This is a genomic window from Nonomuraea terrae (genome assembly GCF_044465245.1).
In the GTDB taxonomy this organism is placed as follows: Bacteria; Actinomycetota; Actinomycetes; order Streptosporangiales; family Streptosporangiaceae; genus Nonomuraea; species Nonomuraea terrae.
Genome location: NZ_JBITLL010000007.1, coordinates 170,893 through 280,692, shown reverse-complemented (window position 1 = coordinate 280,692; position 109,800 = coordinate 170,893). Strand labels below are relative to the sequence as shown.

The 109,800-nt window shown below is 72.1% G+C and carries 95 protein-coding genes and 1 other RNA gene (1 of these 96 only partly in view); 34 read left to right on the top strand and 62 right to left on the bottom strand.

Translation table 11 applies throughout. The features are described 5' to 3' along the window. Window positions 1-159 precede the first annotated feature (159 nt). Window positions 160-777 carry an RNA polymerase sigma factor gene (locus ACIBP6_RS35340; protein WP_397058156.1) on the top strand — a complete coding sequence of 206 codons (618 nt, stop codon included), beginning with the start codon at window positions 160-162 and terminating at the stop codon, window positions 775-777. Further along, window positions 774-1,820 (top strand): CU044_5270 family protein, encoded by a 1,047-nt coding sequence (locus ACIBP6_RS35335; RefSeq protein WP_397058155.1) that lies wholly within the window; start codon window positions 774-776, stop codon window positions 1,818-1,820. Before ACIBP6_RS35340 ends, ACIBP6_RS35335 begins: the two co-directional genes overlap by 4 nt. Window positions 1,821-1,925: 105 nt before the next feature. On the opposite strand, the gene ACIBP6_RS35330 is transcribed toward ACIBP6_RS35335, so the two are convergent. Further along, window positions 1,926-2,195, bottom strand: a complete 270-nt coding sequence (locus tag ACIBP6_RS35330; protein WP_397058154.1) for a hypothetical protein — start codon at window positions 2,193-2,195, stop codon at window positions 1,926-1,928. A gap of 99 nt (window positions 2,196-2,294) precedes the next feature. On the opposite strand from ACIBP6_RS35330, the gene ACIBP6_RS35325 reads away from it, so the two are divergent. Next, a complete protein-coding gene (locus tag ACIBP6_RS35325) occupies window positions 2,295-2,942 on the top strand; it encodes an alpha/beta fold hydrolase (RefSeq protein ID WP_397058153.1) in 648 nt (215 codons plus the stop codon). On the opposite strand, the gene ACIBP6_RS35320 is transcribed toward ACIBP6_RS35325, so the two are convergent. After that, complete coding sequence (locus ACIBP6_RS35320) at window positions 2,921-3,445, bottom strand: cysteine dioxygenase (RefSeq protein WP_397058152.1); 525 nt, start codon at window positions 3,443-3,445, stop codon at window positions 2,921-2,923. The genes ACIBP6_RS35325 and ACIBP6_RS35320 overlap by 22 nt on opposite strands. A gap of 104 nt (window positions 3,446-3,549) precedes the next feature. On the opposite strand from ACIBP6_RS35320, the gene ACIBP6_RS35315 reads away from it, so the two are divergent. The 3 genes from ACIBP6_RS35315 to ACIBP6_RS35305 all read left to right on the top strand — a co-directional run bounded on the left by ACIBP6_RS35315 (window position 3,550) and on the right by ACIBP6_RS35305 (window position 11,462). Further along, the gene (locus ACIBP6_RS35315) at window positions 3,550-4,488 is read left to right on the top strand and encodes a LysR family transcriptional regulator (protein WP_397058151.1); all 939 of its coding nucleotides are present in this window, start codon (window positions 3,550-3,552) and stop codon (window positions 4,486-4,488) included. Window positions 4,489-4,509: 21 nt separating this feature from the next. Then, entirely contained in the window at window positions 4,510-5,136 is a 627-nt protein-coding gene (locus tag ACIBP6_RS35310) for a LysE family translocator (RefSeq protein WP_397058150.1), read from the top strand. 98 nt (window positions 5,137-5,234) lie between these two features. Then, window positions 5,235-11,462 carry a hypothetical protein gene (locus ACIBP6_RS35305; protein WP_397058149.1) on the top strand — a complete coding sequence of 2,076 codons (6,228 nt, stop codon included), beginning with the start codon at window positions 5,235-5,237 and terminating at the stop codon, window positions 11,460-11,462. A 7-nt stretch (window positions 11,463-11,469) separates the two neighbouring features. Here ACIBP6_RS35305 and ACIBP6_RS35300 read toward each other — a convergent pair whose 3' ends face one another. From ACIBP6_RS35300 to ACIBP6_RS35275, 6 genes are all read right to left on the bottom strand, one after another. Then, a complete protein-coding gene (locus ACIBP6_RS35300; RefSeq protein WP_397058148.1) occupies window positions 11,470-12,051 on the bottom strand; it encodes a dihydrofolate reductase family protein in 582 nt (193 codons plus the stop codon). Window positions 12,052-12,098: 47 nt separating this feature from the next. Next, on the bottom strand, window positions 12,099-13,697 hold the full coding sequence (locus ACIBP6_RS35295) for an acyl-CoA synthetase (protein ID WP_397058147.1): 1,599 nt from the start codon (window positions 13,695-13,697) through the stop codon (window positions 12,099-12,101). Next, the gene (locus ACIBP6_RS35290) at window positions 13,697-14,842 is read right to left on the bottom strand and encodes a thiolase domain-containing protein (RefSeq protein ID WP_397058146.1); all 1,146 of its coding nucleotides are present in this window, start codon (window positions 14,840-14,842) and stop codon (window positions 13,697-13,699) included. The genes ACIBP6_RS35295 and ACIBP6_RS35290 overlap by 1 nt, the downstream gene beginning before the upstream one ends. Window positions 14,843-14,929: 87 nt before the next feature. Then, the gene (locus ACIBP6_RS35285; protein ID WP_397058145.1) at window positions 14,930-15,955 is read right to left on the bottom strand and encodes a thiolase domain-containing protein; all 1,026 of its coding nucleotides are present in this window, start codon (window positions 15,953-15,955) and stop codon (window positions 14,930-14,932) included. Further along, the gene (locus ACIBP6_RS35280; RefSeq protein ID WP_397058144.1) at window positions 15,952-16,836 is read right to left on the bottom strand and encodes a Zn-ribbon domain-containing OB-fold protein; all 885 of its coding nucleotides are present in this window, start codon (window positions 16,834-16,836) and stop codon (window positions 15,952-15,954) included. The genes ACIBP6_RS35285 and ACIBP6_RS35280 overlap by 4 nt, the downstream gene beginning before the upstream one ends. Next, window positions 16,826-18,376, bottom strand: a complete 1,551-nt coding sequence (locus ACIBP6_RS35275) for an acyl-CoA synthetase (RefSeq protein ID WP_397058143.1) — start codon at window positions 18,374-18,376, stop codon at window positions 16,826-16,828. The genes ACIBP6_RS35280 and ACIBP6_RS35275 overlap by 11 nt, the downstream gene beginning before the upstream one ends. 116 nt (window positions 18,377-18,492) lie before the next feature. Here ACIBP6_RS35275 and ACIBP6_RS35270 point away from each other — a divergent pair, with 116 nt between their 5' ends. Continuing rightward, window positions 18,493-19,302: a crotonase/enoyl-CoA hydratase family protein gene (locus ACIBP6_RS35270; protein WP_397058142.1), complete on the top strand. Its 810-nt coding sequence runs from the start codon at window positions 18,493-18,495 to the stop codon at window positions 19,300-19,302. A 2-nt stretch (window positions 19,303-19,304) separates the two neighbouring features. On the opposite strand, the gene ACIBP6_RS35265 is transcribed toward ACIBP6_RS35270, so the two are convergent. Beyond that, window positions 19,305-20,411, bottom strand: coding sequence for an NAD(P)H-dependent flavin oxidoreductase (locus ACIBP6_RS35265; protein ID WP_397058141.1), 1,107 nt, complete (start codon window positions 20,409-20,411; stop codon window positions 19,305-19,307). A gap of 128 nt (window positions 20,412-20,539) precedes the next feature. Continuing rightward, complete coding sequence (locus ACIBP6_RS35260) at window positions 20,540-21,451, bottom strand: DUF3068 domain-containing protein (protein ID WP_397058140.1); 912 nt, start codon at window positions 21,449-21,451, stop codon at window positions 20,540-20,542. A 161-nt stretch (window positions 21,452-21,612) separates the two neighbouring features. Here ACIBP6_RS35260 and ACIBP6_RS35255 point away from each other — a divergent pair, with 161 nt between their 5' ends. Then, entirely contained in the window at window positions 21,613-22,758 is a 1,146-nt protein-coding gene (locus tag ACIBP6_RS35255; protein ID WP_397058139.1) for an acyltransferase family protein, read from the top strand. Here the strand turns inward: ACIBP6_RS35255 and ACIBP6_RS35250 are convergent. The 5 genes from ACIBP6_RS35250 to ACIBP6_RS35230 all read right to left on the bottom strand — a co-directional run bounded on the left by ACIBP6_RS35250 (window position 22,685) and on the right by ACIBP6_RS35230 (window position 30,633). Then, a complete protein-coding gene (locus ACIBP6_RS35250; protein WP_397058138.1) occupies window positions 22,685-26,797 on the bottom strand; it encodes an alpha-(1->3)-arabinofuranosyltransferase domain-containing protein in 4,113 nt (1,370 codons plus the stop codon). The genes ACIBP6_RS35255 and ACIBP6_RS35250 overlap by 74 nt on opposite strands. Further along, on the bottom strand, window positions 26,794-27,888 hold the full coding sequence (locus tag ACIBP6_RS35245) for a glycosyltransferase family 4 protein (protein ID WP_397058137.1): 1,095 nt from the start codon (window positions 27,886-27,888) through the stop codon (window positions 26,794-26,796). The genes ACIBP6_RS35250 and ACIBP6_RS35245 overlap by 4 nt, the downstream gene beginning before the upstream one ends. Continuing rightward, complete coding sequence (locus ACIBP6_RS35240; protein ID WP_397058136.1) at window positions 27,885-28,688, bottom strand: glycosyltransferase; 804 nt, start codon at window positions 28,686-28,688, stop codon at window positions 27,885-27,887. The genes ACIBP6_RS35245 and ACIBP6_RS35240 overlap by 4 nt, the downstream gene beginning before the upstream one ends. Window positions 28,689-28,700: 12 nt before the next feature. Continuing rightward, entirely contained in the window at window positions 28,701-28,835 is a 135-nt protein-coding gene (locus ACIBP6_RS35235; protein WP_268958758.1) for a hypothetical protein, read from the bottom strand. A 112-nt stretch (window positions 28,836-28,947) separates the two neighbouring features. Further along, window positions 28,948-30,633 (bottom strand): hypothetical protein, encoded by a 1,686-nt coding sequence (locus ACIBP6_RS35230; RefSeq protein ID WP_397058135.1) that lies wholly within the window; start codon window positions 30,631-30,633, stop codon window positions 28,948-28,950. Window positions 30,634-30,718: 85 nt separating this feature from the next. Here ACIBP6_RS35230 and ACIBP6_RS35225 point away from each other — a divergent pair, with 85 nt between their 5' ends. Both ACIBP6_RS35225 and ACIBP6_RS35220 read left to right on the top strand, forming a co-directional pair. Next, window positions 30,719-32,566 (top strand): hypothetical protein, encoded by a 1,848-nt coding sequence (locus ACIBP6_RS35225; RefSeq protein ID WP_397058134.1) that lies wholly within the window; start codon window positions 30,719-30,721, stop codon window positions 32,564-32,566. 233 nt (window positions 32,567-32,799) lie between these two features. Then, entirely contained in the window at window positions 32,800-34,842 is a 2,043-nt protein-coding gene (locus tag ACIBP6_RS35220) for a SpoIIE family protein phosphatase (protein ID WP_397058133.1), read from the top strand. A 52-nt stretch (window positions 34,843-34,894) separates the two neighbouring features. Here ACIBP6_RS35220 and ACIBP6_RS35215 read toward each other — a convergent pair whose 3' ends face one another. Both ACIBP6_RS35215 and ACIBP6_RS35210 read right to left on the bottom strand, forming a co-directional pair. Continuing rightward, window positions 34,895-37,141 (bottom strand): acyl-CoA dehydrogenase, encoded by a 2,247-nt coding sequence (locus ACIBP6_RS35215; RefSeq protein ID WP_397058132.1) that lies wholly within the window; start codon window positions 37,139-37,141, stop codon window positions 34,895-34,897. Between the two features lie 73 nt (window positions 37,142-37,214). Then, entirely contained in the window at window positions 37,215-37,994 is a 780-nt protein-coding gene (locus ACIBP6_RS35210; protein WP_397058131.1) for a hypothetical protein, read from the bottom strand. Window positions 37,995-39,457: 1,463 nt separating this feature from the next. Here ACIBP6_RS35210 and ACIBP6_RS35205 point away from each other — a divergent pair. Together ACIBP6_RS35205 and ACIBP6_RS35200 are read left to right on the top strand one after the other, a co-directional pair. Then, the gene (locus ACIBP6_RS35205; RefSeq protein WP_397058130.1) at window positions 39,458-40,243 is read left to right on the top strand and encodes an AMP-binding protein; all 786 of its coding nucleotides are present in this window, start codon (window positions 39,458-39,460) and stop codon (window positions 40,241-40,243) included. Beyond that, the gene (locus ACIBP6_RS35200) at window positions 40,153-40,887 is read left to right on the top strand and encodes an AMP-binding enzyme (protein ID WP_397058129.1); all 735 of its coding nucleotides are present in this window, start codon (window positions 40,153-40,155) and stop codon (window positions 40,885-40,887) included. Before ACIBP6_RS35205 ends, ACIBP6_RS35200 begins: the two co-directional genes overlap by 91 nt. Window positions 40,888-40,896: 9 nt before the next feature. Here the strand turns inward: ACIBP6_RS35200 and ACIBP6_RS35195 are convergent, their stop codons facing one another. Next, window positions 40,897-41,637, bottom strand: coding sequence for a 3-oxoacyl-ACP reductase family protein (locus ACIBP6_RS35195; protein ID WP_397058128.1), 741 nt, complete (start codon window positions 41,635-41,637; stop codon window positions 40,897-40,899). A gap of 100 nt (window positions 41,638-41,737) precedes the next feature. Between ACIBP6_RS35195 and ACIBP6_RS35190 the strand changes: the two genes are divergently transcribed. Together ACIBP6_RS35190 and ACIBP6_RS35185 are read left to right on the top strand one after the other, a co-directional pair. Beyond that, entirely contained in the window at window positions 41,738-42,340 is a 603-nt protein-coding gene (locus ACIBP6_RS35190; protein WP_397058127.1) for a TetR/AcrR family transcriptional regulator, read from the top strand. Between the two features lie 101 nt (window positions 42,341-42,441). Next, entirely contained in the window at window positions 42,442-43,533 is a 1,092-nt protein-coding gene (locus ACIBP6_RS35185) for a S1C family serine protease (protein ID WP_397058126.1), read from the top strand. Window positions 43,534-43,565: 32 nt separating this feature from the next. On the opposite strand, the gene ACIBP6_RS35180 is transcribed toward ACIBP6_RS35185, so the two are convergent. From ACIBP6_RS35180 to ACIBP6_RS35165, 4 genes are all read right to left on the bottom strand, one after another. Continuing rightward, window positions 43,566-44,111, bottom strand: a complete 546-nt coding sequence (locus tag ACIBP6_RS35180; protein WP_397058125.1) for an OmpA family protein — start codon at window positions 44,109-44,111, stop codon at window positions 43,566-43,568. Further along, on the bottom strand, window positions 44,095-44,703 hold the full coding sequence (locus ACIBP6_RS35175) for a hypothetical protein (RefSeq protein WP_397058124.1): 609 nt from the start codon (window positions 44,701-44,703) through the stop codon (window positions 44,095-44,097). Before ACIBP6_RS35175 ends, ACIBP6_RS35180 begins: the two co-directional genes overlap by 17 nt. Before the next feature lie 73 nt (window positions 44,704-44,776). Next, complete coding sequence (locus ACIBP6_RS35170) at window positions 44,777-47,824, bottom strand: AfsR/SARP family transcriptional regulator (protein WP_397058123.1); 3,048 nt, start codon at window positions 47,822-47,824, stop codon at window positions 44,777-44,779. A gap of 11 nt (window positions 47,825-47,835) precedes the next feature. Further along, window positions 47,836-48,222, bottom strand: a complete 387-nt coding sequence (locus ACIBP6_RS35165) for a hypothetical protein (RefSeq protein WP_397058122.1) — start codon at window positions 48,220-48,222, stop codon at window positions 47,836-47,838. A gap of 144 nt (window positions 48,223-48,366) precedes the next feature. Between ACIBP6_RS35165 and ACIBP6_RS35160 the strand changes: the two genes are divergently transcribed. Then, window positions 48,367-48,771: a hypothetical protein gene (locus ACIBP6_RS35160; RefSeq protein ID WP_397058121.1), complete on the top strand. Its 405-nt coding sequence runs from the start codon at window positions 48,367-48,369 to the stop codon at window positions 48,769-48,771. Here ACIBP6_RS35160 and ACIBP6_RS35155 read toward each other — a convergent pair. From ACIBP6_RS35155 to ftsE, 10 genes are all read right to left on the bottom strand, one after another. Further along, window positions 48,716-49,879 carry an ARPP-2 domain-containing protein gene (locus ACIBP6_RS35155; protein WP_397058120.1) on the bottom strand — a complete coding sequence of 388 codons (1,164 nt, stop codon included), beginning with the start codon at window positions 49,877-49,879 and terminating at the stop codon, window positions 48,716-48,718. The two genes, ACIBP6_RS35160 and ACIBP6_RS35155, sit on opposite strands and share 56 nt — an antisense overlap. Continuing rightward, window positions 49,876-51,360, bottom strand: a complete 1,485-nt coding sequence (locus tag ACIBP6_RS35150; protein WP_397058119.1) for a hypothetical protein — start codon at window positions 51,358-51,360, stop codon at window positions 49,876-49,878. Before ACIBP6_RS35150 ends, ACIBP6_RS35155 begins: the two co-directional genes overlap by 4 nt. A 107-nt stretch (window positions 51,361-51,467) precedes the next feature. Beyond that, window positions 51,468-52,316: a phosphatidylinositol-specific phospholipase C/glycerophosphodiester phosphodiesterase family protein gene (locus tag ACIBP6_RS35145; protein WP_397058118.1), complete on the bottom strand. Its 849-nt coding sequence runs from the start codon at window positions 52,314-52,316 to the stop codon at window positions 51,468-51,470. 75 nt (window positions 52,317-52,391) lie between these two features. Beyond that, entirely contained in the window at window positions 52,392-53,021 is a 630-nt protein-coding gene (locus ACIBP6_RS35140) for a hypothetical protein (RefSeq protein WP_397058117.1), read from the bottom strand. Continuing rightward, window positions 53,018-53,833: a hypothetical protein gene (locus tag ACIBP6_RS35135; RefSeq protein WP_397058116.1), complete on the bottom strand. Its 816-nt coding sequence runs from the start codon at window positions 53,831-53,833 to the stop codon at window positions 53,018-53,020. Before ACIBP6_RS35135 ends, ACIBP6_RS35140 begins: the two co-directional genes overlap by 4 nt. A 638-nt stretch (window positions 53,834-54,471) precedes the next feature. After that, window positions 54,472-54,855, bottom strand: a transfer-messenger RNA (tmRNA) gene (gene ssrA / locus ACIBP6_RS35130). A 293-nt stretch (window positions 54,856-55,148) separates the two neighbouring features. Next, window positions 55,149-57,008 (bottom strand): penicillin-binding transpeptidase domain-containing protein, encoded by a 1,860-nt coding sequence (locus ACIBP6_RS35125; protein ID WP_397058115.1) that lies wholly within the window; start codon window positions 57,006-57,008, stop codon window positions 55,149-55,151. Window positions 57,009-57,028: 20 nt separating this feature from the next. Next, a complete protein-coding gene (smpB, locus tag ACIBP6_RS35120) occupies window positions 57,029-57,496 on the bottom strand; it encodes an SsrA-binding protein SmpB (RefSeq protein ID WP_397058114.1) in 468 nt (155 codons plus the stop codon). Between the two features lie 47 nt (window positions 57,497-57,543). Further along, window positions 57,544-58,452 (bottom strand): permease-like cell division protein FtsX, encoded by a 909-nt coding sequence (ftsX, locus tag ACIBP6_RS35115; RefSeq protein WP_132615653.1) that lies wholly within the window; start codon window positions 58,450-58,452, stop codon window positions 57,544-57,546. Between the two features lie 20 nt (window positions 58,453-58,472). Next, window positions 58,473-59,162 carry a cell division ATP-binding protein FtsE gene (gene ftsE / locus ACIBP6_RS35110; protein WP_103956370.1) on the bottom strand — a complete coding sequence of 230 codons (690 nt, stop codon included), beginning with the start codon at window positions 59,160-59,162 and terminating at the stop codon, window positions 58,473-58,475. 203 nt (window positions 59,163-59,365) lie between these two features. On the opposite strand from ftsE, the gene ACIBP6_RS35105 reads away from it, so the two are divergent. Further along, entirely contained in the window at window positions 59,366-59,557 is a 192-nt protein-coding gene (locus ACIBP6_RS35105) for a hypothetical protein (RefSeq protein ID WP_111178237.1), read from the top strand. Here ACIBP6_RS35105 and prfB read toward each other — a convergent pair. Then, the gene (gene prfB / locus ACIBP6_RS35100; RefSeq protein ID WP_397058113.1) at window positions 59,543-60,658 is read right to left on the bottom strand and encodes a peptide chain release factor 2; all 1,116 of its coding nucleotides are present in this window, start codon (window positions 60,656-60,658) and stop codon (window positions 59,543-59,545) included. The two genes, ACIBP6_RS35105 and prfB, sit on opposite strands and share 15 nt — an antisense overlap. 47 nt (window positions 60,659-60,705) lie before the next feature. Here prfB and ACIBP6_RS35095 point away from each other — a divergent pair, with 47 nt between their 5' ends. Continuing rightward, the gene (locus tag ACIBP6_RS35095; RefSeq protein ID WP_397058112.1) at window positions 60,706-61,722 is read left to right on the top strand and encodes a hypothetical protein; all 1,017 of its coding nucleotides are present in this window, start codon (window positions 60,706-60,708) and stop codon (window positions 61,720-61,722) included. Between the two features lie 7 nt (window positions 61,723-61,729). Here ACIBP6_RS35095 and ACIBP6_RS35090 read toward each other — a convergent pair whose 3' ends face one another. Continuing rightward, window positions 61,730-62,689, bottom strand: a complete 960-nt coding sequence (locus ACIBP6_RS35090; RefSeq protein ID WP_397058111.1) for a serine/threonine-protein kinase — start codon at window positions 62,687-62,689, stop codon at window positions 61,730-61,732. A gap of 84 nt (window positions 62,690-62,773) precedes the next feature. Here ACIBP6_RS35090 and ACIBP6_RS35085 point away from each other — a divergent pair, with 84 nt between their 5' ends. The 4 genes from ACIBP6_RS35085 to ACIBP6_RS35070 are packed head-to-tail and all read left to right on the top strand — an operon-like array spanning window position 62,774 to window position 65,173. Next, a complete protein-coding gene (locus ACIBP6_RS35085) occupies window positions 62,774-63,001 on the top strand; it encodes a hypothetical protein (protein ID WP_132615657.1) in 228 nt (75 codons plus the stop codon). After that, entirely contained in the window at window positions 62,998-63,480 is a 483-nt protein-coding gene (locus ACIBP6_RS35080; protein ID WP_397058110.1) for a Clp protease N-terminal domain-containing protein, read from the top strand. The genes ACIBP6_RS35085 and ACIBP6_RS35080 overlap by 4 nt, the downstream gene beginning before the upstream one ends. A 5-nt stretch (window positions 63,481-63,485) precedes the next feature. Next, window positions 63,486-64,355, top strand: a complete 870-nt coding sequence (locus ACIBP6_RS35075) for an ABC transporter ATP-binding protein (protein ID WP_397058109.1) — start codon at window positions 63,486-63,488, stop codon at window positions 64,353-64,355. Beyond that, window positions 64,352-65,173, top strand: coding sequence for an ABC transporter permease (locus tag ACIBP6_RS35070; protein WP_397058108.1), 822 nt, complete (start codon window positions 64,352-64,354; stop codon window positions 65,171-65,173). The genes ACIBP6_RS35075 and ACIBP6_RS35070 overlap by 4 nt, the downstream gene beginning before the upstream one ends. Before the next feature lie 43 nt (window positions 65,174-65,216). Here the strand turns inward: ACIBP6_RS35070 and ACIBP6_RS35065 are convergent, their stop codons facing one another. From ACIBP6_RS35065 to ACIBP6_RS35050, 4 genes are all read right to left on the bottom strand, one after another. Continuing rightward, entirely contained in the window at window positions 65,217-70,091 is a 4,875-nt protein-coding gene (locus ACIBP6_RS35065) for an NAD-glutamate dehydrogenase (RefSeq protein WP_397058107.1), read from the bottom strand. Window positions 70,092-70,129: 38 nt separating this feature from the next. After that, the gene (locus ACIBP6_RS35060) at window positions 70,130-70,930 is read right to left on the bottom strand and encodes a tryptophan 2,3-dioxygenase (protein WP_397058106.1); all 801 of its coding nucleotides are present in this window, start codon (window positions 70,928-70,930) and stop codon (window positions 70,130-70,132) included. An 85-nt stretch (window positions 70,931-71,015) separates the two neighbouring features. Beyond that, on the bottom strand, window positions 71,016-71,213 hold the full coding sequence (locus tag ACIBP6_RS35055) for a zf-HC2 domain-containing protein (protein ID WP_132615662.1): 198 nt from the start codon (window positions 71,211-71,213) through the stop codon (window positions 71,016-71,018). Continuing rightward, entirely contained in the window at window positions 71,213-71,767 is a 555-nt protein-coding gene (locus tag ACIBP6_RS35050; RefSeq protein ID WP_397058105.1) for a sigma-70 family RNA polymerase sigma factor, read from the bottom strand. Before ACIBP6_RS35050 ends, ACIBP6_RS35055 begins: the two co-directional genes overlap by 1 nt. A 108-nt stretch (window positions 71,768-71,875) precedes the next feature. On the opposite strand from ACIBP6_RS35050, the gene ACIBP6_RS35045 reads away from it, so the two are divergent. The 4 genes from ACIBP6_RS35045 to ACIBP6_RS35030 are packed head-to-tail and all read left to right on the top strand — an operon-like array spanning window position 71,876 to window position 76,620. Beyond that, window positions 71,876-72,520 carry a DUF4142 domain-containing protein gene (locus ACIBP6_RS35045; RefSeq protein WP_132615664.1) on the top strand — a complete coding sequence of 215 codons (645 nt, stop codon included), beginning with the start codon at window positions 71,876-71,878 and terminating at the stop codon, window positions 72,518-72,520. Beyond that, window positions 72,517-74,085 (top strand): DUF1996 domain-containing protein, encoded by a 1,569-nt coding sequence (locus ACIBP6_RS35040; RefSeq protein ID WP_397058104.1) that lies wholly within the window; start codon window positions 72,517-72,519, stop codon window positions 74,083-74,085. The genes ACIBP6_RS35045 and ACIBP6_RS35040 overlap by 4 nt, the downstream gene beginning before the upstream one ends. Before the next feature lie 59 nt (window positions 74,086-74,144). Beyond that, window positions 74,145-74,960 (top strand): ferric reductase-like transmembrane domain-containing protein, encoded by an 816-nt coding sequence (locus ACIBP6_RS35035; protein ID WP_397058103.1) that lies wholly within the window; start codon window positions 74,145-74,147, stop codon window positions 74,958-74,960. Between the two features lie 55 nt (window positions 74,961-75,015). Next, window positions 75,016-76,620, top strand: coding sequence for an NADH-ubiquinone oxidoreductase-F iron-sulfur binding region domain-containing protein (locus tag ACIBP6_RS35030; protein WP_397058102.1), 1,605 nt, complete (start codon window positions 75,016-75,018; stop codon window positions 76,618-76,620). A gap of 32 nt (window positions 76,621-76,652) precedes the next feature. On the opposite strand, the gene ACIBP6_RS35025 is transcribed toward ACIBP6_RS35030, so the two are convergent. Next, on the bottom strand, window positions 76,653-77,630 hold the full coding sequence (locus tag ACIBP6_RS35025) for a L,D-transpeptidase family protein (protein ID WP_397058101.1): 978 nt from the start codon (window positions 77,628-77,630) through the stop codon (window positions 76,653-76,655). Between the two features lie 303 nt (window positions 77,631-77,933). On the opposite strand from ACIBP6_RS35025, the gene ACIBP6_RS35020 reads away from it, so the two are divergent. Next, window positions 77,934-78,587 (top strand): GNAT family N-acetyltransferase, encoded by a 654-nt coding sequence (locus ACIBP6_RS35020; RefSeq protein WP_397058100.1) that lies wholly within the window; start codon window positions 77,934-77,936, stop codon window positions 78,585-78,587. On the opposite strand, the gene ACIBP6_RS35015 is transcribed toward ACIBP6_RS35020, so the two are convergent. The 3 genes from ACIBP6_RS35015 to ACIBP6_RS35005 are packed head-to-tail and all read right to left on the bottom strand — an operon-like array spanning window position 78,567 to window position 81,756. Continuing rightward, a complete protein-coding gene (locus ACIBP6_RS35015) occupies window positions 78,567-79,343 on the bottom strand; it encodes an ABC transporter permease (RefSeq protein WP_397058099.1) in 777 nt (258 codons plus the stop codon). The two genes, ACIBP6_RS35020 and ACIBP6_RS35015, sit on opposite strands and share 21 nt — an antisense overlap. Then, window positions 79,340-80,851, bottom strand: a complete 1,512-nt coding sequence (locus ACIBP6_RS35010) for an ABC transporter permease subunit (RefSeq protein WP_397058098.1) — start codon at window positions 80,849-80,851, stop codon at window positions 79,340-79,342. The genes ACIBP6_RS35015 and ACIBP6_RS35010 overlap by 4 nt, the downstream gene beginning before the upstream one ends. After that, on the bottom strand, window positions 80,848-81,756 hold the full coding sequence (locus tag ACIBP6_RS35005) for an ABC transporter ATP-binding protein (RefSeq protein ID WP_397058097.1): 909 nt from the start codon (window positions 81,754-81,756) through the stop codon (window positions 80,848-80,850). The genes ACIBP6_RS35010 and ACIBP6_RS35005 overlap by 4 nt, the downstream gene beginning before the upstream one ends. Before the next feature lie 121 nt (window positions 81,757-81,877). On the opposite strand from ACIBP6_RS35005, the gene ACIBP6_RS35000 reads away from it, so the two are divergent. Both ACIBP6_RS35000 and ACIBP6_RS34995 read left to right on the top strand, forming a co-directional pair. Beyond that, window positions 81,878-83,353, top strand: coding sequence for a sensor histidine kinase (locus tag ACIBP6_RS35000; RefSeq protein ID WP_397058096.1), 1,476 nt, complete (start codon window positions 81,878-81,880; stop codon window positions 83,351-83,353). Further along, window positions 83,350-84,012 carry a response regulator gene (locus ACIBP6_RS34995; protein ID WP_397058095.1) on the top strand — a complete coding sequence of 221 codons (663 nt, stop codon included), beginning with the start codon at window positions 83,350-83,352 and terminating at the stop codon, window positions 84,010-84,012. Before ACIBP6_RS35000 ends, ACIBP6_RS34995 begins: the two co-directional genes overlap by 4 nt. Before the next feature lie 162 nt (window positions 84,013-84,174). Here ACIBP6_RS34995 and rhaS read toward each other — a convergent pair whose 3' ends face one another. The 5 genes from rhaS to ACIBP6_RS34970 all read right to left on the bottom strand — a co-directional run bounded on the left by rhaS (window position 84,175) and on the right by ACIBP6_RS34970 (window position 89,779). Then, the gene (gene rhaS / locus ACIBP6_RS34990; RefSeq protein WP_132615672.1) at window positions 84,175-85,257 is read right to left on the bottom strand and encodes a rhamnose ABC transporter substrate-binding protein; all 1,083 of its coding nucleotides are present in this window, start codon (window positions 85,255-85,257) and stop codon (window positions 84,175-84,177) included. After that, complete coding sequence (locus ACIBP6_RS34985) at window positions 85,254-86,228, bottom strand: ABC transporter permease (RefSeq protein ID WP_397058094.1); 975 nt, start codon at window positions 86,226-86,228, stop codon at window positions 85,254-85,256. Before ACIBP6_RS34985 ends, rhaS begins: the two co-directional genes overlap by 4 nt. 54 nt (window positions 86,229-86,282) lie before the next feature. Continuing rightward, window positions 86,283-87,398, bottom strand: a complete 1,116-nt coding sequence (locus tag ACIBP6_RS34980; protein ID WP_397058093.1) for an ABC transporter permease — start codon at window positions 87,396-87,398, stop codon at window positions 86,283-86,285. Next, window positions 87,395-88,891: a sugar ABC transporter ATP-binding protein gene (locus tag ACIBP6_RS34975; protein WP_397058092.1), complete on the bottom strand. Its 1,497-nt coding sequence runs from the start codon at window positions 88,889-88,891 to the stop codon at window positions 87,395-87,397. Before ACIBP6_RS34975 ends, ACIBP6_RS34980 begins: the two co-directional genes overlap by 4 nt. Window positions 88,892-89,020: 129 nt before the next feature. Continuing rightward, complete coding sequence (locus ACIBP6_RS34970) at window positions 89,021-89,779, bottom strand: AraC family transcriptional regulator (protein WP_397058091.1); 759 nt, start codon at window positions 89,777-89,779, stop codon at window positions 89,021-89,023. Here ACIBP6_RS34970 and ACIBP6_RS34965 point away from each other — a divergent pair. Then, on the top strand, window positions 89,739-89,978 hold the full coding sequence (locus ACIBP6_RS34965; protein WP_397058090.1) for a zinc-binding dehydrogenase: 240 nt from the start codon (window positions 89,739-89,741) through the stop codon (window positions 89,976-89,978). The two genes, ACIBP6_RS34970 and ACIBP6_RS34965, sit on opposite strands and share 41 nt — an antisense overlap. Here ACIBP6_RS34965 and ACIBP6_RS34960 read toward each other — a convergent pair. From ACIBP6_RS34960 to ACIBP6_RS34950, 3 genes are read right to left on the bottom strand one after another with little or no spacing between them, the layout of a single operon-like run. Next, window positions 89,968-91,926, bottom strand: a complete 1,959-nt coding sequence (locus ACIBP6_RS34960; protein ID WP_397058089.1) for an acetoacetate--CoA ligase — start codon at window positions 91,924-91,926, stop codon at window positions 89,968-89,970. The genes ACIBP6_RS34965 and ACIBP6_RS34960 overlap by 11 nt on opposite strands. A 58-nt stretch (window positions 91,927-91,984) precedes the next feature. Then, window positions 91,985-92,842 (bottom strand): serine hydrolase, encoded by an 858-nt coding sequence (locus ACIBP6_RS34955; protein ID WP_397058088.1) that lies wholly within the window; start codon window positions 92,840-92,842, stop codon window positions 91,985-91,987. Further along, window positions 92,839-93,771 (bottom strand): LysR family transcriptional regulator, encoded by a 933-nt coding sequence (locus ACIBP6_RS34950; RefSeq protein ID WP_397058087.1) that lies wholly within the window; start codon window positions 93,769-93,771, stop codon window positions 92,839-92,841. The genes ACIBP6_RS34955 and ACIBP6_RS34950 overlap by 4 nt, the downstream gene beginning before the upstream one ends. A 108-nt stretch (window positions 93,772-93,879) precedes the next feature. Between ACIBP6_RS34950 and ACIBP6_RS34945 the strand changes: the two genes are divergently transcribed. After that, window positions 93,880-95,475, top strand: a complete 1,596-nt coding sequence (locus ACIBP6_RS34945; RefSeq protein ID WP_397058086.1) for a penicillin-binding transpeptidase domain-containing protein — start codon at window positions 93,880-93,882, stop codon at window positions 95,473-95,475. Between the two features lie 3 nt (window positions 95,476-95,478). Here the strand turns inward: ACIBP6_RS34945 and ACIBP6_RS34940 are convergent, their stop codons facing one another. The 10 genes from ACIBP6_RS34940 to ACIBP6_RS34895 all read right to left on the bottom strand — a co-directional run bounded on the left by ACIBP6_RS34940 (window position 95,479) and on the right by ACIBP6_RS34895 (window position 103,469). After that, a complete protein-coding gene (locus ACIBP6_RS34940) occupies window positions 95,479-96,186 on the bottom strand; it encodes an HAD family hydrolase (RefSeq protein WP_397058085.1) in 708 nt (235 codons plus the stop codon). A gap of 91 nt (window positions 96,187-96,277) precedes the next feature. Continuing rightward, window positions 96,278-96,904, bottom strand: coding sequence for an HAD family hydrolase (locus tag ACIBP6_RS34935; protein ID WP_397058084.1), 627 nt, complete (start codon window positions 96,902-96,904; stop codon window positions 96,278-96,280). 32 nt (window positions 96,905-96,936) lie between these two features. Beyond that, window positions 96,937-97,446 carry a DUF6912 family protein gene (locus ACIBP6_RS34930; protein WP_397058083.1) on the bottom strand — a complete coding sequence of 170 codons (510 nt, stop codon included), beginning with the start codon at window positions 97,444-97,446 and terminating at the stop codon, window positions 96,937-96,939. Between the two features lie 100 nt (window positions 97,447-97,546). Then, window positions 97,547-98,194: an HAD family hydrolase gene (locus ACIBP6_RS34925; RefSeq protein WP_397058082.1), complete on the bottom strand. Its 648-nt coding sequence runs from the start codon at window positions 98,192-98,194 to the stop codon at window positions 97,547-97,549. 86 nt (window positions 98,195-98,280) lie between these two features. Continuing rightward, window positions 98,281-99,570 carry a beta-N-acetylhexosaminidase gene (gene nagZ / locus ACIBP6_RS34920; protein ID WP_397058081.1) on the bottom strand — a complete coding sequence of 430 codons (1,290 nt, stop codon included), beginning with the start codon at window positions 99,568-99,570 and terminating at the stop codon, window positions 98,281-98,283. A 46-nt stretch (window positions 99,571-99,616) separates the two neighbouring features. Continuing rightward, a complete protein-coding gene (ptsP, locus tag ACIBP6_RS34915; RefSeq protein WP_397058080.1) occupies window positions 99,617-101,284 on the bottom strand; it encodes a phosphoenolpyruvate--protein phosphotransferase in 1,668 nt (555 codons plus the stop codon). Beyond that, a complete protein-coding gene (locus ACIBP6_RS34910; RefSeq protein WP_397058079.1) occupies window positions 101,281-101,541 on the bottom strand; it encodes an HPr family phosphocarrier protein in 261 nt (86 codons plus the stop codon). The genes ptsP and ACIBP6_RS34910 overlap by 4 nt, the downstream gene beginning before the upstream one ends. Window positions 101,542-101,692: 151 nt before the next feature. Then, on the bottom strand, window positions 101,693-102,139 hold the full coding sequence (locus ACIBP6_RS34905; RefSeq protein ID WP_397058078.1) for a PTS glucose transporter subunit IIA: 447 nt from the start codon (window positions 102,137-102,139) through the stop codon (window positions 101,693-101,695). 11 nt (window positions 102,140-102,150) lie between these two features. Next, the gene (locus ACIBP6_RS34900; protein WP_132620240.1) at window positions 102,151-102,387 is read right to left on the bottom strand and encodes a glucose PTS transporter subunit EIIB; all 237 of its coding nucleotides are present in this window, start codon (window positions 102,385-102,387) and stop codon (window positions 102,151-102,153) included. 38 nt (window positions 102,388-102,425) lie between these two features. Then, window positions 102,426-103,469, bottom strand: a complete 1,044-nt coding sequence (locus ACIBP6_RS34895) for an SIS domain-containing protein (RefSeq protein ID WP_397058077.1) — start codon at window positions 103,467-103,469, stop codon at window positions 102,426-102,428. Between the two features lie 116 nt (window positions 103,470-103,585). Between ACIBP6_RS34895 and ACIBP6_RS34890 the strand changes: the two genes are divergently transcribed. The 4 genes from ACIBP6_RS34890 to ACIBP6_RS34875 all read left to right on the top strand — a co-directional run bounded on the left by ACIBP6_RS34890 (window position 103,586) and on the right by ACIBP6_RS34875 (window position 107,784). Then, window positions 103,586-104,326, top strand: a complete 741-nt coding sequence (locus ACIBP6_RS34890) for a GntR family transcriptional regulator (RefSeq protein WP_132620236.1) — start codon at window positions 103,586-103,588, stop codon at window positions 104,324-104,326. A gap of 46 nt (window positions 104,327-104,372) precedes the next feature. After that, entirely contained in the window at window positions 104,373-105,755 is a 1,383-nt protein-coding gene (locus ACIBP6_RS34885; RefSeq protein WP_397058076.1) for a PTS transporter subunit EIIC, read from the top strand. A 108-nt stretch (window positions 105,756-105,863) separates the two neighbouring features. Beyond that, window positions 105,864-107,147: a PTS transporter subunit EIIC gene (locus tag ACIBP6_RS34880; protein ID WP_397058075.1), complete on the top strand. Its 1,284-nt coding sequence runs from the start codon at window positions 105,864-105,866 to the stop codon at window positions 107,145-107,147. A gap of 208 nt (window positions 107,148-107,355) precedes the next feature. Then, the gene (locus ACIBP6_RS34875; RefSeq protein WP_397058074.1) at window positions 107,356-107,784 is read left to right on the top strand and encodes an Rv3235 family protein; all 429 of its coding nucleotides are present in this window, start codon (window positions 107,356-107,358) and stop codon (window positions 107,782-107,784) included. 87 nt (window positions 107,785-107,871) lie between these two features. Here the strand turns inward: ACIBP6_RS34875 and ACIBP6_RS34870 are convergent, their stop codons facing one another. Further along, on the bottom strand, window positions 107,872-108,564 hold the full coding sequence (locus tag ACIBP6_RS34870; RefSeq protein WP_397058073.1) for a hypothetical protein: 693 nt from the start codon (window positions 108,562-108,564) through the stop codon (window positions 107,872-107,874). 308 nt (window positions 108,565-108,872) lie between these two features. Beyond that, window positions 108,873-109,800 carry the final stretch of a preprotein translocase subunit SecA gene (secA, locus tag ACIBP6_RS34865; protein WP_397058072.1) on the bottom strand. The gene runs 1,862 nt beyond the window's last position, so only the last 928 of its 2,790 coding nucleotides appear in the window; the start codon falls outside the window, past its right edge; the stop codon is at window positions 108,873-108,875.

Genomic DNA, 109,800 nt, shown 5'->3' with positions numbered 1-109,800 from the left:
GGAAGTTCCCCGGGCCAAAGCGTCCGGGCGGAAGTCTCTGGGCGGAAGTCTGTGGGCGGAAGTCTGTGGGCGGAAGTCTCTGGGCGAAAAAGATGGAACCGTCGTCCTGGCTCTCGGCAATTACTCGTGTCATGACCGGAGACCCCCGAGAGGCACCACATGCGATACGAGAGCCGGGCGGACCTCTCGCCCTGGCCCGACCCCGCGGCGACCGGCGACGGCCCCGCGCGGGACGGCGCGGCGGAGGGCGTGCCACCCGAACGGCTCGCCGCCCTGTTCGTCCGGTACGCCCCTGAGCTGAAGCGCTACGTCGTCCGGCGGCTCGGGCTGGAACCGGCCGACGACATCGTCGCCGAGACGTTCGCCATCGCGCTGCAGCGCCTGGAGACGTACGACGCGAGGCTCGGCGACGAGCGGGCCTGGTTGTACGGCATCGCCACCAACCTCGTCGGCCGGCACCGTCGCCGCGAGATCGGCCTGTACAAGGCGCTGAGCCGCACCGGGATCGACCCGGTGACCGAGCCGTTCACCGACGAGGTCGAGCGGCGGGTGGCCGCCGGCGGGGCGCGCGAGCGGCTGGCGAAGGCGCTGGCCGGGCTGTCGCGCAAGCACCGGGACACGTTGCTGCTGGTGACCTGGACGGATCTCACGTACGAGGAGGTCGCGGCGGCGCTCGGCGTCCCCGTGGGAACCGTGCGGTCGCGGGTCAACCGGGCGCGCGAGAAGGTGCGGCGGGTGTTCGCCGGCGTCGATCCGACCAGCGGGAACGAGGGATGAGGATGACGGACAAGATGGAACGGCTCCGGAATTTCCGCGACGAGGTACCCGAACGGCTGGACGTGTCCGGCGCGGGCCGCAAACTGGCCGAACTCACAGCCGCGACTTCCGGGCGGCGAAAGGCCGGCGCCTCGGGGCGGCGAAGGCGCTGGACGCCCGCAGGAGCTTTCGGGCGGCGACGGAACCGGACGTTCGCAGGAGCCGCCGCCCCGGCCGGGAGGGCGGCGCCACGTCGGGGGCGGCCCGCGTACCGGCTGGGGTTGGCGCTGGCGGGGGCTGGCGTGGTGGCCGTCGCGGCCGTGGCCGTGCTGCGGCCGCAGGGCGTGGTGATGCCGGACGGGCCGGCGGGGCCGCCGCCTGCGGCGGCGAGCCCGGCGGTCGCCACGGTGGTGCTGGAGCGGGCCGCGCTGGTGGCCGCCCGGAGCCCGGCCACCGAGATCCGGCCGGACCAGTGGTTCTACCTGAAGGAATCCCAGCACATGGGCGCCGACCTGCCGGCGTTCGAGACGTGGGACCGGATGGACGGCTCCAGGACGGCCATCCGGTCGGAGGGCGGCAGGCTGCGCGTGCGCGCCGCCGAGAAGGGGCCGACGCACAGCGGGCGGACGCAGCGGGAGGTGGCGGCGCTGCCCTCCGATCCCGACGCGCTGCTGCGGCACTTCCGCGGTCTCCGGCAGGAGCGGTATCCCCTGTCGATCTGCCAGCCCCGCTGCGCCCCGGAGATCGCGGACGACGTCAAGATGTTCGGCGCGATCGGCTGGTACATGAAGTACACGCCCCTGATGCCGCCGGAGACGGCCGCGGGGATGTACCGGGCCCTGGCCAGGATCCCGAACGTCTCCATCGAGGAGAACGCCACGGACGCGGACGGCCGCAGGGGCATCGGCGTGCGGTTCGACGCGGGCGAGGGCGTGCACGCCTCCTACATCCTCGACCCGGTCGACTACGGCTACATGGGCGTGAAGGTGGTGAGCGACGGCGAGACGATGGGGCTTTCCGTGCTCGGCTCCGGCATCGTCGACAAGCCGGGCGACCTCCCCTGACCGGCGGCGGCCCGTGCCGGGCGGTCGCCGTCGGCAGCCGACGGCTCGCCGCTGGACGAGCTCTCGCGGCTCTCGGTGTCGCCGGCCCTCCTGGCGCTTCCCACCTCAGAAGCGCCGGCGGGTCTGGCTGTGGTGGCCCTTGCGGAACCCGAGCACCTTCGACGGCCGTACCGCGTAGACCGGGGCCGTGCCGCCCGCGACGTTGACGAACGCGCCGTCGCGGACCTCGAAGTGCCACGTGGGGCCGTACTTCTCCGCCCAGGCCGCGGCCGGCTCCTTGCGCGCGGCGGGGTCGGTGACCCGTTCGGCCACACCCTCCACCACCAGGTCCAGCCCCTCGTGCAGGGTGCCGGAGCCGGTCACCGTCGGTTCCATGGTCGATCCTCTCGGTTTCCCCAGGGAAAGACCGATGCGGCGCCGCGAACTCATCGCCCGCAGGGCAGGATGGCGGGAAACCGAGCGGGAGGTACGGAGATGGCGACGTTCGCGCTGATCCACGGCGGCGGGGGCTCCGCGTGGGACTGGCACCTGCTGGAACCCGAGCTACGCGGGCGCGGGCACGACGTCGTGGCGGTGGACCTGCCGCTCGGCGACGAGGACGCCGGCCTGCTCGACTACGCCGACACCGTGGTCGAGGCCCTCGGCGACCGGCGTGACGTGGTGGTGGTGGCGCATTCGTGGGGCGGCTTCGTCGGGCCGCTGGTCTGCGCGCGCACGAGGACCGAGCTGCTGGTGCTGGTGACGGCGATGATCCCGGCGCCGGGTGAGCCGCCGTCCGCGTGGTGGGGCAACACCGGGTTCGAGCAGGCCGAGCTCGACACGGTCGAGTTGTTCCTGCACGACGTGCCCGCCGAACTGGCCGCGGAGTCGATCGTGCGGTCGCGCGAGCACGCCGACAAGGCCATGGTGGAGCCGTGGCCGCTGGAGGCGTGGCCCGCCGTGCCGACGAGGTTCCTGCTCTGCCGGGACGACCGGTTCTTCACGCCGGAGTTCATGCGCCGGGTCGTACGCGACCGGCTCGGCATCACGCCCGACGAGATCGACGGGAGCCACGCCCCCATGCTGGCGCGGCCCAAGGAGCTGGCCGACCGGCTGGAGGACTACCTGACCGGCAGGTCGTAGAGTCGGCGGACGCTGCTGCCGAGGCGGGCCACGTCGGCGCCGTAGATGTGCAGGGAGATGCCCGTCTCCGCGCTGGTGTTGCGGACCTTGTGGATGTCGCCGGGCGGCGCGAAGCCGCTGACCTCGCCCGGGCGGTTGTCGGCCCGGCCGATCTCGACGAGGTGGTCGCCCATGTCGCGGTAGAGGGTCTCGTGCTCGATCCCGCTGATGATGCCGAACGTGCACCACGACACGTGGTCGTGGATCGGGGTGCCCTGGCCGGGGCGCCACACGACGGCGACGATGGAGAAGTCGTCCTCGGCGTGCAGGATGTGGGTGACGTACCCGTCGGGTGAGCCCTCGCGCTCGGCCGGAGTGAGAATGTCGGGCCCGGGGAGGTGGCCGCCCAGCAGATCGGCGACGGCGAACGCGGTCTCGTGCGCCCCCAGCCCCCGGGCGACGATTCCGGACACACCCGACACGAGGACATCGAGGCCGGGCCTGGTGACGGTGGTGAGGTTCATGGTGCTTCCCTACGTCCGGAATATCCCTTCCTCTCTACGGTCCCGCATCTGCATTGATAGGTCCAACAGAAGTCTTCTGGTCGATCAATAGATACGATTGATGAATGCTGGACGTCACCCGCCTGCGCGTGCTCCTCACCGTGGCCCAGAAGGGGTCGCTGACCGAGGCGGCCAAGGTGCTGCACTACTCGCAGCCGTCGATCAGCCACCACCTGGCCCGGCTGGAGGCCGAGACCGGCGCCAAGCTCATCCAGCGCGCCGGACGCGGCATCAGGCTCACCGAGGCGGGCCGGCTGCTGGCCGAGCGGGCCGCCGACATCATCGGCCGCCTCGACGCCGCCTCCGAGGAACTGGCCGCCCACGTGGGGCTGCGCTCGGGCCGCGTACGGCTGACCGCGTTCCCCTCGGCGCTGGGGACGTTCATCCCGGGGGCGGCCAGGCTGCTGGCCGCCGAGCACCCCGGGCTGCGCCTGGAGCTCACGGAGACGGAGCCGCCCGAGGCGCTGCGCCTGTTGCGGGCCGGCCGCGCCGACGTGGCGGTGATCTTCCGGTACGACGACACAGCGCCCGAGGACGGCGGCATCCACATGGTCCACCTCCTCGACGACCCCAGTTACCTGGTGTCCCCTGCGCCGGCCGGCGAGCTGGCCGACAACGCCGACGCGTCGTGGATCGCCGGGTGCGACCGGTGCCGCAGCCATCTGCTCGACATGTGCGAGAAGGCCGGGTTCGCGCCGCGGATCACGTTCACAAGTGACGACATCGTGGCGGTGCAGGCGCTGGTGGCGGGCGGGCTCGGCCTGACCCTGCTGCCGGGGCTCGCCCTCAGCGCCCACCGGCACCCGGAGGTCGAGGTCACGGAGGTGCCCGGGTCGGTGCGGCATGTGTACGCGGCCGTCTACGGCGAACCGCCGCACCCGCCCGCCACGGAGGCGCTGCTGGCGGCCCTGCTGGCGGCGCTGGACGAAAGCCTGCGCACCGCGCCGCCGACGGGGTCCGTCCCGGCCGCCGAGGATGCGGTGGGGGTCGGGAAAAGTCGTTGACGGCGTACCTAGCATGGCCTTATGCCGGATATTTCAACGCTCGTGGTGTTCTGTGCGGCCACTCTCGCGCTGCTCGTCGTCCCCGGACCGGCGGTCCTCTACATCGTCACCAGGAGCGTCTCCCAGGGCTCTTCCGCGGGGCTGATCTCGGTGCTCGGCGTCCACGTGGGGTCGGTCGTGCACGTCGCCGCGGCGGCGCTGGGCATCAGCGCGCTGCTCGCTGCCTCGGCCACGGCGTTCACCATCGTCAAGTACGTCGGCGTGGCCTACCTGCTCTGGCTCGGCGTCCGCAAGCTGATGCGGCGGAGTGAGGACGAGCAGACGGTCGAGCTGCGGGTGCACTCGAAGCGACGGCTGTTCTGGGAAGGGGTTCTGGTCAACGTCCTCAACCCCAAGACGGCGGTGTTCTTCGTGGCGTTCCTGCCGCAGTTCGCCGACCCCGGCGCGGGGCCGATCGGCCCGCAGATCCTCGTGCTCGGGCTGCTGTGGATCGCGCTCGGGATGCTCTCCGACGGCACGTACGCGATGCTCGCCTCGGCCCTCGCGGGGCGGGTGCGCGGGTCGGCCCGCGCCCGGCGGCGGCTGGACGTCGGGAGCGGGGTCGTGTACCTGGGTCTGGCGGCCTGGCTCACAACCGAGAAGGCATGACAAGCCGCGAATTTTCCCGGCCATAGTGCGATAGTGGGAGCACTTCAGTCGCTCGTCAGGGGGACGGCACGCCGGAACGCAGGCAATAGGCGGCACCTTTGGACACGCCACCACACCACCTCGGGCTCGAACGGGTCGTCGAGGTCTATTCCGGTCACGACACCGTCGTAGGCGTGACCGGGTCCGGTTATGCGATCGGCGCGGATCTCGTGCTGACCTCCGGCCACGTGATGGATCCCGCCGCACCCTGCCAGGTACGCGCGTCCGGATCGGCGCGGTGGGTGGCGGCCGAGGAGGTGTGGCGGGGGCGCGGCGGCAGCGCGGGAGCGGTGCTGCTGCGGGCGGGCGAACCGCTGGGCGCCCGGTTCGCCCGACTCTCCTGGGCCGAACTGACGCCTCCTCCTGGGGCGCGAACGTCCGGCGTTCCCGAGGGCGAACGGCCCTCGGGTGCTTGCGGTGTTCGGCGCTCCGGTTCTCTGCGGTGTGTGGCCAGAGGCTTTCCGCAGGCGTGGCAGCGGGACGGCGTCCGGGACGCGGAGTCGGTGTCCGGGCTGGTGGATGCGCCCATGAGCGTGGTGTCGAAGGCGCTGGCGTTCCACGTGCTGGATCCGGTGCCCGAGTCGATGCCCGTCTCGCTCTGGCACGGCATGGCGGGCGCCGCCCTCCTCGCCGGACACACCGGCCACCTCATCGGCCTGATCACCACCGACCACACCGACCACCGCACCGCCCCGAGCCCAGCCGACCGTGCCGGCCGCCTCCCCACCCTGACGCACCTGCCGGGCCCGATCGCCACCGACCCCACCGCGCCGGGCGCAGCCGGTTTCCGTGAGCTGGCGGGCTTCGGGCGTGCCGGCGGGGTGGGTGGCCGTGGAGCCGAGGGCGGGCGGCGACAGTCCGACGCTCCCGGTGGGGGCCGGTCGCTTCTCCGCGAAGACCGCTCGTTGTCCAGCGGTCGGTCGGGTGGGTGGGCTTTCGGGGACGCCGGGCATCGGCTGGACGTCATTCCTGTGACCGCGTTGCTGGGCGACGAGCGGTTCCGGGAGCTGACAGGGGTGGGTCCCGACGCGCTGGAGAGCGTGGCGGAGGGCGATCGCGCGGTGTTCCTGCCGGAGCTGTTGACGCCCGCGCACGAGCGTCCGCCGGAGGGCTGCCCCGACGGGATGCTGCTGACGGCCCGCCATGCCGTGGTGCCGTTCCTGGGCAGGGACGAGGAGCTGGACGAGCTCCGCTCGTGGGCCGCCGAACCGGACCCGCTGTCGATCGCCGTCATCACCGGACGCAGCGGCACGGGGAAGACGCGGCTGGCGGTCCAGCTGTGCGCGGAGCTCGCGGAGGCCGGGTGGGACACGGGTTTCCTGCCGCTGGACGCGGTCCACGACCTCCTGTCCGGCCCGGCCGGGCCCGAGGTGGTGGAGCTGGACGCGCTGCGGGAGACGTTGGTGGTCGTGGATCGGCCGGAGCCGTCGTACCCGACGGTGGGTGAGCTGATCCGGCGGCTGGCCAAGCATGGGCGCAACCCGCGCGTACGGCTGCTGTTCCTGGTCAGGGAGCCGGGTGAGGCGGAAGGGTGGCGGCGGCTGGACACGGCGTCGGGCGGCTGGTTGCGGCGGCTCACCACGACCACCGTCCAGCTCAACATCCGCCCTCTCACGCTCCCCGAGCGGACGGAGCACGTGCTCGCGGCCATGCGGGCGTTCGCTCCTGACCGCGCCGACCTCCCGGATCCGCCGCGACTCGACGATCCCGTGTACGGGCTGCCGTTCCATGTCCACCTGGCCGCCCTGCTGCGGGTGCGCGTCGGCGATCCGGCCGAAGGTGCGGGCGGCGGGCTGCTCGGACGGTTCGTCGCCCGCGAACTGGACCGGTGGATCCGCGCGGAACGCGACGACCCCGCCCAGGAGGACACCCGCGACGGGTCCCCTGATGAGGAGATCCTGCGGGAGGACGCGCCACGAGAGCCCGTACGGCGGGCGGCGGCGGCGCTCGCGCTGACGGCGCCGGCCTCCGCCGAGCTCGCGGGCCTGCCGGCCGTCGTGCCCGGCGTTCCCCATGAGGGCGGCCGGCTGGGGGCGTTCGGGCCTGAGCTCGTGGTCGGGGAGTTGCTCGCCGGGACGGACGGCCTGGAGCGGCTCGTGCTCGCGCTGCACGACCGCGAGGGCCGTACGGTCGAGCAGCTCATCCGCATGATCGACGTACTGCTCCTGACGTCCGGCAGGGAGCCGGTGGGGGCGGCGCTGCGGGCGCTGGTCACCGGCCGGATCGCCGAGCTGGTCGGGGAGGCCGCGGCGCACCCCGGCACCCGGCTGGGCGACGTGCTGGACGCCGCGCTCGCCCTGGTCGCCGCCGATCCGGGGCCGGCCGCGATCGTGTCCGCCGGGGTGCCGATGCCGCGGCGCGGCGTCGGGCCGGGGTTACGGGCGCTGAACGTGACGCTCGCCGACCTGGCCGTCCGGCACCGGCGCGCGCACGGGGACCGCATCGCCCTGGCCGGAGCGCTGACGTGGTCGTCGAGCGCGCTGGCGAGTGTGGGACGGCTCGGCGAGGCGGTCGCCGCGGCGACGGAGGCCGTCGAGATCTACGCCGGCGCTCCCCCGTACGAGGCGGCTGCCGGGCGGGCGGATGCCCTGTTCGGGCTGGGGGCGTGCCTGCTGCTCGCCGGTGCGGGCGCGGACGCGCTGAAGCCCGCGCAGGAGGCGGCGGCCAGGTTCCGCATCCTGGCCGAGGAGGGTCCGCGGTATTCGGGCGAGGCCGCGCGGGCGCACCACAACCTCGCGTGCGCGCTGCTGGAGGCCGGCCGGGTGGGCGACGCCGTGGCGGCGTTCGAAGCGGCGGGAGGCGACCCGGACTTCGCGGCCCACGTGGCCACTGTGCTGTCCGTCGTGGACGCGGACGTCCCTCCTGGGGCAACGGCGTTCACTGCCTTCGAACCGTCCCGAGCGGCAGGGCGTGGGCCGTCGGCGTTCTCCGGCATCGAGGCGTCGCGAGCGGCCGGGCCGAGCACGGCGGAGGTCTGGCGGGTGCCGGGGCCGGTGACGGCGTTCGAGGAGGTCAAGGCCGTCGAGGTGCTGCCCGAGGTGGCGGGGTGTCTCGGCGTCGCGGCGACCGAGGCCGTCAGGGCGGCGGCTTCGACCAGCAGCGACGTGGCCCATCGGCTCCACCTGATCGCCACCCGGCTGGACGCGTACGGCAGGCCGCGCGACGCCGTGGTCCCGGCGGCCGAGGCGGTGGCGCGCCTGCGGGGCCTCGCGGACGCGGAGCCCGGGCTGCGGGCCATGCTGGCCTCGGCCGCCTCCTCCCTGGCCGGCGTCCAAGCCCGCCTCGACGACCTGGACGCCGCCGCCAGGTCCGCCGCCGAGTGCGTGCGGAACCTGCGGGCCCTCGTCACGCTGGAGCCCGCCGAGCACCGCCCCGCGCTCGCCGCCGGGCTCCTCGACCTCGGCGAGCTGCTGCTGGCCGACGACCGTCCCGAGGAGGCGCTGGCCCCGCTGCAGGAGGCCATGACGGTGGCCGCCGACGGCGGCGCGGCGCGCGCGAGGCGTCTGCTCGGGCTGTGCCTGGACGAGCTGGGCCGTACCGCGGACGCCCGCGCCCAGCTGGAGATCGCCGCCGAGCTGTACGACGTGCCGGGCGCGGGCCATCTCGTACGCGGGCAGGACGGATCGGCCGAGGTGCGGGCCAGGCTGAGCCGCATGGAGCCGGCCGAGCCGGAGACCGGCGAACCGTGGCTGCCCGGCCTGACCGTCACCCCGCCCCAGGAGGCGGTGGCCAGGGCGGAGGAGCGGCTGGCGGAGTGCAGGAGGGCCGTCGAGGACGCCGGCCCGCCGGGGCCCGAGCTGGTCGACGCCTACCTGTCGGCGCAGGCCATGCTCGCCACCGCCTGGGCCGACGCGGGACGGGCCGGTGACGGGCTCGCGCTGGCCACGCAGGCGGCCGAGCTGCTCCAGCGGCACGCCGCGCCGGGCCCGCCGCACGCGATCGCCGTGGGCATGGTCGCCGCCGCGCTGGGCCGGGCGCTCGTCGGGCTGGGACGCCACAAGGAGGCCGTCCCGCACCTGCTCACCGCCATCGAGTCGTACGAGCCGCAGGCGGAGCTGAGCGTCGCCTTCCGTACGGAGCTGGCCCATCTGCTGACGCTGGAGACCGTGGCGTTGTCGCGCGCCGCCTGCCCGGCCGACGCGGAGGCCGCCGCGGACCGGCTGGTCGAGCTGTACGCGGGGCTGGTGGGCGAAGGAGCGGAACCGCCGCCGGCGCTGGCCGGCGCGCTGCGGCTGCAGGCCGGGATCCGCTTCGCCCGGCAGGACGCCGAGGGCGCGCTCCGGTCGGTCACCCGCGCGCTCGACGCCGTCCCGTCACCTCCAGGGGACGACGACGCGCGGCTGCTCACCGCCGCCTGCCTGGAGCTGGGCGGCCTGTGCCTGGCGGAGCTGGGCGACGCGGAGGCGGCCGGGGACCGGCTGGCCAGGGGGACCGCGCTCATGGCGCGGGTCGGCACCGTGCCCGGCGATCTCGTCGGCGTGCACCTGCTGGCGCTGGTGCGGCTGGCCAGGCTGCGCGCCCGGGAGGAGGGACCGGCCGCCGGGGCCGCCCTGTACGCGCGGATCCTGGACATGCGTCCCCTGCCCGGAGCCGATGTGCTGGGGACGCTCGTCGACGAGCTGTCCGGCCTCGTCGCCGAGATGACGGGGACCGCGGGGCTGGCGGGCCCGCTGGCCGCGTTCGCCGAGGCGCTGGAGCGGGAGGTGCCGCTGGGCGGCGCGCCGGAGCTGCACGCCCGGTACGCCCGCTGCCTGGCCGCGTTCGGCGCGGCGGCGGCGCGGGACGGGGACGACGAGGGCGCCGTCCTGGGGGCGGAGCTGGCCGTGCGCGTCTACCGGGGGCTGGCCGTGGTCTCCGGCGCGTACCGGGAGCCGCTCGGGGTGGCGCTGGCGGAGCTGGCGGCGGTGTACGCGCTGTCGGGGCGGGTCGAGCTCCCCGTCCTGGAGCAGGCCGTCGGCCTGCTCGGGGGCCGGCCGGACCGCACGTTCGCCGAAACCCTGCTCGGGTACGCCGCCGAGCTGCTCGAACGCGGCCGGGCGGTCGAGGCGCTGGCGCACTGCGAGCGGGCCGCCGACCTGTGCGACGAACTGGACGACCCGTCGGTCGCCGCCGCCGTGTACGCCCAGCTGGGCGCCACTCTGGCGGCCCTGGACCGGCCGCAGGCGGCTCTGGAGGCGATCACCTGGTCCCTGGCCGAACTGGACCGCGCCGACCAGAACCGGCCGGAGCGGGACCGGCGGGAGCAGGGCCGGCCGGAGCGGGGCCGGATGGAGCCGGCGCGAGTGCGGGCACGGGCGATTCAGGTGCGCGGGACGGTGTTGCGGGCGTCCGGGCGGGAGCAGGTGGCGATGGCGCACCTGGTGGAGGCGCTGCGGCTGTTCACCGCGCTGCCCGATCCGCAGGCCGCCGCGGAGACCGCCGCGATGATCGCCGACGACCTCCTGACCGCCGGCCGCCCACGGGAGGCCGCCGAGTACGCCGGAATCGCCGCGACCGGCCACCGCCCCGGCACCGTCAAGCACGCCCTGGCCACCCAGCGGCTGGTGCGCTGCCACATGATGCTGGGCGCGCTCATCGAGGCGAACGCGCTGGTGGAGAACCTGATCCGGACAGCCAGGCGGGACCCGGACGACCTGACGTACCGGGCGGTGCTGGCCGATTCGCTGGCGCAGAGCTCGGAGCTGCTCCCGCTGCTGCGGCTGGACGGCGCGGTGGAGGCCGAGGCCAGGGCGCGCGAGGCCATCGCGATCTACGACGAGCTGATCGCCACGGGCACGGACCCGCAGGCCCTGCACACCGGCCGGGCGGGCGCGTGCCTCACGCTGGCCTCGGCGCTCAGGATGCGCGACCTCGCGGCGGAGGCGATCAGCCCGCTGCGGGAGGCGGTGGCGGAGCTGGAACGGTTCTCCCCCGGCAACCCGATGCAGGGCGGCCTGCTGTCGCGGGCGATGCTCATGCTGGGCGACGCGCTCATGGAGGCCGACCGGCCGCTGGAGGCCGGGCTCGTCTTCCACCGGGCCACGCAGCTCACGCGGGACGCGCCGGCCAGGGCCGTCGCCCACGCCCGGCTCGGCTTCTGCCAGCTCGACCTGGGCCGGGACGACGCCGCCGACGCCGCCCTGCGCGTCTCCGCCGACCTGCTGCGCGCCCTGCCCGCGGCCCGTCAGGACGGCGACCTGCTGCGCGACGTCCTGCGCGGCCGGTTCAGGCTGCTGGAGAAGGCCGGCCGCGACCAGGAGGCCCGCGCCGTCGAGGCCGAACTCCTCCGCCTCGGCGCCACCCCCTGACCGCGCGTCAGTCCCGCGGCCGGTACAGGGCGATGATCACGCCGGTGGGAGTCGTCGTCGCGTCGGTCAGCCGGACCGACGACGGGCCCGGACCGGCGAACAGGCGGCGTCCGGAGCCCAGCACCAGCGGGTGGATCATGAGAACCATCTCGTCCACGAGGCCCGCCGCCAGCAGTGAGCGGACGAGCACGCCGCTGCCGAACACCACCAGGTTCTCGGAGACCTCCGCCTTCACCTTGCCGACGGCCTCGACCGCGTCCCCGTGCAGCAACACGGAGTTCCGCCACGGCAGCGGCCCGCTCAGCGTCGTCGACGCCACGTACTTGGTGACCCGGTCGAGCGCCTCGGTGAACGGGTTCGGGGCCTGGCGCGGCCAATAGGCCGCGAACCGTTCGTACGTCGTGCGCCCGGCGAGCAGCGACCAGGCGCTCGACATGCTCGCCCCCATCACCTCCTGCATCAAGGGGTCCTGGGCCGCCGACGCCCAGCCGCCGTGCCGGAAGCCGTCCCGCGGGTCCTCCTCAGGATGCCCGGGGGCCTGCATGACGCCGTCCAGCGTGAGGTGTTCGATGACCACGATCCTGCCCATGTCCCTCTCCTTCGTGTGGGGTCACCACCTACACGAAGGGCGGCCGGTCAGATCGACACACCTCCGGAAGAGGATTCGACGGTTTCGCGGGCCCAGCGGTAGTCGGCCTTGCCGGCCGGTGAACGCACCATCTCGGCGACGAACGCGTACGTACGGGGCACCTTGTAGCCGGACAGCCGCGTCCGGCAGTGCGCGTCCAGCTCGGCGGCGGTCACCTCGGCTCCGGGGCGCGGCTCCACCACGGCGGCCACCCTGCTGCCCCACCGCTCGTCCGGCACCCCGGTCACCACCGCGTCGAACACCGCCGGATGCCCCTTGAGCACCGCCTCCACCTCCTCGGGGAAGACCTTCTCCCCACCGGTGTTGATGCACTGCGAGCCCCGGCCGAAGATGCTCACGGTGCCGTCGGGCTCGACGGTGGCCAGGTCGCCGGTGAGCAGCCAGCGGGTGCCCTGCTCGTCGGTGACGAACGTGCGGGCCGTCTTCTCCGGGTCGTTGTAGTAGCCGAACGCCACCCGTCCCGACCTGGCCAGCGTGCCGATCTGCCCGGAGCCGGGCTCGACCGGCCGCAGCCGCTCGTCCAGCACGGCCAGCTTGACCACGGAGTTCGGCTGGTAGCGCAGGCCCTTCTCCGGCGACGACCCGGCCACGCCCGAGGCGGTGTAACCGGACTCGGTGGAGCCGAAGTTGTCGAGGATCATGACGTTCGGCAGCAGTTCCTGGAGGCGGTCGCGTACGGCGCCGGACAGGATCGCCCCGGTCGAGCCGATCGCGTACAGCGACGAGACGTCGTACGAGCCGCGCGCCAGCTCCTCGGCCAGCGGCCTGGCCATGGCGTCGCCGGTGATGTTCAGGGTGGCGACGCGCTCACGCCCGACGGCCCGCCACACCTCGGCGGCGTCGAACTTGCGCACGTACACCATGGTCGAGCCCATCCACCAGGCGAGGAACGTGGCCATCTGCGCGGCCCCGTGCATGAGCGGCGGGGCGGCCATCATCACCATGGGGGTGGCCTTGACCGCCTCGTCGATCACCTCCTGCGGGGTGGCGCGCGGCAGGCCGTACGGGTTGCCGCCGCCGAAGCCCATGAACAGGTCCTCGACGTGCCACATCGCGCCCTTCGGCAGGCCGGTGGTGCCGCCGGTGTAGATGATGTACACGTCCTCGCCGGACCGCGGCGGGAAGCCGCGCTCGGGCTTGCCACGTTCCAGGGCGGTCGCGTACGGCACCGCGGAGCCGATCGACGGCGGCCCGCCCACCGCGATCAGGTGGCCGAGCAGCGGCGCCCGGTCCGCGACGGCGGCCACCCTGGGCTCGAACTCCACGTCGTAGACCAGCGCCCGGATGTCGGAGTCGCGGTAGAGGTAGGCCAGCTCGGCCTCGACGTAGCGGTAGTTGACGTTGATCGGCACGGCCCGGATCTTGAGGGTGGCGAGCAGGCCGGCGATGTACTCGACGCCGTTGTAGAGGTGCAGGCCGACGTGCTGGCCCGGCTCGACGCCGAGGTCCTGGAGGTGGTGCGCGAGCCGGTTGGCCTCGGCGTCCAGTTCGGCGAACGTGCGGCGTTCCCCGCCGCAGACGACCGCCGTGCGCTCCCCGATCGTGTCAGCGAGCCCTTCGAACAGGTCAGCGTGGTTGAACTCCATCAGGGCCTCTCCCGTCCGACGATCCACATCGCGAAGAACTGGGCTCCCCCGCCGTAGGCGTGGCCGAGCGCCGTACGGGCGCCGTCCACCTGGTGGTCGCCGGCCATGCCGCGCACCTGCAGCGCGGCCTCGGCGAACCTGATGAGCCCCGAGGCGCCGATCGGGTTGCTGGACAGCACGCCGCCCGAGGCGTTCCACGGGATGTCGCCGTCGAGCGCCGTGGCGCCCGACTCGGTGAGCTTCCAGCCCTCCCCTTCCGCTGCGAACCCCAGGTTCTCCAGCCACATCGGCTCGTACCAGGAGAACGGGACGTAGACCTCGGCGACGTCGATCTGCCGGCGCGGGTCGGTGATGCCGGCCTGGCGGTAGACGTCGGCCGCGCAGTCCTTGCCCGCCTGGGGGCTGACGGTGTCGCGGCCGGCGCGGAAGATCGGCTCGGAGCGCATGGCGGTGCCGTGCACCCAGGCGGGGGTGCCGGTGACGGCCGACTCGGCGGCGAGGACCACCGCGCAGGCGCCGTCGCTGCTCGGGCAGGTCTCCAGGTAGCGGATGGGCTCCCAGAGCATGGGCGTCGACTCGACCGTCTTCTGGTCGATACCGGGGATCCTCAGGTGCGCGTACGGGTTCTTCAGCGCGTTCAGCCGGTCCTTGACGGCGACCAGCGTGCCGATGTGGCCGGGAGCGCCGGACCTTCGCATGTACTCGCGGATGTGCGGGGCGAAGTAGCCGCCCGCGCCCACCACGAGCGACGCGCTGAACGGCAGATGGGTGGACAGCGCCCAGGTGGCGTTCGACTCCGACTGCTTCTCGTACGCCACCACCAGCACCCGCTCGTGCACGCCCGCCTGGATGAGCGAGGCGCCGACCAGCGCCGTGGTGCCGCCGACGCTGCCCGCCGTGTGCACCCGCATCATCGGCTTGCCCGCCGCGCCGAGCGCGTCCGCGAGGTACGCCTCCGGCATCATCACGCCCTCGAACAGGTCCGGCGCCTTGCCGATGACCACGGCGTCGATGTCCTTGAACGTCAGCCCGGCGTCCTCCAGCGCCCGCAGCGCCGCCTCGCGCACCAGCCCCGCCATGGAGACGTCGCGCCGTTTGGTGGTGTAGTGCGTCTGCCCGACGCCAATGACCGCGCACCTGTTCATGGGTCGCTCACCACTCCTCGTTCGCTCCGCGACCGGCCTCGTCCCTCAACCGTCCACTCCGCTCACCGCGTCGGGCTCGCTCCCGGTTCATGGGGCCTCCAGGACGGTGACGAGGTTCTGCTGCAGGCAGGGGCCGCCGGTGGCGTGCGCGACGGCGCGGCGGGCGGAGCCGTCCAGGACGCGCCGGGCGGCCTCGCCGATGCGGATGAGGCCGGTGGCCATGACGGGGTTGGCGGCCGGCGGCCCGCCGGAGGGGTTGATCGTGGTCTCCTCGCCGAGGCCGAGGGCGCGGCGCAGGATGATCTCCTCGTGCGGGAACTGGGCGTGCAGCTCGGCGACCTCGACAGGGCCCTTGCCGACCCCGGCGGCTCGTGCGGCATCGGCCGCGGAGGCCGACAAGGCGAGATTTCGCATACCCAGGTAGTGAGGTTCCATGCGATGTGCGATGCCGGTGATGTACGCGGGGTTCGTGGTGAGGCGTCGCGCCAGGTCGCCGGCGGCGAGCACGATCGCGGCGGCGCCGTCCGTGATGGGCGGGACGTCCGTCTTCTTCAGTGGCCGTACGGCGTAGTCCTCAGCGCCGTCGGGGTCGGGCAGGTCCAGCGCGTACGGGTTGCCGCGGCCGTCCGCGCGGCTGCGGCGGACGATCTCGTCGAGTTCCTTGCGTTCCGCGCCCACCGCGGCGGCCTGGAGCGCGGCGTAGGAGAGCTGGTCGAGGCCGAGCGGCGCCAGGTAGTACGGGTCGAGCTGGAGCGTCATGATCGTGCGCAGGCCACCGAGCGACGACTTGCCGAAGCCGTACACCAGGGCGGAGTCGATGTCGCCGTGCTGGAGGCGCACCCACGCCTCGTACAGGGCCCAGGCGGCGTCCATCTCGACGTGGCTCTCGGAGATCGGCGGCCAGGCGCCCAGCGCGTCGAGCGCCGAGACGAACGAGAACGGCGCCCCGGCCAGGTAGTCGCAGCTGCCGGAGCAGGTGAAGCCGAAGCGCCGCAGGCCCGTGCGCTCCTTGACCTCGTCGATGACCGGCCGGATGAGCTCGGGCTCGGTCAGGCCGGTGTCGTGGGACGTGTGCCGGGTCTGCGCGAACGCGACGATCGCGACGTCTCTCATGACGGCTCCATGGGTGCGAACCAGCGGACGCTCGCCATGGACGCCGTCCGTTCCTCCGGTGGGACCCAGACGGCCCTGACGCGCATGCCCTGGCGCACCTCGTGCGCGGGCACGCCGCCGACCAGGGCGATCATCGGGATGTCGGCGCCGTCGAGCAGGATGTACGCCGACACGAACGGCACCTGCGGGGCCCGGGGGTCGGGCAGGTTGTTGATGGCGTAGGTGGTGATCGTGCCGGTGTCGGGCAGCTCGACCGGCTCGCCGATGACCTCGCCGCACTCGGGGCAGGACATCCGGTACGGCACGTACACCTGGTCGCAGGAAGGGCAGCGTCCGCCGAGGAAGACGCCGCGCGCGACGCCTTCCAGGAAGACGCGGAGCGCGCCGCCGGCCTGGAGCCGGTATTCGGTGCGCACGGGCGCGACGATCTTCGTCACCTCAGGCGCGAAATGGGAAATATCGGTGATGTGCCCGGTGGGGCGGTCTTTCCAGACCGGCCACACCCGCGTGCCCGCGGCGACCGCCTTGGGGTTGTCGGCGTCCACGGCGTGCAGCAGCGCCGTGTCGGCGCCGTCCAGCTCGATGAGTGCCCAGGCGAAGGGCCGGTCGAGGGGGTGGGCGTCGAGCGGCTCGTCCACCCAGGCACACGTGGTGACCGTGCCGGCCGGGCCGACCTCGACGTACTCGCCGGTGACCGCCTCGCCGGTCGCGGGGTCGTACTCCAGGGGCGGCACCAGCACGCGGCCCTCGGCCGTACGGACCCCGACGATGCGGCGGGCGCGCAACTCGCTGAGGAACCGCCCGATCACCGGCCCGGTCGTACGGGTGTAGCCGCCGGGGAACTCCAGGACGTGCCGGGCGACCAGCGGATCAGATGGCACGGTCGTGTCCCTCCCAGTACGGGTCGCGGAGCTTGCGTTTGAGCAGCTTGCCGTTGGGCTCGCGGGGCATCTCGGCGATGAAGTCGATGCTCTTCGGCCACTTCATCCTCGACAGCCGGCCCTCCAGGGAGGCCAGCAGCTCGGCGGCCAGCTCGGGGCCGGGCTCGGCACCGGGCGCGGGCTCGACGACGGCCTTGATCTGCTCGCCCCACTCCTCGTCCGGGATGCCGAACACGGCCACGTCGGCCACCTTGGGATGGACCGTGAGCTCGTTCTCGATCTCGGCCGGGTAGATGTTCGCGCCGCCCGAGATGATCATGTCGGCCTTGCGGTCGCACAGGTGGAGGAAGCCGTCCCCGTCGAGGTAGCCGATGTCGCCGACGGTGAAGAAATCCTTGAGGCGGTTGGCGGCGGTCTTGCCGGGGTCGCCCTTGTACTCGAACGTGGCGCCCGTCATCTTCATGTAGATCGTGCCGGGGGTGCCGGTCGGGACGGGCTCGCCCGAGTCGTCCACGACGAGCAGCTCGCTGATGGGCCACGCCTTGCCGACCGTGCCCGGGTGCGCCTTCCAGTCCTCGGGGGTGGCGATGGTGCCGCCGCCCTCGGTGGCCGCGTAGTACTCGTACACGCAGTCGCCCCACCAGTCGAGCATCGCCCGCTTGACGGGGACGGGGCAGGGCGCGGCGGCGTGGATCATCCAGCGCAGCGACGACAGGTCGTACGCCGCGCGCGTCCGCTCCGGCAGGGCGAGCAGCCGCTTGAAGTGGGTCGGGACCATGTGGGAGTTGGTGATCCGGTGGCGTTCGCAGAGCCGGAGCATCTCCTCGGCGTCCCACCGGTCCATGTAGACGAGGGTGTGGCCCATGTGCAGGGCCGTGCCGCCGAACTGGGTGACCGCCGTGTGATAGCTGGGCGACGTGACCAGGTGGGCGTTGGGACGGCCCGGCGTGATGCCGAACATCTGCAGCAGGAACGTCATGAGCTCGGCGTTGTCGTCCGGGTCCAGCCCGTTGAGCGCTCTTCTGACGCCTTTGGGCCTGCCGGTGGTGCCGGAGGTGTAGTGCATGGTGGCGCCGGCCGTACGGCCGTCAGGGGTGGTGTCCGGCTGCCCGTCGGTCAGCTCGTCCGCCATCCGGAAGCCGTCCCGCTTGTCGTCCCCGAGAAGGAAGCGGCGGTGCGGCTCGACGGCCTCCGCGCCCCGCGCGCCCTCCCGATGGAACCGCGGGTGGACGAAGAACGCCTTGGCCTCGCTGTCGGCGACGATGTAGGCGATCTCGGGGCCGGTCAGGTGCCAGTTGACGGGCGTGTAGTACCAGCCGGCCTGCAACGCCGCCAGGTAGAGAACGAGGCCGTCGGCACCGTTCGGGACCAGGCCGCAGATGCCGTCGCCTGGCTCCAGCCCGAGTGCCCGCAGACCGTGCACGAGCCGGTTCGACCTGGCCAGGAGCTCCCCCGCCCGATGCTCCGTACCGTCCGGATCCACAGCCGCGACCCATTCGGGGTCCGCTTCCGCCAACCTCCAGAAACCCAGCGTGCCCATCTGCTCTCCTAAGCTCAGAGCGGGCAAAACAGGAACCTGTTCTTATTTGCTGGTCGGAGCGTATCCTTGGGCCAAGTCTGTAGCAAGCGCTTGATTTTCCCCGTTCGGAGGCGTCCGTGGAGCTTCTTCCGATCAGCACCCCCCACTGCCGGGTCGAACGCGACGGACACGTTCTCGTCGTCACCATGAACCGGCCGGAGGCCCGCAACGCGCTGTCGGCGGACATGCTGGTCGGCATGGCCTCGGCGTGGGCGTACGCGTCGGCGGAGCCCGGCGTCCGGGTCGCGATCCTGACCGGGGCGGAGGGCACGTTCTGCTCGGGCGCCGACCTCAAGGCCATGGGGCAGCCGTCGTCCGACCCCGAGGTGCGGGCACGGGCCGCCCAGATCGTCGACTACCACTGGAAGGGGCTGCTGCGCGAGGACCTGCCGACCAAGCCGGTCATCTGCGCGGTCGAGGGGTACGCGGTCGCCGGCGGCACCGAGCTGCTCGTGGGCACGGACCTGCGGATCGTGGCGGAGTCGGCCACGCTGGGGCTGTTCGAGGCCAGGCGGGCGCTGTTCCCCATGGGCGGCAGCGCCGTACGGCTGCCGCGCCAGATCCCGTACTGCCACGCCATGGACCTGCTCCTCACCGGGCGGGCGGTCTCCGCGGCCGAGGCACTGTCGATGGGCCTGGTCAACCGGGTGGTCCCGGACGGCCAGGCGCTGGCCGCGGCCCGCGAGCTGGCCGCGGACGTCGCCGCGGCCGGCCCGCTCGCCGTCCAGGCGATCCTGCGCACGTACCGGGACACGCAGGGCATGCCGGAGCCGGAGGCGCTGAAGGTCTCCGACGAGCTCGGCTGGCCCGTGATCGGCTCAGAAGACGCCAAGGAAGGCACCCTCGCCTTCCGCGAGAAGCGCCCCGCCGTCTACCGGGGACACTGAAATCAGTCGGAGGTGAGGCGTCCGAGCCGTTCGAGGGCCTCGCCGTACTCCTCGACGAGGCCGAACATCACGTCCTTGGTGGAGCGGACCTGGTTCGTGATGCCGATGATCTGGCCGGCGGGGAAGGTGGCCAGTTCGGCGGCGTCGGAGCGGCCGATGCGCCGCAGCGCGTCCGAGACGAGCATGAACTGCAGGGGCATCGGCAGCGTGCCCGGCGACTCCTCCGACTCCCACGCCTCGGTCCACTCGTTCTTGAGCAGCCGCGCCGGCTTGCCGGTCCAGCTGCGCGAGCGCACGGTGTCGCGCGAGGTGGCCTCCAGGATGCGGCGCTTGGCCATCTCCGGGGTGTCCGCCTCCTCGACGGTGAGCCACAGCGAGCCGGTCCACACCCCCTCGGCGCCGAGTGCCATGCCGGCAACCATCTGACGGCCGTTGCCGATGCCGCCGGCGGCCAGCACCGGCACGTCCACGGCGTCCACGACCTGCGGGATGAGCACCATCGTGGAGATCTCGCCGGTGTGGCCGCCGGCCTCGGTGCCCTGGGCGACGACGACGTCCACGCCGACCTCGACCTGCTTGAGCGCGTGGCGCGGGGTCGAGGCGAGGGCGGCGACCTTGACGCCGTGGTCGTGGGCGAGCTTCACGATGTCGGCGGGCGGCGGGCCGAGCGCGTTGGCGAGCAGCGCGATGGGGTGGCGCAGCGCGACCTCCACCTGGGGGCGGGCGGTGGCGTCGGTCCAGCCGAGCAGCACCCGGCCGGGGTCGGCGTCCGCCGACAGCGCGGGCACGCCGTGCCTGGCCAGGAGTTTCTCGACGAACGCCCGGTGGCCGTCGGGGATCATCCCCTGGAGGCGGCCGACCAGCTCGTCGGCGGCGAAGTCGGCGCCCTCGTACGACGCCGGCATGACCACGTCGACGCCGTACGGCTTGCCGTCGACGTGGTCGTCGATCCATGCGAGCTCGGTCTCGAGCTCCTCAGGAGTGAAGTAGAGCGCCCCGAGCACCCCCATGCCGCCCGCCTTGCTGACGGCGGCGACCACGTCCCTGCAATGGCTGAACGCGAAGATCGGGAGCTCGATGCCGAACATGTCCGTGACGCGTGTCCGCATGGCCCGACGATACGTCCGGCGGGCGACCAACTGCAACGCGTTCTACACGGGAATCTCTGGCCGGTGTCGGACGGTTGGCCCGGACGATAACCCGTTCCATCGACGGTGGGTGACGGTACGGCTCGGGGTCAGCGGGATGGGCGGCGGGACAGGACGGCGCCGGTGGCCAGGAGGACGACGCCGATGATCAGCAGGACCAGCGGAATGACGGTGCGCAGCAGGTCGATCTGAGTCTTGGCGTTCTCGGCGTTCTGGACGAGCTTCGCCACGGTGTCCTCGGTCATCTTCGCGTCCGCGACGAAGGCCGGCGAGCGCTCGACGCCGTCCTCGGTCTTCATCACCTCGTGGCGCCGCACCTCCTGCCGGACCGGCGAGCCCGTGACCGGCTCCACCCAGAACGTGGTCGTGCCGTCGTACCAGTGCTCGACCCGCACGTCGCCCTTGCCGTCCATGCCGATCGCGCTCTTCGGCGGCGTGCTCGTCCTGGTCCTGGTCGGCGGGACGGTCTGCTCGAAGACGTAGACGGGCAGGCCGTCGACGGTGTCCTCGCGCACGAACCGCGCGTCGTACGCCTTCCGCGCCACCGGGTTGAACACCTTGTACGTCGTCTTCCGCACGTCGAAGGGGAACTTGTAGATCTGCCCCTCCATCTCCACCGGCTCGTTCTCCACGCTGTTGCCGCAGCAGTCGACGGCCAGGCCGGTGTAGCGGTCGAACGCGCTGCGCCGCTCGGTGAAGTCGACCTGCGACCGCTCGTTGGTGACGTCGTTGACCACCATGGCCTCGTCCCAGACGACCCGGTCGCCGTCGGCCTCCTTCACGTCGCCGCGCGTGGTCACGACGATGTCGAGGTCGGCGGTGAGCACCTTCAGGTCCTGCACCGAGAAGTAGCGAGCGTCCTCGGCCTCCAGCCGCGAGATGAGAAAGTGGTTGGCCGGAGCGTAGGTGAGCTGGTCCGCGGCCCAGAACTTCAGCAGCGGCGCCAGCGTGACGAAGAAAGCCCCGAACCCGATGAGGACGAGCGTGGAGATGCGACCCATCGAGGCCTCCGGATTCATCATCGTCTAGGGGTGATCAACGGCAACAAAGTATGACAGAGAGTGACACGGTCATCTGCGGGCGAAGCACCCCGGCACAACCGATAGAAACAAGTTCTATCGTGGTTGACCGAGCTCAGGAAATCGGGAGGGCAGGAGCTTCGATGAAGGGCAGGGACGCCGCACTCGACGGCCTGCGCGCGGTCGCCGCGCTCGGCGTCTGGCTGCTGCACGTCGGCAGCAACACCGGCGTGATGTACCGCGACGGCATGCTCGCCTGGATGATGAGCCGCCTGGGCATCGCCGTACCCATCTTCTTCCTCCTGTCGGGCCTGCTGCTCTACCGCCCCTGGGCGCGCGCGGTGATCGAGGATACGACACGGCCGAGACCGCTGCGTTACCTGTGGCGGCGGGTGCTGCGGGTGATGCCGGTCTACTGGCTGGTGACCGGGCTGGTGCTGTGGGCGTGGAGCTCCTTCGACTGGACGGGCTGGCTCAAGTGGATGCTGCTCGTCCAGAACTACTTCCCGGCCGACCCGACCCCCGACGGCCTCTACCAGATGTGGACGCTGCCCATCGAGATGGCCTTCTACGTGCTGCTGCCGCCGCTGGCCTGGGTCCTGCACCGGTGGGCGCGCGGCGGCAACCGGCCGGTCCGGCTGCTCGCGGGCATCGCGGTGCTGCCGGTGGTCTCGGTGGCCACCGTCGTCGTGGCGCGCGTTCACGACCTGCCGCAGCTCGGGCTGATGCTGCCGTACCACCTGGTGTTCTTCGGCTGCGGCATGGCGCTGGCGGTGCTGTCGGTGTGGATCGGGCACAGCCGGGTGGTCGACTCGCTGGCGCCGCAGCTGCTGGTGCTGGCCGCCCTGCTGTACGCGCTGCTGAGCACCGGGCTGGCCGGGCCGCGGACGCTGGACCTGCCCTCGCTGACGGAGTCGCTGTGGCGGCTCAGTCTGGAGGCGGCCGTGGCGGTGCTGCTCGTGGCGCCGTTCGCGCTGGCTCCCCGGGCCGACGCGCTGCGCTCCCGCGCGCTCGGAAACCCGGTGACGGCCTACTTCGGGCGCATCTCCTACGGCTTCTTCCTGTGGCACGCGCCGGTGATCGCATTGCAGCTCAAGCTCACCGGCGCGCAGCCGTTCGGCGGCGACTTCGCCAGTGTCGCGGTGGTGTCCTTCGTCGTCACGACGCTGCTGAGCGTCGCCAGTCACCACCTGCTCGAGGCCCCGGCGCAGCGGCTCAGCCGGCACGGGTCAGCACCCGTTCGGCCTCGGAAGGCTCCGGATCCGGTGCCGGCCGCTCCCGTTCGGTGACGAGCTGGCCGATCAGCACGCCCACGGCGGCGACCGCGGCGAGCTGCGGCCCCTGGTCCATGAGCGGCCCGACGTCGATCCCGTGCTCGCGCAGCACCAGGCCCACCGCCGACGCCAGCGTGGCGAGGCAGAAGAAGCCGGCCGCCGCCCGGTGCGCGGGCAGTCCCCGGGCGCGCTGCAGCAGCGTCACGACGACGGCGGCGAGCATCGCGGCCATGCCCGGCCAGCTCGCCACCCACCAGCCGAACGCCAGCGCCGGCACCACGGCGTACGGCGCCCGCAGGCGCGACAGCCGCGCCGCCCTGGCCGCGGCGGTCTCCCGCACGTGCTCGGGACGCGGCCCGCGCAGCACGAGCGCGATGAACGCGAGCAGCACGATCCCGGCCAGTCCCAGCGTGATCGCGAGCCCGTAGACGCGGTCGGGCAGGTACTCCAGCCGGACGGTCCCCGAGGTGCCGGCGGGCAGCTCCCAGCCCTGCTTCCAGCCGTCGATCCGCACGCGGTCGAGAGTCCGGCCGTCGATCCGGGCCTGCCAGCCGTCGTTGTCGTTCTCGTTGACGACGAGGAAGGCGTCCTGCGGCGCGTCGACCCGCACCTCGCGTACGGACGGCGTCCAGGCGCCCGGCGCCGCCGACCCTTGCTCGCCGCCCGCCCGCGTGGGCAGCGCCCCGACGACGAGCGCGTCGATCGTGTACGCGTCCCAGCCCGCCAGCCGCACCCGGTTGTCGCCCGCCGCGAGCTTCGCCTCGGCGCAGCCGGTGATCTGGACCGGCCGCTGCTCCAGCAGGTCGGCGTGGGTGCCGGTGACCCTGGTGGGGATCGTGCGGCCGTTCACCTCGAGGTTGGGGCCGAACCCGCAGCGCAGCCGGAGCGGGACGCCCGAGGGCCGGCCCACCGGCTGCACGCCGGGCACCACCAGCTCGCTCACCTGCAGCCGCTTGGAGAACGGCATGAAGCGCAGCGTGAGCCGGGTGGTCGTGAGGGGCTCGAACGTCAGGTAGCCGCGCGCGTCCACCCGTCCGGCCCGCACCTCACGGCCGTCGCCGGTCACGATCACGTCGAGCGGCCCCTGGTCGGCGGCCGGTCGCTGGATCTGGACGCGGGAGACCGTCCGCTTGGCCTTCCAGGCGACGGTGAGCGTGGGCTCGGCGTCTTTGCCGTCGGGGACCCAGGTGGTGCTGCCGTCCGCGTCGAACGCCGACCGGGGCGAGATCACCGCGTCGTCGGTGAGCTGTGACGAGCCGGTCACCACGGTCAGGTCAGCACGCAGGCGGGTGAACCGGTCGATCAACTCCGGATCACGCAGCACGGCCGTTCCCCGCACGTTCACGCTCGCGGCGGACTCCGCGCGGAAGGTCCGGTCGAACCCGGTCTCCTCTCCCTTTCCGGCCAGCCGCGCCTCGTTGCACACCCACCGGGCCGGGGTGCGCATGCAGGCGGGCTTGTCGTCGGCACCGCTGTCCATGACGTACACGTCGCCGCCCTGGCCGGGCAGCCGGATCGTGCGCTCGGGCACGACGCCGGGGATCGACAGCTCGACCACGCCGACCCGCTGCCCGTAGCTCCACTGCGGCGACGCCGTCCCGGCGACCTTGATCCGCAGCCACGCCGTGGGCCCGTCCGGCACGCGCAGCCGCTGCGTGCCGGTGGTGCTCGCGACGTCCTGGACCAGGCTCCCCGCCTCGGTCTCCACGGCCACCCGGCCGGTGGACTGGCCGAGCCGCAGGCTGGAGGCGAACATGACGTTCACGTACGGGATCCGGGTGGGCTTCGGCAGGTCCACGCGCAGCCACTCGCCGTCGGGGGGCTGGGAGCCGTCGCTCTCCCAGGCGGTGGCGGTGTTGCCGTCCAGCGCCGCCCAGGGGCCGCCGCCGACGCTGCTGACGCCGGACATCGCGTACGGGTCCGCGACCGACGACGACGCGCTGACGCCGGCGATGCCGTGGTACTCGGCGACCGCGGTCTGGTCGAGCCAGCCGTCCTCCAGCAGGTCCAGCTCCCGGACGCCGGCGAAGTCGGCCTTCTTGTCGGCCGTGAGGGTGGGCGACCGGTTCGACCGCAATTCGCCGAACGAGCGTTCGCGCAGCCGCAGCGCGTCGCTGACCACGGTGCGGGCGTCGCGCGTGCCCGCGTCGCCGTTCACCAGGACGGGGCCGTCGTCCAGCAGGCCGAGGTCGCCCATCGCGAGCAGCGAGTCGGGCCCGCCGCGCACGGCGAGTGCGTCGGAGGCGGACTCCACGGAGACCACGTCGGAGGCGCCCTCCACCTCGTAGAGGTCGAGCGCGGGAAAGGCCGGGTCCAGCGTGTTCACGGCGTCGTCGCTCTGCCGGTCACCCACCGGCTCGCCGAACGAGCGCAGCTTCGCGATGCCGGGCGACTCGCGCAGCGCCTCGTAGATCCGCGACGGCCAGGCGCCCTGGAGGTTCTGCCGGATGAGGTCGTTCCTGACGAGCAGATAGCGCACGCCCATCCGGCGTAGCACGGCGGTGACGCCCGGGGAGCCGTGGCCGGAGGTGAGCCGCTCGTCGATGGCGTCCAGCAGCCGGGACAGGCCGACCGAGCCCGGTGGCGTGATCTGCCTGGTGGTCCAGCGGGCGGTGGTGAGGGCCTGCAGGGGCTCGTCCAGGGGCCGGCCCCATACGTACTCGCCGAACTTGGCGCCGGGCACCACCAGCACGCCCGCGTCGCCGGCGTGCTCGTCCAGCCAGGCCGCCGCCTGCCGCCAGTGGGACGGCACCTCGCGGAAGTCGCCGGGCGGGGCCAGGCCCTGGTTGACGACCGGCACGAGCAGCGCGGCGAAGGCGGCGACGGCGACCGTACGGACCGGGATGCGCGCTTTGACGAGCAGGTGGGCCAGGCCGAAGGCGAGCGCGAGCCGGACGAGCGGGTCGAACTTGCGCAGGTTGCGCAGCGGCGCGAGCGGGCCGTCCAGCAGCCAGCGCACCGGCTCGGCCACGACCGGCTCCAGGGCGCTGATGTGCCCGGCGGCCATCGCGGCCACGCCCACCAGGAAGAGCGCCATCACGAAACCCTTGGCGGGCAGGTCGCGGCGGGCCAGCCCGGCCAGGCCCAGCGCGGCGATGACGCCGGTGACCACGACCATCGTGGCGGAGGTGGCGATGGCGAACCCGGGCGGCTGCTCCAGGACGCCGTCGAGCGGCAGGAAACGCACCCAGTCCGAGGCGCCGCGCAGCACGTTCGTGAGCGAGGTGACGGCCGTGGTGGTCCCGGCGGTCTCGGTGTACGGCAGGAACGAGAACGCGTAGCGGCCGACCAGCAGCAGCGGCAACGACCAGAACAGGGTGGCCACCGCGACGGCGGCCGACCACCAGCCGAGCATCCGCCAGCGCGGCACCGGCCGCGGCCGGGTCAGGATGTACAGGACGGGCGCGACCAGCACGGCCAGCACCGCCACCGCGTTGACGCCGCCGCACAGCGCCACCGCCAGCGCCGACCTGACGGCCCCGCGCGCCCGCTGCCCCGTCTCCGAGGCGGTCAGCAGCGGGATGAGGATCCACGGCAACATCGCGGCGGGCAGCCACTCGATCGAGATCTCGCCGAGGATCGACAACGTCCGCGGGGCCAGCGCGTACGCCAGCGCGGCCACGACCCTGGTGCCGGGCGTGCCGACGCCGAGCTGCCGGGCCAGCCGTTCCACGCCGAGGAATCCGACGCACATGAGCAGCGTCAGCCAGAGCCGCTGCGTCACCCACGGCGCGACGCCCGCCAGGTCGCCCAGCGCGAAGAACGGGCCCATCGGGAAGAGGTAGCCGGCGACCTGGTTCTGCAGCTGGCCGAAGTGCTGCAGGTCCCACAGGTGGGTGGCGCGCTCCAGCCAGCCGACCGGGTTGAGCGCCAGGTCCATCTTGGTGTCGGCGATGAGCTGACCCGGCTTGGTGGTGAACGCGAGCAGCCCGAAGCCGAAGCAGCACAGCAGCAGCCAGAGCCGCCGCCTGGCCTTCTCCCCCACGGGCCGGCCCGCGCCGGTGCGGCGACCGGCCACCAGCTTGTCGGTGGGCAGCAGGGACGGGACGGTCACGGTTCCTCCCAGCCCGGACCGGGGTCCTGACCGCGCATGAGCGCGAGGAGGCGTTCGGCGCTGTGGTCCCAGGAGAACCGGCCCGCCCACTCCCGACATTTCACGCTATAAGTGTGGTCCAGTTCGCCGAGTGCCCCGGCGATGCCCTTGGCCAGGTCCGTACCCTCGGCCAGCAGCCAGCCGGTCTCCCCATGGCGTACGGCGTCGCGCAGCCCGTCCACGTCGTACGCCACCGTGGGGACGCCCAGGGCGGCGGCCTCCAGCACGCTCAGCCCCCAGCCCTCTCCCTGCGAGGTGCTCACGTGCAGCCACGCCCGCCCGACGACCGTGGCCTTGTCCTCCTCCGGCAGGTAGCCGTGCAGCACCACCCCCTTGGGGAGCCCCGCCCGCAGCGACGCCTCCTCAGGGCCCCGGCCGACGATGTCCACGACCAGGCCGGGGAAGCGTTCGCGCAGCTCCGGCACCGCGTCGAGCAGCAGGTGGACACGCTTGTGCGCGACCAGCCGCCCGAGGCAGACGATCCGCGGCCCTGGGCTCCTCGCGGGCTCGGCGGGCGTGGCGACGCTCACGCCGTTCGGGACGACGTGGATCGGCCCCCGCCAGCCGAGCCGCTCGCGCATGGCCCGCACCGTGGACGGCGACACCGCCACGCTCGGGCGCCGCCGGTAGCTCCACCGCGACACCGGCCCCTCCAGGAACCGCCCGAACGCCGCCAGCCACCCCGGCATGTGCAGCCCGAACTGCCGGTCGTGCACGTGGTGCACCACGCAGATCACCCGGGCACGCCGCGGCAGCACCCACGGGGTGAAGAACGGGATGCCGTTCTGGCAGTCGAGCACCGCGTCGAACCGCCTCCGGCGAGCCAGCAGCCAGCCCAGCACGCGCGGGTAGACGGTGAACACGCCCCCCATCCGCGCGAAGCGCACGCCCGCCACGACCTCGCGCCGCCGCTGGCCCGGCGCCCGCGCGGTGACGTAGCAGACCTCGTGGCCGGCTCGCGCGAAGCGGCGGGCCAGCTGCCAGGCGAACGTCTCCGCGCCCCCGGCCTGCGGGTGCCACGGGTCACGCCAGTTGACGACCGCGATCCTCATGGGTATCCGACGGGGTCGAGCGGCGGCTCCCAGGCCGGATGCCCGGCGGGCCGCGGCCGGGCGCGCAGCCGCAGCCAGATCCGGCCCAGCTCCAGCATGATGCCGAGCGTGTGCCGGGCCGGCGAGAAACGCGAGCCCGGCATGTCGCGCCAGCGCACCGGGATCTCCCGCACCTCCACACCCCGCGCCCGGCAGCGCGCGAGCAGCTCGACGTCGAAGGCGAAGCCGGGCGTGCGCAGCAGCGCCGCGACCTCGCGGACCAGGGCGCCGTCGAAGAACTTGAAGCCGCACTGGGTGTCGCTCACCCCGGGCACGAGCGCTCCGGCCAGCGCGCGGAAGCCGTACGCGCCGAGCTCGCGGATCCGGCTGTGCCGGTTCTCCACGTGGGAGCGCCGGTGCGCCCGGGAGCCGATCACCACCCGCTCGCCGGACCGCAGCAGCCCGAGCGCCAGGTCGATGCCTTCCAGGTCGGTGGCCATGTCGGCGTCGCAGAAACCGACGAAGGGCGCGCTCGTGGCGAGCAGCCCGGCGCGCACGGCCGCGCCCTTGCCCCGGGTCGCGCAGCGCACCAGGCGCACCGGCACGCTGCCGCGCGGCCAGGTCGTGACGACCTCGGCCGTGTGATCGGTGCTGTTGTTGTCGACGACGATGACGGCGGTGGGGAACGGCATGCGGGCGAGCTTCGCGCACAGCTGCAGGAGCCCCCCGGGAAGCCGGCGTTCCTCGTTGTGGGCGGGAACGACGATCTCAAGCAGTGGTGGCCGGCTCGCCCTCTCGTCCCCTGACGGAGAGGGTGGCATGGCGGCGTTCGGTTACCGGTCGCCGTAGTTGTAGAGCGGCTGGTTGACCGGGGTCGCGGTGGCGCCGCTGAGGGAGACGGTGGTGACCGTCACCACGAGTGCCGCCACGGCTGCGCCGGCGATCGCTGCTAAGAGGATCTTGACCAAGGGGGTTTCCTCCTGGAGCGGGCTCTGGTCCGAGGCGTTCCTAACCTAGAACCAATTCGTGCTACTCGAAAGTAACTGCACGGAATCCTAATAAGTCCGCTGATCAGCGTACCTATTGGGGTGGAATGGAACGGACGGGGCCGTCGAATCGGTAGAGGCGCAGGTCACGCGCGTCGACCACGAGCGTCGCGGTGCGTAGCCATCCGGCGAACCGTTGCCGCTCCGCCGGCGTTCCCGCGTTGACGATCACGAAGCGGAACCCGGCGCCGGGGAGGTCGGGTGACGGGCTTCGAAGGACGTGGTCCACCGCTTGGGCGCGGGGGTCCTCGCTTCTGACGAGCAGTTCGCCGACGCGTACGGCGTCGTTGGTGACCACCCGGCGGCCGGAGGCGGCGAAGAAGCGCTGCGCGGGGTCGAGCACCGCCCGCCCGCCGTTCCACGGAAACCGCCGGTACGACTCGAACGGCAGCACCAGCACGTCCCCGGGCGCCGGATCCCGGCCGATCACCTCCCGCGCGTCCGTCCACCCCTCGGGGTAGGCGATCGCTCCTAGCCGCCCCAACGCCCCCCACGCCATCGTCGGCAACACCGCGAGAGGCACCAGGACCAACACCACAACCCACCCTCTACCGCGGCTCACGGGCCGAGATCCTCTGGAGGGAGAACCGCGACCGCCGTCCGAGGACGAAAGCTCCGAGCTGCCCGTGACGCGGGTGGCCAGCAGGCCCAGCCCTACGGCGGACGCCAGGGCCAGGGGGGCCACGAATTGCTGGGCGTCGCGGAACACCGCGAAACCGGGCCACAGCTCCACGGCCCAGCGGAACGCCGCTCGTCCTGGCTCGCTCACCCCGACGCACGCCACGCCCAGCCCGACGGCGGCCGCCGCGGCCAGCCCCTTCCTGTACGGCACCGCGCCGCGCAGGAAGAACGCCAGCCCGGTCAGCGTGATCAGCAGCCGCGCCACCGCGCCGGGCACGGTCTCGTAGCCGGGCGGGACCGCGTACATGTTCCAGATGCCGCCCAGCGACAGCAGACTGCCCACCGCGCCGAACGGCGTGTCGGCCCGGGCCGCGAACGCCTCCACCCCGACAGGATCGCCCCGCAACCCCTCCGGCCGCAGCGCCGTCGGCACCAGCCACGGCAGGCTGAACACGGCCAGCACCACCACCACCCGCGCCGGCCCTGCCCAGCGCGCCCCGTTCCCTGACCCGTTCCCTGACCCGTTCCCTGACCCGTTCCCTGACCCGTTCCCGGACGTCCAGCGAGCCACGGCGAGCGGGAGCGCGGTGAGGGCGGTCACCGTCATCGCGGCGAATCCGCCCACCGCCGCGGGAAGGACGGCGAGCGCCGTCCGCCGGCCCGACCAGACGGCACGCACCACCCACGGCAGCCCCGCGTACCCGAGCAACAGCGCCCACTGACCGATCAGCAGCCGCTCGGCGACGTACGGGTTCCACACGTAGAACACGCCGGCCACCAGCCGCGGCCCCACCGATGAGGACGGGACCAGCAGCGCCGCCCCCGAACACCCCAGCACGAAGATCGCCAGCAGGATCAGCTTCTGCACCAGCTCGGCGGGCAGCAGCTGCGCCAGCGCGGTCACCACGGCGTCGCTGGGCACGACCCGCGCCGCTCCGCCCGCCAGCCCGAACGTGAAGCGCGAGAAGGCGGGGTCGGGCACGAACACCATGTCCTGGATGAGCGTGAACCCCCACCCCAGCGCGGGCCCCAGCGCCAGGCAGCCGAGCACCAGCCCCAGGAGGGCGGCGGAGAGCCCGGCGCGGGCCGTGTGGGACATCCCGATATGACATCACAACCGGAGAACGCCCATTCCGCCCGTCACGTCCGGGTCGTTACTCTTCGCCGGGAGGCGAGGCGAGGCGATGGCGGCGGCGGTGGGGGTGGCGGAGCGGGTCCGCCGGCATCCAGGCTCCGGCGACACCGTGCTGGCCGTGGCCCTGGTGATGGTCGCGGCCCAGCTCGTGTGGAAGTTCGAGCTGGTCAGGCGGACGTACTTCCGCCAGGACGACTTCATGTTCATCGCCAGGGGCCTGGAGAACGGGCTCACCTGGGACTACCTCATGCGGATCGACTTCGGCCACCTGATGCCGGGGGCGTTCGCGATCCACTGGGCGATGGGCCGGCTCGGCGTGCACAACGACCTGCTCGCGCACGCGCTCACGATGGGCCTGCAGGCGGCGGCCGGGCTGGCGCTGCTGCGGCTGCTGTGGGTGCTGTTCGGACCGCGCCCGGCGATCCTCGTGCCCCTCGGGTTCGCGCTGGTCACACCGATGACGATCCCGGGGTTGTCGTGGTGGGCGGTGGTGGCGGAGACGCTGCCGTTCCAGATCGCGCTGCCGATGGCGCTCGCCTCTCACGTGCTGCACGCGCGCACCGGGCGCCTGCGGCACGCGCTGGCCACGGCCGGCTGGGCGGCGTTCGGGATGGTGTTCTTCGTCAAGGCGCCGTTCATCCTCGTGCTGGCGTTCGTGCTGACGGCCGGCTGGCTCGGCGGGGTGGCGCGGCTGCGCCGGGCATGGCTGCTCCACCTGGGCGTGCTGGTCCCGTACGCGATCGTCTTCTTCCACCGGCTGTTCACGTCGGTGCAGCTGACGAACGAGACGTTCGAGCCGCGGCTGCCCAGCCCCGAGGTGGCCGCGAAATCCGTGTGGACGCTGCTGTCCGGCTCGCTGGTGCCCACGGCGCTGGGCGGGCCCTGGCGGTGGCAGCCGATCGGCGACGACTACGCGCTGGCCGCCACCCCCGCCCCGCTGATGTGGGCGGCCCTCGCGGTCGCGGCGGTCGCGGTGACGGTGTCGGTGCTCTGGCGGCGGCGGGCCTGGCTGGCGTGGGCGACGCTGCTGGGCTACTTCCTGCTGGCGGACGTGGTCCCGATCATGCTGGGGCGGGTCGAGCTGCTCGGTCCCGATCTGAGCGGGTTCGAGCTGCGGTACATCTCGTCCACCGCCGTCGTGATGGCGCTCGTCATCGGGCTGGCGTTCATCCCGGTGCGGGGCGAGGAGCGGCCGTGGCGGCGTCCTGCGCCGCGGTGGCGCTGGGCCTGGGTGCCGCTGGCGGCCGCGGTCACGGCGGGCTCGCTCTGGTCGGTCGCCGCGTACGCCGACCGGCCGCTCGGCAGGAACGTCAAGCGTTACGTGCAGACCGCCGAGCAGGCACTCGCCCAGGTGCCCGCGGGCTCCACGGTGCTGGACACGTACGTGCCGGACAAGGTGGTGTTCCCGCCGTTCTTCTACGACTACGCCCTGCACTCCAGGGTCGTCGGCCCGGCCGCGCCGCACCGGGTCGTGTGGACCAGGCGGCTGGCGGGGCCGGTGGCTGACCCGCTGGTGTTCGACGCGAGCGGCCGGCTGCGTCCGGTGCGGATCGACGGCGTCATGATCCCCGCCCCCGCCGGCGGCGGCTGCACGCCCGTCGGGCCGGACGCGGTGCGCTTCCGCCTGCCCGCCCCGGTCCGTGACGCCGAGCACACCGTACAGATCTCCTATCTGAACGGCGCCCCCACCACCCTGTCGGTCCGGCTCGGCACGGCGGGGGCGGAAGCGCGGGCCGGCCGGAACCTGGGTGTGACCTTCACCACGGTCACCGGCGGCGGCGACGAGCTCGTCCTCCGCACGCTCGACGGCACGACCTGCGTGGGCGAGATCAGGCTCGGCGTCCCGGTCGCCGACGACGAGAAACCGGCCGTCCCCCCGCGCCCCGTAGGGGGATAGCGGCCGGGCAGGGCGGCCGCCCGGAGCGCCGGCGCGAGGCGGCCGACCGGGACGCCACCACCTTGGCCGTCGCCCGCGGCGCGGATCCCCGGGCCGACAGCCCCGGGTTAACCCTCGACCTTGCCCCGAATATTTCGCTTTTTGGGCGAAACCCGACATATCCTCAGACCACTTATGGTCCTGCCACCGCGGGACGGCCCAAGCACCGGCGGGGTGGCCGGGGGAAGGCACGAATGAAGGACGCGGAACCGAGAACGGCCGGCGATCTGCCGCTGGACGTCTTCGATCCCGCTCCGGTGGGCGTGGCTGTGTTCAGCGGCCCCGATCACCGGCTCATCTACATGAACTACGCCTACCAGGAGATCGTCGGCGAACGCCGGCTCGGAGCACCGGCCCGCGAGATCTTCGGCGACATCAGCCAGGAGGGCTACTTCTCGCTCCTCGAACAGGTGCGTGAGACCGGCAAGGCGATCAGTCTGCAGGAGCTGCCGTTCGAGTACGGCGATCACCCTTCGGCCGGACGGGAACGCTACGCCTCCGCCAGCCTGTCGAAGATCACGCTCGAGGACGGCGAGGACGGCGTGCTCCTCATGGCCGTGGAGGTCACCTCCGAGGTCGAAGCCGCCCAGGTGATCGGCTCCGTCGCCGACGAACGCCGCAGGTTCCTGCAGCGCTACCAGAGCCTGCTCCAGATCGTGACGCAGGCGACCTGGGTGACCGGCCCCAACGGCCAGGTGAACGAGCCGAGCGTCGGCTGGCAGCGCTACACCGGGCAGTCGTGGGAGGAGTACCGCGGCCACGGCTGGCTGAACGCCGTGCACCCGGACGACCGCCAGCCCACCATCGACAGGTGGCTCGACACCGTGCGCCGGCTGGCCCGCTGGGCGCACGTCCTCCGGCTCAGGACCCCCTGCGGCGCCTACCGGCACGTCCGCGCCCGGGCCGTGCCCATCGTCGAGAACGGCGAGCTGGTCGAGTGGGTAGGCGCCATCACCGACATCGAGCAGGAGTGGGCGGAGGCACGCCACAGAGAGTTGCTCGACCAGGCAGCGGCGGCCACCGCGGACCTCGCCGACCTCAACGACGTGCTGACCGCGCTCTCCCAGGTGATCGTGCCTGCCGTGTCCGACGGGTGCGGCATCTACCTCCTGCCCGAGATGGAGGACGAGTCGATCCCCTCGCCCTTCTTCGCCGAGCGGGTCGCGAACACGGTGCGGGACGGGCTGCTGACGCGCCCGCCGCTGCGCACAGAACGGTTCGAGCCCGACAGCGACTTCGCCAAGGTGATCAGGACCCGGCAGCCGATCCGCACCACGTTCCCCCCGGGAACGCCGCCACCCGGCGCCCCGCCGACGGGCACGGAGGAGTGGTTCGCCGCCGTCGAGGCCAACAGCACGGCGTTGGTGCCGGTCGTCGTGGACGGCGCGGTGGCGGCGGTGGTGGTGGCCACGATCTGCGGCGACCGCGAGCCGCTCAGCGCCGCCGACGTCGACCTGCTGGGCCACATGCTGGACCACGCGCACGCCCACCTCAGCAACGCCATGCGGTTCCAGCGCACCCAGCGCGTCGCGCTCGCGTTGCAGAACTACCTGCTCCCCGATCCCCCGCAGGTGCCGGGCCTGGAGATCGCCGCCCGCTACCGGGCGAGCGCCACCGCGGCGGAGATCGGCGGCGACTGGTACGACTCGTTCGTGTCGCCGGACGGCTCGACGATCCTGACCATCGGCGACGTGGCCGGGCACGACCTGGGCGCCGCCGTCACCATGAGCCAGCTGCGCAACATGCTCAGGGGCCTGGCGATGGACCGCCGCGAACCTCCTGGCGACATCCTGCGCCGCCTGAACATCGCCACCGAGCTGCTCGACGACGAGGACACCGCGACCTGCGTCCTGGCCCGCGTGGAAGGCCAGGACGAGGGCGCGCGATGGGTGCGCTACTCGGTGGCCGGCCACCCGCCGCCCCTGCTGGTCACGTGCAGAGGCGAGGCGCGCTACCTCGAAGGCGCCGTCAACCCCATGCTGGGCGTGGCCTACGACATGCCGCGCACCACCGCCGTCGCGTCGCTGCCGCCGGGCAGCACGCTGCTGCTCTACACCGACGGCCTGGTGGAGCTGCCCGGCGAACACCTCGACGCGGGCCTGGAACGCCTTCGCCTGGCCGCCGCCTCGATGGCCTGCGAGCCCCTCGACGCCTTCTGCGACCTGCTGCTCACCCGGCTGCCCATGGCGCGCAAGGACGACATCGCCATGATCGCCGTACGGCTGCCCGGAGCCTGAACGAGGAACCGGCCATCCCCCCGCAACCCCTGAGGGGGATGGCCGGAAGCCGTCACTTGCCCGGCTCGGGGTCCCTCGGCAGGCCGAGCATGCGCTCGCCGATGATGTTGAGCTGGACCTCGGTCGTGCCGCCGTAGATGGTCATGGCCCGGGTGGCGAGGACCGATCGGTTCCAGAAGCCGGCGTCGCCGAGCTTCATGTCCGCGGCGACGACGGCCTGGGCGCCGAGCAGCTCCACCGCGGTCTCCGCCACGTGCTGGGCGTGCGAGGTGGACAACAGCTTCCGCACGGAGGCGTCCGCCCCCGGCTCCGCGCCGGCCAGTTGCTTGAGCGTGACCCGCAGCCCCAGCGCGGCGATCGAGTGGCTCTCACAGACCACCTCGGCCACCTTCTGCGCCTCGACCGGCGACAGCTCCCGGCCGAGCCGCCCGACCAGGCCGAGCACGTCGGACACGCCGGCGGCCCCGGCGGACCCGGAGCCCATCGAGACGCGCTCGTTGGACAGCGTGTTGCGGGCGACCTTCCAGCCCTCGCCGACCTCGCCCACGACCAGGTCGTCCGGGACGAAGACGTCGTCGAGGAAGACCTCGTTGAAGAGGTTCTCGCCGGTCATCTCGGTCAGCGGCCGGACCGTGACGCCCGGGTCCTTCATGTTGACCAGGAAATACGTGATGCCCTGGTGCTTGGTGCCCTCGTTGGAGGTGCGGGCGATGCAGATGCCCCACTCGGCGAAGTGCGCGACCGACGTCCAGATCTTCTGGCCGTTGAGCCGCCAGCCGCCCTCGACCTTCTCCGCCTTCATCTGCAGCGAGGCCAGGTCGGAGCCGGCGCCGGGCTCGGAGAACAGCTGGCACCACATCATCTCGCCGCTGAGCGTCTTCGGCAGGAAGCGCTGCTGCTGGTCCTCGGTGCCGTACACGGCGATGGACGGCACCACCCACGCGCCGATGATCAGGGCGGGCAGCTTGACCTTGGCGGCCTTGAGCTCCTGCGCGATCAGCACCTGCTCCAGCGGCTTGGCGCCGCGGCCCCACGGCTTGGGCAGGTGCGGCATGACGAACCCGCGCTCGGCCAGGGCGCGCTTCTGCTCCTTGCCCTCCGACCGGGCGATCTCCGCGATCTCGGAGCGGATCGACTCGCGCAGCTCCTCGGCGTCCTCCGGCAGCTCGATCTGCATGTCGCGGGAGACGCCCTGGAGCGAGAGGGAGGTCACCGTGGCCGCCCACTCGGCCGAGGAGCCGAGCAGGGCACGCAGGGTGAGCGCGCGGCGGTAGTACAGGTGGACGTCGTGCTCGAAGGTGTAGCCGATGCCGCCGAACGTCTGGATGGCGTCCTTGGCACACAGCACGGCCGCGTCGGGGGCCATCACTCCGGCGACGGCGGCGGCGAACTCCAGCTCCTTGGCCGCGCTGACGGTCGCGCTCCCACGGGCCTCCGTCGGCTCCTCCGTCGCTCTCTCCGGCCCGGCTCCCCGCTCCGCGGCGCGGGTGGCGTCCCACACGGTGGCGCGGGCCTGCTCCAGCGCGACCAGCATGCGCGACAACTTGTGCTTGATGCCCTGGAACTGGCCGATCGGCCGGCCGAACTGGACGCGCACCTTCGCGTACTCGGCGGAGGACGTGACGCACCACGACGCCAGGCCGGCGGCCTCGGCGCCGAGGATGATCGCGGCCAGGTTCAGCACGTCGGGGCCCTCGACGCCGTCGAGCACCCGCTCGGCGGGCACGGTCACGTCCGACAGCTCCACCTTCGCGACCGGCCTGGTCAGGTCGAGCGACTTGATCGGCGTGACGGTCGCCACGGAGGCGTCGAGCGCGATCCACTCCTCGCCCTCCGAGGTCGAGACCGGCAGCACCAGCACGTCGGCCAGCGAGCCGCCGAGCACGGGCTCGACGGTGCCCGACACGACCAGGGAGCCGTCGTCGGCACGCGTGCCGGTGAGCGCGCCGGTCAGCGCCACGGCGCCGGTCAGCGTGCCGTCGGCCAGCGGCTCCAGCAGCTCGTGACGCTTCGACGCGTGGATGACCGCGCTCGCCAGCACCGTCGGCACGTAGGGGCCGGGCGCCATCCGCTCGGCCAGCGCCTCGACGGCCACGGCGGTCTCCAGCAGCCCGTAGCCGGATCCGCCGGCCTCCTCGGGCAGGTGCAGGCCGAGCAGTCCCTGCTCGGCGAGGCCCGACCAGAACGGCGGACGCCCGTCCGATCCGGCGCGCAGCAGCTCCGAGGGGATGTTGCGCTCGGCCCAGCCGCTCACCGACTCGCGGAGCGCCTCGTGCTCCTCGCTCAACCCGATAGCCATTCCTCATCCTCCAGCCAGGTCCGGATGCATGCCCAGAACCATATTCTAGAGGATGCTTCTGGCCTAGAGGTTTCTAGAGGGGGCGTACGCGCTCCACGAGGGTGTTCAGGTCGCGCCAGCGGGCCTTGTTCGTCTCGGGGATCGACGCCATGAGCATGGCCGGCTTCGTCTTGCCCACCTCGAGGACCGTCACCATCGCCTGGGCGTCCTGCTCCTTGCCGTCGTGGGTGTAGGTGACCTTGTAGCCGAGCGTCCACCCCTTGCCGACCGGGATCTTCTGCGACGCCGTCCAGGAGAGCGTGGCGCCCTTCGGGTACTGCGTGCGCATCGTCCAGCGGACGGCCTGGGTGGCGATCTCACGGTAGTCGGCGTCCGAGGAGGGCTTCTCCTCGGGCGACTCGCCGGGGAGCATCGCGGAGGCGACCACCGTGTGCGGGACGGCCACCTCGCCGATCCGCTGCGCGACCGAGAACGGCGAGAACGACTTGGCCTGCCACGGCTTGGCCAGCCTCGGGTACGTGATGCCGGTGTTCTTGTCGGTGATGGTGTTGACGACGGCGGACGCCTTGCCGGGGAAGGTGGCGAACTTCTTGCTCTCCGGCACCGGCGGCAGCACGATCGGGCTCTCCGTCGGCGTCGGACTGGCCGACGGGGTCGGAGTCGCCGTGACGGAGGGCACCGGCGCCACCCGGACGACCTGCTCGGCATCCTGGTTCGGCACGTCACCGGAGAACACGTAGAACACCAGCACCACGGCGAGCACCGTCGCCACAATGGCGCCGGCCAGGTAGACCACCTTGATCGGGATGTCCCCGACCCCCCGCCGGGGCGGCCTCACCGGTACCGGCGCCAACGGCTCCACCTGGAACCCCGGCGTCCCCGCCAGCCCCCCGGAACCTCCCTGCGCGCCTGCAGGCGAGTTCCCCTGAGGGCCCGGGACGTGCTGCCCCTGCGGCCCCGAAGCAGCGCCTGGCCCATACGCTCCCGAACCCGGCTGTCCGTACGGCCCCGAAGCCGACGGCCCGAACTGCCCTGATGGCACCTGCCCGTGCGGTCCTGAGGGAGGTTGCCGGTACGGCCCTGCAGGAAATTGCCCGTGCGGCCCTGCGGCCGGTCGCCCATCAGGCCCCGAAGGCGGCTGCCCCTGCGGATGCCGCACCTGGGGCCACACCTGCCTCCCCGGCGGCTGCGTCTGCGCCTCGGACTCCACCTGGGGATGCGTCGCGGCCCCGGCCTGGGGAGCCGCCGGCCCGGCCTGAGGAGTCGCCGGCCCGGCCTGGGGATGCCCCGCCGGCCCGGCCTGGGGATGCGCCACCGGCCCCGGTTGGGGGCCCGGCCGCGACTCCGCCCGCGCTCCCGGAGGCGCCTGCTGCGAAGACCCCGCCTGCGCCTGCGGACCCGCCTGCCCTTGCCCCTGAGCACCCGCCTGCGACCCCGACGACGGCGGGGCCTGCACCTTCTGCGGACCGGACTGCGGCTGAGCCCGCACCGCCTGCGGACCCGACGGCGGCTGCACCTGCGGACCGGACGCCGGCTGCGGACGCACCCCGGCCTGCCCACCCGCCCGAGACTGACCCTGCACCGCCTGCGGACCCGACGGCGGCTGCCGGCGTGGGCCTGTCTGCGGGCCTGGCTGCGGGGCTGTCTGCGGGGCGCTGGGTGGCTGGTTGCGCTGTGGGGTGGCTTGTTGTTGTGGCGGGGCGGGGCGGCCCGGGGCCTGTCGGGGAGCGCCCTTCGCGCCCTTGCCTTGCCCTTGTCCCTTGCCTTTACCCTTGGCCGGGCTCTTACCTTGGCCTTGACCCTGGCCTTGGTCCTGGCCTTGGCCTTGGCTCTGGCCTTGGTCCTGGTTCGTCTGTGTGGGGTGGGACGGTGGCTGGGCCGACGGGCGGCCGGTGGTGGGGCGGGTCGCCGGACGGGACGAAGGCTGGCTCGATGGAGAGGCGCCCTTCGCCGGAGACTTGCCGGCGCCCTTGGCCGACGCCTGCGCCGCCTGGCCCGGCTTCTCGCCGGATGGCCGGTCGGCCGCTCCGCCCTGGGACGGGGCCGACGGCGGAACCGGGGGCGCACTGTCGCCGCCCCCCTGACCGGAGCCCGGGCCGGGCGTCTTCACCGGGCCGGACGTCTCCGCAGCCGACGGCTGAGAGATCTTGACCGTCTCCTCCGCAGGCAGGACGATCTTGCGAAACGGAGTGGTGGGGGGATCATATCCAGAGCTCTGGTCGCCGACGTCCGCCATGACCTTGAGATTACGTCACGATGGAGCAGGATAATTCCGCTATTCCCTGTGCAGAATGTAATTCTGTAAGGTCTGCGAACATGAGGGGTTTCTACGAGATCGCGGCCCACGACCCTGAACGCCCCGCCCTCCTCGGCGAGGAAGGCACGACCTACGGAGCGCTGCTCTCCCGCGTCAACCAGGCGTCCAACGGCCTGACCTCGCGCGGAGCAGGCCAGGGTGACTGCGTCGTGACCGTGCTGAAGAACGGTCTCGACTTCCTCACGATGATGCTGGCGACGTACCAGATCGGGGCCTATCTCGTCCCGGTCAACTGGCACTACACCACCGAGGAGATCGACTACATCATCTCCGACTGCGGGGCCAAGGTGGTGATCTCGCCGGACACCCTCACGGTCGGCGAGCTCGTCGCCGGACAACCGTCCACCCCGCCCGCCCACCGCCGTGCCGGATCGATGATGCTCTACACCTCGGGCACCACCGGCCGCCCCAAGGGCGTGCGCCGACGGCTGCTCGATCTGACGCCGGAGGAGCTCTACCCGATCCTCATGCGCAAGAGCTGGCGGCACTTCGGCCTGCCGGCGGGCGGCGTCCACCTGGTGTGCTCGCAGCTCTACCACTCGGCGCCGTACGGACAGGCGATGATGGCGCTGCAGTTCGGGCACGCGATCGTGGCGCCGGAGCGGTTCGAGGCGAGAGAGGCGCTGGAGCTGATCCAGCGGCATCGGGTGACGAACGCGTTCATGGTGCCGACGATGTTCCACCGCTGCTGGCGGTGCCCGACCGGGAGTCGTACGACCTGTCGTCCCTCACTCATCTCTACCACGGGGCCGCGCCGTGCCCGCCGGCCACCAAGAAGGCCATGATCGACTGGCTGGGGCCGGTGCTGTGGGAGTACTACGGCTCCACCGAGGCCGCCGTGGCCACCATGGTGTCCTCGCAGGAGTGGCTGGCCAAGCCGGGCACAGTCGGCAGGGCGCTGGACGGCATGACGTTCACGATCGTGGACGAGGACGGCCGCGAGGTCGGCCCCGGCGCCCCCGGCCTGGTCTACATCGGCGGCATCAACCGCTTCGAGTACCACGGCGACCCGGACAAGACGGCCGCGTCCATGCGCGATCGCGCATACACGCCCGGCGACATCGGCTACCTCGACGAGGACGGCTACCTGTTCCTGCTCGACCGGCGCACCGACCTGATCATCTCGGGCGGGGTGAACATCTACCCGGCCGAGATCGAGGCGGTGCTGCTGGAGCATCCCGCCGTGACCGACGTGGCGGTGATCGGCGTCCCCGACCCCGAGTGGGGACAGAAGGTCGTCGCCCTCGTCCAGCTCGCCCCCGGCTTCACCGGCGGGGACGAGCTCACCGCCGAGCTGCTGAGCCACTGCGCGCCTCGACTGGCCCGGCTCAAGCATCCGCGGGTGATCGAGTACCGGGAGTCGCTGCCGCGTACGCCGACGGGCAAGCTGAGCAGGCGGGACGTCCGGGAGGCGTATCTGACGACCTGAGCCGCCGGGTCAGGCGGCGAAACCGCCGTCCACCGCGATCGAGCCGCCGCTGACATGGCGACCGCCGGGGCCGGCCAGGTAGGCCACCATGCCGGCGATGTCCCGCGCGTGTCCGTAATGACCGACGGCGATGAACTGGCGGAGAAAGTCGGCCGCGGCGCCGTCGGCCGGGTTCATGTCGGTGTCCGTGGGGCCGGGGTCCACCACGACCGCGGTGATGCCGCGCGGGCCCAGGTCCCTGGCCAGCCCCTTGGTGAGGCCCTTCAGCGCCGACTTGCTCATCGCGTACAGCGTCATGCCCGGCCCGGGCAGCCGTTCGGCCAGGCAGCTGCCGATGTTGATGATCCGGCCGTAGTCGGTCATGTGGCGCGCCGCGGTCTGCGCGGCGACGAAGGCGCCCCGGACGTGGATCCCCAGCGTGCGGTCGACGTCCTCCAGCGTCACCTCGTCCAGGGGCCCGGACGGGAACACCCCCGCGTTGTTGACCAGGATGTCGAACCGGCCGAACCTGGCGACGGTCGTCTCGATCGCCGCCCGCACGGCCTCGGGGTCGGCGCTGTCCGCCCGGATCCCGAGCGCGTGTCCGCCGGGCGCCCGGATCTCCTCCTCAAGGCCATGCGCCTGGTCCGCCGCGCTGTGATAGGTGAAGCCGACGGCCGCCCCGTTCCTGGCCAGCGTACGGGCGATCTCCGCCCCGATCCCCCGGCTGCCACCCATGACCAGCGCCACCCTGCCCGACAGCTCACTCATGCCGTCCTCATTTCTGTGTCGATCGATACAGAAATCTAGCATCGCATTACAGCAGGTCAACCCATTTATGTTAAAGTCAGCACAGAAATGAGGGAGTTCCATGGGGCAACGAGGCAGACCGCGCGGCTTCGACCGAGACGCCGCGCTGCGCAAGGCGATGGAGGTCTTCTGGAAGTACGGCTTCGACGGCGCCTCGATGACTCGCCTCACCACCGAGATGGGCATCGCCTCCCCCAGCCTCTACGCCTGTTTCGGCAGCAAGGAGGGCCTGTTCCGGGAAGCCGTCGAGCTGTACGGGTCGACGGTCGGCGCCCCGGCGCAACAGGCACTCGAAGAGGCGCCGACGGCCTACGAGGGCATCCGCGCGATGTTGCGGGCCAACATCGTCACGTTCACCGACCCGGAGCGGCCGCCCGGATGCATGGTCGTCCTCGCGGCGGCGGCCGGCAGCGCGCGCAACGAAGAGGTCAGCGCTTTCGTGACCGAGCGCCGGCAGGCCGTGCGCGAGCTGTTCAGGAAACGGCTCAGCAGGGGCGTGGCGGCGGGCGACGTCCCGGCCACCGCCGACCTCGACGCCCTCGCGGCCCTGTTCACCACGGTGCTCCACGGCCTGGCCGTTCAGGCCCGCGACGGCGCCGGCCGCGAGGAACTGCACACGATCATCGAGTCGGCGATGCTCAGCGCCCCGAGGACCGACCGGTAGACCTCCTGGCGCCTTCGCGCCGTGGGCCCCGCACGGCGGGCTGACCAGGCGGAATGTCCGAAAAGAGTATCTTTCGTCCCGTTATGGGCAGAAATCTGCCCATGAGGGAGCTCGTCGCGGGACTGGCCGCCGCCGCCGTACTGCTGACCGGCTGCGGGCCTCCCCCCACCGGCACGCCCACCGCGCCCACCTCGCCCACCTCACCGGCCGGGACGGCCACCCCGGCTTCTCCCGGAACGCCGTCACCCGCCACGACGGCTCCGGTGCAGTCGCTGGAGACCGCCTACGAAAGGGTCATCTCCCAGGTCCTGCCGTCCATCGTGCAGATCACCACGAGCGTCGGGCTCGGGTCGGGAGTCGTGTTCGACACCAACGGCCACATCGTCACGAACGCCCACGTGATCGGCGAGGCCAAGGAGATGACCGTCACCATCGCCACCGGCGGATCGCCGCGCAAGGCCAGGCTGGTCAGGTCGTTCCCCGCCGGCGACCTGGCCGTGATCAAGGTGGACCGGCCGGACGGGCTGCGCCCCGCCACGTTCGGGGACTCCGGCAAGCTGCGGGTCGGGCAGATCGTGCTCGCCATGGGCAACCCGCTGGGGTTCTCCGGCAGCGTGACGGACGGCATCGTCTCGGCCCTCGGCCGTACGGTCTCGGAACCGCAGGACCCCGGGTCGCCGGGCGCCACCATCGCGGGAGCGATCCAGACCTCGGCCTCGATCAACCCCGGCAACAGCGGGGGCGCCCTCGTGGACCTGTCGGGCCACGTGATCGGGATTCCGACGCTGGCCGCCACGGACCCGACGTTCGGCGGGGGCGCGGCGCCGGGCATCGGGTTCGCGATCCCCAGCAACACCGCCACGGACATCGCCCGGCAGATCGTCACCCACGGACGGGTCACCAACAGCCACCGAGCCGCGCTCGGCATCCGCGGCAGCACGGTCATCGGCGCGGACGGCCGGCCCAGCGGGGTCGGCGTGGCCACCGTCGAACCGAACGGAGCCGCCGCCCGGGCCGGCATCCGCTCCGGGGACGTGATCGTCTCGATCAACGGCAAGGACACCCCGACCATAGCCGTCCTCACCGAGACCATCACGACCTTCAAACCGGGCGACCGCATCCGCGTGGGAGTGCGCACCAACGGCGACACGGAAACCGTCACCGTCACCCTCGGCGAGCTCCAGGCCAACTGACCCGCGATCTGCCCCAGGCGGTCCGGTGCGGATCAGGACTTCGCGGTGAAGGTGATCTCGACGCGGCGGTTCTCGGCGCGGTTCTCCGCCACCGGCTTGCCCTCGACCATGTTCGGCAGCTTCGGCCGGCTCTCGCCGTAGCCGCGCGCCCGCAGGGTGACGCCCGCGTCCGCGAGCAGCCCGTGCATGGCCGTAAGCACGGCCTGCGCCCGCCGCTGCGACAGCGTGACGTTGTACGCGTCCGCCCCTTGGTCGTCCGTGTGCCCCTCGATCCTGACCACCCCGCCCGCGCCCTCGGCGGACACCTTCTCGGCCACCTTCGCCAGCCGCTGCCGGGCGGAGGCGGTGAGCCGCCACTTGTCCACGGCGAACAGCACGTCGCTGGTCAGCGCCACCGTCACCTCCTGCCCCCGGGTCGTCTCGCTCTCGGTGCCGTCCATCGACTCGACCTCGCCCACGATGTCCTCCACGGGCAGCACGAGGTCCTCGACGACCCCTGTGGCCCCGGCGGGCGGGACCTCGGGCGCGGGCGTCGGCGACAGGGCCAGGACGAGCGCGGCGCTAAGAGATCGGAACATCGCTGATCACGCCGATCATGGGCAGCTCGACGTTGACCTTGGTCACGTCCGGCGGCGGGGCCGCGAACACCGCGTACAGCGAGGACGTCTCGCCCTGCTCCAGGAACTGCCCCTGCGTGTGGGAGCAGACGCACTTGGCGTCCTGGCCGGCGCCGTTGCGGGCCACCCGGTAGCGCTTGGCGTTGACCGGGTCGATCAGCGCGACCGCCGAGACCGTGAAGTCGAGCGTGTACGAGCCCATGCCGTTGTGCACGTTGACCTTGCCGTCAAGGGCGGTGACCGTCCAGCTGAGGGTGGCCGTGCGGCCCTGGCGCTTGAGCCCGGTGATCTCGGCCCGCGCCGTGCCGTGGTTGGCGCCCGACGCGACCTTGGTCTCACGGCTGGCGATCACCTGGTCCTGCTGCGGCGGCGCGCTCTCGGCAGGGGTCTGCGCAAGGGTCTCCGCAGGGGTCTCCGCGGCCGTCTCCTCCACCTGCTCCAGGGTGGTGGCGGCCGTCTGCCGCTCCTCTCCGCCGAGGCCCTGCTGGCCGGGGAGCATGCCGCAGCCGGTCAGCGCGACGGCCGCCGCGACGAGCGCGAACGTCTTTCGCATATGAGATCACCTTCGTCTTCGGGGGATGACGGCCTCACTCTAGGAAGGCGACCTTCAGGATCCGTATAGTCCGCTATATCCGCTGACCACGCCGCCTGCGGGCCTCCCCCGCGAGCCGTTCCGCCTCGGCCCTTCCCTGAAGGTCACCGAGGCTGTCGTACTCTCCCACAGCGCGCATCAGGTGCCCAATCGCCTGTCCGGCGTCATCCTTGTCCGAAGCGGCCCTGGCGAGCGCCAGCAGGGCCCGGGCCACGCCTCTGCGGTCGCCGTACGCGGTGAAGGTCTCCAGCGCCTGCCGCGCCGAGTCCGCGGCGGCGTCCGGAGCGCCCTCCGCCGCGGCGATCTCGGCCCGTACGAGCAGCGCCGCCGCCTCCGGCAGCCGGTCGCCGAGGCGGCGGTTGAGCCGCAGCCGGCGTTCCACACAGTCGCGGGCCGGCGCGTACCGGCAGGCGGCCAGATGCAGCCTGGCCAGGTCGAGCAGCGCCTCCGCCTCGCCGCGCGGATCGCCCAGCTCGCGATGGACGGCCAGGCTCTCGTGGAGCGCCCGCTCGTCCCCCCGCAGGGCGCCCAGCGCGCGCAGCGCGTCCGCCCGGCCGCGCCGGTCGCCGCCCTCCTCGAACGCCCGCAACGCCCGCAGGAACGCGTGCTCCGCCTGCGCCGGCCGGGACCCGGCGGTCGCGACCTGGACGTGGCCGAGCCGGAGCGTGATCCGGGCCAGCTCCAGCCCCTCCACCAGCGGTTGTGCCGCCCGCAGCGCCGCTGCCGCCGCGTCCATGCGGCCCTCCGCGCGGTGCAGGTCGGCCAGGCCGCGCAGCAGCAGCGCCTCGCCGTTCCGGTGGCCGGCCGCCCTGGCCGCGTCGAGCCCGACGGCCGTGGTCGCGTGCCAGTCGTCGTGGTGCGCGCCCAGCTCGAACAGCGGCACCAGATAGAACGCCAGCCGCCACGCGGCCTCGTACAGACCGGCGCCGAAGAAGTCGCCGACGCAGGCGACGAGGAAGCGGCGCTCGGCGCTCAGCCACCGGGCCTCCTGCCGCAGCCATCCCGTCCGGAGCGCGGCGCCGTGGTCGGTCAGGCTGATTTCGGTACGGCCGGTGCCCGGCTCCGCGGGCAGCAGCGACGCCCTGGCCCGCCGGGTGCGCTCCAAGATCGCGCCCGCCGTCGCCGCCAGCACGCGGGCGGGACCGCCGTCCTCCTCGGCCAGGCGTTCGGCGGCGTAGAGCCGGGTCAGGTCGTGCCGGCCGTAGCGTTCCTGGCCCGCCTCGTCCAGGCCGCGCGACTGCAGCAGCCCGGCCTCCGCGAGCGGTTCCAGGTCGGCGTCGAACACCCAGGACGCGAAGTCGGGCGCCGACAGCGCGCCGAGCCCGCGCAGCAGCCGCCGCTGCGGGTCGGGCAGGCCGCGGTAGCCGAGCGCGAGGCTGCTCCGTACGGCCAGGTCGCCCGCGCTGAGCTCGTCGAGCCGGCGTCGCTCGTCCCCCAGGCGGTCTGCCAGGTACGCGAGCGTCCAGCCGGGTTTCCTGGCCAGGCGGGACCCGGCGATGCGCAGTGCGAGGGGCAGCTGCCCGCAGAGCCGGACGATCCGCAGGGCGGCCTCCGGCTCCGCCCGCACCCGCTCGTGCCCGGTGACGCCACCGAGCATCGCGAGTGCCTCGTCGTCGTCCAGCACCCCCAGCTCGTACGCCCGCGCCGCCTCCAGCCCGGCCAGCGGCGACCGGCTCGTCACCAGGGTCAGGCTGCCCGGTCCGGTGGGGAGCAGGGGGCGTACCTGGGCCTCGTCGGCGGCGTCGTCCAGCACGACGAGCAGCCGCCTGCGGGCGGTCATGGTGCGGTAGAGCCGCACCCGCTCGTCCGTCGCCGGCGGTACCGCCCCGTCGGGGCAGCCGAGCGACCGCAGCAGATCCTCCAGCACCGCTCCGGGCGGCCTGGCGCCGAGCGACGCGTACAGACGACCGTCAGGCCGTTCGATCCCGGTGGCGGCATGCACCGCAACAGCCGACTTGCCGCAGCCCGGAGGCCCGTGCAGCACCACCTGCACGGGCGCGGCGGCGTCCTCCCCGGCCAGCCGGGCAATCCACTCAAGCACCTCCCGCCGCCCAGCGAAATCCGAGATGTCCGGCGGCAACTCATCCGCCACCCCACCCCGCCGGAAAGTCCCCTCTCCGGGGTACGGAGAAAAAGCGCTCTCGCCCAGGGCCCCCGGCGCACCCCCAGCCCCCGCCACGGCGTCCACCGACGGGTACCCGCCGGCCGCCCCAGCCTGTGCCGTCGGGTATCCGGCCATTCCTCCAGCCACCTGGAGCCCCGCCGCACCCCCGGACCCGAGGAACCGGACCGCGTCCCCGGCCTCCGGGGGCGCCGCGACGGCCACGCCCTCCGGAGAGACCCGGTCGGCTGCGGTGCCCTGGTCGTTCAGGACTCGTCGGTGGGCGGCGGTCAGGACGGCTCCGGGTTCCAGGCCGAGCTCGTCCACGAGCGTGCGCCGCGCGTCCTGGAAGGCGCCGAGCGCCTCCGACCTGCGGCCGGCCTGGTGCAACGCCTCGATGAGGAGCGCCCAGGCCCCTTCCCGCAGCGGATGCGCCCCGGCCAGCGCCCGCAGCTCGCCGACCACCTCGGCGCCCCTGCCCAGGCGCAGGTCCAGCCGTACGCGCTCCTCCAGGGCGGTCAGTCGCGCCTCCTCCAGCGGTACGCCGTACTCCCTGCGCAGGATCGACGACTCGACATCGGCCAGCGCCTGCCCCCGCCACAGCGCCAGCGCGGCCCGGAACCCCTCGGCCGCCGCCGCGACGCTGCCCGCCTCCCGTGCCCGCCGCGCCTCCGCGACCAGCCGTTCGAACCGGTGGCAGTCCACCGCGTCCCTGTCGACGTCGAACAGGTAGCCGCCGGGCACCGTACGGATGCCGTCCACGAGCTTGCGCAGCGCGCTGACGTACACCCTGAGCACCGACTCCGCCGAGGCGGGCGGCCGGTCGTCCCAGACCACGGACAGGAGCCGCTCGACCGGCACGGGGTGGCGGGCCGACAGCAGGAGGGCGGCCAGCACGGTGCGGTGCTTGGCGGGGCCGGGCGTCCGGCCGCCGTCGATCCGCAGCTGCCCGAGCACGCCGAACCGCGGCTCCTGGCTCATGTGCCGTCCACCTACGGCCGCCTCTCCCCCACCGGCCCAGGCACGCTGACGGCGGCGGCCACGCCGAGCACGACCGCGACACCCCCGGCCGAAGGCCCCTGCTCGCGTACGGCCTGCGCCAGGTCGGGCCCTTTGACGTACTCGGTGACGAGAGAGGCGACGTCCCCGTCGATCCCGGCGTCGATGACGGGCACGGTGCGGAACCGGGCGACCCGCCGCGCCGCCACCTCCCGCTCGAAGCGCCGCCGGAACGCCGGATCCCGGGCCAGTGCCGAATCAATGATCTTGCTGGCGGCCAGGCCCCCGGTGGGCGTGGCCGCGGGGCGCATCTCGCCCATGCCGCCCCGGACGAGCAGGCGCCGCAGCACGTACCCGCCTATGACGCGATCGCCGTTCATCGCGAGACACCTTAGCCACATTCGCCCCCTTTCGACCGGTCGGCGGGTCGGCGACCATGGACAGACGGACGAAGTACCCACGTTTCCGGACCTCCCGCCCGCTGTCCCTGGCCGGGGCGGCCGTCTCCGGCCACAGTCGTGGGCATGACGACGACCACGAGATCAGGCCGCCGCTGGGGCAGATTCGCCCTCCACTACGTCGAGATGATCATCGCGATGTTCGCCGGGATGTTCGGCCTCGGCATGCTGCAGTCCGCCGTCGGGCTCGGCGTCCCGCACGCGGAGCAGCCCGAGCTCTGGTATCTGGTCATGGCCTTCAACATGTCCGTCGGCATGGCCGCGTGGATGCGGTTCCGCGGGCACGGCTGGGCGCCGACGCTGGAGATGTGCGCGGTGATGTTCGCCCCCGTCGTGCCGCTCTTCCCCCTGCTGTGGTTCGGCGTCATCGACGCCGACGGGCTGATGCTGGTCTCGCACGTGGCGATGTTCCCGCTCATGCTGGCGGCGATGTTCCGCCGCCTCGACGAGTACGCCGCCCACCACCACTGACGGCCTTGCGGTAACCGTCGAGGACGTCCTGCCGCAGCAGGTGTCCGAACCCGGCCCGCTCCAGGCGCATCCCGAGCGCCGCCACGTCGATCCCGAGCGCGGCGGCCGCCTCGGGAAGGCTCCACCCGTGCGCGGCCAGCACGCTCAGCAGGTGGCCGCGCCGGCTCTGCGCCTCCGACAGCCGGAACGTCTTCAGGTACGCCAGCCGCCCCTCCTCGTCGGTGATCGTCTCCCCGATGTGGTTGTCGCCCTTCCGCTCGAACGACGGCAGGAACCGGCTCAGCGTGAACCGGCCCATCCGGTAGATCTCCTCCACCCGTTCGGGGGCGCGGAGGAGCCCGGCGGCCATCACGGAATCGTGGAAGCCGGCCCACTCCCGCTCGTGCCGATCCGCCTCGGCCCGCAGGTCGGCGAGCGAGGAGACCGCGGCGTCGTCGATGACGGCGGGGAAGTCCCTGGCGGGGTGGAGCATGGCGTACTCGTGGACCAGCTCGCCGTACAGGTCGCGGACGAGCGTGGGATGCAGCGCCCGGTAGTCCTCCGGGTGCGGCACCACGAACGCGCCGGCCGGCGCGTCGGCGGCGTACAGCAGCAGCCCGCACTGCCCGGGATGGATCTCGAAGACCTTGAGCGCGTCGTCCAGCCCGCGCACCTGCGCCCCCGTGAACGCGTCCTCGGCCCGGGGGGACAGCCCGTGGGCGACCGCCCGGCGCGACCACTCCTCCCACACGATCTCCGGCCCGCCGAAGTGCAGCGCGAGGAACCCCTCGACGGCCAGGTGCAGCGGCAGGAACCTGAGCCGGTTCCGATCCGCCCGCCGGGCCATCCTGCGCCGCAGCCGGACGGGCACGCGTCGCAGCGGCTGCCCGAGCTGCGTCCCGTACGCCGCCGCCGGGCCGCCGTCGCCGGTCCAGGACGCGACGAAGGCGTGCGGCACGTACGCGGTGTAGACCGTACGGTCCGGCAGGAACACCACGGAGGGCTCGTCGCCGTACACCTTGGCGTGCAGGCGCAGGTCGACGATGGGCTCGCGGCGGACGAGCGGCACCAGCCGCAGCGCCCCCCAGGTCTGCGCGGGCCGCGTCTCCAGCCCGTCGAGATCGATCACGAAACCCCCCGCTCATCCAGCGTCCGGCGCCGCCCGGTCATCCAGGCCCCCCGATCTCTCACGGCCGCCCGGTCCTCCAGGTACGCCCGCAGCTCCGCGACCCCCGTCCGCCCCTCCGCGAACCTGGCCAGTTCCACCAGCGCCGGCAGGTCCTCCGCGTCGCGGATCCCGGCCGTCGGCACCATCGGCGACAGCCGCCGCACGTCGAACTGCTCGGTGTCGTACACCGGGTTGAGATGCACGACGCCGACCTCCCCGCCCGGGTCGAGCCGGCGCCGCCAGACCCGCAACGCCTCGGCGGCCAGCCCCGGCGGCGCGTTGTCCCACCCGTCGGAGACGATGACGACCAGGCCGGGCCGCGTCTCCAGCGCGTCGACGATCCGCCGCCCGAGCGGCGTGGGCCCGGACGGCCGCGCCATGAGCGGGTCGGTCCCGCCCGACACCCACAGCCCCCGGTACGTCCCGGCCAGCGCCTCCAGCAGGTGATGGCAGGCCAGCGCGACCGCGAGCGGCCGGCGGCGCTTCACCGGCGAGCCGTAGGAGGAGAAACTGTCGTCCAGCACCGCCGTCACGGTCCCCCACGTGCCGGCCCGCGCCCCGGCCGCCCGCGCCGCCGAGGCCCGCAACGCGCCCACCAGCTCGGCACGCCGCTCCGCCCGCGTCCGGTGATCGAGCGACAGCACGTACGAGGCCACCCTGACCAGCGGCAACGCGGCAAGGTCGGCGTCGGTGCGCACGCCGTCACGCTCCGCCGCTCCCGCGAGGCGGAGCCGTTCCAGCCGGGTGAGGCGGGGCGCGATGCGTTCGAGGAAGACCGCCCGGCTGATGCCGTGCCGGGCCGCGAACCCCTCGGCCACCGTGTACGGCAGGTCGTACAGAGCCGAGGTGTCATAGTGAGCCCGCCGCCACGCCTCCAGAACGGGCGTCTCGTAGCGGGCCCGGCCGAACGGCGCGAACAGGAAGTCTCCCAGCTCACCGGCCGGCCGCAGGTGCGCGTGCCGCACCGCCGACTTCACCGCCGCACGGTACTTCACCGCGTCGAAGGCCAGGTCGGGACGGCCGGCGAGCCAGTCGCGGACGATCGCCCTGGTGCGCCGGTTGTTGACGCCCTCGCGGCGCAGCCGCCCGAAGAGCCGGTAGACCCGGGGCGGGCTCATCCGGCTCAGCCGCCACGCGATCAGCCGCGCGTCACCGGCCCCGCCCTTCTGCCGCAGCAGGTTGGCGATGATCAGCGCGGCGTTGTGCTCGTTGACGTCGAGCGCCAGGGTCAGGGCGTACAGGTCGGGATAGTTGCCCCGGATGTAGTCGTGCAGGAAGCCGAGAGAGAGCCGCTGCTCGCCGGCCTGGCTGTGGAACTCACGCTGGCCGGTCGAGGTGATCGCCGCGTTCGCGAAGAGCAGCAGGTCCTCGCACTCGATCAGGTCGGCGTACGTCTCCATCGGCTCCCCCCGGGTCGTGGACTGGCCGGGGAATGGGGGCACGAGCTGCGAAGCATCGCTTCAAAGGCGGGTTCCGGAAGTCGTACCGAAGTCCCGCGGCCAGTCCAGATCCGGACGTTACCGACGAAGATGAGCGGAAGCGAGGTGTTTTACGCCACCGCCTGCCCGGCGTCGACCGCCCGCAGGAACTGCTCCAGCCCCGCGAGGTCGTCGGTGTTGATGTGGTCGACGTCGGCCGCCACGAGCTCCCGCCAGAGCGCGTCCCTGGCCGGGCCGGGCGCGTCGGGGGTGGCCCAGAAGCGTACGCGCTGGCCGTCGCGGTGCGCGGTGGCCACGATCTGCCGCAGCTTCTCGCGCTCGGCGGCCGGCATCTCGCCCTCGCCGGTCCAGGTGAAGTGGTTCGTCCAGTTGTCGCTGATCAACAAGACCAGCCCGGGGTCGCCCTGGCCCAGGTCCGACAGGCGGCCGTCGTAGAAGGCGTACCGGCGTTCCTGCGCGGCCATGAGGTCGCGCGGCCGGTCGCCGCTGACGACCACGGTCACCGCGCCGGGCTTCACCTTGCCCTTGTGGAACGTCGTGAGCATCGTGCGGTGGCCGCGCAGCACCTCGTCCAGCGCCGTGTAGGTGGCGGCGCCGTTGTTCTTGATGTCCACCAGCAGCTGGAGCGGCTGCCGGGTGCCCGGGTAGACGCTGCCGGCCCGTACGCGCTCGGCCAGCGGGTCGAGGTAGAGCGCCTGGAGCGTGCGGCCCGGGCGCAGGTCCTCGGGGTCGTGGCCGACCAGCAGCTCGCCGTCCACCAGGTAGACGTCGGCCTCGACGCTGGTGAAGCCGTGGTCGAGGGCGTCAAGGAGCGGGCGTTCGTGCTCGTAGTCGTTGTGCGCGTGGGCGCGGGCGAGCGGCTCCACGCCGGCGGCGGCCGACGCGGGCAGGGCTGTCAGCGGGGCCGCCAGCAGCATGGCGCCGGCGGCGACCAGCACGCCGAGTGCTCGACGTAACATCGCATCTCCTTCGTGGTGAGGGGATGCACGCCACGTTAACCGGCAAAAGTGTGACATAAGTGACTGTTGAGGAAACTAAGGGAGATCGCGCACAGCCCGTGCCCGGATCTGCCCGAGCGTCTCGTGGCTCGCCTTGATCACCGACACCAGCACGTACGCGACCAGCAGCAGCCCCAGGCAGAGCGCGTCGGCCGCCCACCACGGGATCGCGGCGAGCAGCAGCTGCCCGTCGCCGCCGGTCAGCGACCTGATCCCAGCCGTGACCAGCACCACCACCAGACCGACCAGCACCCAGCTCCGGGCGCGTGGCAGTCCGCCCTTGGTCCACAACCGGATCCGCCATCCCATGAACACGGCCAGCACGCCCAGCAGCGCACAGAACCCGATCAGCCACCACGGCAGCGTGAAGGCCGGCTGCTGCGGAGGCGGCGCGGCGGCGGGCGGCGCGGCGATCTGCGCCCGCGCCGTACGCAGCTCCGCCTCCGCCCGGTCCTTGGCCCGCACCGCCGCGTCCAGCTGCTTGCGCAGCTGGGACACGCTCTTCTCCTGCCGCGTCGGCGGCGGCGCGGCCTCGGTCGGCAACATCCGCGCCACCACGGTCAGCATGATCGCGATGAACGCCAGCGCCAGCACGATCGTCATGAACAGGTCGATGAAACGCAGGTCGAGCGGCGGCGCGAACGACCGCGCCGGACGACGCCTCACGGCTCCCTCACCAGGGTGTACTTCTGCGGCCGGCCCTCGAGGGCGTTCAGCCGCTCGACCGCGGTGCGCAGCGCGTCCAGCCCCTTGACCAGCTCCTCGGTCCTGCTGCGCGACTCGGCGAGCTCCTGGGTGAGCCCGTGCAGGGCGGGCGCCGCCTGCTTGGCCGGCAGCCGCGCGATGTGCACGAGGAACACCTCGTCGGCCGCGGTCACCCCGGCCCGCTCGGCCCGCTCGACCAGCGCCATCGCTCCGAACGCGACCACGCTCAGGAACAACGCGATCAGCGTCACCCCGAACGCCGAGGCCAGCTCGGGCAGCACGTGCTGCTTGAGCGCCGTGATCAGCGCACCGGGGTCGCCCTGGCTGTCGAGCGCCCCGGAGAACGAGGTCACCATCGCGGCCATCGTCAGCGCCGTGCCGATGAAGCCGAAGACCGGCAGCGCCCAGATGAGCGCGTGGTCGAGGTGGTGCCGGTTGACCATCTCGTTCTCGTCCAGCGCGGAACGGGCGCTCAGCACGGACTCGCAGTCGTTCCCGGCCTCGGCCGCCTCCCTGAACAACTTCAGCCGCCGCGCCACCAGCGTGGCCTCGCCCGGACGCACCGAGGTCACGTTCGCCACCGCGCGCGCCGTCGCCGCGTTCTCACGCCGGATGTCCGGCACCGCCCGGGCGATCCTCAGCACGGCGGTCAGGAACACCGCGAAGATCAACGTGACCACGAGCTCGGCGGCGGGCGGCGCGGTCGTCGCCCCCACCGCCCCCAGCAACCCCTCCACCACTCCGACCGCGTACAGCGCAAACGAAGCCAGCACGCCCACCAGGGGCGCGAACACAGAATGCCGCCAGACGTCCCTTGACACCCTTCACCCTCACTCCGGCCCAAGAATTGTCAAAGAACACCTAACCACACGTAAAGCACTCATTGCAGGCAGTCAGCACCACACGTCCCCGAAGACGCCGTCCGGAGAGGGGCGCACCCCAGGACAAAGACCGTCCGACCGCCCCTCCGGCCGCTCTGACGATCACGACGAGAACGCATCCCGACCCGGGTGAGCGCTCCGGCTGAAGGATCATCCGCCAGGCTGTGCTCGAAGCCCCGCACGGGCGAGACGAGGGCCGAACAGACCGGTCCCCACCGAGACAGGGGCCAGGCTCAGGGTCACGCCGCCGGCCGAGACGGCCCGCACGCGCGTCAACCCGGTCACGCCCCCGGTTGAGATCGCCCGCACACGCGTCAGCCCGGTCACGCCGCCGATTGAGACGGCCCGCACGCGCGTCAGCCCGGTCACCGGGACGGAAGTGAGCCGCCGCTCGTTGGCCCCGCCACCGAGCCGGCTCCCGTTGTCGGAGTGCCATGCGAAAGCCGGCAACGCCCCCGCCACAGTCGCCGGAAAACACGAAACCGCCCCTTACCTGTGCGATTCACGCAGGTAAGAGGCGGTCTCGATGTCGGTGGAGGTGGCGGGAATCGAACCCGCGTCCTTCAACCCCAAGTCAGGGCTTCTCCGGGCGCAGCCTGCTGTGCTTTTCTCGGCCCCGGCGATCACGCAGGCGAGTCGCCGACGGGCCCAGCCACTGTTTGATTTCCCGATCTCCCCCGTGGCCGGGTTGATCGGTTGAGCCTTCTAGCGATGCCAGACACCGGGCCGAAGGCACTCCCGGGCTGACAGTGGTTTCGCTGCTTAGGCAGCGAGGGCCAGGGAGTCCCTGGCCGCCACAGTGCTCTTGGAATTGGCACTTGTTGTTTGCGGTCACAGGATTAACGAGGTTATGTCCGCAGTCCTCGGCCCGCTTCACCTGGCTTGCAAAGTCGAAGTCGAAGCCAGTCACCCCCTGTGGAATTGTCAACACGCTCCCCGCGAGGAGCGAGCAACAAGAATGTACATGGGATAACACCCCGAACGCCAACTTGATTCCCGCACGGCGAAACCCCCGGGAGCACGGCGCATCGCGCACACGCTCCCGGGGGCCGACCGGCAGGGTCGAGCCGGTCCGGACGGCAGGGCTTCCCCCGAGATGAAGCCCTGATCTCATCACGGCGACTGGGACCGCAACCCCCCGAGCGGGCCCAGTCACTCAGTAAGACGCAGCCGGATGCCCGGATGGTTGCTCCCCGTCACGACATTTTCACGGCGTGCTGCCGAGGCCCGCGAAGAAGCTCCCGGCCACGGCCGCCGCGTTGTAGTTCTTCGCCAGCACCGCGACGGCCACATCGCCCTGCCAGCCGACGAACCAGCTCTGCTGACCGCCCGCCGCCGCCGTGACGCCGTAGACCTTGCCCTTGCCCGCCTGGGCGGGGGTGCCGGCCGCGCCGGCCCGCATCATGGCGGTCAGCGCCGTACGGACCTTGGGGTCGACGGGCACGGAGGACGGCTGGGTGACCGGCACCGGCTCACCGGCCGGGTCGGGCACCTTGGGCTCGGTCACCAGCACCGGTGGCCGCCAGGTGCCGGAGGCGACCGCCGCGGCGACCAGCGCCATGCCGAGCGGGCTCACCTCGACGTTCTGGCCCGCGATGGCCTTGGCCTTGTCGGCGTCGCCGGCCAGCGACGGCAGCGTGCCGCTGAACGATCTCAGCGGCAGCCGCCACGGCTGCTCCACGCCGTACGCCCGGGCGCTGGTCGCCAGGTCTTCGGCCGTGACGCGGCGGGCCAGCGAGGCCAGCGCGGTCACGCAGCCCTTGGCGAAGTGTTGCTGGAACGTGGCCGACGTCGAGGTGCCGGTGGCCTGACCGACCTGGACGAACTTGGCCCCGCCGACCGTGCGCTCCTGCGGGCAGGCCAGCCGCTGCTTGGGGCTCACCCCGCGCCGCAGCAGCGCGTCGGCCGCCACGATGGAGAACGCCGTGCCCGCCGGGAACCTGCCGGCCAGCGCGTCGCGCTCCTGGTGCAGGCCCTTGGCGCCGACGGCGAGGATCTGACCGGTGTCGGCCTGCACGGCCACCAGCGCGCTCGTCTCGGTGTCGGCCACGGCCTCCTCGGCCGACGTCTGGGCGGCCCGGTCGATGGTGGTCTTCACCGAGACGTTCTGGCGGCCCGGCTGCCACTCCTCCAGCAGGGCGACCTGCCTGCCGGTCTTGAGGTCGAGCGTGATCACCTTGGTCTGCGTGGAGCCCGTCAGATAGTCCTGGTACGCCTGCTGCAGGCCGTTGCGGCCCACCGAGTCGCCGGCCCGCTGCGGGCCGCCGAGCTTCTGCTCGGTCTCGGGCGTGAGCGCGCTGACGCTGCCCACGATCTGCCGGGGAGCGTCGGGGTTGACGGGCTGCTCCTGCGGCTCGACCTCGATGCCGTCGATGGCCTCGAGCTTCGGCCTCATCGACAGATAACGCGTGCGCCCGAACGTCACCAGCTGCACGAACTTGTCGGGCGGCGAGGAGCGGACACGGCTCAGCAGCCGGTCTTGGGCGTACCCGGTGATCTCGGACAACTGCGCGACCACCTCCTCCGCCCGGTCGCCCAGCGCGGCCGGGTGGACGCCGGCGACGTAGAGGACGGTGTCGCTCTGCAGTGGGTCGCCGGCCCTGTCGAGCACCGGCTGACGCGGCACGGGCTCGGTGTCGACCGCGAACCGCTGCCCCTCCTTGAGCTGCGGATGCAGCACCGACGGTGACCAGCGCACCTTCCACGTGCCGTCCACGAGGTGCAGCGGGAGCGCCCCTTCGTACTGCCACAGAGGGTTGTTCTCGCCCAGGTCGACCTCGGCGTGGAAGTCGGCCTTGGACTCCTCGCCCTCGACGCTGATGCCGGTGATCCGGAAGCGGAACGAGGCCGCGTCAAGCTCCTGCTTGGCGTCGGCCAGCTCCTTGCGGACCTCGGCCGCGTTGCCGTCGGTGCGGCCGGCGGCCAGGTCGTAGTCCTCGGACTGCCAGCCGACGAGGAAGTCGCGCACCGCCTCGTGCGGCGAGGACTCCTCCAAGCAGGCGGTCAGGGTCGTGGCCGCGACCGCCAGGGTGACGGTCGCGGCGAGGGTGCGGCGGGCACGTGTCATCGGTCGCGGTGCCGCCGCTCTCATCGGTTGTGGTGCCGCAGGGCCCGGGCCATCTCCCGCTTGGCCTGCTGCTCGGCCAGGGACTGCCGCTTGTCCCAGTCCTTCTTGCCGCGCGCCACGGCGATCTCGATCTTCGCGCGGCCGTCCTTGAAGTAGAGCGCCAGCGGCACGATCGTGAGCCCGCCCTCCTTGGTCTTGGCGGCGAGCTTCTCGATCTCCTTGCGATGCAGCAGCAGCTTGCGCTTGCGCCGGGCCGCGTGGTTGGTCCACGTGCCCTGCGCGTATTCGGGGATGTGGACGTTGTGCAGCCACGCTTCGTTGCCGTCGATCATGGCGTAGCCGTCGACGAGCGAGGCGCGGCCCTCGCGGAGCGACTTCACCTCGGTGCCCTGCAGCACGAGACCCGCCTCGATGGTGTCTTCGAGGTGGTAGTCGTGCCGAGCACGTTTGTTCTGGGCGACGATCTTCCGCCCGGTCTCACGTGGCATGCTTCGACTTTACCGGCGGCGGACCCCGAAGCGGTTCATGAGCACGGTTACACCCGGAGGTAGCGGCGGAGCGTCACGAACGAGGCCAGCACACAGATGAGTACACCGATGATCATCGTGACGGTGATGGCCTGGGCGACGTCGTTCCAGGTCAGCTGGGCGGTGACGTCTCCGAAGTAGCCGGCGATCTCCTCGAACAGGAAGACCTTGGTCACGATGAGGATGACCGCCGCGAAGACACCGCCGATCAGGCCCGCGATCGTGCCCTCCATGACGAACGGCAGCTGGATGTAGAGGTTGGAGGCGCCGACCAGCCGCATGATGCCGGTCTCGCGGCGTCTGTTGAACGCCGACAGCCGTACCGTGTTGCCGATCAGCAGGGCCGCCGCGAGCACCAGGATGATGGCGACCGCCAGGGCGTAGAACGAGAGCTTGTCGAGCAGGTCGAAGAACTTGCCGATGAGCTGTTTCTGGTCCATCACCTGCGACACGCCGGGCTGGCCCTCGATCGCCTGGATGATGGGCTGGTAGTTGTCCGGGTCGACGAGCTTGACCCGGAACGACTGCGGCATGTCCTCGACCTTGGTGGCCTCGACGAGGGCCTTGTTGGCCGCGTACGACTCCTGGAAGTTCTTGTACGCGCTGGCCTGGTCCTCGTAGAAGACCTCCTTGACGCCCTGGATGCCCTTGATGTGGCCCTCGAGCGTCTTGATCTGCGCGGTCGTGACGGCCTTGCCGTTGCACGCCGGCATGGCCGATCCCTTGTTGCAGAGGAATACCGAGATCTCGACCTTGTCGTCCCAGTACCCCTTCATCGCACCGACCTGGGCTTTGATCATCAAGCCGACGCCCAGCATCGCCATGCCGACAGCCACGGTGATGATCACCGCGATGGTCATGGTCAGGTTGCGGCGGAGGCCGATCCAGACCTCGGAGAAGATGAAATTCGCCCGCATGTTGTGTCTGCAGCTCCCTGTCAGTACGCCTGGCCGTAGACGCCACGCGACTGGTCACGGACGATCTTGCCGTCCTCCAGCTCCACGACGCGCTTGCGCATGGAGTCGACGATGGCCGCGTCATGCGTGGCCATGACGACCGTGGTGCCAGTCCTGTTGATGCGGTCGAGCACCTTCATGATGCCGATGCTCGTCGCGGGGTCGATGTTGCCCGTCGGCTCGTCGGCCAGCAGGATCATCGGCCGGTTGACGAACGCGCGAGCCATGGCGACGCGCTGCTGCTCGCCGCCGGACAGCTCGTCGGGCATGCGGTGGGCCTTGCCCTCCAGGCCGACCAGCTCGATGACCTCGGGCACCACCTTGCGGATGAACCGCCGCGGCTTGCCGATGACCTCCAGCGCGAACGCCACGTTCTCGTAGACGTTCTTGTTCGGCAGCAGCCGGAAGTCCTGGAACACGCAGCCGATGCGGCGGCGCAGGTGGGGCACCTTGAAGTTGGAGAGGCGGGCCAGGTCCTTGCCGGCGACGTGGATCGCGCCGGAGTTGGGCCGCTCCTCTTTGAGGATCAGACGCAGGAACGTCGACTTGCCTGATCCCGAGGGACCGACGAGGAACACGAATTCGCCCTTGTCGACGTCGACGGAGACGTGGTCGAGGGCGGGCCGGTTCTGGTTCGTGTAGACCTTGGTGACATTATCGAAATGGATCACGAGAGCATCACGGCATGCCAGTCTAGGGGTCAGGACGGAAGCGAGGGTGGCACATGCCCACTTCCCGCCGCCGACCAAACGGGTTACGTCTTCTTTACTGATGATCGACGTTCCGATTGGCCAGACGACAGTCTAGGGGGAAGACTGGCATGGAACGTCCATAACGGAAACAAAACGATTGTGCGGCTAGACTTGGGGCTGTCATGAGCTGTGAACACCTCGTATGCGCCCAGTGCGCCCACCCCGTGATCGAAGGCCGCTGCCCCATGTGCCGCGCCAGCAGGGAGCGGATGCATCAGCACGGCTTCGCCGGGCTGTCACCCGCCCTCATCGCCCTTCTCCTGATCGCGCTCTTCCTGCTGACTCTCGCGATCAACCACCTAAGCGGTCTCTGACTCCTGCCGCCGCATCCAGCGGATCTCCGACTCGATGAACTCGTCGAGGTCGCCGTCGAGCACCGCTGACGGGTTACCCGCCTCGGTGGCCGTGCGCAGGTCCTTCACGATCTGGTACGGGTGCAGCACGTAGTTGCGGATCTGCGTGCCCCACGACGTGGTGGTGGCGCCGCGCAGCTCCGACATCTTCTCCGCCTCCTCCTGCCGCTTGCGCTCCAGCAGCTTGGCCTGCAGGACGTTCATCGCGGTGGCGCGGTTCTGCAGCTGCGAGCGTTCGTTCTGGCAGGAGACGACGATGCCGGTCGGCATGTGGGTGATGCGCACCGCCGAGTCGGTGGTGTTGACGCCCTGGCCGCCGGGGCCGCTGGAGCGGTAGACGTCGACGCGGATCTCGTCTTCGTTGATGTCGATGTGGTCGGTCTGCTCGACCACCGGCACGACGTCGACGCCGGCGAACGACGTCTGCCGCCGCCCCTGGTTGTCGAACGGGCTGATGCGGACCAGCCGGTGGGTGCCGTGCTCGCCCCTGAGCGTGCCGTACGCGTAGGGGGCCTTGATGGTGAACGTGGCCGACTTGATGCCGGCCTCCTCCGCGTAGGAGGTGTCGTAGACCTCGGTCGGGTAGCCCTTGCGCTCGGCCCACCGCAGGTACATCCGCAGCAGCATCTCGGCCCAGTCGGCCGCGTCGACGCCGCCGGCCTGGGAGTTGATGGTGATGAGCGCCTCGCGGGCGTCGTACTCGCCCGACAGGAGGGTGCGGACCTCCAAGGCGCCGATGTCGGACTTGAGCGTCTCGAGCTCCCTGTCGGCCTCGACGCGCGTGTCGTCGTCGCCCTCCTCGGCCGCGAGCTCGTAGAGCACCCTCAGGTCGTCGAGGCGGCGTGCGACGCCCTCGACGCGGTTGAGCTCGCCCTGGAGATGGGAGAGTTTGCTCGTCACCTTCTGGGCCTGGTCGGGGTCGTCCCAGAGGTCCGGCGCGGCAACCTGCTGCTCCAGCTCCGCGATCTGCTTGCGCAGCGCGTCGAGGTCGAGGACGTCCTGGATGCTGCGGAGCGTACCCGCTAGCTCGTTGATCGCTTCTGCCGGATCGATGCCTGCCACGTCTCCCAAGGGTACGCGACCGCCGCGCGCCCGAATAACATGGCGAGGTGCGCGCATACGGTCGGCGGGAAATGCTGGCGATCGCCGCCGGCTTGCTCGCCGCGGCGACCGCCTGCACCAGTGATGCCCGATCGACTCCCACGAGGCCGGCCACCACCGCCCCGGCGACCCCGTCACCCTCGCCCGCCGAGCCGGCCGTCACGCGGGACGAGGCGGCTGAGGTGTTCACCGAGATCACCGTCACCGACGACGCGTTGCGGGTGGCGAGCGACCTGCAGGGGCGGCTGGCGCTGGCGACCGACATCACCGCGGGCGGGCAGACGCAGCTCACGGTGGGCGCCTACCTGTCCACCGACTACGCGCCGCCGCGCTACAAGTGGGGCGCTCCGACGCTGTACGTGCCGAGGTTCGACCCGGGTGAGCGTTCGCCGTGGTTCAGCGCGCTGGCGACCCGCAACGGGCAGCCGACGCTGCTGACGTTCGCCAGGTCCGACCGCTGGCGGCTCAGCTCGGCCGCCCAGCTGCTGCCGGGCGAGGAGCTGCCCGAGATCCGGCTCGACGCCGACGGCTACGCCGGCGCGGTGCCCTCCGACGACACGAGCGTCACGATCAGCCCGCAGTTCATGGGCCCGGTGCACGCCAGCGTGGCCGAGACCGGCACGGCCGGTTCGACCGCCGGCCTGCTCGCGCCCGGCCCCTACACGACCGACGTGGCCGAGCAGATCGCCACCTACCGCGAGACCGCCAAGGCCGACGGGTTCAGCTACGACTCCATCTTCAGCGCCGACAACTACCCGGTCTACGGGCTGCGCACCGAAGACGGCGGCGCGCTGATCCAGTACTCCCTGTCGCGCACCACGTCCACGAAGAACGTGACGAACAAGTCGTACATCATCCCCGTGCCGGAGGAGGCGGCCTGGGCGATCTCCTCGCCCTCGGTGCCGCGCACCCTCAGGCTGACGGAGATCCACCAGTACGCCACCACCGTCCCGCCGCTCAGCGCTCCCGCGCCCGCCGAGGTGATCGCCCACGACGGCGCCCTCACCCGCGCCACCGGCGACTGACGCGCGCTCAGCCCTCGCGTTCGAACGCCTGTCTCATGCGCAGGTAGGCCTTCTCCTGCTCCCGCAGCCGGGCCGCCGCTTCGTGGTCCTGGCGCTCGATCGCGGCGTCCATCAGCGACGTGAAGGTGGCGTGATAGAGGTCCAGCGCGGACCGCGTGGCGGCGCGGTCGGGGCGGTGTCTCCGGGCGATCCTCCGGAGCCACCGGGCGACCTCGTCGGCGTGCTGAGGGCGGCGGGCCGGGTCTTTGGCGAGCAGGGAGAGCACGAGCGCGTCCAGCTCCCTGTTCCCCGTCGCCGGGGAGGGCGGCGGTGTGTTCAGGTGCCCGTACATCGCGTGGGCGATGTTCGACGCCGGGAAGGGCACCCGGCCCGTGCAGAGCTCGTGCAACACGCAGCCCAGGGAGTAGAGATCCGCCCGCCGGTCCACGCCGGAGCCGCCGAACTGCTCGGGCGCCATGTACGCGGGCGTGCCGACCGTCAGGCCGGTCCTGGTGATGCGGGTGGCGTCGAGGGCGCGCGCGATGCCGAAGTCGCAGATCTTCACCGTGCCGCCGTCGAGGAGCACGATGTTCCGCGGTTTCAGGTCGCGGTGGACGATGCCGAGGGCGTGGGCGGCGCCTAACGCCGCGGCCAGCTGGCGGCCGATGTCGAAGACGTCGGAGAGCTCCAGGCCGTCCGCGTGGTCGCGGATCACGGCTCCGAGATCCCTGCCGTTCAGCAGCTCCATGACGATGAACAGGCGTCTTCCGTGCCGGTCGACGTCGAAGACGGTGGTGACCCCGGGATGGTTGATCCGCGCGGCCAGCTTGCCCTCGCGCAGGAAGCGCCTGGCCTCGTCGCCGGAGTCAGGGGCCATCAGCTTGACCGCCACCGGGCGGTCCAGCCGCAGGTCCAGCGCACGCCAGACCTCGCCCATCGCGCCCTTACCGAGTCGTCTCTCCAACCGGTAACGGCCGCCCAAGTCCATGAACGCATTCTTCCATCAGGGACCTCCGGGCGGCTAAGCAACTTCGGTTGACTATCTGAGATTTAGTCAACTACGGTTGCTTACATGCCGGCAGAAGAAGTTCCCCAGGATCCCGCCGACGCGCTGGCGGCCGTCGTGGCGCTGCGACGGCTGGCCGATCGGCTCGAGGACGCCGCCGTGGAGCAGGCCATGCGTTCGGGCTGGAGCTGGCCGGAGGTCGCCGAGGCGCTCGGCGTCACCCGCCAGGCGGTCCACAAGAAGCACGCCAGGCGGCTCATCGCGGCAGGTGTGACGTTGAGGAGACGACAGTGAGCAGAATCGACCACTACATCCAGGCGATCATCCTGGAAGGAGCGGCCGAGGCGCGGCAGGAGGGATCCGCCGCGACCGAGGCCCACCACCTGCTGTTGGGGATCGCCGCCCACGAGGGCACCGCCGCACAGCGCGTGCTGACCTCGGCGGGGCTCGGGCGGCAGGCCGTCAGGGACGCGCTGGACCGGGAGTTCGAGCGGAGCCTGAGCGCGGCCGGGGTGTCCCTCGCCGCCTTCGACCTCCCGCCGGCCACCCCCGACCCGACGGCGAACCCGAAGCTCGGCTCCTCGGCGCGGCTGGCGCTCGAACGCGGCTTCGCCGCCGCGAAGGGCAAACGCGACCTGCGCCCCGCCCATCTGCTGCTCGGCGTGCTCGACACCGAGATCGGCACGGTGCCCCGCGCCCTCGCGCTGGCCGGCGTCGACCGGGCCGTGCTGATGGCCCGCGTACGGGACACGCTGCCCGGAGAGGCGTGGTGACCGGCGTGATTCACGTCGACGGGCTGCGCATGCGCTACGGCACCGCCGACGTCCTGCACGACGTCACGTTCCAGGTCCGCCAGGGCGAGGTCCTCGCGCTGCTGGGGCCGAACGGCGCGGGCAAGACCACCACGATCGAGATCCTGGAGGGCTTCCGCGCCCGCTCGGGCGGCCGGGTGGAGGTGCTCGGCGCCGATCCCGCGCGCGGCGACGAGCGCTGGCGGGCCAGGATCGGGGTGGTCCTGCAGTCCTGGCGCGACCACGGCAAATGGCACGTACGGGAGTTACTCGCCCACCTGGGCACCTACTACACGGCGTATGCCACCCCGAAGATCCGGCGGCCGTGGGACGCCGACCGGCTGATCGCGGCGGTGGGCCTGACCGAGCACGCGGACAAGAAGATCAAGACGCTCTCGGGCGGGCAGCGACGCCGGCTCGATGTGGCGATCGGCCTGGTGGGCCGCCCCGAGGTGCTCTTCCTGGACGAGCCGACCGCGGCGTTCGACCCGCAGGCCAGGCACGCCTTCCACGACCTGGTACGCGGCCTGGCCGACGACGGCGACACCACCGTCCTGCTCACCACCCACGACCTGGACGAGGCCGAGAAGCTGGCCGACCGCATCCTCGTGCTGAACGGCGGGCGGATCGTCGCCGACGGCACGGCCGCCGAGCTGGCGCGGCGGATCGCCGGCGAGGACGAGGTGCGCTGGCTCGTGAACGGCCGGCGTTTCGTCCATAAGACCGCCGACTCGACCGCGTTCGCCCGTGACCTGTTCGCCCGGCACGGCGAGGACGTCCGCGAGCTCGAGATCCGAAGGGGCTCGCTGGAACGGACGTACCTGTCGCTGGTGCGCCAGGCGGAGGCGGCGTCATGACGGCGCTGCGCGCGGGCTGGACCCGCGGCCTGGTCGAGCTGCGGCAGTCGTTCACCAACGGCGCCGAGCTGTTCTCGCATCTCCTCTGGCCGGGCCTGATGGTGGCGGTGCTCTTCTTCGTCAGGGACGTCTCGTTCGGCGGGCTCCCGCTCGCCGCGCTGGCGCTGCCCGGCATCCTCGGGATGAACGCGGCGACCGGCATGATCAGCATGAGCCAGCAGCTCACCGCCGACCGGGAGGACGGCACCCTGCTGCGGGCCAAGGCGACCCCGCACGGGATGCCCGCGTACCTCGTCGGCAAGGTGGTCTCGGTGTCCGGCGGTGTCCTCGCCGATCTGGTGATCTTCCTGGTGCCCGCGATGTTCCTCGTCGAAGGGCTGCGGATCGGCTCGTGGCCCACGCTGGCCTGGGTGCTGGCGCTCGGCCTGGTCGCGACCCTGCCCGCCGGCGCGGTGCTGGGCTCGTTGTTCCCGACCGCACGCGCGCAGGGGCTGGTGCAGCTGCCGTTCATCGCCGTGATCGGGATCTCCGGCGTGTTCTATCCGCTCACCGCGCTGCCCGAATGGCTGCAGGCGATCGGCCAGGTCTTCCCGATCTACTGGATGGGGCTCGGCATGCGCTCGGCCCTGCTGCCGGACGCGGCGGTGGCCGTCGAGGTCGGCGAGTCCTGGCGGCACCTGGAGACGGCCGCCGTGCTGGGCGCCTGGGCCGCGCTCGGCCTGCTGGTGGCGCCGATCGTGCTGCGCCGGATGGCGCGGCACGAGTCCGGCTCCAGCGTCGCCGCGCGCCGCGAACGCGCCCTGCGGCGCATCGGCTGACGCCCGTGGCGGCCGCCTGGACCGGCGGCCGCCACGGCGTCGGCTACGCCTCCGTGTGGGGGAGGTTGCTGGCGGAGACCAGCGTGCGGATCGCGCGCAGGGCGACCGACAGGGTGGCCAGGTCGAAGTGGTCGCTCTCCCAGATCTCCGACAGCGTCTGCCGGGCCCGGGCGACGGCCGCCGAGTTGGCCTCCGTCCACCGCGCCAGCCGCTCCTCCGGCGGCAGCCCGGGCTTGCTGTGGACCAGCACGTCGCGGGTCAGCGAGGCGTGCGCGGCGTACAGGTCGTCGCGCAGCGCCGAGCGGGCGATCGAGTTCCACCGGTTGTCGCGCGGCAGCGCGATGACCCGTTCGCGCAGCCGGGCCAGCTGCAGCCGGTCGGCCAGGTCGAAGTAGACCTCCGCCACCTCGTTCACCGGCCGGCCCGTCACCGACGCGATCTCCACCAGGTCCAGCGTCGAGTACGCGGGCACCATGCCGGCCACCCGATCGGCCAGCTCCGGCGGCACGCCACGGGCCGCGAAGGAGTCGCGGCGCTCCTCGTACGCGACCAGGTCGGGCCCGGTGAGCAGCTTGGGCGAGTGGGCGAGCAGCCCGTCGACGCCCTTCATGAAGAAGCCCACCGAGCCGGCCAGGTCGAGCGGCGGCCGGCGGTTGACCAGCAGCCAGCGGGTGCCGCGCTCGGCCAGCTTGCGGCCCTCCAGCAGCATGGCGAGCTGGGTGGCCGTGTCGACCTGGTTGTCCAGCTCCTCGACGGACCGGTAGAAGTTCGGCAGGTCGAAGACCTCCCGAGCGACCAGGTACGCCCGCACGATGTCGGGCACCGAGGCCCCGGTCTCCTCGGCGAAGCGGAACAGGAACGTGGTGCCCGCCATGTTGACCACCTCGTTGACCACGCAGGTGGTGATGATCTCGCGGCGCAGCGGGTGGTTGTCCATGTACGCCCGGAACCGCTCGCGCAGCGCCGACGGGAAGTACGACACCAGCCACGAGGCGAGGTACGGGTCGTCCGGCAGGTCGGAGGCCAGCACCTCGGCGTCGGCCGCCAGCTTGGTGTAGGCCAGCAGCACGGAGAACTCGGGCGCCGTCAGGCCCAGCTTGGCCTGGCGGCGCTCGGCCAGCGTCTTGTCCGACGGCAGGAACTCCAGCTCCCGGTTGACCAGCCCGTCGCGTTCGAGCTTGCGCAGGTAGCGGGCGTGGATGTGGAGCATCTCGACGGCCTGCGCGCGGGCGGCGGCGAGCACCACGTTCTGGGCGTAGTTGTCGCGCAGCACCAGGTCGGCGACCTCGTCGGTCATCGAGGTGAAGAGCTGGTTGCGCTGCTTGTCGGTCAGCTCGCCGTCGCGGACGACCTGGTCGAGCAGGATCTTGATGTTCACCTCGTGGTCGGAGGTGTCCACGCCGGCCGAGTTGTCGATGAAGTCGGTGTTGACCAGGCCGCCGTTCGCCGCGAACTCGATGCGGGCGAGCTGGGTGAAGCCGAGGTTGCCGCCCTCGCCGACGACCTTGCAGCGCAGATCGGCGGCGTTGATCCGCAGCGCGTCGTTGGCCTTGTCCCCGACGTCGGCGTGGGACTCGGCGCTCGCCTTGACGTACGTGCCGATGCCGCCGTTCCACAGCAGGTCGACGGGGGCCCGCAGGATGGCGCTGATCAGGTCGTTCGGGGCCATCGAGGTGACGCCGGCCGGGATGCCGAGCGCCTCGCGCATCTGCGGGGTGATCTGGACGGACTTGGCGGTACGCGGGAACACGCCGCCGCCGGCCGAGATCAGCGCCGGGTCGTAGTCCTCCCAGGAGCTGCGCGGCAACCGGAACAGCCGCTCGCGTTCGGCGTACGAGCGGGCCGCGTCGGGGTCGGGGTCGACGAAGATGTGGCGGTGGTCGAAGGCGGCCACCAGCCGGATGTGCCGCGAGAGCAGCATGCCGTTGCCGAACACGTCGCCCGACATGTCGCCGACGCCGGCCACCGTGAAGTCGGTGGCCTGCACGTCGACGCCCATCGTGCGGAAGTGGTACTTGACCGACTCCCAGGCGCCGCGGGCGGTGATGCCCATGACCTTGTGGTCGTAGCCGATGGAGCCGCCGGAGGCGAAGGCGTCGCCCAGCCAGAAGCCGTACTCCTTGGCCACGCCGTTGGCGATGTCGGAGAAGGTCGCGGTGCCCTTGTCGGCGGCGACCACGAGGTAGGTGTCGTCGCCGTCGTGCCGGACGACGTCGGGCGGCGGCACGACCTTGCCGTCCACGAGGTTGTCGGTGACGTCGAGCAGGCCGGAGATGAACGTCCGGTAGCAGGCCACGCCCTCGGCGAGGACGTCCTCGCGGGTCCCGGAGGCGGGCGGCTGTTTGACGACAAATCCACCCTTGGACCCAGTGGGGACAATAACGGTATTTTTCACCATCTGGGCCTTGACCAGGCCGAGGATCTCCGTACGGAAGTCCTCCATCCGGTCCGACCAGCGCAACCCGCCCCGCGCCACCTTCCCGAAGCGCAGGTGCACGCCCTCGACCCGCGGCGAGTACACGAAGATCTCGTACTGCGGCCGCGGCAGCGGCAGCACGCTGATCGCCTGCGGGTCGAACTTCAGCGAGATGTACGGCTTGCGCCTGCCGCCGACGGTCTGGAAGTAGTTGGTGCGCAACGTCGCCTGGATCATCTCCAGGTACGCCCGCAGGATGCGGTCCTCGTCGAGCGAGGCCACCTCGTCCAGCGCCCCGAGGATCTCCTCGGTGACCGCCTCCACCAGGTCGGGCCGGGCCTCGTCACCGCGCCGCGGATCGAGTCTGGCCTCGAACAGCCGCACGAGCAGCCGCGCCAGCCGTACGTTGCCGAGCAGCACCCGCTCCATGTACGGCTGCGAGAACGTGCTTCCGGCCTGGCGCAGGTATTTGGCGTAGACGCGCAGGATCTCGACCTGCTCCCAGGTCAGCCCGGCGGCCAGGATGAGCGCGTTGAAGTCGTCGGCCTGGACACGCCCGTTCCACAGGGAGGTGAGCCCGTCCTGGAAGAGCTGCTTGAAGGCGTCGCGGTCCACCTCGGCCGAGGGGGTGTAGCGCAGGCCGAAGTCGTAGATCCAGGCGTTCTTGGTGCGCGGGTCGTTGTCGCGGTCGATCTCGTACGGCCGCTCGTCCACGACCTCGACGCCGAGCCGCTGGATCAGCGGGAGCGCCGCGGACAGCGAGATGGGCGAGCCGACCTTGTAGATCTTCAGCCGCCGCTCCCCCTCCACCGCGTCGTACGGCTCGTAGAGGTTGAGCTTGACCGCGTCCTCGTCGCCCTCGGAGACGAGCTGCTCCAGCCGCTGCAGGTCGATCACGGCCACCTTGGGCGGGAAGTCGGCCTTGTAGCCCTCGGGGAACGCGGCGGCGTACCGCTTGATGAGGGCGGGGGCCTCCTCCTCGGAGGTCAGCTCGGTGAGGGCGGTGGCCAGGTCGTCCTCCCAGGAGCGGGTGATCGCGGCCAGGCGCGCCTCCAGCTCCTCGACGTCCACGCCGGGGGGCGGGAGCGGCCTGCCGCGCTCGCCGCGCACGACGACGTGCAGCCGGGCCAGCACCGATTCGCCGATCATGGCGCTGTAGTCGAGCGTCTTGCCGCCCAGCGCCCTCATCAGGACCTCCTGCATCCGCAGCCGCACCTTCGTGGTGTAGCGGTCGCGCGGCAGGTAGATCAGGCAGGAGATGTAGCGGCCGTAGTCGTCGCGGCGCAGGAACAGCTTGACCTGCTTGCGCTCGCGCAGCCGCAGCACGCCCATCGCGATCGGCAGCAGCTGGTCGACCGAGGTCTGGAAGAGCTCGTCGCGCGGGAACGTCTCGAGGATCTCGATGAGGTCCTTGCCGTCGTGGCTGTCGGGCTCCAGCCCGGCCGCCTGCAGCACCCCGGCCAGCTTGCGCCGGAGCACGGGGATGCGGGAGATCGACTCGTTGTAGGCGACGTGCGTGAACAGGCCGAGGAAGCGACGCTCCCCGATCACCTCGCCCTCGGGCGAGAACAGCTTGACCCCGATGTAGTCGAGGTAGGCGGGGCGGTGGACGGTGGCCCGCGAGCTGGCCTTGGTGATGATCATCAGGTGCTTCTCGCGCGCCTTGGCCCGCACGTCGGCGGGCAGCGACGCGAAGCTCTCCGAGCCGATCTTGTCGTCGCGCAGGATGCCGAGCGCCGCCCCGGGCAGCGCGCGCAGCGTCTCGCCCTGGTCGGTGTGGTCGAGCCGGTACTCGCGGTAGCCGAGGAAGGTGAAGTGCCCGTCGGCGAGCCAGCGCAGCAGGTCGATGCTGTCCTCGACCTCCGCGGGCTCCAGCGGCGGCGGATTCATGCCCAGGTCCTCGGCGGTCTGGACGGCCAGGGCCCGCATCTTCATGAAGTCCTCGACCGCGTAGCGCACGTCGCTGAGCACGCGCAGCAGGTCGGCTTCCAGCCCCTTGAGCACGGCCGGGTCGGACTGGCGGTCGACCTCGACGTGGATCCACGACTCGACGAGCACCTGCCCGGTGACGTCCTCCTGGTCGCGGCCGAGCATCCGGCCGGTCATGTCGCGGCGCACCTTCATCTGCGGGTGGGCCACCAGGTGGGTGCCGAGGCCGTGCCGCTCGAGCTCCATGGTGACCGAGTCGACGAGGAACGGCATGTCGTCGGTCACCACCTCCACGACCGAGTGGCCGGGGTCCCAGCCGTTCTGGTCGAGGGTCGGGGTGAAGGCCCGGACCACGGCTCTGCCCTGCGGGCGGACCTCGGCGAGCTGCCTCTGGGACATCGCCGGGCCGTACACGTCGACGGGGTCGCGGTCGAGCAGGTCCTCAGGTGCGATATGCCGGTAATAGCGTCGCAGGAAGGACAGTGCCTCCTCGGTGCTCACATGATCACTGCCCACCGCGCAACTCTCGGCTGTTCGCTGAAGCAGCTCATCCTTGGCCTCGTCAAGCGGCATTTCGCTCTCACTCCTTTGTGAGGGGTTGCCATAGTGGTTCATAGCCAGGCCCTTAGTTCCCACAGCAGTGGGAAGTAGTGCAGGCGTGTCCTGTCGCGCAGGTATGGGGCACCCGTCGAGCCGCCGGTGCCCGATTTGGTGCCGATCTGGCGTTCGACCATCTGGACGTGACGCATCCGCCACAGCGCGGCGGTCTCGTCGTGCGTCAGCAGGTCTTCGGCCAGTTGCCACAGGTCGTCGTACGAGCTGCGGTCTCTCGCCACGGACAGCAGCGAGCCCATGATCTCCTCGTCGGAGACCGGCAGGCCACGCTGGTTGAGCGCGGCGAGATAGGCGTCCCACAACGTCGGCTCGTCGAGCCTGCGGCGCAGCCGGGCGAGCTCGTCCGCGCCGGCGTGCCGGAAGGTGCCGAGGTAGCGCTCGTCCTTGAGACCCGACAGGAACTCCAGCTCGCGGAACTGCACCGACTGGAAGCCGCTGGCGGGCGACAGCTTGCTGCGGAAGGCGAGGAAGTCCTGAGGCGTCATCGTCTCCAGGACCTCGACCTGCTCGACCAGCACCCGCTCGGCCGCGTGCACGCGCCGGAACAGGTGTCTGGCCCGCCACAGCTCGCCGGCGAACATGGCGTCGCGGGCCGACTCCAGCTCGTGCAGCAGCAGCTTGAACCAGAGCTCGTAGATCTGGTGGACGGTGATGAAGAGCAGCTCGTCGGGCGCCTCGGACTGCGGGCGCTGCTGGGCGAGGAGCTCAGGCAGCCGGAGATATCCGCCGTAGGACAGCCGGCCGCCTTCCTCGCCGAAACTCCGAGGAGGGCGGGGCGCATCACCGGTGACGCCCACCGAACACCTCCCCCTGACCGCCCGGTCGCGCGGAACCGGGCGCAACACCTTGACGTTCCGATACCACCCGAAAAGGACAAAGACGTCAATGTGACATTGACATCGGGGGATCGTCGTCGGAAGTGGAGGAGGCGTGCCTCAGCTCGTCGAGCTGATCGGGCAGCTCGGCGAGCGCGACCAGCTCGGCCTGGCATCGCTCGCACGTGTCGAGGTGGCGCTCGAAGGCCTCGTGGTCGTCCTCGTCGAGGACGCCGAGGACGTAGGCGGCCACCTCGTCATGCATCAGCCGGCTACCCCCTTGTCCCGCAGCAGCTCACGGAGAGCCCGGATGCCGTAGTAGAGCCGGGACTTCACCGTGCCCGGCGGGATCCCCAGAATCTCCGCCGCCTCGCTTATCGTACGGTCTCGGAGGTAGGTCTGCTCAATCACTTCGCGGTGTTCTTCGGACAGGGAACGGAGAGCGTCCGCGACGACCATCGCCGACAGAGCGCGCTCCGAACCATCGGGTACCGACATCATGTCGACTTCGGGGGGCTCGACCTCCTGCGGCCGAGCACTCCTGCGCCGACGTCCATCAATCACGATGCGGCGGGCCACGGTCAGCAGCCACGCCCATATGAGGCTTGGTTCCCATTGCAGTCTTGCCGAGTTACGCCAGGCCCTGACAATCGTCTCCTGCACGACGTCTTCAGCCCACTGAAGGTCGTTACCTGTTGATTTACGTACGTGGCGCAGCAGAGGGCCGCCGAACTCCTGGTAGAGCACCGCGATGCGGTGCTCGGCCTCGGCATCCGCACTCTCGAACCTGCCGTCGAGGTGACCTAGCACGGGGCACATCTTTACACCTTCGTTATCTCGGTGGTAGCCACTCCGATAACTCCAGTCATTTCTAACTATCTCCGGCCATAGGTGAACCCGGCCCGGGAACGCCGCGTACCTCCGATCATGCACAGGCTTTTGCGCGGCGAGTTCTTCATGCTCGGCGGCTTCGTGGCCGCCGCCGCCGTGACGATCGTGCTGGTCATGCCACCGGCGATCGATCCCGCGGCCGCTCAGTGGACGCAGACACCGTCGGGGCCGCTCACGGCCGCCGACCGCGATCTGCTCATCAAGGTGCGCCAGGCGGGCCTCTGGGAGATGCCCGTCGGCGAGTACGCCAAGACCCGCGCCGAGTCCCAGCGCGTGAAGGAGGTCGGCGCACTGATCATGAAAGAGCACATGGAGCTCGACCTGCTGACCCGCCAGGTCGCCAAGAAGCTCGGTGTGGCCCTGCCCGACGAACCCAACCCCGACCAGCAGCGCTGGATGGCCCAGCTGGCCGCGCAGCGCGGTCCCGCCTTCGACAGGGACTTCGCGAATCTGCTGCGCGCCGCGCACGGCAAGGTCTTCACCACCGTCGCCGCCGTACGGTCCGGGACCCGGAACGCGGAGATCAGGAAGTTCTCCGCGGAAGGCATCAACTACGTGATGCGCCACATGGCCTATCTGGAGTCCACCGGACTGGTCGACCACACCCAGCTGCCCGAACCCCCGACCCCCTCACCCGCTCCACCCGTCGCGATGGCGGTCGAAAAGAGGAGACACACATGAGGAGATCCAGACGCATGGCCGCGGCCGTGTCCGCGCTGGCCATGGCGGCAGGCGGGCTGGTGTCCGCGGCCGTCATCGGCGTAGGCCCGGCTCGGGCTGACATCTGCGATTCGGCCGAGGCCACCCAGTCACCTCAGCCACCTCAGGGACAGCAGCCCGACCAGAACCAGCCCGACCAGAACCAGCCCGACCAGGATCAGCCCGACCAGAACCAGCCCGACCAGGACCAGCCCGACCAGGGTCAGCCGGACCAGGATCAGGGCCGGCAGCCTGATGGGCGCGATTCCGGCCGCGGCTTCGACCGGGACGCCGACAGAGATGTCGATCGGGACTTCGATGGGCAGGCGCCCCAGGGCGGCGGGGTGGCGGTCGACCCACGCCGGTCCCCCGACGGGCCGCAGACCGAGTCCCCCGACGGCCAGGCGCCCGCGACCCAGGCGCCCGACGGCCAGAACCCGGACGGCCAGAACCCCGACGGCCAGAACCCCGACGGCCAGGACCCGGACGGCCAGAACCCCGACGGTCAGAACCCCGACGGCCAGTCCCCCGAGGTCGAGGCCCCCGGGGACGTCCCCGAGGCCGACGGGCGCCGGCGCGGCGGCGGGAATCCGACCCCCGCGCCGAGCCCGTCCCCGACCCAGGACCCCGACGGCACCCCGCAACCCTCACCCACCGCGACCGGTGGCGCCGGCGACGAATGCGCCATCGGCCCGTTCGCCGACGACTTCGTGGACATCCGCCAGGTCGCGCCCAGCCGCCTCGACGCCCGGATCGGCAGGAACGGCTCACGCGGCACGTTCGTCGCCCAGTGCGGCACCAACCAGAACGGTCACCACAACTCGGACAACTTCATCGTCGCCCCCGGCGTGAGCAACGGGGCGCACCACCTGCACGACTACGTGGGCAACCTCTCCACGGACGCGTTCTCCACCGACGAGAGCCTGGAGGCGGCGGACACGACGTGCCGGCAGGGCGACAAGTCCACGTACTTCTGGCCGGTTCTGCGGGACCGTACGTCGGACGCGAACGCCGGCGACCCGGACGGCAACGTCGGCCAGATCCTGCGGCCCCGCAGCGTGCGGCTGGAGTTCCGCGGCAACCCGGCCTCCGAGGTCGTCGCCATGCCGAGGTTCCTCAGGCTGATCACGGGAGACGCCAAGGCGGCGACGAACGGCGGCGCCCAGGCGCGCGCGGCCTGGACCTGTTCGGGATTCCAAAACCGTATATCTCCCGATAAATATCCGCTTTGCCCGCGCGGCAGTCAGGTGGTTCGTATTCTGGACTTCCCCAGCTGCTGGGACGGTCAGAACACCGACAGCGCCAACCACCGCACGCACGTGGTCTTCCCCGACCAGGGCGGTGCCTGCCCCCAGGGGACCAGGGCGATCCCGCGACTGCGCATGACCCTCACGTACTCCGTGCCGCAGGGCCGGTCGTACGCCCTGGACGCCTTCCCCGAGCAGAAGCACAACCCTGTGACCGACCACGGGGACTTCGCCAACGTGATGCCCGAACGGCTCATGCAGTCCGTCGTCTCGTGCATCAACCGGGGGCGCCGTTGCTGACCTGAGATCCGCGCCCAGCCTTCCGAGTCGCACCCTCACCCGACCTTGGAGGGAAATAGATGCTCCACAGACGACGCCCCATGCACGCCCCCACCAAGCTGGACACCAGGAATGTCCGGCTGGGGGCGAGCGCCTCGATCACGGCCGTCCTGCTGTCGGTGTTCGCACTGACCAGGACGGAACGTGGCATGGCGCTGCTCGGCCAAGGGGTGGGTTTCCTCGAGTACTACGCGGGCGTGTTCGCCCTGATGCTGCTGACCGCGACCGTCGCGCTCGGCCTGCTCACCACCGAGCGCGTCTTCCTCTCTCCAGCCAACCGGATCAGGGCGCAGCTGGCCCACCGGGCCACCGCGTTCATCGCGCTGGCGTACCTGCTCACGCACATCGCCGTCATGATCAGCTTCGGGCACGTGCCGCCGGGCGCGGCGATCGTGCCCGTCGCCGGGGTCTACGTCGGTCTCGGCGCGCTGGCCTTCGACCTGATGGTCGTGGCCGTGGTGACCGGAGTGCTCAGAGGACGGTTCGCGGTACGGAGCCGGCCGTGGATGTGGCGGATCATGCATTCCGCCGCGTACGTGGCCTGGCCCGTCGGGATCATGCATGGTCTGACCGCCGGGCGGCCGCCGGCGGGCTGGGTGGCCTGGTCGTACGTGGCCTGCATGGCGGCGGTCGGCTCCGCGCTGGTCGTGCGCGTGCTGGCCACGCTGCGCCGGCCGCCGGTCGTACCCGAGAAGGTCGAAGGACCCGCGGTGAGCTCGGCCGCCGCCGTGGGCGTGCCGTCCGAGCGGCCCGCGAAGATGCCCGTCGCGGCGGCGACGGCGAGCGCGCCCGTGAGCCTCGCGGAGGCCCGGCGCAGGTTCCGGGAGGCCGGGTGACTCCCCCGCCACACCTCACCCGTTCCCCCGAGACCCGCACGCTCAAGGAGAATCCATGATCCCGGCACGAGTGCCACGGGTCTTACGCATGGGTCCGGCCCGGCTGACCGCCGGCCTCGACCACTGCCGCCGGCTCGACCTGCCCGCCCACCGCACCCTCCACGGCGTCGTCGAGCCGCGCGAGCTGGGCGAGCTCATCTCGTACGCCAACGAGGTGGACATGCGCGGGCGGGGCGGCGCCGCCTTCCCGTTCGCGCGCAAGCTCCGGGCGGTCGCCGACGCGGCCGGCTCGGGCGGTGACTGTGTCGTGCTGGTCAACGGCGCCGAGGGCGAGCCGGCCAGCTCCAAGGACGCCATGCTGCTCACCCGCAACCCGCACCTGGTGCTGGACGGCGCGGTGCTGGCGGCCGAGGCGCTGGGCGCCCGCGAGGTGGTCGTGGCCACGGCCGGAGGCGAGGTCGCCGAGGCCTCCGTCGCCGCCGCCGTGGCCGAGCGCCGGGCCGCCAACGTCTCCGGCGGGGCCGAGAGCCGGGTGCCGATCCGGGTGGTCGGCATCAGGGAGCGGTTCATCTCCGGGGAGGGCGGCGCGCTCGTGCGCGCGGTCAACGGGGAGGAGGGCATCCCGCCGGGCAGGAAGAAGCGCGCCGCCGTCAGCGGCGTGGACGGCCTGCCGACCCTGCTGTCCAACACGGAGACGTACGCGCAGTTCGCCCTGCTCGCCGAGTACGGCCCCGAGAAGTACGCCGAGGTCGGCACCAGCAAGGAGCCGGGCACGATCCTGCTCACGGTGAGCGGCGGCGCGGCCCAGGGCGCGGTCATCGAGACGCCCACGGGCACCCTGCTGGCCGACGTGCTCGCGCTGTGCGAGGCCGAGCCCGGCGACGGAGTGCTGGTCGGCGGCTACCACGGCGCCTGGCTGTCGGCCGAGACGGCCGGGGCCGCGGTGGTCTCCCGCGAGGGCATGAAACTGGCCGGGGCCACGCTCGGGGCCGGGATCGTCGTGCCGCTCGGCGCGTCCACGTGCCCGCTGGGCGAGGCCGCGCGGGTGGCGTCGTACCTGGCGGGTGAGTCGGCGGGTCAGTGCGGCCCGTGCCGGCTCGGCCTGCCCGACGTGGCCAGGGCCATGTGCGCCCTGGCCGAGGGCACGGGCTCGGTGGACGCCGTGCGCCGGGCCGTGCGCGTGGTCGAGCGGCGCGGGGCCTGCTTCCATCCGGACGGCACGGCCAAGTTCGTGCTGTCGGCGCTGGACGCGTTCGAGAGCGAGATCGCGCTCCACCTGGAGCACGGCTCCTGCGGCCGCCCCGTACGCGGGGTGCTGCCGATGCCCGAGCGCGAGGCCGAGCCCGAGTACCGGCTGGAGGTCGACTGGTCCCGCTGCCAGGGACACGGGCTGTGCGCGCATCTGCTGCCGGAGTTCGTCGAGCTGGACGACTACGGGTTCCCCTCGTTCCGGACGATCCCCGGCTGGATGGCGAAGGAGGCGCGGCGGGCGGTGGACATGTGCCCGGCGCTGGCGCTGCGCCTCGCGCAGACCACCGGCGACGGACCCAAGCCTGTCGGCTCGCCGCTGCGGCTGGTCAAGGACCTCAGGAGGGCAGGAGAAGGGCTCACGCGGGTGGGTGGCCTCCCCCGGATCTCGCGTGCCGGAGGCACGGCGTAATCAGTCCTATGAAGTCGGAGAATTGCGCAGATTCAGCGAATTTTTCCGCGTACGTACACGGGTTCTCCGATTTGCACTATTTGGTACAGGCGCTTGGATGTCGTCATCGGGAGGCGTACGCAGCCGTGGGAGGCCGGGCGGAGCGGGACCTTCGTCGAGCCGTGCAGGGCGATGCCGCCGACGATGTAGAGCGAGTTGTACATCGAGCCCAGCGGCCCCGTCGTCCACCCTGGCGCGCGCCGGTAGACGCGGAAGTCCCCCGTCGGGGTGACGGCGTTCCCGCAGTGGCCGTTCCGGCAGTACGGAATCTGGGCGCCGGACGAGATGTGCGCGAACAGGACCGGGCGGCGGTCGCGGTAGACGGTGAGCAGCTGGGCGCCCAGGTTGACCTCCACCCGGTCCGCGGGCGCGCCCTCCACCATCGGGCGCCTGCGCAGCGGCCGTTCGAGCGCCGACCATTCCTTCGGCCCCACGGCGCCTTTGACGGGCATCCTGCGGCTCTTCTGCAGGGCCCAGACGGCGAACTTCGTCTGCTCGTCGTATCGCCCGTTGACGGGCCCGAAGTAGTAGCGCCCGGCGTGCAGACGGCGCTGCAGTTTCACCACCTCGGAGCCCCGGTCGCCCGGGTGGAGGATGAGCGGCTTGCTCTCGACCTCTTCCGCCTCGGCGTCGTCCACAAGCTCGTGCTCGGCGTCCGTACCCTCGGCCGGCACAGGGGCCTGTGCCACGGGCCGCCCATCCGGCCCGGTCACCGGGCCCCGCCGGCCGTCCGGCCCGGTCACCGGGCTCCGCCGGCCGTCCGTACGGGATCCGGGAGCCCGGCGTTCATCGATCGTGGGCAACGGGCCACGCCTCCCGTCGGCGACGGGCCACGGGCGGCGCCGTCTGTCGCCATCGGGGCCGGGGTCGCGCCGGTCGTCGGCGTTCTTCGCAGCGCCCCGCCGGCCGTGGGAGCCCGGCCGGTCGTCGGGATGGGCGAGCCATCCCGCCGTCGCAGACTGCACGTTCATGGGGGCGTTCATGGGGGCGGTCATGAGGGACGTACCGGCAGATGTCCGGGCTTCGCCCGGAACGGCGGTGAAGGGCAGGCCGCAGCCCACACCGAGACCGATAACGGCAATTCTGCGAAAGTTTATCCTCATAAATCAACGCCTACCCGGATCGCCGGAGAATCGATCTCATACACAGGTTTAGTCAAGCAAAGTCCCGGCTAATGAGCCGATCCCGCTAAATACGGGCATTTCGCTTTTATAGAGACGGTCGGCGAAAAATCCGTCGCCTCGTCGCGAAAGCGGCTGGCAGAATGAGGTGACATGCGTAACTGGCCGCTCTCCGAGCTCTCCGTCACGACCCCGCGCCTCGAGCTGCGTCACCCGTCGCTCGGCGACCTCGACGAGCTGGCCGACCGGGCCGCGGAGGGCATCCACGAGGCCGGTTTCATGCCGTTCATGGTCCCGTGGTCGGACGGCGAGCCGGCGGAGCGGGCCAGGAGCGTGCTGCAGTACCAGTTCCGCACGTGGGCGACGTTCACGCCGGACGACTGGTCGCTCGAACTCGCCGTCGTCCACGAGGGCCAGGTCGTCGGCGTTCAGGGCATGATCGGCAAGGACTTCCCCGTCACCCGCGAGGTCGAGACCGGCTCCTGGCTCGGGCGCCGCTTCCAGGGCCGCGGCATCGGCACCGAGATGCGCAGAGCCGTGCTGCACCTCGCCTTCGCGGGGCTGGGCGCGCACCACGCGGTGACGACGGCGTTCGAGGACAACCACGCCTCACTGGCGGTGACGAAGAAGCTCGGCTACCGCGAGGACGGCATCTCCCTCCACGCCCGCAAGGGCGAGCCGGTCATCACCCGCCGCTTCCGCATGCCCCGCGAAGACTGGACGGAATCCCCCGACATCAAGATCCACCGCCTCGACCGCTGCCTGCCGCTCTTCGGCCTGCCCATGTCAGGCGTCTCTGAGGCGTAGCAGCAGGCCGCCGCCGACGAGGGCCGCCGCGGCCCAGCACGCGACGACGCCCAGCCCGGCCCACGGGCCGACGGGCATGCTCGCCAGGTCCGTGGTGGCCTGGACGGCGAGCCCGGCGTTCACCGGCGAGAGCTGCCACAGGATCCGCTGCAGGTCCTCGTCCCGCACCATGAGGATGACGATCGGGAAGAGGTGGAGCAGGCCGAGCACGGCCCCGCAGGCGGCCACCTGGTCGCGCACGGCCACCGCGACACCCGTGGCCAGCAGCGCGACCAGCCCGAGATGGAGCACCGAGCCGGCGGCGGCGCGCAGCGTGGCGGCGTCGGCGAGCGACAGCGGCGGGTAGCCGTGCTCCGGTGTGAAGCCGCCGCCCGGCAGCAACAGCCGGCCCGCCAGCAGCGAGCCGAGCACCGCCGGGACGCCCGCCCCCAAGGTCAGGCCGGTGACCAGGGACGCCTTGGCGGCCAGCGTGACCGTCCTGCGCGGCATCGCGGCCAGGGTCGTCGCGACCATCCCGGTGCCGTACTCTCCGCACACCACCGCCACGGCCAGGAGCGCGACCAGCGCCTGGCCGGCCTGCACCCCGAAGAGGCTGACGCGGACGGCGTCCAGCCCGCAGCCCGGGGCCGCGCAGTCCATGACGCCGGCCGCGACGCCGCTCACGGCCACGGTCGCCACGACGACGCCGAGCAGCAGCAGGCCGGGTCCGGGAACGGTGCGCAGTTTCGTCCACTCGGCGTGCAGTTCCCGCCTCACGCGTCCCTCCGCTCCAGCCGGTACGCGGCCAGCCCGAGGGCGACGACGGCGTACGCGCACAACACGGCGAAGCCGGCCCACGGCGGCAGCGGGAAGTACCCGGCGGCGGGAACATGGTGGCCGATCACGTGGGCGTACTCGGGGATGCTCTGCTGGACGGCGAAGCCGGCGGCCGGGGTGAGACGCAGCAGCCACCGCGACACCTCGTCGGGCAGGATGGACGCGGTCGCGAGCACGTACGGGACCACGAGCGCCGTGATCGCCGCGACGACCGCCGCCGCGCCGCGCCGGAAGAGCAGCCCGAGGGCGACGGCGAGCACGGCGGCCACGGCGAGCAGGGCCGCGACGCCGACGACCACCCGGACCTCGGTGAGCGTGCCGACCGGCAGGGTGAAGACGCCATTGCCGCGCAGGATCCCCCGGGCCAGCGGAAGCGTCACGGCGGTCGCCGGCAGCGCGAACGCGAAGGTCGCCGCCCCCGCCACGACCGCTTTGGCCACCGCCGTCCGGCCGCGGCGCGGGCCGGCGAGCAGCGTGGTGCGGATCAGCCCCCGCCGGTACTCCGCCGTCGCGAACGACACCATCACCGCGACCACCACGACGAGCGCGATCAGCACACCGGTCAGCACGTGTTCGATCCTGCCGTTCGAGGTGTCCGGGGCGATGTCACCGGTCCCCGTGAGGGCGAACGTGCCGCCGTTCCCCACGAACGCGCCCGGGTGGTGCGGGTTGCCGTCGGGGCCGATCTCGACGCCGATGTCGTCGCGGCTCCACGTTCCGCCGGTGCCCGCGCCGCGCACGGTGACCTCGTCCATGGTCGCGGTGACCTCGGTGAAGCGGGAGGCCGAGGCGGATCCGCCGAGCGGGTTGCGGACCACGCGTACGTCGCCGGGTGAGGCGGCGAACAGGCCGATGCGGACCCGGTGCGCCAGTCCGGTCAGGCGGGCGGTGCCGACGGTGGTCCACCGGCGGCCGTCGGGCGACTCCTCGCCGGTGATCGTCTCGCCGGTGCGGGTGAGCCGCAGCCAGCGCGGCGCTCCCCCGGCGCTGCCGGCCACGTCCTCGGTGAAGTCGTGCTGCATGCGTACGCCGTGGGCGCCGGTGACCATGACGGCCGCGTACGCCGCGCCCTGCTTCGTGCTCTCCTTGACCATGATCCCGGCCTTCGCCCACGGCACGACGCCGGAGACGACCTTCCGGACGCCGGGGGTGGCGTCGGGCAGGCGGATCTGGCCGTTCATGGCCGTCACGCGGGCGGTGATGCCGCCGTCGCCGTCCAGGGACCGGCTGACGAAGAAGAAGCGGTCCTCCACGGCGCGGCCGTCGCGGCTGAGAGGAGGCGTCGGACACGGCACCTCGACCGGGCCCTGGCTGCAGGAGGAGTGGCCGGCAGCGGCGAAGAGCAGGCCGAGCCCCAGGACGAGCAGCGAGGACGCCGCCAGCCCCGCCGTCCAGCCGCGTACCGTCCTGAGCTTGGTCCACTCCGCCCGCAGGAGACGGGCGGTCATCGGGCCACCCCTGAGAAGCCTCCGGTGAGGTCGAGATACGCCTCTTCCAGCGTCGCCCGGTAGGCGCTCACCTCGGAGAACGGCACCCCGCACGCTCCGAGGAGCCGGACGACGTCCTCTGCGGGCGGCCCGGAGACGACGAGCGTGTCGCGCTCGCCCACGGTCACGGTGGCGCCCGCACCGGCGAGGGCCCGCGCGGCCTCGGGACGCGCCGCCGTACGCACCGTCACCCGGGCGCGGGAGGCCGTGGCGATCAGCTCGTCCACCCCGACGTCGGCGACGACGCGGCCGCGGCCGGCGACCACGAGATGCCCGGCGGTGTCCTGCAGCTCGCTCATCAGGTGGCTGGAGACCAGCACGGCCCGGCCCTCGGCGGCCAGCGACCGCAGGAACCCGCGAATCCAGACGATGCCCTCCGGGTCGAGCCCGTTGAACGGCTCGTCCAGCATGAGCACCGGCGGGTCGCCGAGCAGGGCCGCGGCGATGCCGAGCCGCCCGCGCATGCCGAGGGAGTAGCCGCCCGCCCGGCGCCGCGCCGCCGGCGCCAGGCCGACCAGGTCGAGCAGCTCGTCCACCCGCCGGGCGCCCAGGCCCTGGGAGTGCGCGAGCCACAGCAGGTGGTCCCGCCCGGATCGGCCCGGCTGCAGCGCGCCGGCGTCGAGCAGCGCGCCGACGTGGGTCAGCGGTCGCGGCAGGCTCCGGTACGGTCTCCCGCCCACCAGCGCGTGCCCCTCGTCGGGCGCGTCCAGCCCGAGGACCACTCGCATGGTCGTGGACTTGCCCGCGCCGTTCGGCCCGACGAAGCCGGTCACCCGGCCTGGCCGCACGCGGAACGTCATGCCGTCCAGCGCCGTCGTGCGGCCGTACCGCTTGCGCAGCCCGCTGACTTCGATGGTTGCTTCCATGCCCGGCGACCCTAGGCAGCGGCCTGGCCCGCGGTCGTCACGCCAGGGAGCGATCCCGGCGCGGGGCCGTCCCTCCTAGGAGGGATGCCAGGCAGGGAGGCGGCGGGAAACAATGGGGCGCGTGAAGCGAGCGTACGACCGGGGCGGCAGATGGACGGCAGCGCTGGGGCGGGTCGCCACGTGGGCGGTTCCGTCACGGCGGGGGGCCGCGGCGTCGTCCCTGCTGCCGCTCGTGGTCGCGGCGCTGCCGGCGCTGCTCGCCGTGGGCGAGGCGGCGGCGCAGGCGCACCATGCGTCCGGGCTGCTGTTCGGCTCGCGTGAGAGCATGCCGGCGGGCGGTCCCGGGAACGGGATCCCCCTGGACGGCGGCGTGGCCCCGTACGTCGTGGTGCTGTCGCTGCTCGCGCTGGCGACCACGCTCCCGCTGGGCTTGCTCTGGGGTCAGCCGGGCCTGGCGGCGGCGCTGGTGTCCGGCGCGGGCGTGCTGTCGATCGCGGCCTTCCACACCTACACCCTGGGAGGGCTGGTCGTTCAGGTCGTGGCGGCCTACCGGTACGGAGGCCATGGGCCGCCGTCCCGGGCGGCGCTGGTGGCTGTGCCGTTCCCCGTGCTGGCGATGGCGCTGGAGCCCGGCGGTCACGTGCGCGCGCTCACGCTGCTGGCCTCCTGCCTGGTCGCGCCGGCGGCGCTGGCCGGAATCGCCCGCCGGGCGCGCGGCCAGGCCACGGCGGACACCGCCGCTCGGCAGGTCGCCGCCGACAGCCTGCTGGAGCACGCCGCCCGCGGCGAACGCGCCCGCATCGCCCGCGAGCTGCACGACGTCGTCGCCCACCACATCTCGATGGTCGCCGTGCAGGCGGAGACCGCCCGGCTGGCCGTCCCCGGCATGCCCGCGGCAGGAGCGGAACGGCTGTCGGCGATCGGCGACACCGCCCGGGCGGCCCTGACCGAGATGCGGCGGCTGCTCGGCGTCCTGCGCGAGGACACGAGGACGGGCACGGGCACGGGCACGGGCACGGAACCGGCCTGGCGGCCCCAGCCTGGTCTGCGCCTGCACGAGCTCAACGCGCTGGTCGACGCGTCGCGGGAGGCGTCGGGCAGTGTCACGCGGCTGACCCTGCGCGGCACCCCGGTCGAGCTCGACCCCGGCGTGGAGCTGGCGGCGTACCGGATCGTGCAGGAGGCGCTCACGAACGCGCGGCGGCACGCGCCCGGCGCGGCCGTGGACGTCGAACTCGACTACAGCGGCGACACCCTGGGCCTCCGCATCCGCGACAACGGCCCCGGCCCGCCGGAGTCGGCGCCGGGCACGGGAACGCACGACGTCGGCGGCGGACACGGGCTCGGGGGCGGACACGGGCTCGGGGGTGGACACGGGTTGGCCGGCATGCGGGAGCGCGCGGCGTCGGTCGGCGGCGACCTGCGCACGGGCCCCGCCCCCGGTGGCGGCTTCCTCATCGAGGCGCGCCTTCCCGGCCGCGCCGAGCTCCGCACCGAACTCCGCACCGAACTCCGCACCGAACTCCGCGCCGAGACCCGCGTCCACAGGACCGGCAACTCCCCCGTCGACTCGCCAGACTCCGGGAGCGGCGGGTGAGCATCAGCGTGGTCATCGCGGACGACCATCCGGTCGTGCGCACCGGGTTCGCCGAGCTGCTCGACACCCAGGCCGACTTCGAGGTCGCCGGCACCGCCGCCGACGGCGCCGAGGCCGTGCGGATCTGCCACGCGCTCCTGCCCGACGTCGTGCTCATGGACGTGCGCATGCCCGGCATGGGCGGCATCGAGGCCACCCGCCTGCTGACCGGTCCCGGCGGGCCGAAGGTGCTCATCCTGACGACGTTCGACCTGGACGAGTACGTTTACGACGCGCTCCGCGCGGGCGCCAGCGGCTTCCTGCTCAAGGATGTCACCGCGGAGCGACTCTTCGACGCCGTCCGCGTGGTCGCCGCAGGGGACGCGCTGCTGGCCCCGGCGGTCACCCGCCGGCTGATCGCCGAGTTCACCCGCCTGGGCCCCGGCCCCGGCCCGGCCGCCGGCTCCCTTTCGGCACTCACTCCGCGTGAGACCGAGGTGCTGCGCCTCGTCGCCGAGGGCCTGTCCAATGTCGAGATCGCCGCCCGGCTGGTGGTCACCGAGGAGACGGTCAAGACACACGTCAGCCGGATCCTGCACAAGCTCGGCCTCCGCGACCGCACCCAGGCCGTCGTCACGGCGTACGAATCCGGCCTGGTCGTCCCCGGCACCAGGCCGTGATCACCCAGCCCTCCGATCCGGACAGACCCTCACCAGGCGACGCCCACCCCTTCATCCGAAGCACAGAGCCGAACGCCCGGCACGGGCACCATCCCGACCCGGGACAGAACCGGAACGCCCGGCGCGCCCGCCCACCAGGCGGGCGCTCGGGCCGTCCGGGAATCAGAAGTCGAAGTCGTCGATGTTGTCCTTGTTGAACACCGTCGGCTTCCCGAGCAGCACCTCACCGTTCGCGCCCACGGTGTACTCGCCCAGCTTGCCCGCCTTGAACTTCTCCCCCTCGGCCCCGGTGATCTGCCCCGACGCCAGCGCCGCCGCCGCGTACGACGCCAGGTAGCCCAGGTCGGCCGGGTTCCACAGCTCGAACGCCTCGATGGTGCCGTCCTTGACGAACTTCCGCAGCTGGTTGGGCGTCCCCAGCCCGGTCAGCTTCACCTTCCCCTTGGACGGCGACTCCGACAGGTACCGGGCCGCGGCGGCGATCCCCACGGTCGTGGGCGAGATGATGCCCGCCAGGTCCGGGTACGACCGCAGCAGCCCCTGCGTCTCGGTGAACGACTTCTGGTCGTCGTCGTTGCCGTAGGCGACCTTGACCAGCTCCATGTCCTTGTACTCGGGCTTGCTGAGCTCGTCCTTCATGAACTCGATCCAGGTGTTCTGGTTGGTCGCGTTCGGGGTGGCGGACAGCACGGCGATCTTGCCCTTGTGGCCGAGCTGCTCGGCGAGGAGCTGCACCTGCGTACGGCCGAGGTCCTCGGCGCCGGCCTGGTTGACGAAGACGTGCCGCCCGTCGGGGGCGGTGTCGGAGTCGAAGCTGACCACCTTGACCCCGGCGGCCATGGCCTGCTTGAGCGCCGGCACCACGGCGTTGGGGTCGTTGGCGGCGATCACGATGGCGTCCTGCCGCTGCTGGATCAGCGTGTTGATGTAGGACACCTGGGAGGAGGCGCTCGCGTCGGACGGCCCGACCTCCTTGCCCTCGCCGCCGAACTCCTTGGCCGCCGTGATGCCGCCTTCGTCGGCGATGGTGAAGTACGGGTTGTTGACCTGCTTCGGCAGGAAGGCGATCTTGAGTCCCTGCTTGAGGGGGGCGTTGGGGTTGGCCGAGGCCGACGCGGCGGTGGCCGGGGCCGAGGACTGCTGGGCGGCGACGTCGCTCCGCGTGGTGCCGCCGCCGCAGGCGGCCGTGAGGAGGACGAGCCCGGCGAGCAGCGCCACAGGGCGCCAGGGGGAACGCGTAGTCATGAAGCCGACTTCCCTTCCACTGATGGTGTAGTGCGCCGCCGCCAGACCGCCCCCAGGTTCGGCGCCAGCACGGACGCGACGAGCAGCAGGCCCGTCACGAAGTTCAGCACTTCGTTCGCCACGTCGGCGAGGATCAGCGCGTTGCGTACGACGCCGAGGAGCAGCACCGCCATCAGCACGCCCGGCAGTGTGCCGCGCCCGCCGAAGATCGACACTCCGCCGAGCAGCACGGCGGCCACCACGGCGAGTTCCAGCCCCATCCCGTTGTCCGCCCGCGCGCTGGCGTACCGGAAGGTGTAGACGAGCGAGGCCAGCGAGGCCATCACGCCGGTGGCCACGAACAACCAGAACTTGATCCGCTTGACCCGCACCCCGGAGAAGTACGCGGCCTCCTCGTTGGAGCCGAGCGCGAAGAGGGCCCGGCCGACCCCGGTGGCGTGCAGCACCACCGCCGCGACCACGGCCAGCACCGCCACCAGCACGGTGGCGACCGGCACCGGCCCGATCGAGGCCGTGGCCAGGCCGGTGTACGCCGGCGGCAGGTCGGCCACCGCCTGGTCGCCGAGTATCACGTACGCCAGCCCGCGGAACAGCGCGAACGTGCCGATCGTGACCGCCAGCGAGGGCAGGCCCAGCCGGGTGACGAGCAGGCCGTTGACCGCCCCGCACAGCGCCCCGACGAGCAGGCAGATCGGCATGATCATCTCGATGGAGAGCCCCGCGTTCCACAACCAGCCGAGCACCGCGCACGACAGTCCGAGCGTCGAGGCCACCGACAGGTCGATCTCGGCGGCCACGATGACCAACGTCATGGTGAGCGCCATCAGGGCGATCTCGGTGGTGTCGAGGAGCAGGAACGAGACGTTGGAGCCGTTGGCGAAGCCGTCCACGCCGAGCGACGCCCAGACACAGACGCCGACGAGCAGAACGAAGATCAGCCCTTCCCAGCGCCGCACCATCTCAAGCCGCATCGTGGTGGCACCCCCTGTCCTGTGCGCAGGCACGCCACGTCGTGGCAGCCCTGTTCACTCGGCCTCACCCCTTGAGGCCGGCTCGGTCGCCGTCGAGGCCGCGGCCTTTCCCGGCGCCGGTCGCGGCACAGGCGGCGGCGCCTCCCGCGACCGGCGGCGCAGTGCGGCGGCGACCCGCAGGGCGAGCACCCGGTCGAGGACGATGGCGGCGATCAGGAGGGCGCCGTTGATGGCCGTCTGGGCCAGCGCGTCCACCCGGAGCACGGCGAGTGCGCTGGTGATGCTCGACAGCAGCAGCGCGCCGAGTGCCGCGCCGTAGACGGTGCCGCTGCCGCCGAAGATGGCCACGCCGCCGACCACGACGGCCGCGATCACGTCGAGCTCCTTGCCGGTGGCCACGGTGGCGTCCACGGTGCCGAACCTGGCCGCCCACATGACGCCGGCCAGCCCGGCCAGCGCCCCGTTGGCGACGAACGCGGCGACGATCCGGCGCCGCACGCGGATGCCGGCCAGCACGGCGGCCTCGGGGTTGGAGCCGATGGCGTACAGCTCGCGGCCGGAGCGCAGGTTGCGCAGCATCCAGCCGACGACCAGCAGCACCACCAGGGCGACCAGCGCGAGCAGCGGCACGCCGAGGACCGAGCTGGTGCCGAGGGCGAGGAAGCCCTCCGGCATGTCGGCCGCGTTGACCTGACGGCCGCCGGCCCAGGCGTAGTCGATGCCCCGGAAGGCGTACAGGGTGCCGAGGGTGGCCACCAGGGCGGGCACCTTGGCCACGCCGACGAGCAGTCCGTTGACCGCTCCGCAGACCGCGCCCAGCAGCACGCAGCCGGCGATCACGACCGGGATGGGCACGCCCGGGTTGTCGGCCAGGACCAGCGCGCCGCCGAACGCCGCCAGGCCCACGACGGAGCTGACCGAAAGGTCCACGTTCCTGGTGATGACGACGAGCGTCTGCCCGACGGCGAGCAGGGCGATGATGGCGGAGTTGAGCAGGATGTCGCGCAGGCTGGCGTAGCTGAGGAAGCTCGGGTTGACCGCGCCCGTGACGCCGAACAGCACGGCGAGCGCGACCACGATGCCCAGCTCCCGCACCCGCGCGACCCGGTCGACGAGCCGCCGCCCACCCCGGCCCCGTACGGTCTCAGCCGCCGTCGCCGTGGCGGTCATGCGGCTCTCCGGCCGGTCGCGGCGGCCATGACGCTCTCTTCGGTCGCCTCCGCACGCGACAGCTCGGCGGCCAGCCGTCCTTCGTGCATGACGAGCACCCGGTCCGCCATGCCCAGCACCTCCGGCAGCTCCGACGAGATCATCAACACCGCCACCCCGCTCCCGGCCAGCTCCGACAGCAGCCGGTGCACCTCGGCCTTGGTCCCGACGTCGATCCCCCGGGTCGGCTCGTCCACGATCAGCACGGACGGCCCCCGCGCGAGCCACTTGGCCAGCACGACCTTCTGCTGGTTCCCGCCGGACAACACGTTCACGGGGTCCGCGAGGCGGGCGTACTTGAGCCGCAGCCGCACCGCCCAGTCCGCCGCCCGTCCCCGCTCGGCCGCCCGCGAGACCAGCGGCCCCCGGCGTACGGCGGCCAGCCCGGCCAGACCGATGTTGCGTTCGATCGACAGGTCCATGACGAGCCCTTGCTGCCGCCGGTCCTCCGGCACCAGCGCGAGCCCGGCCGCCATGGCGGCCGTGGGGCTGGCGGGCCGCAGGCGTCTGCCGTCGACCTCGACGCTCCCGGCGTCCCAGCGGTCGATGCCGAAGATCGCCCGGGCGACCTCGCTGCGCCCGGCCCCGACCAGCCCGGCCAGCGCGACGATCTCACCGCGCCGCACCTCGAACGACACGTCGGTGAACACGCCTTCGCGGGTGAGCCGGCCGACCTTCAGCGCCACCTCGCCCGCGGTCGTCTCCTGCTTGGGGAACAGCGCGTCCAGCTCCCGGCCGACCATGCGGCGGACGAGGTCGTCCGGGGTGATGTCGGCGATGAGGTCGGTGGCCACGTACGCGCCGTCGCGCAGGGTCGTCACGCGCGTGCACAGCTCGAACATCTCCTCCAGCCGGTGCGAGATGAACAGCAGCGCGCACCCCTGCTCCCGCAGCGTCGTGGCCACCCCGAACAGCCGGGCGACCTCGTTGCCCGACAGCGCGGCGGTCGGCTCGTCCATGATCAGCACCCTGGCCCGCCGCGACAGCGCCTTGGCGATCTCGACGAGCTGCTGGTCGGCGATGGACAGCCCGCGAGCCGGCTGGTCGGGGTCGAGCCGTACGCCGAGCCGGGCGAACAGGTCGGCGGCGGCCGCGCGCATCGCCCGGCGGTCGATGCCGAAGCGGGAGCGCGGCTGGCGCCCCATGAAGATGTTCTCCATGACCGACAAATCAGGAAAAAGGGTCGGCTCCTGGTAGATGACCGCGACCCCGGCCTGCTGCGCGTCGCCGGGCCCGGCGAACTCCACCGGCTCACCGTCCAGCAGGACGCGCCCGGTGTCCGGCCGGTGCACCCCAGAAAGAATCTTGACGATGGTGGACTTGCCCGCGCCGTTCTCCCCGGCGAGCGCGTGCACCTCGCCGGGATGCAGCTCCAGAGACACCTCGCGTACGGCCCGTACGGCGCCGAACGCCTTGCTGACCTGTGAGAGGGACAGAACGGGAGTCTGATCCATGTGCCGCGCTCCCGGAAAAATCGTTTTAAGCGGTGGCAGGACGGTAGATCAGCCAGCGCCCCCGCGTCAATGGCCGGTTAAGTCAAAGTTTCCGACGCCTGATCCGGCGTGTGATCCGTGGGCGAATTGTTACGTTTTAACGGCCTTGGCTTGGGGAAACGCCACCGGACACCCCTCGCGCCGGTATCGGCCGGGCGCCAGGCCGTACTCACGCTTGAACGCGTCCGCGAAGGCGAACTCCGACCCGTACCCCACCCGGGAGGCGATCTCACTCAGCGGCGCGTCCGCCTCCCGCAGCAGGCGCGCCCCACCGGCCAGGCGCCACCAGGTCAGGTACGTCAGCGGCGGCTGCCCGACAAGCGCGGTGAAGCGCCGCGCGAACGCCGCCCGCGACAGCCCGGCCCGCCCGCCCAGCTCGGCCACCGTCCAGGGATGCGCAGGATCGCGGTGAATCGCGTCGAGCGCGGCGCTGATGCCCGGATTGGCCAGCGCCCGCGCCCAGCCCGAGACCGTGCAGTGCTCGCGGGGCGCGTCGAACCAGGACCGCAGGATGTACGGCAGCAGCATGTCGAGCAGGGCCGACACGATCGTGTCGGCGCCCAGCCTGGGCTTGTGCACCTCGGCGCCCAGCAGCTCGACGGCGGCCCGCAGCTCCGGGTGCGTCCCGAGCCGGGCCGGCAGGTGGATCAGGTCGGGCAGATCGCGCAGGAGCGGGTGGGCGCGGGCGGGATCGAGCTCGTAGCCGCCGCACAACGTGACGGTCGGCGCGCCGGAGCCGCCGACGGACGCGGAGGCGAACAGGTCGCCGCCCTCGGCCGCCGGGTCGCAGCGCGGCTCGTCCACCGGCGTGGTCGGCGCCCTGGCCGGGCTGGGCCGCAGGATCGTCACGATCGCCACCCCCGTCGAGGGCGGCACGCACTTCGTGGCCCGCGACGACCCCGCTCAGCTGGGCCGCATCGCCGCCCTGATCGACGAGGGGAGCGTCACGGTCGAGGCGGCCGAGTCGCACCCGCTGACAGAGCTCGCCGAGATCCACCGCAGGGCCGAGGCGGGCGGCACCCGGGGCAAGGTCATCCTCAGGGTGTGAAGTGGCGCAGGACCTCGGGGTTGGCCATGGCGTCGGGGTTGGCGGCCTGCTCGACGGGGGTGCCGAGCAGGATCTTGCGTACCGGGACCTCCAGTTTCTTGCCCGACAGGGTGCGCGGGATGCCGGGCACCACGCGGATCTCGTTGGGCACGTGGCGGGGCGACAGCTCGGTGCGCAGGGCGTCGCAGAGGGCGCGTTCGAGCGACTCGGTCAGCTCGGCGCCCTCGGCCAGGCTCACGTACAGCAGCAGGCGGCCCTCCTGGCCGAGCTGGCCGGTGTCGATCACGAGGCTGTCGGCGATCTCCTCGAACCGCTCGACCACCCGGTAGAACTCGCTGGTGCCCATGCGCACGCCACCCCTGTTGAGCGTCGAGTCGGAGCGCCCGTAGATCACGCAGCTGCCGTCCTCGTCGATCTTGATCCAGTCGCCGTGCCGCCACACGCCGGGGTAGACGTCGAAGTAGCTCTCGGCGTACCGCTCGCCGCTGGGGTCGTTCCAGAACATGACCGGCATCGACGGCATCGGCCGGGTCACCACCAGCTCGCCCACCTCGCCGACCACCGGCTTGCCCGCCGGGTCGTACGCCTCCACCTTGGCCCCGAGCGAGCGGCACGGGATGACGCCCGCCCTGATCGGGTGGAGCATGGTCGCCCCGACGAACCCCGTGCACACGTCGGTGCCGCCGGAGAACGACCCGACCGGCACCCCGGGCAGCTCGGCGGCCACCCAGGCGAACCCCTCGGGCGGCAGCGGCGAGCCGGTCGAGCCGACCCCGCGCAGCCGGTCGAGCCCCTCCGGCCGGATGCCCGCCTTCAGCGAGGCCATGATGTACGGCGCCCCCACCCCGAAGTACGTCACCCCTTCCGAGGCCGCGATCCGCCACAGCGCGGCGGGCGACGGATGGGTGGCCGAGCCGTCGTACAGCACGGGCGTGGCACCGACCAGGAGGGCACCGATGAGGTAGTTCCACATCATCCAGCCCGTGGTCGTGTACCAGAAGAACACGTCGCCCTCGCCCAGGTTCTGGTGGAAGGAGAGCGACTTGAGGTGTTCGAGCACGATGCCGCCGTGGCCGTGCACGATCGGCTTGGGCAGCCCGGTCGTGCCGCTGGAGTAGAGGATCCACAGCGGGTGGTCGAACGGCACCCGCTCGAACTCCAGCGGACCCTCCTCGGCCCGCAACCCCTCCCAGCCGATGACCTCGCCGTGGGGCGTCTCGCGGGTGTGCGCCCGCGCCGGCTCGGCCTGCTGCGGCGCGCGGCCCTCGTCGGCCGCCGCGAGGTACGGGATCCACACGGTCGCCCGCAGCGAGGGCAGCTGGGCGGCGATCTCGTTGACGGCGGCCGAGCGGTCGTAGCCCCTGCCGTTGTAGTGGTAGCCGTCGACCGCGATGAGCACCTTGGGGTCGATCTGCTTGAACCGGTCGACGATGCTCGGCACCCCGAAGTCGGGCGAGCCGGCCGACCAGATCGCGCCCAGCGAGGCCGTGGCCAGGCAGGCGATCACGGCCTGCGGGATGTTGGGCAGGTAGGCGGCCACCCGGTCGCCGCGCCCGACGCCGAGCCTGACCAGCCCGGCGCGCACGCGGGCGACCTCCTCGCGCAGCTCGGCCCAGGTCAGCTCCTGGCGGGCGCCGTCCTCGGAGACGAAGACCAGCGCCGTGCCCTCGGTGCGGCGCAGCGCGTTCTCGGCGTAGTTGAGGGTGCTGCCGGCGAACCACGTGGCGCCGGGCATCCCGCCCGAGAGCACAGGCCCGTCGCCCCGGTCGCCGATCACCTCGAAGTAGTCCCAGACGGACGTCCAGAACTCGGCGGGGTGCTCGACCGACCACCGCCACGCCTCCTCGTACCCGCCGGAGCGTCCCAGCCACCGCAGGTAGCGGGTCAGCTCGGCGGATGCGACGACCTCTTCGCTCGGCTCCCAGAGAAGCTCGCCCTCAGCAACCATGTGCCCCATCCTGTCGCCGGTCCGGGGGAAAGTCACACCCTGCCCTCCCCATACCTTGCTACCTCCGAAGGTGGTCCACCGCCATACGCGCCGCCGTGCCGATGACCGCGTCGGCGCGGGGCTGGTTGAGCGCCGTGCTGAACGAACGGGTGAAGACCGCCACCGCGTAACGCCCGCCGTCGGGGTACTCCACGACGCCCGACTCGGCGCGCAGCGTCGGCAGCGTGCCGGTCTTGCCGCTGACCGCCACGTCGTCGTACGGGAAGCCGGAGGCCAGGCGGTGCGGCCAGACCTGCAGGTTGAGCATGCCGCGCATCCAGGCGCACGACTCGGCGGAGGCGGCCTCGTCCCGCCAGATCATCGCGAACAGCGTGGCCAGCTCGCGCGGCGTGGCGCAGTTGGAGCGGGCCGGGTCCAGCACGCTGAGCCGGGCGATGTCGTCGGGGTCCACGTACGGCCAGCCGTGTCCGGTGTCGGCCCGCATGCTGGCGCTGCCCTCCCGCCAGCTCTGCACGACGCGCGTCCCGGTCAGCCCGAACCGGTCGAGCATGGCGTTGATCGTGTCGCACCCCACCAGCTCCAGCAGGGTGTCGGCCGAGGTGTTGTCGCTCACGGAGATCATCAGGTACGCCAGGTCACGCAGCGAGATCGTCACGTCGTCCTGCATCGCCGCGATGCCCGTCCCGCCCGCCAGGCGGTCGCTCGCCGGCACGGTCACCCGTCGCGCCGGGTCGAGCAGCCCGGCGTCGACCTGCCTGCGGAAGGCCACCAGCAGCGGCACCTTGTACATCGACGCCGTCGGCAGCGGCTCGTCCGGGCCGAGGCCGACCTCGCGACCCGTGTCGATGTCGGCCGCGTAGAGCCAGCCGGTGACGCCGGCCCGCCCAAACAGGCTCTCGAAGTCGGGCGCGCTCATGCCAGCATCCCCGGCCTGCGGCTGACGCGCCGCACGGGCACGGCGGCCTCGTCCGTCATCCCGGCGCTCTCCTTCAACGTCCGTACGGCCAGGGCCGCGAAGCCGGTGACGAGGTCGTCGGCGGTGTCAGCCGGGGCCGCGCGCCAGGCCGTGGAAACCCGGCTCGCGATCGGCGAGCCTAGCAGCGGCCGCCAGGCCAGCCCCGGCACCTCCACCTTCGGTCCGAACGCCACCGCCGCCCCGGCCAGCACGAGCCCCAGCCCCGCGCCCTGGTGGACCTGCGCGGGGACGAACCCGTGGCGGCGGCACTCCGACAGCACCTCGGCGTGCCAGCCCGGCTCCCCTTCCATGGGCGGCACGAGCAGCTCCCGCCCCGCGAGATCGGCCAGGTGCACCTCGCCGACGCCGGTGAGCGGATCGGCGTCGGCGAGCAGCACGCCCTGCGTCTGCACGAGCACCTGCCCGAAGCGCAGACCGGGCGCGGCGACCGGGTGGCGGACCAGGCCGACGTCGATCACGCCCTCCGCCAGCGCCGTCACCTGGTCGGCGGTCCAGATCTCGGTGGGCGCGAGGCGTACGTCGGGGTGGATGTCGCGGAAGCCCGCGACCAGGGCGGCCAGCACGGCGGCGGCGAGGTCGGGCGGGACCCCCACCCGCAGCGCCGTCCCCTGCCCCTGCCGGGCCAGCTCGTGCAGCCGGTCCACGCGGGCGACGATCTCGCGCGCCTCGGCGAGCAGCAGGCGGCCTGCCTCGGTGAGACGGACCTGCCGGGCGGAACGGTCGAACAACCGCACGCCCAGCTCCTCCTCCAGGCGCTTGATGCGCTGGCTGAGCGGCGGCTGGGCCATGCCGAGCCGGATCGCCGCGTTGCCGAAGTGGAGTTCCTCCGCCACCACGGTGAAGTAGCGAAGGTGCCGGACAAGGTCCATGACCAGCCAATATATCCAAATTTATATCTTGATTGCTGTCATATCAGTATTGGACTTCCACGCCGCTTATCTGGTCTTCTCTCCGTCATGGCACCACAAACGGGGACAATGTACGCGCACTTGCAGCCGGAGCGGCCGGTACGACGGCGCCGGAGGTGGCCCTGGGTCACGGCGGGGCTGCTGGTCCCGCTCCTCGCGGCGGGGGGCGTCGTCTGGGCGCTGCGCACGGAGGGCTCGGTGGAGGAGACCGCCGACCGCTACCTGACGGCCTGGTCGGACCAGGACTACGCGACCATGCGCTCGCTGGTCGCCGACCCGCCCGCCGACTTCGACACCTGGCACCGCCGCTTCCGTGCCGATCTCAAGGTCAGTCAGGCGTCCTTCCACCGCCCTCGCCCGAACGGGGTCTTCGCGAGCACCTCCCACGACGGCGTGGTGAGCTTCCAGGCCAAGCTTCTCGGGCGGCTGGACTGGACCTACACCGGGCAGCTCAAGCTGGTCGAGGACGGCCGGACATGGAAGGTCGCCTGGACGCCCGCCACGATCCATCCCCTGCTGAAGAAGGGCCGCTCGCTGAAGGTGGTCACGCGGAAGGCCGACCCGGTACGGGTGCTCGCCGCCGACGGCACGGAGCTCAACGACCCGGGCGCGCCCGGGTCGGTGCAGCAGCTCGTGGAGGGCATGAAGCAGGTCTTCCCCGACCGCTTCGAGTCGCCCGACCGCTACCGGATCGACCTCTACGAAGACGACCAGCCGGTGGAGACGGTCGTGGAGGCGGGCGGGTACCGTCCGATCCAGACGACGATCGACCTGAAGGTGCACCGTGCGGGGGCGCGGGCGCTGGAGGGCATGTACAAGCCGGACAAGCCGGTCTCCCTGGTGGCGCTGCGGGCCTCGACCGGCGAGATCCTGGCGGTGGTCAACGCGCCGGGCGGGTTCAACCGGGCGCTGCTCGGCAAGTACCCGCCGGGTTCGACGTTCAAGGTCGTGACCGCCTCCGCGCTGGTCGCCGACGGCGTCGAGCCCGGCGAGCAGGTGCGGTGCCCGGCCGAGAAGAACATCGGCGGCTTCCCGTTCCACAACGCCGGATTCGAGGACTTCGGCACGCTGTCGTTCCGCGACGCGTTCGCGCACTCGTGCAACACCACGTTCGGCGAGATGAGCGTGGCCCGGCTGAACGGCGGGCGGCTCGGCGAGGTCGCGCGGAGCTTCGGCTTCGGCACCCCGATCACGCCGGGCGTGCCGGCCGTGCGCGCCGAGTACCCCGACCCCAAGGACGACACCGACCTGGCCTCGGCCGCCATCGGACAGGGCCGGGTGCTGGCGAGCCCGCTGAACATGGCCTCGGTGGCCGCCGCCATCGCCTCCGGCGCGTGGATCCCGCCCCGCCTCGTCAAGGACGAGCACATCCCGGACGCCCAGCCGGACAACCCGCGCCCGCTGGAGCAGGGCGTGGTCAAGGCGCTGCGCACGCTGATGCCCGCCGTCGTCACCGACGGCACCGCCCACGGCGTGAGCTTCCCCTCCGGCACGGCCGGCAAGACCGGCACCGCGGAGTACGGCTCAGGCAAGGAACCCCCGGCACACTCCTGGTTCATCGGCTACCGCGGCGACGTGGCCTTCTCCGTCATCGTCGAAGGCGGCGGCGCCGGCTCCGCGGTGGCCGCCCCCATCGCCGCCCGCTTCCTGAGCAACCTGTCCTGAACGTCAGCCGGCCTTACGGTCGATCGGGGTCGCGAGGGAGGCGACGGCGGCCACCACCTCCGAGGCGTTGGACAGATCGGGCAGCACGACATCGGCCCCGGCCTCGCGCAGCTCGGCCGCCATCGACCGCCCGGACGCGACCCCGATCATCGCCGCCCCGCCGATCCTGGCCGCCTGCACGTCACGCGTCGAGTCGCCGATCACCACGGTGTTGGCCGCCGTGAACGGCGTGCCGAGGCGCTGCTTGGCCCGCGACTGCGCGACCTGCAGCAGCGTCGCCTTGGGGTAGACCTCCTCGCCGTAGCCGCCGAGGTCGAAGTCGACGTACTTGTCGAGCCCGAACGCCTTCAGCTTGTGCACGGCGTTGCTCTTGATGGTGCCGGTCAGCACCGTCTGGACGACGCCGTCGAGCCGGCCCACCGACCTCAGCGCGTCTCTGGCCCCCGGCATCATCCGCCCCTCCTTCGTCAGCCGGCCGCGCCGGTCGGCGAAGGCCATGGCGAGCGCGGCCAGGAACTTCGGCAGGTGGTCGTCCTCGGCCACGATGCCGTTGACGGCGAGCGTCTCGAAGACGATCTCGGAGTCGGGGCGGCCCAACGGGGGCACCAGCTTCACCAGCGGGCGCCCCGTCACGACGCGGAACGCCTCCGCGTAGGCGTCTCTGGTCACGATGGCGACGTCGACCAGCGTCAGGTCGACGTTCCACAGCACAAGGCGGTTGATGGCAGCCTCCTGAGCAATCCCCTCAAAGGGTACGGCCGTCACCATGCTCGGGCGGGCCGCCCGAGCGATTCAAGCATGTTCAGGCGTAATCGAGGGCATCGGAGAGCCGGTCGACGACCGGCAGCCCGGTGCTCTCCAGCTCCGCCCGCGTGGTCATCCCGCCCGTGTAGAGCACGGCGCGCGCGCCGACGTGCCGGGCGGCGAACCCGTCGTCCACGCTGTCGCCGATCACCAGTACCTCGGCCGGGTCGACGTCCATGGCCGCGATGTGCGCGGCCATGTGCGCGGCCTTCTCGCCGCCGGTGCCGAACACCACGCCGTCGATCCGGCTGAAGTGGGTGGTGATGCCGAACGACTCCACCTTGGGCACCAGGTGGTCGTGCGGGGCCATGGAGCACAACGACTGCGTGCCCGTCCACCCGGCGAGCACGAGCTCGGCGTCCGGGGCGAGCGGGCACAGATCGCTCAGCCGGAAGTAGTGCTCGTGGAACCCGCCGTCGAGCAGCTCCCACTCGCCCTCGTTCAAGGGACGGCCGAGCAGGCGCTCGTAGGCGACCCAGATGGGCCGGGTGTAGACCGCGCGGAAGGAGTCGGCGGTCAGCTCGGGCAGCGCGTACGGCTTGAACACCGCGTTGGTGGCGTCGACCACGGCCTCCACATCGTGGAAGAGCGTGCCGTTCCAATCCCAGATGATGTGCTTTGTCATGTCATGGCAAGCCTAATGGGCGGGCGTGACTCTCACGGCCGCAGCAGGTCGGGGATCTCCTGGGTCGCGAACCACATCAGGTCGTGCGCCTCGGCGCCGTCCACGGTGAACTGCGCGTCGTCGTCGCCCTCGTCGGCGGCGGGCAGCGCGGCGATCGCCGCCTCGATGTCGGCGGCGGCGCCGGTGTCGTCGACGTGCACCGCGGCCACCGTGGTCAACGGCACCGCGTCCGCGATGCGGACCCGCGCGCGTTCCTCCAGGTCGGCGCCGGCGGTGATCATGCCCTCCGGCACCTCGGCGGCGATCACCACGCGCCGGGGCGCGGCCTCGACGCCGTCGGCGCGGTCGGCGGCCAGCATCCGCAGGGAGGCGCGGGCCGCCTCCGTGAGCGCGACGTACTCGAGCTCCTCGGTGTCGCCCGAGGCGTACCACTCGATCAGCGCGGGGGTCACCGCGTAACCGATGAGCGGGGCCGGGCCCAGCCCTCCCGCCTCGACCGCGAGGGCGAGGGCGGGCAGGGTGCACGGCAGATAGACGCGCATGACGAACCTTTCGTGCTTACGTGGCCGGGCCGGGAGCCCGGCGCGCCGAGATGGAGGTCCTCGCGTCGCTACGGCTCCAGCTCGGCGTGGGAGGGCTCTATCATGCCCGTCGCAGCGTGAGCCGGAGGACGGACTCGAGTTCCGTGATGGTCGTGTCCGGGTCGCGGTGGTGGATCCCGGAGATGCCGAGCCCGCGGGCGGCGAGGATGTTGGCCTCGATGTCGTCGATGAACACGCACTCCTCGCCGGGCAGCCCCAGCAGGCCGAGCGCGTGATGGAAGATGCGCGGCTCGGGCTTGCGCATACCGACCTCGCCGGAGATCACGACCGCGTCGAAGGCCTCGTCCCAGCCGTCGCGGGGGTAGGTGTTGGACCACGAGTTGGACAGCAGGCACGTCTTGAGCCCCTGGCCGCGTACGTCGCGCAACATGTCGTACATGGCGTCCACCCGCTCGAAGCCGGCGAACATCCGCTCGAGCAGGCCGTCGGGCACCGGCGGCTCGCCGTCCACGGTCCGCAGCCTGGCGGCCAGATCGCGTTCGAAGGCCGGCCCGTCGATCTCGCCGCGTTCGAGGGCGTGGACGATGCTCCCGCCGTCTTCGGTGCGGTAGGCGTGCTCGATCAGCTCCCGCATCACGGTGTAGTAGTGGCCGGCTTCGATCCTGTCCGCCTCGATCCAGCGGGCGATGGAGTCGGAGAGGCTGGTCGTCAGCACCCCGCCCCAGTCGATGAGAACACCCGTAACCATCGTTCTAGGGTAGAACGCCAACGAAACGCCCAACGCCTCACCCCCGACGACTAAAAACCGGCGGCCTGCGCGGCTCGCGGCGACGCCTAACGGAAGCGCCCGGCCAGCCTGCGGTGCTCGGCCGAGCGCAGCACGCGCGCGGCCTCCTCCGCCGAGGCCGTGGGCGCCTCGGCCAGCAGACCCCGGTTGTGCTTGAGCGTCAGCAGCCGGGTGACCGACTGGTCGAGGCGCTCCTTGGAGATCCGGCCGGACTTCACCGCCGCCATCACCGCGCGGTACTGCTTCGGCAGGTCGTTCGGCATGAGCAGCAGGTCGACGCCGGCCAGCACGGCCCGCACCGCGATCTCCCCGTCGTCGTACTTCTTGCGCACGCCCGCCATGTTGAGCGCGTCGGTGGAGATGACGCCCTTGAAGCCGAGCTCCTTGCGCAGCAGGCCGGTCAGGATGGGCTTGGACAGCGTGGCCGGGTCGCCCGACGGGTCGAGCTTGGGGAAGACGATGTGGGCGCTCATCACGGCGTCCACCCCCGCGTCGATGGCGGCCTTGAACGGCGGCGCGTCGATGCGCTCCCACTCGGCCCTGGTGTGCTTGATCACCGGCAGCCCGGTGTGGCTGTCGACGTTCGTGTCGCCGTGGCCGGGGAAATGTTTGGCGGTCGAGGCCATGCCCGCCTCGTGGAAGCCCTTGACGGCCGCGGCCACCATCGCGGCCACCTTCTTCGGCTCGTCGCCGTACGCCCGCTGCCCGATGACCGGGTTGCGCGGGTTGATGTTCACGTCGGCCACCGGCGCGAAGTCGAGGTTGACGCCGAGCGCGTGCAGCTCCCTGCCGGTCGCGCGGGCCACCTGCCCGGCCAGCTCGGGGTTGCCCTCGGCGCCGATCCGGCCGGCGCCGGGGAAGGCGGTCATGACGCTGGAGAACCGCGACACCAGGCCGTTCTCCTGGTCGGTGGCGATCAGCAGCGGGATGTCCTTCGAGGCCCGCTGCATGCCGTTGGTGAACGAGACGACCTGGCCGACGCTCTTGACGTTGTACGGGAAGAGGATGACGCCGCCCAGGTGGTACTTCTGGATGACCTTGGCCGGGGTCTGGGCGCCGAAGCGGGCCTGGTTCTCGCCGGAGACCGAGTCGGCGGCGGTGCCGTACACGATCGGCATGAAGAGCTGGCCGACCTTCTCCTCGACGTTCATCTCCGACAGGGCGCGCTCCACCGGGCTTTCAGCGGCCGGCGTCGTCGGCGGCGGGCTCTGCTGCGGTGTGGCCGGCGCGGGCGCCGCCCTGCCCCCGGTCGGTTCGGCCCCCGCCGAGCCGGCGCCACCACCGCACGCGGTCAGCGCGGTCACCAGGAGCCCTGTCGTCGCGATCCGTCGAAGCATGAGTCCCAAGGTATCCATCCACAGGCCGGGCACGAGCCCGGCACGCCTACAACCCGAGCCTGGCCAGGCCCGGCAGGTGCGCGCGGGCCGCCGCGCGCGCGTCGGCCGCCGTCGGCTGCGCCTGTGCCGCCCGCGCCGCCGTACGGCACTGGTCCAGGCTGTGCGCGGCCAGCCCGGCGCGTACGGCGGCCAGCGAGGACGGCGCCATCGACAGCGAGCCGACGCCGAGCCCGGCCAGCACACAGGCCATGACCGGGTCGGCGGCGGCCTCCCCGCACACCGCGCACGGCTTGCCCGCCCGCGTCGCGGCCTGCGCCGTCATGGCGACCAGGTCGAGCAGCGCCGGCTGCCACGGGTCCTGCAGCGCGCTCACCGCGCCGAGCTGCCGGTCGGCGGCGAAGGCGTACTGGCTGAGGTCGTTGGTGCCGATCGAGACGAAGTCGGCGTGGGCGAGCAGGTCGCGGGCACGCAGCGCCGCGGCCGGGATCTCGATCATCACGCCGGCGCTGGGCAGCCCCCTGTCGCGGCAGGCGCGCACGAACCAGGCGGCGTCCTGCGTGGTGGCGACCATGGGCGCCATCACCTGCAGGCCCTCCTCGGCCACCGCCGCCAGCGCGTCCAGCTGGGCCGCCATCACCTCCGGGAACCTGCGGAACAGGCGCAGCCCGCGCTCCCCCAGCGCCGGGTTCGGCTCGGCGGGCACGGGCAGGAACGCCAGCGGCTTGTCGGCGCCGCTGTCGAGCGTGCGCACGCAGATCTTGCCACCGGGGAACGCCTCCAGCGCCTGCCGGTAGGCGCGCCGCTGCTCCTCGGGAGAGGGCGGCCGCGTCCGGTCGAGGTAGAGGAACTCGGTCCGGTAGAGGCCGACGCCCTCGGCCTCGGCGGCGAGCGCCGCGTCGAGGTCGGCGGGGCTGCCGACGTTCGCGTACAGCGGCACCGGCTGCCCGTCGGCGGTCCTGCCGGGGCCCCTGGCGGCGGAGAGCGCCGCCTGGCGCGCCGACGCGGCGCCGACCGCCTCGGCGACGTGCGCCTGCGCCGGCTCGACGCTGACCTCGCCGGAGGTGCCGTCCACCATCACCCGGACGCCGTGCGGGATGCCGGTCGCGCCCGGGCAGGCCACGACGGCCGGCACGCCCATGGCGCGGGCCAGGATCGCGGTGTGGCTGGTGGGCCCGCCCTCCTCGGTGACGAACGCGGCCACCTGCGCGCGCGACAGCAGCGCCGTGTCGGCCGGCGCGAGATCCCGCGCCACCAGCACGTACGGCTCCGCGGGCGAGGCCGGCAGCGCCGGCATGGCCTGCCCGTAGAGCACCGCGATCACGCGGTCGCGGATGTCGTTCAGGTCGGCGGCCCGCTCGCCCAGGTAGCCGCCGGACCCGGCGAGCACGTCGCGGTACTTCGTGAACGCCTCGAAGACCGCCCTCGGGGCGGCCAGCCCGCGGTCGATCAGCGAGCGCACCTTGACGACCACGCCGGGGTCCTCGGCCATCAGCGCCTGGGCCTTGAGGATCTCCTCGGCCTCGCCGCCGGCCCGGTTGCCACGGGCCTCCAGCTCGCCCGCGACCTGCGTGAGCGCGGTCATCGCGCGCTCCTTCTCCTGCTCCGCCTCGCCGGCGTAGGCAGCGCCCTCGGGGGGTTCGGGCACAGAGACGGAGAGGACGTACGAGGGCCCGTGCCCGACGCCCGGGCTGACCCCCACCCCCCTCAGGTTCATGGCGCGGCGGCGATCGCGGCCAGCTCGTCGAGCACCTCTTCCGAGCCCTCGCCCTCGGCCGAGATCACGACGGTCTCGCCCTGCCGGACGTCGAGCGCCATGACCGCGAGGATGCTCTTGCCGTTCACCGGGCCCTCGCCGTTGGGCTTCGCCACCGTGATCTCCATCGGGGCCAGCTTGGCGCGCTGCACGAACGTCGCCGCCGGACGCGCGTGCAGCCCTACCTCGGCGGCCACGGTGACCTTCCGCTCACCCATTTCGCTGCTCCTCCTTCTGTGCCGGTCCGGACCAGCCGTACCTCCGTACGGCCGTCGATCGCCGTCAAATGGGACGACCTGCCCATTCTGCCGGGTCTCACGTATGCCGGTACGTAGATCGGCACTCCCTGTGAACGGATCACAGCGGCCGCTATTCCCATCGGAAGAGCTCGTCCCCCGCGTGCACGGCCCCCTCCGCGACCCCCGTCAGGGACTCCGAGACGGCGTCCAGCGCGACGACCGGGCAGACCGGCGAACGCCCGCCCGCCTCGACGGCCGCGGGGTCCCAGGCCACCACCGGCTGCCCGGCGCGCACCCGGTCGCCCTCCGCCGCCAGCAGCCGGAACCCCTCTCCTTTGAGCTGGACGGTGTCGATGCCCAGGTGCACCAGCACGCCCCTGCCGTCGTCCCCCACGATGACGTACGCGTGCGGATGCAGTTTCATAATTTTTCCCGCTATGGGGGCGACTGCCTCCCCCGGCCCCCGCAGCGGATCGATCGCCGTTCCCGGGCCGACCATGCCCGCGGAGAAGACCGGGTCGGGCACGGCGGCCAATCCCACAGCTGCCCCCTCAACCGGGGCGAGAACAGTCGTCATGGTCTCGCCCTTTAGCCGATGATGTCCTCGATGTCGCTGGCTATCGTGTCGGCCTCAGGTCCGACGACGACCTGAACCACGTTCCCCGCAGCCATCACGCCATGCGCGCCGGCCGCTTTCAGCGCCGCCTGGTCGACCTTGGAGGCGTCGTGCACCTCCGTGCGCAGGCGGGTGATGCAGGGTTCGATCTCGATGATGTTGTCGGCGCCGCCCAGCCCGGCGATGAGCGCATTCACGTCGGCCGCCATCTCGTCCTCCCTAGGACTAGCACTCCGACCAGGCTAGATCAGTCGGTCTGGGTGACCTTGTTCAAGCCGCGCGGCGCGTCCGGGTCGATGCCGAGCCGCCGCGCCAGCGCCTCGGTGAGCAGCTGGCCGGGCACGATCAGGCCCATGGGCGCCAGCCACTCGGGCAGGTCGGGGCCGTTCAGCGCGGCCGTGCCGGCCTGTGCGAGCGCCGTCCCGCCGCCGATCGTGTACGCCGCCGCGCCGGCGGCCACCACCCGCTCGGCCAGCGCGACCGTGCCCTGGAGCGTCGGGCTGTTCTCGGAGGCGACGAGCAGCGCGGGCGTGTCGGCGTCCACGACGGCGATGGGCCCGTGCAGCAGGTCGGCGTACGACAGGCCCATGGCGTGCAGGTAGCAGGCCTCCTTGAGCTTCAGCGCGGTCTCCAGCGCCGTGGAGAAGGCCAGGCCGCGCCCGGAGACGACCACGCCGGGCTTGTCCAGCAGGCCCTCGACCACGGCGTCCAGGTCGCCCGGCTCGGCGACCAGCTTCTCCACCGCCTCGGGCACCCGCTGCAGCTCGCCGGCGTCCACGTCCGCGCCGAGGCCGAGCGCGAGCACCGCGAGGGCGGCCAGCTGCGTCGTGTACGTCTTCGTCGCCGGGACGGCCTTCTCCTCCCCGGCCACCGTGCACAGCGCCACGTCGGCGGCCTGCGCGAGCGGGCTGTCCGCACCCCCGTTGGTGATGCCGACGGTCCTGGCCCCGCAGTCCTTCGCCCAGGACAGCGTCTCCACGATCTCCTCGGTGCGTCCCGACTGCGAGATGGCCACCGCGAGCACGCCGTCGAGGTCGAGCTTGCGCTTGTACGTCGTCGCGATCGACGGTGCCGCCAGCGCGGAGAGCCGCCCGGCGTGCGATTCGACCAGGTAACGCCCGTAAACTGCGGCATTGTCAGAGGTGCCACGTGCGATGAACAGCAACTGGCGGGTCTGCTCGCCCAGAGGCTCGATCTCGGAGACCTGGGGCAGCAGGGCGTCCAGCGTGGCCCGCAGCGCGGTCGGCTGCTCGGCGATCTCGCTGCGCATCTTGGTGGTCATCGTTGACATCATCCTTACGTCATGGCGGCTTGGACTTGACCGACTTTCGCGACATGTGGTCTAGTCCGGACTAGACCAGTACGAACCATAGCCCATTACCCAAGGTCAGCACGAGGGGAGGATGAGTGCCGCACATCGATCCGGACAGCCCGGTGCCCAAGTACTTCCAGCTCCGCGAGATCCTGCTGGACCTCATCGACAGCGACGAGCTCAGCATCGGCGCGGCCATTCCGTCCGAGCGCGAGCTGTGCCAGCGCTTCGGGCTGTCCCGGATGACCGTGCGCCAGGCCGTCGACCACCTGGTCTCCGAGGGCCGCCTGCACCGGGTGCCCGGCAAGGGCACGTTCGTGGCCCGGCCCAAGATCGAGCTGGCGCTGCAGCTCACCTCGTTCACCGAGGACATGCGGGCGCGCGGCATGATCCCGGGCTCGCGCGACCTCGACCGCCGCGTCGTGCGCGCCAGCGCCCACCTGGCCAAGGAGCTCGGCATCCCGCCGGGCGAGGAGGTCCACTTCATCGAGCGGCTGCGCACCGCCGACGGCGAGCCGCTGTCCATCGAGCGGGCCCACATCCCCGTCAAGCTCGCGCCCGACCTCGCCTCCTTCGACCTCACGGACACGTCCCTGTACGAGCTGCTGGAGCGCCGCTACGGCCTGGTCATGGACGCCGGCGAGCTGACCATCGACGGCGGCATCGCCGACCCGAGCGACGCCGACCTGCTGAAGCTCTCCCGGGGCGGCGCCGTCCTGCTGCTGCAGCGCAGATCGTTCTCCGGCGGCGTCTGCGCGGAGCTGGGCGTGTCCACCTACCGCGCCGACCGCTACCAGCTGCGCACCCTCCTCGAAATGCCCGCCCGAAGGGGCTGACCCCCATCTCCCCAGCGAGGCCCTGACCCGCCTCGGAGGATCGCCGGTGAACGAGACCACCGCCGCCCGGCCTTCGCCGTTCGCGCGCGTGATGACCGTGCTCCAGCGGCTGGGCCGCTCCCTGATGCTGCCCATCGCCGCCCTGCCGTCGGCGGCGCTGTTACTGCGCTTCGGCCAGCCCGACATGCTCGGCTCGAACGGCGCCGAGCCGGGCGGCCTGGCCGACGTGGCCGGCCTGGCGTGGCTGAACGAGGTGGCCGGCGTGCTGGCCGCCGCCGGGGCGGCGCTGCTGGAGAACCTGCCGCTGCTGTTCGCCGTCGGCGTCGCGATCGGCTTCGCCCGCAAGTCCGACGGCTCCACCGCGCTCGCGGCCGTCGTCGGCTACCTGGTCTTCGACCGGGTCACGAAGGTGATGTTCGCCGAGTCCGGCATCCGCGACACCGTCGTCATCAAGCAGGCCCTGCCGCAGGGCGGCTTCCAGGAGATCATCGACTACGGCATGCAGAACCCCACCAAGGTCCTCGGCGGCATCGTCATGGGCCTGGTGGCCGCCCTGCTTTGGCAACGTTTCCACCGCATCAAGCCGCCCTCGTGGCTGGCCTTCTTCGGCGGGCGGCGTTTCGTGCCCATCGTCACCTCGATCGCGGCGTTGCTCATCGGCGTGGTGTTCGGCTGGCTCTGGCCGGTCCTCGGCGAGTGGATCCGCCACGCCGGCGAGGCCCTGGCCGCCGTCGGCCCCGTCGGCACCGGCGTCTACGGCCTGGTCAACCGCCTGCTCATCCCGTTCGGCCTGCACCACTTCGTCAACTCAGTCGTCTGGTACGTCGTGCCGCAGTGCGACGTCGGCGGCCGGGTGCTCGGCGGCGACTGGAACTGCTACTTCGGCGGCGACCCGCACGCCGGCCAGTTCATGGCCGGGTTCTTCCCCATCATGATGTTCGCCCTCCCGGCCGCCGCCCTGGCCATGTGGCGGGCGGCCCCCGCGCACCGGCGGGCCACGGTGGGCGGCATCATGCTGTCGGCCGGGCTGGCGTCGTTCGTCACGGGCATCACCGAGCCGATCGAGTTCGCGTTCATCTTCGTCGCGCCGCTGCTGCTGGTGGTGCACGCCGTCCTGACGGGCCTGGCCATGGCGCTCACCACGCTCATCGGCGGCCAGCTCGGCTTCGGCTTCTCCGCCGGCCTGCTCGACATGCTGCTGAACGCCGGCAAGTCGAACACCGAGAATCTCCCGGGCATCCTCGTCCTCGGCGTGGCCTACGGCGTCGTCTACTACGTCGTGTTCTCGTTCCTCATCCGCAGGCTCGACATCCAGACCCCCGGCCGCGAACCCGACCCCGACCCCGACCGCGACCCCGATCGCGACTCCGCCCCTCACCCCGACCCCGGCCCCGGCTCCCACCCCGGCTCCGGCTCCGGCGAGACCTAGCGCCGCCGTCCCGCGCGCACGGTGGGCCGGGCGTTTCCGGCAGATCGGCCGCGGGGTAGAAATCCGGCATCCCCCGCGACGCGACGCACCTGCGGGGGGAGCACGGCCATGGGCACGGCCACGGCCTGGTCATCGACGTTCGCCGTGCTGCAGCGCATCGGCCGTTCGCTGATGATGCCGATCGCGGTGCTGCCCGCCGCCGGTCTGCTGTTCCGCTTCGGCCAGGAGGACATGCTGGGCGCGGGCGGACTCGGCGGCGCCTTGCCGTGGCTGCTCCCGGTGGCCCGGGTCATGGCCGCGGCCGGTGGCGCGCTCTTCGACAACCTGCCCCTGCTGTTCGCCGTCGGCGTCGCGATCGGCTTCGCCCGCAAGTCGGACGGCTCCACCGCGCTCGCCGCCGTCGTCGGCTACCTGGTCTTCGACCGCGTCACCAAGACGCTGTTCTTCGACGCCGGCGAGGGCGCCGTCCACACCAAGGTCACCGTGATCCTGCGGAACGGCACTCCGACGCTCGACCTGGGCGCGCAGAACCCCACGGGCGTGCTGGGCGGCATCGTCATCGGCATCACCGCCGCCCTGCTCTGGCAGCGTTTCTACCGCTTCAAACCGCCCTCGTGGCTGGCGTTCTTCGGCGGCCGGCGTTCGGTGCCCATCATCACGGCCGTCGCCGCCCTGCTCCTCGGCGTGCTGTTCGGCCTGCTGTGGCGGCCGATCGGCGACGGGCTGTCGGACGTCGGCGACTGGCTCTCCGCCCACGGCACCGCCGGCGCCGGCATCTACGGCGTCGCCAACCGCCTCCTCATCCCCGTGGGCCTGCACCACTTCCTCAACACCATCGTCTGGTTCACCCTCCCCGAGTGCCGCGCGGGCGTGAACGGCGCCATCCGGGACGCCGCGGGCGACCTGAACTGCTATTTCGCCGGCGAGCAGGGCGCGGGCGTCTTCATGACCGGCTTCTTCCCGGTCATGATGTTCGGTCTGCTGGGCGCGGCGCTGGCGATATGGCGGGCCGCCCCGCCGGAGCGCCGCTCGTCCGTCGGAGGCATCATGCTCTCGGCCGGGCTGACCGCGTTCGTCACGGGCATCACCGAGCCGCTGGAGTTCGCCTTCATCTTCGTCGCGCCCGTGCTGTTCGCCGTGCACGCGCTGCTGACGGGCCTGTCGATGGCCCTGATGGCGGAGCTGGGCGCGCGGCTCGGCTTCACGTTCTCCGGCGGGGCCATCGACATGCTGCTGAACGCCGGCAAGTCCAACACGCACGGCCTCCCGCTGATCATCGGGTTCGGCCTGGTGTACCTGGTGCTCTACTACGTGATCTTCAGCGTGCTGATCCGGGTCATGAAGCTGCCCACTCCCGGCCGCGAGCCCGCCGAGCCCGCCGAGCCCCGTTGAGGGCGACCGTTCCGGGTCCTCTGCCGCGCCCGTAATTCCGGACGAGGGGCTCCAGCTCGACCCCCACTTCTCCCGCAAAAGCGCACACATCCCTGGCCGCGGGCCGGGAAGTTGGCGCCGTCTGTATTCCTGCGCCGGGCCGAAAACTCCTAAGCACGATTCCTTCTCCCCCGAGCCCACTCCCCCGAGCCCAGGAAACGGAGGACGCGTGTCCCCCCGCATCGCCCTCACCCCCACCCCGGAGCCGCCCTACGACGGCGAGAAGTCTCCGCAGACCCGCGGCGCCCTGGCCCTGGACACCCGTCCCCTGGTCTGGGGCCCGCCCGGCGCCCTGCCCGACGAGCGCGGGCTGCGCCACCTCGGGCAGGCGCTCGCCGAGGTGCTGGCCGGCCGCCGCCCGCCGCGGAGCGTGGCCGACCGGCTCACTGAACGCGCCTACCGGGACCTCGTCAGGGCCGGCCGGATGATCCACACGGGCCACCCGCCGTTCGCCGGAGGCGTCCGCGTGACGGAGCCCCGCGACGGCGCCATCGAGATGTGCGTCCTGATCCACTGCGGCCACCGCACCCACGTCCTCGCCGTACGCCTCGAACGCCACGGCACGCGGTGGCTCTGCACCGACTTCGAAACGGCCTGACGCAGCCCGGGCGAGCGTCCTGCCTGCTCCGTAGAGACCTCGGCCAGCGGCACCTCCGGACCCACCTGCTCCTTCGTAGCCGGCGTCCTACTCATGAGGAAGCAGGTAACGCCACGACAGCGCGACGTGCTCGCCGGTTGACGTGCGATAGACGTGCCACGATCCGTCATGCGGTATCAGCCGGGCGATCGTGTGCGCCTTGTTGCCCTTGTAGTCCTCGCTTCCCGAGCTCCCCTGAGTCCGGGGCGGCAGAGGGACGCCTTCCGGCAAGGGCTGCGCGGGCGCCGCAGGTGCCGTGGACTGCTCGCTGAACAGCCGAACGCGGTCGGTGGAGTAGTCCCGGCCCAGCCCGGCGACACGTCCGGCCAACTGGGCGAGGCGGTCGCGGGCGGTGACGAGCGCGGCATCGTAACGGGTTTCGGCATGCTCCAGATAAGGCACGTACACCTCACGCATCCCGTCACCGCCGTCGACGCCGAGAACCGTGGCAGGCGCGTCGAAGATCCTCCGTGTTCCCGGCCGGGGCGAGGCGGTGGCGGGCTGCCCTGCCAGATCGTGATCCAGGGCCTCGACGAGAGCGTCTATCTCGGCGGGTGGGAGGCGCAGCTCGTGCGCGGCATCGGCGATGACCCGGCCGTCCGCGTACACCACCAGCCTGGGAGGGCGGACAGGCGCGCGGCCGGTGGCCGTCAAACCGCCCACGCGCAGCCACTCGGCGACCGGGCGCGGCGCGGCTCGGGCCGCGCCCGGCTCAGCCACCGGCCGGCCGGTTCCTTCCATGGTCCCGGCTTCTTCGACACCTGTGCCGCCACACGCCGCCAGCACCACTACGAGAGCGACGCCCCAACTCCACCTCATACCCATAGAACGATCATCTTCGGCGCCCGGTTCAGATCCGCAGCCCGGCACCCATCAGGGCTGTGCGCGGCGGCGATCGACCGGACCGACACCGCACGCGCCGAATCGGCCTGGAAGGAGAACGCGAAGAGGCCTCGGCCGCCCGTGCAGGGCGGCCGAGGCCTCTTCCAGCGTCCTTCAACTCCCGCGCGGTTCGCGGGTTGGCGCCGGGACGAGCCGGTCCTGTGTTGTCAGGCCGCGTTCTTCGGGTCTCCGTGGCAGCGCTTGTACTTCTTGCCCGACCCGCACGGGCACGGCGCGTTACGCTCCACGTTGCCGTACTGCGCCCGCTCCTCCTGGGTCGTGCGCACCCGCACGTGCTCGACGTCGCCCTGCTCGCCGGGCGCGGAGTATTCGAGCTCGGCCGGACGCTCCGGGCCCCGCAGGCCGCGCGCGATGATCGAGCGGGTCTCCGCGATCGCCGCGTCCTCCTCCTCGACGATCGGGTTGGCCTGCACCTCCACCTCGAGGTTGAACAGGAACCCGACGGAGTCCTCCTTGATGCCCTCGAGCATCGCCGAGAACATCTCGTAACCCTCGCGCTGGTACTCGATCTGCGGGTCCTTCTGCGCGTAGGCCCGCATGCCGATGCCCTCGCGCAGGTAGTCCATCTCGTAGAGGTGCTCGCGCCACTTGCGGTCGAGCACCGAGAGGATCACCCGGCGCTCCAGGTCGCGCATGGTCTCGCCGCCGAACTCCTCTTCGCGCCTGTCATAGGCGGCGAGCGCGTCCTGCTTGACCCGCTCCGTGATGAGCTCGGCGGTCAGCTCCTCGCGGCCGCCGGCCTCCTCGACGATGTCCTCGACGCGCACCGAGATCGGGTAGAGCTTGCCGAACGCGGCCCACAGCTTGTCGAGGTCCCACTCCTCGGCGAAGCCCTCGGACGTGGCTCCCGCGACGTAGCCGTCGATGACGTCGCCGATGAAGCCGCGCACCTGCTCGTGCAGGTCGGCGCCCTCCAGCACCTTGCGGCGCTCGGCGTAGATGACCTTGCGCTGGCGGTTCATCACCTCGTCGTACTTCAGAACTTCCTTGCGGATCTCGAAGTTCTGCTGCTCGACCTGGTGCTGGGCGGAGGCGATGGCCTTGGAGACGATGCCGGACTCGATCGGCTGGTCG

Coding starts and splice junctions, on each gene's coding strand:
- ACIBP6_RS35340 (WP_397058156.1), top strand. CDS start 160: ATGCGATACGAGAGCCGGGCGGACCTCTCGCCCTGGCCCGACCCCGCG.
- ACIBP6_RS35335 (WP_397058155.1), top strand. CDS start 774: ATGAGGATGACGGACAAGATGGAACGGCTCCGGAATTTCCGCGACGAG.
- ACIBP6_RS35330 (WP_397058154.1), bottom strand. CDS start 2,195: ATGGAACCGACGGTGACCGGCTCCGGCACCCTGCACGAGGGGCTGGAC.
- ACIBP6_RS35325 (WP_397058153.1), top strand. CDS start 2,295: ATGGCGACGTTCGCGCTGATCCACGGCGGCGGGGGCTCCGCGTGGGAC.
- ACIBP6_RS35320 (WP_397058152.1), bottom strand. CDS start 3,445: ATGAACCTCACCACCGTCACCAGGCCCGGCCTCGATGTCCTCGTGTCG.
- ACIBP6_RS35315 (WP_397058151.1), top strand. CDS start 3,550: ATGCTGGACGTCACCCGCCTGCGCGTGCTCCTCACCGTGGCCCAGAAG.
- ACIBP6_RS35310 (WP_397058150.1), top strand. CDS start 4,510: ATGCCGGATATTTCAACGCTCGTGGTGTTCTGTGCGGCCACTCTCGCG.
- ACIBP6_RS35300 (WP_397058148.1), bottom strand. CDS start 12,051: ATGGGCAGGATCGTGGTCATCGAACACCTCACGCTGGACGGCGTCATG.
- ACIBP6_RS35295 (WP_397058147.1), bottom strand. CDS start 13,697: ATGGAGTTCAACCACGCTGACCTGTTCGAAGGGCTCGCTGACACGATC.
- ACIBP6_RS35290 (WP_397058146.1), bottom strand. CDS start 14,842: ATGAACAGGTGCGCGGTCATTGGCGTCGGGCAGACGCACTACACCACC.
- ACIBP6_RS35285 (WP_397058145.1), bottom strand. CDS start 15,955: ATGAGAGACGTCGCGATCGTCGCGTTCGCGCAGACCCGGCACACGTCC.
- ACIBP6_RS35275 (WP_397058143.1), bottom strand. CDS start 18,376: ATGGGCACGCTGGGTTTCTGGAGGTTGGCGGAAGCGGACCCCGAATGG.
- ACIBP6_RS35265 (WP_397058141.1), bottom strand. CDS start 20,411: ATGCGGACACGCGTCACGGACATGTTCGGCATCGAGCTCCCGATCTTC.
- ACIBP6_RS35260 (WP_397058140.1), bottom strand. CDS start 21,451: ATGGGTCGCATCTCCACGCTCGTCCTCATCGGGTTCGGGGCTTTCTTC.
- ACIBP6_RS35255 (WP_397058139.1), top strand. CDS start 21,613: ATGAAGGGCAGGGACGCCGCACTCGACGGCCTGCGCGCGGTCGCCGCG.
- ACIBP6_RS35245 (WP_397058137.1), bottom strand. CDS start 27,888: ATGAGGATCGCGGTCGTCAACTGGCGTGACCCGTGGCACCCGCAGGCC.
- ACIBP6_RS35240 (WP_397058136.1), bottom strand. CDS start 28,688: ATGCCACCCTCTCCGTCAGGGGACGAGAGGGCGAGCCGGCCACCACTG.
- ACIBP6_RS35230 (WP_397058135.1), bottom strand. CDS start 30,633: ATGTCCCACACGGCCCGCGCCGGGCTCTCCGCCGCCCTCCTGGGGCTG.
- ACIBP6_RS35225 (WP_397058134.1), top strand. CDS start 30,719: ATGGCGGCGGCGGTGGGGGTGGCGGAGCGGGTCCGCCGGCATCCAGGC.
- ACIBP6_RS35220 (WP_397058133.1), top strand. CDS start 32,800: ATGAAGGACGCGGAACCGAGAACGGCCGGCGATCTGCCGCTGGACGTC.
- ACIBP6_RS35215 (WP_397058132.1), bottom strand. CDS start 37,141: ATGGCTATCGGGTTGAGCGAGGAGCACGAGGCGCTCCGCGAGTCGGTG.
- ACIBP6_RS35205 (WP_397058130.1), top strand. CDS start 39,458: ATGAGGGGTTTCTACGAGATCGCGGCCCACGACCCTGAACGCCCCGCC.
- ACIBP6_RS35195 (WP_397058128.1), bottom strand. CDS start 41,637: ATGAGTGAGCTGTCGGGCAGGGTGGCGCTGGTCATGGGTGGCAGCCGG.
- ACIBP6_RS35190 (WP_397058127.1), top strand. CDS start 41,738: ATGGGGCAACGAGGCAGACCGCGCGGCTTCGACCGAGACGCCGCGCTG.
- ACIBP6_RS35185 (WP_397058126.1), top strand. CDS start 42,442: ATGAGGGAGCTCGTCGCGGGACTGGCCGCCGCCGCCGTACTGCTGACC.
- ACIBP6_RS35180 (WP_397058125.1), bottom strand. CDS start 44,111: ATGTTCCGATCTCTTAGCGCCGCGCTCGTCCTGGCCCTGTCGCCGACG.
- ACIBP6_RS35175 (WP_397058124.1), bottom strand. CDS start 44,703: ATGCGAAAGACGTTCGCGCTCGTCGCGGCGGCCGTCGCGCTGACCGGC.
- ACIBP6_RS35170 (WP_397058123.1), bottom strand. CDS start 47,824: ATGAGCCAGGAGCCGCGGTTCGGCGTGCTCGGGCAGCTGCGGATCGAC.
- ACIBP6_RS35165 (WP_397058122.1), bottom strand. CDS start 48,222: ATGAACGGCGATCGCGTCATAGGCGGGTACGTGCTGCGGCGCCTGCTC.
- ACIBP6_RS35160 (WP_397058121.1), top strand. CDS start 48,367: ATGACGACGACCACGAGATCAGGCCGCCGCTGGGGCAGATTCGCCCTC.
- ACIBP6_RS35145 (WP_397058118.1), bottom strand. CDS start 52,316: ATGTTACGTCGAGCACTCGGCGTGCTGGTCGCCGCCGGCGCCATGCTG.
- ACIBP6_RS35125 (WP_397058115.1), bottom strand. CDS start 57,008: ATGACACGTGCCCGCCGCACCCTCGCCGCGACCGTCACCCTGGCGGTC.
- smpB (WP_397058114.1), bottom strand. CDS start 57,496: ATGCCACGTGAGACCGGGCGGAAGATCGTCGCCCAGAACAAACGTGCT.
- ftsX (WP_132615653.1), bottom strand. CDS start 58,452: ATGCGGGCGAATTTCATCTTCTCCGAGGTCTGGATCGGCCTCCGCCGC.
- ACIBP6_RS35105 (WP_111178237.1), top strand. CDS start 59,366: ATGAGCTGTGAACACCTCGTATGCGCCCAGTGCGCCCACCCCGTGATC.
- ACIBP6_RS35090 (WP_397058111.1), bottom strand. CDS start 62,689: ATGGACTTGGGCGGCCGTTACCGGTTGGAGAGACGACTCGGTAAGGGC.
- ACIBP6_RS35085 (WP_132615657.1), top strand. CDS start 62,774: ATGCCGGCAGAAGAAGTTCCCCAGGATCCCGCCGACGCGCTGGCGGCC.
- ACIBP6_RS35070 (WP_397058108.1), top strand. CDS start 64,352: ATGACGGCGCTGCGCGCGGGCTGGACCCGCGGCCTGGTCGAGCTGCGG.
- ACIBP6_RS35065 (WP_397058107.1), bottom strand. CDS start 70,091: ATGCCGCTTGACGAGGCCAAGGATGAGCTGCTTCAGCGAACAGCCGAG.
- ACIBP6_RS35055 (WP_132615662.1), bottom strand. CDS start 71,213: ATGCATGACGAGGTGGCCGCCTACGTCCTCGGCGTCCTCGACGAGGAC.
- ACIBP6_RS35050 (WP_397058105.1), bottom strand. CDS start 71,767: ATGTGCCCCGTGCTAGGTCACCTCGACGGCAGGTTCGAGAGTGCGGAT.
- ACIBP6_RS35045 (WP_132615664.1), top strand. CDS start 71,876: ATGCACAGGCTTTTGCGCGGCGAGTTCTTCATGCTCGGCGGCTTCGTG.
- ACIBP6_RS35040 (WP_397058104.1), top strand. CDS start 72,517: ATGAGGAGATCCAGACGCATGGCCGCGGCCGTGTCCGCGCTGGCCATG.
- ACIBP6_RS35035 (WP_397058103.1), top strand. CDS start 74,145: ATGCTCCACAGACGACGCCCCATGCACGCCCCCACCAAGCTGGACACC.
- ACIBP6_RS35030 (WP_397058102.1), top strand. CDS start 75,016: ATGATCCCGGCACGAGTGCCACGGGTCTTACGCATGGGTCCGGCCCGG.
- ACIBP6_RS35025 (WP_397058101.1), bottom strand. CDS start 77,630: ATGAACGTGCAGTCTGCGACGGCGGGATGGCTCGCCCATCCCGACGAC.
- ACIBP6_RS35020 (WP_397058100.1), top strand. CDS start 77,934: ATGCGTAACTGGCCGCTCTCCGAGCTCTCCGTCACGACCCCGCGCCTC.
- ACIBP6_RS35010 (WP_397058098.1), bottom strand. CDS start 80,851: ATGACCGCCCGTCTCCTGCGGGCGGAGTGGACCAAGCTCAGGACGGTA.
- ACIBP6_RS35005 (WP_397058097.1), bottom strand. CDS start 81,756: ATGGAAGCAACCATCGAAGTCAGCGGGCTGCGCAAGCGGTACGGCCGC.
- rhaS (WP_132615672.1), bottom strand. CDS start 85,257: ATGACTACGCGTTCCCCCTGGCGCCCTGTGGCGCTGCTCGCCGGGCTC.
- ACIBP6_RS34985 (WP_397058094.1), bottom strand. CDS start 86,228: ATGCGGCTTGAGATGGTGCGGCGCTGGGAAGGGCTGATCTTCGTTCTG.
- ACIBP6_RS34980 (WP_397058093.1), bottom strand. CDS start 87,398: ATGACCGCCACGGCGACGGCGGCTGAGACCGTACGGGGCCGGGGTGGG.
- ACIBP6_RS34975 (WP_397058092.1), bottom strand. CDS start 88,891: ATGGATCAGACTCCCGTTCTGTCCCTCTCACAGGTCAGCAAGGCGTTC.
- ACIBP6_RS34960 (WP_397058089.1), bottom strand. CDS start 91,926: ATGGTTGCTGAGGGCGAGCTTCTCTGGGAGCCGAGCGAAGAGGTCGTC.
- ACIBP6_RS34955 (WP_397058088.1), bottom strand. CDS start 92,842: ATGAGCGCGCCCGACTTCGAGAGCCTGTTTGGGCGGGCCGGCGTCACC.
- ACIBP6_RS34950 (WP_397058087.1), bottom strand. CDS start 93,771: ATGGACCTTGTCCGGCACCTTCGCTACTTCACCGTGGTGGCGGAGGAA.
- ACIBP6_RS34945 (WP_397058086.1), top strand. CDS start 93,880: ATGTACGCGCACTTGCAGCCGGAGCGGCCGGTACGACGGCGCCGGAGG.
- ACIBP6_RS34935 (WP_397058084.1), bottom strand. CDS start 96,904: ATGACAAAGCACATCATCTGGGATTGGAACGGCACGCTCTTCCACGAT.
- ACIBP6_RS34930 (WP_397058083.1), bottom strand. CDS start 97,446: ATGCGCGTCTATCTGCCGTGCACCCTGCCCGCCCTCGCCCTCGCGGTC.
- ACIBP6_RS34925 (WP_397058082.1), bottom strand. CDS start 98,194: ATGGTTACGGGTGTTCTCATCGACTGGGGCGGGGTGCTGACGACCAGC.
- nagZ (WP_397058081.1), bottom strand. CDS start 99,570: ATGCTTCGACGGATCGCGACGACAGGGCTCCTGGTGACCGCGCTGACC.
- ptsP (WP_397058080.1), bottom strand. CDS start 101,284: ATGAACCTGAGGGGGGTGGGGGTCAGCCCGGGCGTCGGGCACGGGCCC.
- ACIBP6_RS34910 (WP_397058079.1), bottom strand. CDS start 101,541: ATGGGTGAGCGGAAGGTCACCGTGGCCGCCGAGGTAGGGCTGCACGCG.
- ACIBP6_RS34905 (WP_397058078.1), bottom strand. CDS start 102,139: ATGACGACTGTTCTCGCCCCGGTTGAGGGGGCAGCTGTGGGATTGGCC.
- ACIBP6_RS34900 (WP_132620240.1), bottom strand. CDS start 102,387: ATGGCGGCCGACGTGAATGCGCTCATCGCCGGGCTGGGCGGCGCCGAC.
- ACIBP6_RS34895 (WP_397058077.1), bottom strand. CDS start 103,469: ATGTCAACGATGACCACCAAGATGCGCAGCGAGATCGCCGAGCAGCCG.
- ACIBP6_RS34880 (WP_397058075.1), top strand. CDS start 105,864: ATGGGCACGGCCACGGCCTGGTCATCGACGTTCGCCGTGCTGCAGCGC.
- ACIBP6_RS34870 (WP_397058073.1), bottom strand. CDS start 108,564: ATGGAAGGAACCGGCCGGCCGGTGGCTGAGCCGGGCGCGGCCCGAGCC.